We start from the raw sequence: 82,075 nt of genomic DNA, 5'->3' as shown, positions 1-82,075 counted from the left end.
GGAAGATCCTTCCATTCAAGAACAAAATGCCTTATTAGCTCCTGGCAATTACACCGTAAGCGTAGCTGATAGCCAAGGTTGCAGTACTACTGTAGAAAATATAGATGTACCTTCTATTACCAGCACCCAAAACCCGGTGATGGCAGGCCTAAAAGTATATCCTAACCCTGCTCAAAACCACATCTGGATTAAGAGTGAGCAAGACAAGACCCTAGACATCAATTTAATTAGCAGCACAGGCCAAGTCATAAAAGCATATCACCTGCAACTAAAAGCTAACCTACCTCATCTACTCAATATCTCAGAGTTAGGACCAGGGGTGTATGTGATGAAAATATTAGATAGAGAAAATACGCACGCTATCAGGGTCATCAAATCTCTATAAAGAATACTTTAACTATATCAATTTTAACTTACATTAATTTTATGAGAATTTTTAGTTTATTGTTTTTATTATGTATATGCTGTTGCCTGAATTCAAAAGCCCAGGAAATAGTAAAAAGCCTAACAACCGGAGAATATGAATCTATTAATAATTATGACATAATTCCCGTAAACTCATTCGAGAGCAAATATGTTTTAACAAATCCAAACAATTCAATATCTGATATCAATTGGTCTGTCCGAGGTGACTTACGGATTATATCTCAAAATGGAGCCACAGTGACTATCGCTTCTTCTCCGCAAAACAGCAATTACAAAAGTGGCTATGGAAAGGGCCAATTAATTGTTAGCTATTCTGATACTACCATTCCATCTAATTGTGGTAGACCAGGCAGAAGTGTAGAGATATTCAAAAAGTTTGGACAAAAAGAAAGAACGAACATTATAGGCAACTCTTGTATTAACACAGGAGATACGGTAACATATTCTATTGAACCACTAGTAAGTGTTAACCTGAATGCACGCATCGGTATAGATTTATATAAGTGGGAAGTACCTAATAACTGGAATGTACTTTTTTACAGTGGAGACAGCAGCTCAATTACTTTTAAAGTAGGGCAATTAACAGGTAATGACATTTTAAAAGCTGATATAGGAATGGCCAATTTTAATGATGGCTTTGTATATGAGCTTCCTATGGCACAGGGTCCTGCCACTCCTACTTTTAGTGCAGCGCCTCCTGAATGTTTATCTTTGGACGACGAGCAATTTACAGTTTCTATTAATGCTATCGAAGGTGAAGAATACGAATGGGGATTTGGCCCTGGCACTAACTGGTCTTTTGCTAATGGCTCCACCCCTAACGATCCTTCTATCACAATAAAGACTGATGATAGACAAGGGGAAGTAACTTTAAAAATAAAGGGTAGCTGTAATCAACCGCTAGACACCGCCTTTGTTATAAACAGGTCTTTTGGAAGTAATAATGAAATAACGGGAGAAGAATGTGTAGAAGCCGGCAGCTATGTTAAGTACACCGTTTCTAATTCTAGTACTAACGTAGAGTGGACCCTGCCTGAAGGTTGGACTTATGCTGATGCCAATAGAAACCTATCTACTGTTACATTAAAAGTTGGTAATAAAGGCGGTACTATAACTGCAAAATCTCTTAACTGTGGCAGTGATGCTATCAGCATTGACGTATCTGTTCAGCCAAAAACACCAGCTAACATCTCAGGACCTACATGCTTAGAATTTGATTTTAATGAAGAAGTAACTTATAGCGTACCAGCTGTTGATAATGCTACTGGCTACCAGTGGACTTTCCCTAGCACTTTCACTCCTAATAGACTTACTACCTCGACTCCCACAGCCTCCACTAAGGCCAATTTCTTTAACGGAAACAAAGCGGTTTCAGTAGTAGCTCTTGGTTGTGTTAATAGTAAAGCAAGATCATACACAGTTACATATGCGCCTGAAACACCTGTTATTACCGGACCTTCTTGTTTAACAGATGGAGACCTTCGCGGCAGCCTAACCTATAGCGTAAAAGCCCAAACAGGAGTTTCTTTTAACTGGTCTCTCCCTTCAGGATGGACATTCGTATCTAACAATACTCATCTTAATTCTATAACTGTAGCACCTAATGGCAATGCCGACGGAACTATAAGCGTACAAGCAGTAGGTTGTAAAACTACTCCTGCCAGTACCATGAAGGTATCTACGGCAAGTGATGGGGGATTTGAATTTAAAATTGTTCAACCATTCGGTGCCGGAATATATCAAATAACCACCACTTCTGGCGGATACAATTTCGGTAATTATGATAAAATTACATGGTATTTAAATGGCAATGTTTTAACTACAAACACAATCATCTATGCTCCAGGAAATTGTGCAGAAGGAGAATTATCAGTAGAAATTATAGATAATACTAACTGTATCAATACTTCTACTTCTATCATCAACCAATGTTCTAATGGCCGTTCTTCTTTAGCAAGAACAACTAACAACCTGAGTACTCAAGAAAAAATTGCCAATAAAATGCAATTTAAGGTTTCTCCTAACCCTGTTAGTAATAAGCTAAAAATAGCGTTACCTGAAACTTCCTCTCAATTTACAATTAGAGTTATAGACCTTAATGGTAAAGTGATAATGACTGAGCAAACTAAAAATGAAAGCACCACTCTTAAACTAGGAGGTTTAAATAGAGGAACTTATATCATATTAGCAGAAGATGGAGATCAGCAGTATGCAGAAAAAATCATAAAAGAATAAATCCATACCAAAAATAAAAACAGTAAAAGGCCCGGAATTTTAATTATTCCGGGCCTTTTCTATGCTCTCAACTTTTTAGACAATTATGATTTTCTCAAAACACCACCCGAACAAACCCGCAAAATTAAAAATTAATCAACTAAATAGATATAAAACTAAATAAACCATAAAAATAAAGCGCAATTATTGTGATTATTTGAATATAAAAGACTTTTCATTAACTTTGAAATATCAATTAACGAATTGATCTACACTGTAGGGTGATGAAACTGGCAGACATGCCCTCCGGTCTCGGGGGTGGAGGTCACGGGATAAATTCTTTCAGGTATCCAATAACACTTAAAGCACTAACCGCTCCGTGGAGGTTCGAATCCTCCCTCTACAGCCAAGGCTATGGCCTTTTGTTAAATAGTGAGAATTCCTTGTATTGCACAGAATGTTTAAACAAACTACCTGAGATTTACCAATCATTAGGTAGTTTGTTTAACTTCTTATTTTACTATTTTAGGATCTAACTCCAGTTTATATAGCATATCCCTCTTGTCGCCAATATAAGTCTCAAAATAGAATTTTAGATCCTCTCCTATGATTACATCATCGATATGAAATTGCTTCAAATTATTTCCATTAACATTTCGCAAGTCGAATAATACGTAATGCCCCTTCTCCCCGGTGACATCATTTATAGTATAAACTGAAATAAATCCACCAGCTCCACCTCTATGAATATCAGGCCTTTCATTATCCACAATATTGGCATTCTTAATATGATCAGGCATAATAAAGTAGTGAGTTTTATTACTATCATAATAAGTATAAAGAGCACCTACATTCTGGTATGAGTGCGTGTTATCAGCACCCCCAATATGATGTTTGTTTAAACTCTTAGCCCACACCATTTTACCATCTGCATCTATTTTCATACCCACTATATCCTCTAAATGAACGATATCCCTGATTTTTCCCATATCATATTCACTCAAAATATAGCTGATCTCGCCCCATAATATCCAACTACCATCTTTCCTAGATTCAACTTCTTTCAATACCAAATTTCTTATTCCAAGGTCGTAGCCTTTCTCAATAAATTCAATTGAATCCCTTTTAGGCATCACATCATACAATAATTGCTTCGGGAAAAGAACTTTATTCTCATTTAAAATTTCTCCTTCCTTGGTAATGATAGCCATATGCACCCCCTTGGCGCTCATTTCATTATCTACTTTAGCCAAGCTGTGCCGCTTTTCAATATGAGCACCAAAATAACCTATCATCATAAAGTTACCTGTTGAATCTTCCCTGAGAGTTATATCATTCATATAACCCCACTCATCAGACTCCAGAGGATATGTATTCAGCTCACCATTCATAAATTTCAAAAAGTGATATTTTTCCTTTACGCTGATAAGGCTATAGACAGCCCCATCATTTCCCAAACAAATATCTAAATACTCAACCTCTTCTCTTTTATATGGCAAAGCTAACATCCCCTTACTCATCTCATTTAGCCTGTCATCAAAAACATAAGACAACACTTTAGCCTCTTGATCATTGACGCTACTTTTAACTCCATAAGCAAAAAGCAGTTTTGATTCATCTTGGGACAGAGAAGGGTGAAACAAAGGCCTTTTAAAAGCATATTTTAGTCCCTTTGCCACTGAAAATAACAGTTTATATTCTTTAAGCTTCAAATTCTCCAAATCAACTTCACTAATGTACAAATCCCAGTCTGCCAGTATGTTCTTTTGATCTGTGAAAAATAAATATACCTTGTCTTGTTTTTTTAACAGCGCTTGTGGCACATAGCGCCGAGACATGCTTTCATCTGTATTCTGCTTTATTTGATACAAGTACTCAGTATCAAATTTCTGAAACACTACGCCTTTCTTCTGAAATTTCACACCTAAAATTTGTGCACTATCATTTATAAAGGTGAAGATTTCTTTATAATTATCTTCCACTCCATAAAAGTTACCAGAGCTAAGTTCAAATCCCTCGGCGAGCTCCTGCCCCCTGAGCGTAAAAAAGGATGAGAAAATGAAAATAATAGAAATGTATAAGTGCTTCATATTGTGAAATTTGGCACTAAATTAAAAAGTTACATCCTTTTAAAAATCAAAATTACAGTTCTCATCAAAGTTGCGTTTTTTTAAATATTTCATAAATACCACAGCCTATACCAATATATTTTTGATTCTATTTCAAAAAATTCCATATAAAATTCTTATTCTTTAAATTTAAACGGTAGAATAATAGCCCTTTTTACCAAGAAGGAATAAACTAAGAATTTTTGTTAAACATAATTTTCTTTTATTTGTCAATGTATAGGGCTAATGCCCAAGAGAAAATCTCTCTAAATAAAGGAAAAATAGATTCTATGAATGCTATAAACAAAATTCAAAATTACAATAAGCAGGTAGGCTTGAAGTTTCAACTCTACAATAGCTTATTCACCAACCTACCTTTTCACCGTGTAGAAAAAACAGGCATTTTATTGTCCACTTTTCTTCTTCACTGTGAAGATGGATTCAAAAAAAACCAAAGCCCAGTTGAAATAATTGATTCCTTTTTTAAACACAATACTTCCTATGATGACCCTCAGGAGCAAATAGATCTTCTATTCAGGTTTATCCAATATACAGAAAGACAAATAGTGCTTTTTGATGCTGTAGAAGAGGCGGCTTTTAGCGAAATATATGATTTAAAAGGAGTGGGCACCTTAAAGCACCTGGAATCAGAGGTGGTACAGTCTAAAAAACAAGCCGAACTAGCTGAAAAGCTAAAAGACTTTTCTGTAAGACTTGTGCTTACGGCACACCCTACGCAGTTTTATCCTAGTGAAGTGCTAGGTATTATTAATGATCTCTCCAGGGCTGTAGCTCAGGATAATACAAGCGAGGTGAATAGTTTACTACAGCAGCTGGGTAAAACACCGTTCTTTAAAAAAGAAAAACCGACACCTTATGATGAAGCGGTAAACCTCATATGGTTTTTAAGACATAGGTTTTATAGAGCGGCAGGTAAAATCATGTCTGAGTTTAAATCTCAGTTTCCGGAAGCTGTAAACGAGACTAACTCACTAATAAGAATGGGCTTTTGGCCCGGGGGTGACCGCGACGGTAACCCATTCGTAAAGGTAAATACTACTAAAAAAGTAGCTGCTGAACTAAGAGCGGGCTTACTTAAATCTTATTATCAAGATGTTCACCTGCTCAGAAGAAGGTTAACTTTTAAAGGTGTGGATAATGTATTAGCTCAGTTGGAAGAGAAAATACACCTTAACCTATCATCACCTGAAAAGCATCATGATCTCTCTAAAGATGAAATGATCAGCACCCTGAAGGACATCAGAAAGACCTTATGGGATAAGCACAATGGCCTTTTCTCTGAAATGGTAGATGACCTGCTTAGAAAAGTGGAGTTATTCGGCCTATACTTTGCATCACTAGACATTCGCCAAGATAGCTCGGTACACACTGACCTGATGGCAGAAATAGCCAAAAAGACCTCTGCATTGCCAGATAACTATGCCCAGCTATCTGACGAAGAAAAAATCGAAGCCATCCTCAATATTAATGAAGTAGTGGATCCTTCTATTTTTGAAGACGAACTTTTCAGAGATACTCTGGAAACTATCGCTTCTGTGAAATTGATCCAACAGCAAAATGGGGAGGAAGGCTGCCACCGCTATATCATCAGCCACAGTACTAGTGCGCTAGACGTAATGAATGTTTTTGGTTTATTCAAACTAGCAGGGTGGGATGCCAATGATCTTAAGGTAGATATAGTACCACTCTTTGAGTCAGTAGAAGATTTAAAGAATGCATCTCAGGTGATGAATACATTATATAAAAATGAAGTGTATCGTAAGCACCTCACTAAGAGAAAAGACATTCAAACCATAATGGTGGGCTTCTCTGATGGCACCAAAGACGGTGGCTATTTAATGGCTAACTTTGGTATATACAAAGCTAAAGAAGAGCTAACCAAAACCTCAAAAGACAATGACATTCAGGTTGTATTCTTTGACGGACGTGGTGGACCTCCTGCCAGAGGAGGGGGTAGAACACATCAGTTTTATGCCTCTTTGGGTAGCAATATTGCTAGCAAAGAAATACAACTGACTATACAAGGTCAAACTATTAGTTCCAATTTTGGCACAGAAGAGAGTGCTCGCTTCAACTTAGAACAGCTCATGCATGCTGGTATCAGCAACGACCTGTTTTATTCCGGACAGGTTACTCAAACCAAGGAAGAAGATGACTTGCTGCTTCAGTTATCTCAAAAGAGTTACCAGGCGTATGAAGACCTTAAAAATCACCCTGCCTTCATAGAGTACCTGAATGAAGTAAGTCCTTTGAAATATTACGGACAAGCCAATATTGGTAGCCGCCCTTCTAAGCGTAAGCCAGGAAAGCTCAATTTGGATGACCTGCGTGCCGTGCCTTATGTAGGCTCATGGAGCCAGTTAAAGCAAAACCTACCGGGATATTATGGTGTAGGCTATGCCTTGCAGCAAATGGAAGCGGAAGGAAAATGGGACGAAATATGTAAACTATACAAAAGCTCTCTTTTCTTCAAAACTTTGCTTGACAACTGTGAAATGGCCATGTGTAAGTGTTTCTTTCCTTTAACAGCTTACTTAGCTAAGCATCCTGTCTATGGAGACCTTTGGACTTTGATTCATGAAGAATTTGAAAGAACGAAATCCTATATGCTCAAATTAGCAGGAGCCTCTGAGTTAATGGACGACAAACCTATAAACCGAGTATCTATACAAATGAGACAGCGCATAGAGCTGCCTATACTTACGATTCAGCAATATGCTCTTAACAGAATTAGAGAAATAAAAGAAGCTGAAGGAGAAGATGCTAACATAGATGTTTATGAAAAAATGGTTGTAAGGTGTTCTTTCGGTATTATCAATGCAGGTAGAAATTCTGCTTAAACACTAAAAAAAATACTTTCTAAAAGCTCAATTCTCATACAGAATTGAGCTTTTTTATGATTTAACTCTACTTATATATTATATTAAGTAATAGATTTACTTAAACTTTCTGATGTATGTTATCACTATGTTATATAAGTATAAATAGGCTTTTTTTATTTAAATTCTAGCTAAAATAAACCTAAACCTCATGCTACTATTTAAATCTACAGCCCAACTTAGTTATTATAATTATCCTCTCCAGCTCAACGGCAATACTGCCTATTCCTTTCTGTTGTGACTAGCTTTCTTGTATTCTAAGATTGTATTGGTGGCTTTATTCTTTATTGAAAATCTATCTATTTAACTGGTAGAGTAAAAAGCAATTGAAAAAGGAGAGTGATGAGACTTTTACTATTCATAATCATACTGTTGGCGGCAGCTAGTACGGCTATTAGTCAGACCTCGCAAGAGGATTTTCGCATTTATTCTAAAAAAGACGGCCTTTCGAGTAATAATGTAACCTCCTTTGCTCAAACTCCTGATGGCTATCTATGGCTTGGTACTACCGATGGCCTTAATAGATTTGATGGGTATTCTTTCAAAGTCTTTAAACATAATGAACAAGACAGCACATCAATATCTGATAATCACATTACCGCTCTGTTCGTAGATCATGCAGGCGCTTTATGGGTAGGCACCAAAACTAAAGGCCTCAACAGGTATTTGTCCGAAAATCAAAATTTTGAGCATTTTCCTCATAATAATTACGACTCACATTCTATTACTAATCATTTTGTTACCTGCATCACTGAAGACGCCAATCACCAACTCTGGATAGGAACCAGCATGGGGCTTAACCTCTATAACAAGCAAAACAACCGCTTTAAGCGCTATTTTCACGAAACTCAAGTGCTTATTGATAACAGTTGCATTCTAAAATTAAAAGATGACGGCACACCCTTTAGTGTAATCGACAAGCTAAAACCTATCAAAAACATCATTTTCCCCAATATCTCTCAATTCTCCCTTGCCCTTGAAAAGCAACTGGGAACATCTCCGGCGAAACTGTATACAAAAAAGATACTCAAAAATGTAAAAACAAAAATGCATGGGGACCATATTCAAACCTTAGAGACGGATAGAGATGGTAATATATGGGTGGGATATATGAACAAAGGTCTGTATCATTTTAACCCCCACAGCAATTTTTTAGAAAAAGTAGATTCTAAAAATGGAGATAAGCTAAATAAGATTAATTCTTTATTAATAGAAGGAAATGAAATATGGATAGGTCAATCAGATGGTAGCCTAAAGATAATGGACCTTCAAACAAAAGGCCTTAAAGAAGCCACTTTTGATGAGCTTCCGGGCAGCATAGAAGCTTTATATAAAGAACCAAATGGCACTTTATGGGCCGGCACCGATATTGGAATTTTCAGCACACATAACGATGACACTTTTCTTCATAAAAAATTTAAGAATACAGCCTCTGCTTATTACACGGGTAAATGTATTTACGAAGACAATGAACAAAATATATGGATAGCACTGGCTCAAAGAGGAGTAAAAGTCATTCCGTATCAAAAAACAGCTCCAATTACTACGCACTTCAAAACACAGGATGCACTATCACTAGAGAGTATTTCTGCAGTAATGCAAGACCATGAGCAAAATCTTTGGATAGGATATTATTCAGGAGGCATTTCTCTTTGGAACAGTGAAAAGCAAGAGATCACTTACTTTGAACCCAACAAAGGTAGCGGACTAGGAAAGGGATCTGTTTACTCCATATTTGAAGATAATAAGCATAACATTTGGGTAGGAACCTATGACGGTGGCCTGCAAAAATATGAGTCCATTCAAAAAACTTTTACAAGCATACCCATTGAAGATAGCTTGGACAAAGAAGATAGGTTAGACATAAGAGATATAAAGCAAGATAAAAACGGTAATTTATGGATGGCCTCTCATGGTCATGGTCTCATTAAGTATAATCCCCTCACCCAACAAGTGAAAGTAATAAAGGCTAATTACCTCAAGTGGGAATATAGCTTGGCCAACGACTGGCTATATACACTAGCCATAGATGCTAAAAACCAGATATGGATAGGGAGTGTAGCTGGAATAACCCTATACAACTCCGAAAACCAATCTCTAAAAACCTTCAATGACAAAAACAGCAACATATCTCACAATCAGGTCCGTACTCTTTTCATTGATGAAAAGCAAAGGGTGTGGGTAGGAACTGAAGATGGCCTCAACTTAACAGATACCGCCTTTAGTGGCCATTTCAAGACCTATGCCTCCGCCTCAGGGCTCATGGAACCCAATATTACCGCTATCACAGAAGATCCGTTCGGCACCATCTGGACAGCCACTAAAAATGGGATTTACACCTATGATCCACGATCAGACAGATTCGTTTCTGTAAGAAATAATGATAATTTCGACCATAATGAACTCTTCCATGGCTCTTATACCATTGGCGGAGATGGAAAAATTCACTTCGGAGGCAACCAAGGCCTTATTACCATTAATCCTTCTCCTGAAGTAAGTGACACACCTAAAATCCCACTATTTTTCACTCAACTTATTAGTTTTAACGAGGAGGATAGCAGCAAGCTACTACTTCAGCCAAGGCATTCCAACACCATAAAACTACCTCATCATCAAAATAATTTTGTACTACACTATGTAGGCATTAACCTAAGCAACCCTGCACAGACTCAATACAGCTATAAATTAGAAGGTAAAGACCAGAAATGGCACTCTGGAAGTAAAGACTTAAAAGTGATATATCATGATTTATCTCCTGGGCAATACACCTTTCTTCTTAAAGCCACTAATAAAAACGGCCTTTGGAGGCAAAGTCCTGTATCTCTAACCATAGTAGTGGCTCGTCCGTTCTGGAGAGCATGGAGCACTTACCTGGCAACATTGATCATTATTGGAGGCATAGTATTGTACATAAAAAAGAAAAAAAGAAAGTCTTCTGTTTCTCAATATACCTTCAATCCTGATTTCAACTTTCCTTTTGTTTACACTAAAAACCTACATTTTATAGAATTCATAAATAGTGGCAAAAATTCCTTTTCTCAAGCACATTTCAGATTGCTGAATTACTCCTCTCCTTTCAACAATAATCAGAAGCCTAAAACATTGTCACAGATATTAATTCTGGATGATGAAAATTATGCTAATTACGAAAGGAAACTCGCGCCTGATTTTCATGTTGAAAAAGCCTTAAGCGATAAGGAAGCTTTTCTCATAGCAATAAAAACACAACCCGATATCATTATCTCCAAAACCAGAAACAATAAAATTGACGGAATCAGACTATGTCATAAAATCAAATCGGATCCCAGAACCTCCTTTATACCAGTCATACTTACTACCCACAAAATATCAGAAGAAGAAATGCTACAAAGCATGGCAGCCGGAGCTGAAGATTACTTGGCCTATTCTTCGAAAATGCTTTTTCTGAAAACGAAACTTATCAATCTAATCAGGCTAAAGAGAAATATTGCAGAGCACACGTTGTTCACCTATGGCTCTCAAGATACCCAAGAAGGCCTCAACAATAATTACACTACAGATTTTCTCAGCTCAGTTCAAAAAATTATACATGAACATATAAGTGATGATTCTTTTGGCCCAAGCCTCTTGGCATCACAGCTGAATATGAGCAGATCTCAGCTCTACAAAAAAGTAAAAAAAGAATTTGGTCAATCAGTGAGCATTCTCATTCGGAATATGAGACTACAAAAAGCGCTAGACCTACTTAAAAACACTCAGCTGAACATAGCGGAAATTGCCTACAAAGTAGGCTTTACAGATCCTGGTTATTTTACGAGGTGTTTTAAAAACTATTACGGAAAATCTCCTTCTGAATTTTTACAGACCGAACAGAAATGATATTCTTTATGTATCAATAATGTCCCACATGTATCACATCAGAAGCTCATTTGAGACAATAGTACAAGGCGTAGACAATAGTCCTACTATGAAACAATAGTATAATTGATTGATAAAATAGTCACTATGTTCATTTAGGAAAGGGAGTAACTTCAATACACAAACCTAAAAACCTCGTGGATATGAAAAGACTTTACTGTTTGACTAAGAACTTACTAAACCAACTCTCCCTAACCTTCATCCTACTCATACTATTTCCATCCCCAGGTCTCCCTCAAAACTTCCTCAGTACTGAGGGAGACCACCTTATAGATGCCAATGGTAATGAAGTGCGCCTGACTGGAGTTAACTGGTTTGGCTTTGAAACTAATGAGTTGGTGCCTCACGGACTGTGGGCCAGAGACCTTAAAAGCATGCTGATTCAAATTAAGGATCAGGGCTTTAACTGTATACGTATACCCTGGTGTAACGCCATGTTGGCGCCGAGCGCCAACATCTCTGTCAATACTTTTGGTACAGATCCTTATACAGGCATCAGCCCTATGAATGCTGAAGCCGCCACCAAATCCAAGCCCATTGAAATTATGGATATTATTGTGGAATGGTGTCAGGAAAATGACATGAAAATCATTTTAGACAATCACTCACGCGCCCCTGGTGCTTACCTGGAAGAAGACCTATGGTATACCGCTGCCGTACCAGAAAGCCAATGGATAGATGACTGGATATTTATGACCGATAGGTATAAAAACTATGATGCCGTTATAGCCATGGATCTGAATAACGAACCACACGATAGAGCTACCTGGGGTAACTCTAACCCTGCCACCGATTGGAACAAAGCGGCTGAAAGGTGCGGAAATGCAATTTTAGCGGTTAATCCTAATGTACTTATCTTGGTAGAAGGAATAGAAGAGCACCTTGGAGATGTGTACTGGTGGGGAGGTAATCTCATCGGAGCCGCAGAATATCCCGTACAATTAGATGTACCTAATAAGTTGATGTATTCTCCTCATGAGTATGGTCCTACCGTATATCCTCAGGATTGGTTCACAGACCCTGCCTTCCCCAGCAATATGGCTGGCATATGGGATGAGCATTTCGGATATCTGTACAATCAGGACATTTCTCCTTTACTGGTGGGAGAATTTGGAATAAGAGACTCAGAAGGATTGGATGAACAATGGTTTGACACCTTTTTAGAGTACATGGGCAACGACTACTCATGGACCTTCTGGTGCTGGAATCCTAACTCTGGCGATACAGGAGGACTTTTAGACTACTCGTGGGGAAATATAGTAGAATGGAAAATGGAAAAACTAGCTCCTTACCTGGCCCCTATGATTCCTAACGGCAATGTATTACCACCTACCGATGAGCTTATCGTTTCAACCAATTCAATGACTTTTGGTGCAGCAGAGTCTAGTTTAGAAATTTCCATTACATCAAATATCTCCTGGACAGCCAGCAGCACCTCCTCATGGATATCTTTATCACCTACGAGTGGCTCTGGAAACGGCACATTAACTGTATCTGTTTCTGAAAATAGCGAGTCTACAGCCCGAAGCGGCAGCATCACTCTTTCAGGAAATAGTATTACTCGAACCATTGAAGTATCTCAAACCTCTACCACAGACAGCTTATTTCTAACACTATCAACAGCTTCAGTAGAGTTTGATGCCAGCGCTACATCAGCCACAGTAAATATTTCATCAAACATCAGCTGGACAGCTACCAGCACTGCTAGCTGGGCTACCATTACACCTACTTCAGGCAGTGGCTCCGGTAGCATAGAGGTATCAGTCAATGCAAATAACTCGGAAGAAAGAAGCTCTGAAATCACCATAAGTGGAGAAGGACTTTCTGCCTTACTTACTATTACTCAGTCTGCATCAGACAGTGAAGATCCCTGTTCAAATGCCACAGAAATTTCCCTTCCTTTTACTTATGAAGGATCGGGCAATTTCTGCTGGATAACTTCAGAAAACATCAATTATGTTAATTCCTGGAATACGGGTTTGGTAGAAATCAATGGAACAGACTATACTAATACATGGTCTAGCAACGTGCCTTCAAAAATAAATGGCAATTATTATATCCAGTATGTGGGTGATTTTGCCTATTCTCATTTGGAGATCAATGGTAACACCAGTAGCTCCCGATTGGCATCTGGCAAAATAACTGATAATTCCATAAAGATTTATCCTAACCCTACTGCCAGCGCTATCACTATACAAACTTCGCAGTATGAAAACATACAGATAATTATTTATGATAATCAAGGCCGTTTAATCTATAAAGAAACCCTTAACAATATCGGAAATACAGAAACAACGGTAGAACCAAAAATTGCACCTGGACTATATACACTTCAGGTACTCCATAAGAGTGAAGTTATTCACTCCGAACAAGTAATCTTCAAAGACTAAAACCAAATATGGCAAGTGCAGGGTAGCAGCTTTTCAAAAGCAGCCTGCACTTGTATTGCCTAATCTTTTTAACTCAAAACAAACCTTTAATCATAATAAACGATAACACTTATGAAAAAACCATTAATCATCTATTCATTATGCATGGTGTGCTTTATCATGAGCATACACTCGGCCGTGGGCCAAACCAACGAATATTTAGAGCGGTTTTTACAGCTAAGAGAAAAGGTAAACAACCCCGCCAATGGCTATTTTAGCCCTGACGGTGTTCCTTACCACTCTGTAGAGACGCTCATTGTAGAAGCACCAGACTATGGACATGAGACTGTAAGTGAAACCTACTCTTACTGGCTATGGATGGAAGCCCTTTATGGCAGAATAGAAGGCGACTGGCAACCTCTGAATGCTGCATGGCAAAATATGGATGACAACATCATCCCTACTACTGACCTGCAGCCTACAGCCGGAAACTATAACCCGAACTCTCCTGCCACTTATGCAGCAGAATTTCCTTTACCATCATACTATCCTGCCCCGTTACAATCGGGCATTCCTGTAGGTCAGGATCCTGTTTCTTCTGAGCTTACCTCAGCCTACGGAAATAGAGTATACGGCATGCACTGGATACTGGATAGCGATAACTTCTATGGTTATGGTAATAAAGGCGACGGTGTAAGCACCCCTTCATATATCAACACCTTCCAAAGAGGAGAAGAAGAATCAGTATGGGAAACTATACCGCATCCTTCTTGGGAAGAATTCGACTTTGGAGGTCAATACGGGTACCTGGACTTATTTACTGAAGAATCTCAGGCACCTGCTAAACAATGGAAATACACTAACGCTCCTGATGCTGATGCCAGAGCAGTACAAGTAATGTATTGGGCTTACCTATGGGCAGAAGAACAAGGGTTGAACCCAGAAACCACTCTACCTTTAGCGGATGCAAGTAAAATGGGGGACTTCTTAAGGTTGGCTATGTTTGACAAATATTTCAAACCTCTTGGTGTAGAAAGTGCTTCTGCTCCTGGGGCCACAGGCTATGAAAGTGCTCATTATCTTATGTCTTGGTACTACTCTTGGGGTGGACCTGTTTCTACCTCGCAAAACTGGGCCTGGAGAATAGGCTGTAGCCATAGTCACTTTGGGTATCAAAACCCAGTAGCTGCTTATGCTCTAAGCGAATTTGATCCTTTGAAGCCCATTACTCCCAATGGTGCCAGAGACTGGAGCACCAGTCTAGATCGTCAGTTAGAATTTTACCAGTGGTTGCAATCAGATGAAGGTGGTATAGCAGGTGGAGCTACTAATAGCTGGAATGGAGATTATAGCCCATACCCTGCAGGAGCAACTACTTTCTATGATATGGCCTATACAGAAAGTCCCGTTTACAATGATCCCGGAAGTAACACCTGGTTTGGATGGCAAGCATGGTCTATGGAACGCTTAGCAGAGTACTACTACATAGTAGATGATCCTCGTGCTGCAACGGTAATGGAAAAATGGGTAGACTGGGTGCTTTCTGTAGTAGAGCTTTCAGGCGGATCATACCAACTGCCTGCTACGCTAGAGTGGTCTGGAGCTCCTAATACATGGAACCCCGCTAACCCAATGCCTAATACAGGCCTACATGTTTCTGTGGTAGATTACACTCAGGATGTAGGTGTGGCCGGCTGCTTAGCTAAAACGCTTACTTACTATGCAGCTGCCACTGAAAAATGGGGCACTTTAGATACCGACGCTCAAAATTTGGCTAAAGAACTGCTAGACAGAGTATGGGATAATTATTGGGAAGAAGATGGCATAGGTGTTTCTAACTTAGAGAGCCGTGGTGATTATGACCGTTTCTTTGAGCAAGAGGTATATGTGCCTGCTGGCTGGAGTGGAGAAATGCCTAATGGTGATGATATAGAACCAGGCATCGAATTCTTAGATATCCGTTCTGACTACAGAAATGATCCTGATTTCCCTGCTTTGGAAGCAGCTTATAACTCAGGCACAGACTACACTACTAAATACCATAGATTTTGGGCTCAAGTGGATGTAGCTACTGCTAATGCTATTTATGGCCTGTTCTTCGGAGAGGGCACAGATGTCAATCATGCTCCTGATGCCGTGGCCACTGCAGATGTACTTTCTGGAGACGCACCACTACTGGTAAGTTTTGATGGTTCTGAGTCAAGCGATCCTGACGGAGATCCTATTACTTTCGCTTGGGATTTTGCAGATGGAAGTGTAGCCACAGGCGCTACTGCCACTCATGAATTCACAACACCAGGATCATATGATGTAACGCTTACTGTAACTGACAGCGCAGGACTTTCTGATGAGGCTACACTAACCATAGAAGTGGGTTCTCCTGGCAATGACGCTCCTACTGCTGCCTTTACTGCTAGCCCTACCTCAGGAGAGGCTCCTCTAACAGTAGCTGTAGATGCCAGTGCATCATCAGATCCTGACTCTGATCCTTTAACTTATAGCTGGGACTTTGGAGATGGTACCTCTGGTAGTGGAGTAACTGCTACTAAAACGTACTCAACCCCGGGAACATATACCATAACCCTCACCGTATCAGATGGAGAATTTTCTGACACTGCCACAGAGGACATAGTAGTAGAAGATGCCCCTGATCTAGCCTGTGACTCGCCTACTGCTATAACTATGCCTTTCAGCCAGGATGGCTCCGGTGAGTATTGCTGGGTAGTAAGCGGCAACATTAACTATATCAACTCTTGGAATACTACTTTAGTAGAAATTAATGGTGTAGATTATACTAATACCTGGTCTAACAGTTTCCCTGCGGCCATTGATGGTAAATACTACATTCATTATGAATCTTCAGTAGCATGGTCTCACTTTGAAATAAACGGCACTAGTGCCGCCGCCAGAATGGCCAGTCCTGACGAGAATAGCTCTATGGATAAAATTTCAATATTCCCTAATCCGGCCAAAGATAGATTTTATTTGAAAGGCACTAATCCTGATGCCGAAATCATGGTAATGGATCTTTCTGGTAAAATAACAGCCCAGTTTATCAGCAAAGGAGAGAACAGATTGGAAATAGGCACCAGCGGATTCCATAAAGGAATGTATCTGGTAAGGGTGATAGATGGTGGTAAAGTAACTACCCTACCCATTGTTATAGAATAATTCTCATACTGTAGAATAACTCATATTAAGAAAGGCTGCTTCAAATGAAGCAGCCTTTCTTTTACATGTCACTTACTACATTAAGGCTTTACAAAACTCTTTGTTTCTATTCGGTTGCCTTCCCTCACCTGCAACAGGTAAAAGCCTTTATTTAACCCACTCAACTCTAGCTCAGCATGAATAATCTCCTCATTTCCTGCTTCATAAACCTTACTAAAGACTACCTGCCCAGAAGAATTCATCACTGATAATGTAACCTCCTCAGAGTCATCTTGAAGGGGATAATTCACTTGTAATCGCTCTCCTTTTAAAGGATTAGGATACACTACCCAGCTAGTAGCTTCTACTGATCGCGCAACATTAGCCATACGGGCAGAGGCAGAGCATGAAGGTGGAGTAGCACTATTACTGAAGTAAATAGCAAACTCCCCACCTTGAGATACCATCACAAAATTATCTCCATCAATAGCCACATAATAAGACCCATCGAGGCCTGAGAATCCTGAGTCTTCAAAAGTAATTGCCGGAGAAGCGGTACCAAAAGAAATGGAGGATACGGTTCTTAAATCATTCCACCAGCCTGGAGAACCATTATTGGTAGATATAGAAAATTGCCAAACAGCATTACTTGGCAAGCTCCAATTAATTCCCATACTAGCAAAATTACTCAACGAGGGGCCTCCCGCACCAATAACATGAACATGATCATAAGTAACATTCAGTGAAGGTAAAGCTGCTGACAATGGTGTGCCAAACTCACAATCTCCTCCTCCTGCATCGGGAGCTGTAACGGTAATTTCTAGAGTATCGCTATCAGATCCTCCATTTCCATCATCTACAGTAAGCAGCACTTCATACACTCCTTCCTCTGAAAAAGTGTGTAGCACTTCTACTCCTGTTCCCTGGCTACCATCTGCAAAATCCCAGCTATAAGATAGCAAATCGCCATCAGCATCAGTAGATGAGGAAGCATCAAAGGTTACGGCCAGCGGCAGCTCTCCTGAGGTAGTTGAAGCTGATATAGCTGCCACAGGAATGGAATTAGACACAGTATCCGATGAGTTTACTTTGATATCCAGACTATAATCATCACTAGCCTGGCCATCAAACACGGTAAGGGTAGCTGTATAAGTGCCTGAAGCCATATAAGTATGAGTTACTTCCGCTCCCGAGCCTTTTTTACTATCCCCAAAATCCCATGCGTAGGTTAGAGAATCTCCATCTGCATCAAAAGAAACACTACCATCAAAATTAACTACCAAGGGAGCCATACCTAAAACCGGATCGGCATTAAACAAAGCTGTAGGTGCCGTATTTACAGGCTGCCCATCAGAAGGTTCTCCGTACACGATCCCTCTACCCGCCGTACTCATATACACTCTTCCAAAAACATTCCAATCTCCCTGAACAAACTCACCATTGGCCAAGCCTCCATATTCATGCTCATCATCATTTATTCTCACCCATGAGGCACCCTGATTGGTAGACATAAACACTCCTGTAACATCGCCTACTGTTCCAAATATAAAAACCGTAGGGTAGCTTGCTCCTGGAGCCGCCTTTCCTAACCCCACAGCCTCACAGTATGATACGGAAGAAATAGGAGTGAAAGACGCTCCGCTATTGGTAGTTCTGGTAAGGCCATTTTCAGTTAAAGGCACCCAAACATCTCCCTCGTAACCTGGCACCGCCCTTACCGTTTCAAAATAACCGGCAGATAGCGTTGCCGTCTTAGTAAATGAAACTCCCTTATCTGTACTGACATAAAAACCACCATCAGCAGGGTCGAATGTATAAAACTTATTGACATTTACCTTATCCGCTTCCGGTCTAATTCCCTCAAAAGACACTCCGTCTACCACAGTCCAGGCAGCATTCTCGTACCTGTACATAGTATCTCCTTGCTCTGGCATCCATAAAGTAACCTCGCCATCGGTAGAGATCGCCACCTTACCTCCACCTAGTGAGTCTGGCGGACTAGTGATATACGTCTGGGTGGTCCAGGTAAGACCTCCATCTTCTGACCACTGCACAGGACCGATAGGAATTGTATTATACCTTGTACTTACCTCCCTGGCACGGGCGGTTTTCACCAGTACCTCTCCTTCCACGGCGTAATCAATCCCTGTAGTAGATCCTAGCGGATATAATGAACCCGAAACATTGGTTTTATGGCGACCATAAGGAGAATATTCATCTAAATCTTCATGAACAAAACCATCGTAGTCAAGAATTACTGAAACTGTAGGGCCTCCAGGGATAGTTACAACATCCGAAGGCACTGTTTCTTCAATACCTTTAGACATAAACTGCCAAATGGCCTTGCCATGCACCAGAGTGTCTTGAGAACTACCCCTCCACTCTAGCGTAACGTAAGAATCACTTAAATTTTCTGTAGCCCAAACTCCGTTACCTGCAGTTACAAATGCCCTTTCTGAATTAAAAGGATCTATCACTATAGCACCACTCCAATGGATATTATTTCCTCTTATCCAAGGTATGCCACCATCATCCATCATATCATAATCAGGAAAAATGCCCCCCTCTTGCCAGTAGTACCTAAACATTTCCCTCCACGTCTCACCGCCATCTTCACTAAGAAAAATATTATCGCCCCAAGAATCCTCATAGGTGCCGTCAACCTCCCAATACTGAGGGCCGCGATAACTATTGATGGATGTAGCCAAAATTCTGTCCTCATCATTAGGATCAATAGAAATACCGCTATAGGCACCATAATGTACCTGATCCTCTCCTTCAGCTATCTTATCCAGATCTTGCATAAAATCCTGAGGAGAAACATCTGTCCAAACACCAGTAGCAACATTAAACTTATAAACGGCTCCTCTATTATAATAATCAGTAACACCATCCCAAAGCATCGGGTGCGGGCCTCCACCGTTACCATAGGTAACGTAAAGCGTTTCTCCATTGCTTGAAATAGCCATTCTCTGAGGCATAATATCTACCTGAACGGGCCTCCCTTCTACCAGCTCCCATGTGCTACCTGCATCATGGCTCACATATAAATTATCATCTGGCCTAGATACCCCCGCATAAATAGTTTGACTTACCCCTTCTGCTTCACTGGTAGCATCGAATGTAATTATAGATACTCCACTGCCATTAGGAGTAGTGGTTACTGGCAAAGAAGAAACACGAGACCAAGAACTACCACGGTTAGTGCTTTTCCAAAGGCCATTGTATCGGGTACCGCAAAAAATAATATTGCTGTTATTTGGATCTACCATCACCCGCTCTCCATTGGCTCTTCCCATGCCATTACCATGTGCTTTAAATTGATCGGTCACATCAATTTTATCCCAGGTATTGCCATAATCATCAGACCTTAGAAACATGCTTTTTCCATTATTCCAATAGGAAGTACCGGCCAGCATATATACCCTTCCTGGCTCATTAGGGTCAATAGCTATTCCATCCACCCCCAAAAGACCTCTTTCATCACTAGAAACCCAATCTAGCAAAGATACCCAGCTGGCAGAGGCTTCATCCCAACGGTAGGCCCCTCCCACATCTGTGCGTGCATAAAAAACATTAGGATCATTAGGGGCCGCTATAATACCAGACACAAAACCACCACCTCCAATAGCCACGGTATTCCAGGTATGTTGACCATACGTGGTGAAAGTGCTGATAAAGAAAAGGATAATAAAAACATAGACGCATCTTAAATAAGTGAATGGTACCGATCGGGTTCCTTCACCATAATAGTCGTTTTCCATAACTGTAATAGGTTTAGTTTATAATTTGAATTCATTGAACTGAGGAAATGCAAGAGAGCATTGATTTTTGCGTATGGCTACTCAGCACATTAATTATAATTTACCCATTTAATCCCGTCGTAATCACTCAATTCCCAAGTAATTATTTTACATGTAGGGTTCTGATTAAAAGCGTAATTTTTACTGATATTTCAGATTGAAAATGATCTTTAAAACCTAGTGATTCATCCTTATTTCTTTGAGTGAAAAAAGCAAAATATCAACAGTCATATAAAAGCATTTTTTTGGCAAATCAAGGTGGAGAAACGGCCTTAACAGAAGTTTAACTTTTATTAACAATTGGCATAAATCCCACATTTCCCCGTCGAAAAACCGTCTAAAATCAATAAAAAAAGGCTTTTCAACCGTTCTGACTTTAGTAAACAGGCATCTTCTAAAATTGCCATACCCTCTTAGGCGAGTGTACTCTCTTGACTGGCATATTGCTTTTCTGTACGTTTGAAGTCCGATGAAAAAGTGGATAGTTAGATTTTTCCTTTTCTTAAGCTTTTCTCTTATAAGCGAAAACACCCTGATGAGCCTGTCTCAGGAGCAGGATCAGTCTAACTATGTCTGCACTCGCAAGCAGCTTCAGCAGCCCTCCCCGAATAATCTTATTGGTAAAACCAATACCCTTAAAAAAAATAAAAAAGGTCAGCACCCTGGGGAGCATATCATAGAAATTACCGAAAACGAAGTAGAAGAAAATGAGTTACTTTTCGGGAAAAAGCACCTCGAAATAACGCACTACTTTAGCGATATTTTTCATGAGCTACTAGCTGATTTTTTTGAGTCTTGTGAAATTGGAGAGCCCTTTTGGAAGCATTTTTCTCATGACTCTTCATACAAATGGTTTCTCTTACTGAGAGTTATCAGACTGTGATATAAATTACCTAATGAGGCGACACCCCGTTGCCTCTACCCCTATACAATACATTTTTAAAAAATGGCTTTATGCTAAGCATAAACGCCACAAGGTATGGTAAATAATCATACCAAAATCAATTTACAATACAACCTTATCATTTAAACAGCAATTTTTAAAAGCAGAATTATTATGAACAAAATTCTTATGCTTATGGGCTTGTGTGCCATATTGTGTTTCACAAGTTGCCACTCAGAGAAAGAAAAAACGGAGGAAGAAGTAAAGTTTTCTGTTACCAGCCCTATTAAGATGGATACCTCTTTGACCAAGGAATATGTTTGTCAAATAAAATCTATCCGTCATATAGAGCTTAGAGCACAGGAAAAGGGTTATCTGGATGACATTTATGTAGATGAAGGTCAAAATGTAAAAAAAGGGCAGTTGTTATTTCAGATTATGCCCAAACTATATGAAGCAGAAAAGCTAAAAGCTAAGGCTGAAGCCAAGGCTGCAGAAATAGAGTTAAGAAACACACAATCATTAGCAGACAGCAATATTGTATCTCCTAATGAACTAGCGCTAGCTCAGGCCAAATATGATCAGGCCAATGCAGAACTACAATTGGCTGACGTACACTTAGGGTTCACTCAAATAAGAGCTCCTTTTGATGGAATTATAGACCGTTTTCATGTAAGGCCAGGGAGCTTGATCAACGAGGAAGACCTGCTTACCAACCTTTCTGACAACAGCGAGATGTGGGTATACTTTAACGTACCAGAGGCTGAATACCTTGATTATAAAACGAAAGTAAAAGGAGACAGCACCATGAATGTGAAACTTCTTATGGCTAACAATAAGATTTTCAGTTATCCTGGAGAAGTGAAAACCATTGAAGCTGACTTTAACAATGAAACAGGTAACATCCCCTTCAGAGCTACATTTCCTAACCCTGACAGGCTTTTGAGACATGGAGAAACCGGCAGCATTTTAATGACTACCGAGTTGAAAAACGCCTTATTAATACCACAGAAAGCCACTTTCGAAGTATTAGAGAAAAAATATGTTTTTGTGATTACTGATGAGAACATCGTAAAAGCCAGACCTATCACTATAAAGGCAGAAATGCCGCATTTATATGCAGTGCAAGACGGGCTTAAAGAAGGAGACAAAATTCTCTTAGAAGGTCTGCGCCTGGTAGAAGATGGAGACAAAATAGAATATGATTTTGTGAAGCCACAAACGGCCATCAATAGCCTGGACCTGTACGCAGAGTAATCAAGTATTACAGTAAAAACAAGATTTTATGTTTAAAAAGATAATACACCGGCCGGTTTTTGCCATTGTCATATCGGTCATAATAGTTTTTGTAGGTACGCTGGCTATCAAGCAGCTGCCTATTTCGCAGTACCCACAGATAGCACCTACCACCGTAAACGTAGCCATAGCCTACCCTGGTGCCAGTGCTGATGTACTAGTAAAATCTACCCTTATCACTCTTGAAAACTCAATCAATGGTGTGCAGGGTATGAGATATATGGCCACCGATGCTACAAGTGCTGGTGAGGCCACGTTAAGATTAATTTTTGAGCCTGGCACAGATCCTAACCAGGCGGTAATACGGGTTAAAACCCGGGTAGACCAGGTAATGCCACTGCTGCCAGAGCTAGTACAGCGAGAAGGTGTGGTGATTACCCCTATACAGCCCAGTATGTTGATGTATGTTAACATCTATGGGAAAGACAAAAGCATGGATGAAAAATTTCTCTACAACTATGCTAACGTGCAAATGGTGCCTGAGCTTAACCGTACAGAAGGTGTGGCCAACTCCCAAATACTCGGTAGCCGTAGGTATGCTATGAGGGTATGGCTAAACCCGGATAGAATGAGGGCTTACAACATTTCTGTAGATGAGGTGATGGAAGCCATGGCAGAACAAAGTATAGTGGGTCGCCCTGGTAGGTTAGGGCGTAGTTCAGGTATTGAGTCTCAATCATTAGAATATGTGCTAACCTATAAAGGTCGATTGAGCGACCCTAAAGAATATGAAGACATTATAATAAGGGCCAATGCCGACGGTGAAAGTATACACCTGAGAGATGTTGCCAAAGTAGAATTAGGTAGTGAATTCTTTGATATTTACTCTAACCTTGATGGACACCCATCTGCCTCTATAGTACTGAAACAAAACTATGGTAGTAATGCCAGTGACGTAATCGCATCTGTAAAAGAAAAGCTGAAAGAAATGGAGAAGACTTTCCCTCCAGGACTTGAATATAAAATCACTTATGATGTATCTAAATTTCTGGATGCCTCTATAGAGCAGGTTATTCATACGTTAAGAGATGCTTTCATTCTTGTGGCTATAGTAGTATTTATCTTCCTGGGAGACTGGAGATCTACACTAATCCCCATCCTGGCGGTACCTGTATCGTTAGTAGGAGCCTTTTTCGTAATACAGTTTTTTGGCCTTTCCATTAACCTGGTAACACTCTTTGCTTTGGTACTGGCTATTGGTATTGTGGTGGATGATGCCATTGTGGTAGTAGAAGCGGTACACGCTAAAATGGAAGAGAAACACCTCAACCCTTACAAGGCGGTAAAAGAGGTAATGGGAGAAATAAGCGGTGCTATCATAGCTATTACCGCTGTAATGGTATCTGTATTCTTACCAATATCATTTATGTCTGGCCCAGTGGGTACTTTCTACCGTCAGTTCTCTATCACTATGGCCAGCTCTATAGTTATTTCCGCTATCATCGCTTTAACGCTTACCCCGGTACTTTGTGCCATGTTATTGAAAAACAATCATGGTAAAGAAAGGAAAAGAAATATACTTAATCGCGGGCTAGATAGCTTTAACAGGGGTTTTGAGAAGCTTACTGGCAGGTACGCCAACCTCCTGAAAAAGATCGTTAATAGAAAATCTGTAACATGGGGAGTATTATTGATATTCTGCGTGGGCATATTCCTGGTAAATAAAATATTACCTGGCGGATTCATTCCAAGTGAAGATCAAGGTACTATTTATGCTATCATACAAACCCCTCCGGGAGCTACCTTAGAAAGAACTAATGAGGTTTCTCGTAACCTACAGAAAATATGTGAAGAAATTGATGGAGTAGAATCTGTGACTTCACTCGCTGGTTATGAGATCATGACTGAAGGCCGTGGCTCTAACGCAGGTACCTGTCTTATCAACTTAAAAGGTTGGTCAGAAAGAGAGCATTCTGTTACTGAAATTATGGAAGAGCTTGAAGAAAAATCAAAAGGACTCGGTGCCATCATAGAATTTTTCGAGCCTCCTGCCATTCCTGGTTTCGGTTCTTCAGGTGGTTTTTCTATGCGTTTGTTAGATAAAACAACCAATACTGACTATCAGGATTTTGATGAAATCAATAAAGATTTCATTGCTCATCTTAAAGAGCGAAAAGAGCTTACTGGTGTATTCACATTCTTTGCGGCTAACTACCCTCAATACGAACTAGAGATAGATAACAAAGCTGCAATGCAAAAAGGAGTATCAATAGGCGACGCCATGGAAAACCTTGACATTCTTATAGGTAGTACATATGAACAAGGCTTCATTAAATTTGGTAGGTTCTTCAAGGTTTACGTACAATCAGACCCTAAATTCAGAAGACTGCCTTCAGATGTATTGAACCTGTTTATTAAAAATGACCATGGTGAAATGGTTCCTTACTCTGCCTTTATGAAGTTAAAGAAAAGCCAGGGGCCTAATGAAATCACTCGTTATAACATGTACAATTCGGCCTCCATCAGAGGGCTTCCGGCCCCAGGCTATACTACTGCAGATGCTATTGAAGCCATTAAAGAAGTAGCTGCCACCAGCCTGCCAAGAGGGTATGATATTGCTTGGGAAGGATTATCTTATGATGAGGCTCAGAGAGGAAATGAATCATTATACATTTTCATAATAGTATCAGTATTTGTGTACTTAGTGCTGGCTGCTCAGTATGAAAGCTTCATATTACCGCTGGCAGTATTACTATCTCTACCTATGGGTATCTTCGGTTCATTCCTGCTGCTCAAAGTTATGGGGCTGGCTAATGACATTTATGCTCAGGTAGGTCTGATCATGCTGGTAGGCTTATTAGGTAAAAACGCCGTACTTATTGTTGAGTTTGCTGTGCAAAAATACCGAGAGGGTTACTCCATTCCAGAGGCAGCCATAGAAGGTGCCAGGGTACGTTTCAGACCTATCCTCATGACATCATTTGCCTTTATAGCAGGACTTATTCCTTTGATATTAGCTCACGGAGCCGGAGCCATTGGTAACCACACGATCGGTTCATCAGCTCTGGGAGGTATGCTTTTCGGAACCATATTCGGGGTAATAATTATACCCGGTCTATATGTAATATTCGGAAAAATAGCCTCTGGACGTAAGCTAATCAAAGATGAAGATGATAATCCATTAACAGAAGACTATGTACACCATAAATAAGAAAAGAATATATCAATACATAGGAGTTACGTGCATAGCACTTTCTTTTGCGGCATGCAAAACTCCTACGGCAATAGAAAAAACAGCCAACATGGAAGCCCCTGCGAGTTATAACGGCTCGCAGGATTCTACCAATGTGGCTTCCATAGAATGGGAAGAATACTTTTCTGATCCTTACTTAAAAGCTTTGATAGATTCTGCTTTAAGCAATAATCAGGAGCTTAATATCACTTTGCAGGAAATTAATATTGCTAAAAACGAAGTGAGAGCCAGAAAAGGTGAGTACTTACCCTTTTTAGGAGTAAGAGCAGGAGCCGATTTAGAAAAAGTAGGCCGCTACACCAGCCAAGGAGCTAACGATGCTACTACTGACATAAAGCCAGGGGTAGAAACACCAGATCCGCTTGGCAACTTAGCCATAGAAGCAGTGGCTAACTGGGAAGTGGACATTTGGAAAAAGCTTCGTAATGCCAAAAAATCTGCTCTTATGCGCTATTTATCTAGCATAGAAGGCAAAAACTTTATGGTTACTAACCTTATAGCAGAAATAGCTAACTCTTACTATGAACTACTGGCCTTAGACAACCAACTGGCCATAGTAAAGAGAAATATAGAGATCCAAAGTAACGCCTTGGGTATAGTAAAAATGCAAAAAACGGCAGGTAGAGCTACCGAGCTGGCGGTAAGAAAGTTTGAAGCGGAAGTATTCCATACCAGAAGCCTTCAGTTTGATATTCAGCAGAAAATAGTAGAAGCTGAAAATAAGATCAACTTTCTGGTAGGTCGCTACCCACAACATGTAGAGCGAGACTATGAGGTGTTTAGTAATGATGATTTCATCAGAGAGAAGATTACATCAGGGCTACCTGCTCAGCTATTGGCTAACAGACCGGATATCAGACAAGCAGAAAAAGAGCTTGCAGCTTCTAAGCTAGATGTTCAAGTAGCAAAAGCTCGCTTTTACCCTTCATTGGGCATCAGCGCTGGTGTCGGTTATAATGCTTTTAATGCTAAATACTTACTCACTACCCCTGAGTCTTTAATATACTCAGTGGCAGGTGACCTAATGGCTCCTTTGATCAACAGAAATGAGATCAAAGCCACTTACAACAGCGCTAATGCTAAGCAGGTACAGGCAGTATACAACTATGAGAAAACCATTTTAAATGCCTACATAGAAGTAGCCAATCAAATGGCGAAAATCGATAATCTGTCAAAAAGTTATGATCTAAAATCTAAGGAAGTAGATGCTCTTACCAGCTCTATCACTATCTCTAACAACCTGTTTAAATCGGCTCGTGCTGATTATATGGAAGTTTTAATGACACAAAGAGATGCATTAGAATCAAAATTTGAATTGGTAGAAACTAAAATGCAGCAAAAAAACGCTGTAGTTAACATATATCGTGCATTAGGTGGCGGGTGGAAATGATTTAGCGCCACTAAAATCTAGCTGTCCCGATTAGGTTGAAAGCCTCCAGAGCTCCAGAGTTTTGGGGGCTTTTTTATTTTGTATGGCTGAGGAAAGAGCTTTCATCCCATAAAATCAGGATTAAAGAAAGTGCTATTAAAGACTTCCTCATCCTTCAATTTGAGCACTTCCAGTAGTATAAGCATTAGCACATACAACACAAGCGCACCCTACAGCTGTTTCTCTATTCTTATAAATTACAGGGGTGATATTTACTGCCGTGCCAAAGACTATAGAGATCATTAGGGACTTGGCAGTCTAAAATTATGGCTAGTGGGATTTAAGCCATCTTTCTTAACCTTCAAAGTTTAGGCAAAGTTGAATTGACCGTTTCTTTTATGAGTTTGTCATGCTTGTAGTATTCCTTTTTTAATACTACAGATTTTTCATTAATAACTTGAATTAAGCTATAAACCCCATGCTTTTTACCCTTTTTATAAGTGGTTGTTTCAATGGTTTCTACATCCTCGTAGTTCTTTTTAATCCAAGCCCCATGTTTTTCACCCTTTTTATAATACCCCTCCTCGGAATAAACATGATTGTCCGTATTAAAAAAGTACCCATGTTTTAAACCATTTTTGTAATTGGTAACATTAACCAAATCAAATGCTCCAATAGTTCTTAAAAAGGCTAACCATTCTCCATCCTTTTGCCCATTTTTATATTTTTTGATTTCTAAACTTCTAACTTTTCCCTTGTCTTGGTGGTGTATTAAATAGGCATTCCCTGTTTTCACAGGATTTGCCAAGTATTCTTCTGATTCAAATTGTGATAGTTTAATATATCTATCCTCTTTTGTTTGAGAGTACGAAGAGGTCGTTATTAATACAAATAATATTAAAAATACTATTTTATTTTCCACTATAGTTCGGAGTAAATTGACATTTAATTTCATTCTAAAAAAGGTGATTGCTTTAAAAGGTTAACCACATTATAATTTCTTATTCTATAAGAGCTGTAGACATTCTGATTTTTAAAATGAAAAGATTCGATGCCTTATATTATCTCAAAGGTACTGGCATAAGCGCATAAAACACCTCCAGGCCAAGGACTATATCAACATAAAAGTTAATTATCTATAATTCCCTATCACCTTTTACCAGTTATACCGTATAATAAATCTTGAGTACTTGAATTTTTAGTAGAATTTAAAAATTAACAGCAATGTCATTAATTGAAGATTTACAGTGGCGATATGCAGCCAAAAAAATGAATGGTGAAGTAGTACCTGAGGAGAAAGTGGATTATATTTTGGAAGCAGCTCGTTTAGCGCCCTCTTCTTCTGGCCTACAACCTTACAGAATATTCGTTATTACTAACAAAGAGCTTTTAGAAAAAATTAAAGTTGTTGCTTTTAACCAAAGTCAAATTACTGACTGCTCTCACCTTCTTGTATTCGCCTCTTGGGATGGATACTCTCACAGCAGAATGGGTGAAGTATTTAAACAGACTGTGGCGGAAAGAGGTCTTCCTGAAAATAAAATGGATGATTATCATAACACCTTATGGAACAGATATGAACCACTAGGAAAGGAATGGCACATGAATCACGCCGCCAAACAAGCATATATTGCTTTTGGACTAGCTATTGCTGCTGCTGCCGAGCAGAAAGTAGACGCTACGCCTATGGAAGGCTTTGAAAATGAAAAGCTTGATGAATTGCTAGAACTGGATAAGCAAGGGTTAAAAAGTGCTGTGATCCTTCCTTTAGGTTATAGAGATGAGCAAGGAGATTGGCTTTTAAACTTGAAAAAAGTAAGAACTGAAAAAGATGAATTCGTTACTTATATTAAATAGATGAAATTGTAAGAGGTGGCATCAAAAGTAATTGAGTTAAAGATACTTTTAAAACCACCTCTTGCTTTTTTTCTAAGCCATTATACCCTGTAAAATAGCTCACGGCACTTACAGCTAGATTTTTTTAAAACGCCTTTTATTAATCTTTAATCTGCCTGATAACTTTACAGGGAGAACCTACCGCCACCGTATGGGCAGGAATACTTTTAGTAACCAAACTACCCGCCCCAATAGTGCAGCCGTCGCCTATAGTTACGCCTGGCATTAATATACAGTTACCGCCAATCCACACATCATTACCAATGGTAATGGGCTTAGCAAAACCAATGTGCTTTTTACGTTCCTCTGTGTCTATAGGGTGGCAGGCAGTATAAATTTGCACGTTAGGTGCTATAAAAACATTATTGCCTATGGTTACAGGACAGCAATCTAGCAAAGTGAAATTATAATTGATAAAGACATTATCTCCAATCACTGTATTTACACCATAATCTATTCTCATAGGCTTTTCTATATGCACCCCATGCCCCATAACTCCAAAAATCTTGCGCTGTATCCTTTCCTTTCCCTCTGCATCTCTGGGTGCAAGTCCATTAAATTCATCTACCAACTCTCTGGTATTATGCCTAATCTCCACCAGCTCAGGGTCATTGATAAAGTACTTTTCACCCGCCAGCATTTTCTCTCTTTGTGTCTGCATTACTGAAATATTGTAAGTGTATATATTACATTTATAAGATGCTATCAAAACTAGCCTCTTTCTTAATAAATGCCACATATAAGCATTTGAAATGTATTCTATTTGAATATAGAGAAAATTTCCGGCCTCTCAATCTGACTGACTAATTGCTTTTGATACAGCCTGTTTAATTTACACAATTCCATTTCAGGAAAATGATAGCGATGATAACGAAAATTAGATCCAGCTATTCAATTACAGTTAAGATCATAATAATAAAGAGCGTCTTCTATTTCTCGATCCTTCTTTATTCGATACTGAACCTTTACATATGAGTCAAACATTTGGCACTCCTCAGCAAGCTCCTTTAAGCCAATCTTTCTATCCAACACTTTCAGCTTGCCTTTCTCCTCTATAAAGTAAACTACTGAGGCTGTTTTATTCACAGAGCCCTGAGGTCCATATACCGTGTAAAAAGTGGACCTAGCATATTAATATGACTTAAAAAAACTCTTTTCGCCTCGAGTAAGATAAAAGCCGATATGGTGAGAATTACTATTGTGCAACACGCTATACACTGTCCCATCTCTCAAAATAATCTTCTTCATGTCTGACTTAGGCAGCTTAGTTTTCTCTCCATTCAAACGGCCTTTAATAAAAGGCTTATCATCATCTGGAAATATATTCTGCCCTCGATATAACCTGAGCGTGGTAACAAATTCTATAGTGTCATTAGAGGTTTTTACTATTTTAACAGGCTCAGTACTTTGACAAAACACCTGTAAAGAGGTAACACAAGTAAGGGCTAACAATAAGATTAATTTTTGATGCATGTTTATAATTATTAAAGGGTGAACATATAAACAGCACACTAACTACAGTCCAATTTATATTCCTATTGGCACAATCAGGAATAAATATGCGATTAAATAAATATACAAATTACATGTTTAATTTAAAATTAATAATATTACATAAAAAGAAACAAATACATAATTATTACCATCCACTTCTTTAACAAAACAAAGTTTCAGATTCAATTATCACTTTATAATGAAGAGGAGTTAAACCTTTACTCCGTAAGATGTACTGTGCTGGCGAACTCGGAAACCCATCTGATCTCATCTCTATTGCGTTACGGCCAGAAAAAAAGCCTCATCAGCCTAGGTTTTGCAAAAGCTATTACTGCATCTTCAGGCAATTGATTAAAAGAGGCATACATCTGCCTCATTTCCTAAAGTGTAGCTCTGATTTGCATCCTTAGCAATCATAAGTCTTTGTATTTTTTATGTTGATCATCAGCTGCATTAAACATAGGAATATGAGAAGAATAAGAGTTAAATAATGAAAATCGTATTCCCCCTCTAAAACCTCTAATCCTTTCAACAAGAAGAATATTCCGAAAGGTAATATTGGAAACAATACCCGCACCCCTTGATAACACGGCTGTATTAATAAAATAATCAACATAGAAACCGCAAACACCCATGCGTTCTTTTACTAATGTGAGCTACTCCTACCCCTAGTAAAATCAATAGGCGTGAGCAAAGCAGTAAAGTCATAACTCACTTTTATAGGCATTTCATCAAAATGAAATCATTCCATTACTATGAAAAAAGTGAAATTACAATTTATGCGTACAATAAGAACAAGGCCTTTCTCATACATATAGTCTCACTGGAACGCCTCTCTGGAAGGTCTCCAAATCGCAGTATTTCAATTCGACCACCAATTAAAATAACATTTCAAAGGCTATAATATACATTTCTGGCAACCCATTCATCAAAATGCCTTAAATTTACCCATTGTTAACCGCGAATGGAATGCTTAGCCTACTACTGACCAATTATTTTCAGAATAAGTAAACATATTTTTTAAGCTGGAAGTTATTTAGACTTTTGGGAAAAGAGGAAAACAGAAAATGACACCAAACATTATTGAAGCAAAGAAAAATCTTAATCAACTAGGTTATCTTAACCTCAAAGTGGATGAGAAGCTTGATTTAGTAGCAGAAATCCAAAAGCTAAAAAAAGAAAAAAATGCGGTAATTCTGGCGCATTACTATCAGGAGGCCGTAATACAAGACATCGCTGATTATTTAGGAGACAGTCTGGCCTTAGCTAAAAAAGCGGCTCAGACCGATGCTGAAACCATTGTGTTTGCAGGTGTTCACTTTATGGCAGAAACTGCTAAAATCATCAATCCTGAAAAAAAAGTGCTTTTACCAGACCTAAAAGCCGGTTGCTCTTTAGCTGACTCATGCCCTCCTGCTGAATTCAAAAAGTTTATAGACCAGCACCCTGATCATATTGTAATTACTTACATCAACTGTTCGGCGGAGATCAAAACTTTAAGTGATATTACCTGTACCTCATCTAATGCCGTACAGATCATCGAATCCATCCCTAAAGACCAGCCAATTATTTTTGCACCAGACAAAAACCTGGGAAAATACCTTATAAAAGAAACAGGAAGAGACATGCTGCTTTGGGAAGGTTCTTGCATGGTACACGAAGCCTTTTCTATAGAAAGATTACTTGATCTTCACAAGAAGCATCCTAAAGCAAAAATTATTGCACACCCAGAATCTGAAGAGCCCCTGTTGAAAACTGCACAATTTATTGGCTCTACTTCTCAATTATTAAAATTTGTAAAAGAAGATAAAGGTGAAGAATTTATAGTAGCCACAGAAGCCGGCATTCTGCATCAGATGGCCAAAGAAGTGCCTAACAAAATCCTGATACCTGCCCCGAGCAACGAAGACAACACTTGCGCTTGTAGTGAATGTGCTTATATGAAACTAAATACCCTAGAAAAACTCTATCTCTGCATGAAGTACGAGTCTCCTGAGATTATCCTATCAGAAGAAGTGATAGAAAAAGGAAGAAGGCCAATTGAAAGGATGCTGAGCATATCTTAACAAAAAATTCAATTGTTATCACTTACATTTAAGCCATGATTAAAGCTCAAGTGCTTTAGAAAGAGATGCCATTATGAAATTTAATACTGACTTTTTAGTGATAGGCTCCGGACTAGCCGGACTTGCTTATGCGCTAAAAGTGGCTAGTAAACGGCCCGATGCCAAGGTGACGATAGTAACCAAAGCAGAAGAGAGTGAATCTAACACCAGATATGCACAGGGAGGCATAGCTGTAATGCTGGATAAAGACGAAGATTCATTTAAAAACCATATCACTGACACCTTAATAGCGGGAGACGGACTGTGCGACAAGGAGGTGGTGAAAATGGTGGTCAAAAAAGGTCCAAAAAGATTTAGAGAGATTACGAATTGGGGCGCCCAGTTCGATAAGCATCCATCTGGAGATTATGATCTGGGCAGAGAAGGTGGTCATTCTGTCAACCGCATAGTTCATCATAAAGATGTTACAGGCTGGGAAATGTCTCGTGCATTGCTCGAACAGGTGCACTCTATGCCTAATATAGAAATTCTGTCGTATCATTTTGCCATAGATTTGATCACAGAGCATCATTTTAAAGAACAGCCTGAAGTAAAACCGGGTGAGGTTACATGCTACGGAGCCTATGTGCTCAATCAGAAAACCCAACAGATAGAAAGGCTTTTATCAAAAATCACTCTTTTGGCTAGCGGAGGCACAGGCCATGTTTACAAAAGCACTACTAACCCATTAGTAGCTACCGGAGACGGCATAGCCATGGCATACCGCGCCAAAGCCTTTATTCAAAACATGGAGTTTATCCAGTTTCATCCTACTTCGTTATACAACCCGGGGGCTTCACCTTCTTTTTTAATATCAGAAGCCGTAAGAGGTTTTGGAGCTAAGCTTAAAACAAAATCTGGCGAAGCATTCATGCATAAGTATGACCAAAGAGAAGAGCTTGCCTCTCGTGACATTGTAGCTCGAGCCATTGACTCTGAACTAAAAATTAGTGGCGATGACTTCGTATACCTGGATTGTCGACACTTAGACATGGAAGCCTTTAAAAAGCATTTCCCTAACATCTATGAGAAATGTGCCAGCCTGGGTATTTATGCCGAAAAAGACATGATACCCGTAGTACCGGCAGCTCATTACCTGTGTGGTGGTATTAATGTAGATATGAAAGGCCGAACCAATGTAGGTCACCTATACGCCTGCGGTGAATGCAGCAACACAGGCCTGCACGGAGCTAACAGACTAGCCTCTAACTCACTGCTGGAAGCACTAGTATATGCCCATAAGTGCTACAAGGATGGTATCAAAAAATACGAATCAATTGAAATTCCAGCAGAGATAAACGAGTGGAGCGCTGAAGGAACGGTAGAACCGAAAGAGAAAATAGTAATTACGCACATGCGTAAAGAACTGCAAACCCTTATGAGTGATTTGGTAGGCATTGTAAGATCAAACGAAAGACTTAGGCTAGCCAAAGAAAAACTGCACCTGATATACAAAGAAACCAAGAATCTGTATGATAACTCCACACTATCTCCACAGCTCTGCGAATTGAGAAACCTGGTAACTATTGCCTACCTCATCATAGAGCAGTCAATAGATAGGAAAGAAAACAGGGGTGGTTATTTTAATAAGGATTTGGTGTAGTGATTAGGAAGGTTTTCCATAATGAAAGACTTTTCATATAGGTGACCTCCCATGCTCCCAACCACCCATCAAAAGGCCCTAAAAGCCTTTGGTTATTTTTTATAACTTCACAAAAAAATTATAAAGATGCGTATTTCATTTACCATATTTCTTATTGTTTTAATTGCTAGTTGCAACACCAAGCAATCGTCTACCCCCTATTTAAAACCTGGTGCCGGGCTTGTAGATGTAGAAGGTGGTAAAGTTTGGTACGGCATTATGGGCGAAGGAAGCCAAGCTCCCTATGTCTGCCTACATGGAGGCCCCGGGGGCACTAGTCGCCGCTATTTTGACATGGAGCCTCTTACCGATGACCGTCCTATAATTATGATTGATCAGCTGGGAAGTGGACAATCTACCCACCACACTGATACTTCACTACTTAAAGTGGAAAATTTTGTAGAGCAGGTAAATGCTGTAGTAAAACATTTGAAACTTAAAGAATACTACCTAACAGGGCATTCATGGGGTACTGCTTTAGCGCTAGAGTGCTATGAAGCACACCCTGAAGGCATCAAAGGCATTGTGTTTAATAGCCCCTACTTCAGCACTCCAAAATGGATAGCTGGCACCAATCAGCTAGTCTCTGAAATGCCTGACAGCATCCAGCAGGCCATCGCAATAGCTAATAGAGATAGTGTTTATGACAGTGAGGCCTATAAAAAAGCTAATGCCTATTTTTCTAGCCAGCATCTGCTACGTACGAAGAGCTCAAAGCATCCTTATGATACAGTGCAAGCACCTGGCAGTGGTTTTATCTATAACTACATGTGGGGACCTAGTGAATTTAGAGCTACCGGAACTTTACGCAATTACGACAACATTGACGCTCTAAAAAAGCTTAACGTTCCTGTATTATTTACCACAGGCCAGTACGACGAAGCTCGCCCTGAGGATGTGAAGCAATATGTGAAAATGGTTAAGGATGCTGAGTACGTTGAAATACCCAACGCCGGCCATGCCTCTATGAGCGACAATCTTCCTGTTTATTTAAAAGCCCATAGAGAATTTGCGAATAAAGTAGATACTGAAGAATAAGTGCTCCAATGCTCTCTAAGCAACATCTGCTTTTGCTTTACCCTTTAAAGCTGCCCAAAAAATAGTAAATGTTTGTAAGTATATTGTTTTAGTCTTTAAACATTTTGAACTTAAAGGCTATGGGGGAGGTTACTCCAGTACATGACAAAAGCCCCAAAATTTTTAATTGACAAAAACTCTGAATTTGCAGAACAACTGAAATTAAGAGTAAACCAGTACTTCAAAACTAACAATCTAATTAAGCAAGGAAGCTCTCGGATGATCTTTAAATCTGCGTGTATGCTTATGTTATTTTTCGGACCGCTGATAATGCTTAATACAGGAATTATTACTAATGCATTTTCACTGTTTGGCTTATATATTCTTAGTGGCCTAGGAATGGCAGGCATAGGCATGGGGGTCATGCATGATGCCATACATGGATCCTTTTCAAAAAAGAGAAAAGTAAATCAATGGATGGGATATACAATGAATTTAATTGGAGCGAATGCCTCAGTTTGGAAGATTCAGCATAACGTACTACACCATACCTATACAAACATCAGTGAATCTGACGACGATATAAATGCTCCCTTTTTTCTGCGCTTTTCTCCTCACGCTAAAAGATATTGGCTCCATAGATTCCAGCATATTTATATCTGGTTTTTTTACAGCTTATCCACCATTTCATGGATCACCAGTAAGGACTTTGTAAGAGTTAAACGCTATAAGAAAATGGGCTTTTTTAAAGGCAAAAATGAATATAAAAATACCATTTTTGAAATTAGTGCCTGGAAATTACTGTATTACTCATATACTCTAATTTTACCATTAATTATGGTGCCTCTCGCTTGGTGGATAATACTACTAGCATTTATAAGTATGCATATGGTTACAGGCATACTCATTAGTATTGTTTTTCAAACCGCACATGTAATGCCTAGCGCTGACTTCCCTCTACCCGATAAAAACGGACTTATTGCCAACAATTGGTCTGTACACCAACTCGCTACTACGAGTAATTATTCCCCTCGAAGTAAATCCTTTTCTTGGCTTATTGGTGGGCTAAACTATCAGATTGAGCATCATCTATTCCCAAATATCTGTCATACACATTACAATAAGCTATCAAGCATTGTAGCCACAACCGCTCAAGAATATGGTATTCCTTATCTCATCAAGAAATCCTTTTGGGCAGCCATTATTGATCATATAAAAATGCTTCGCTCACTAGGGAGAATAGAAGCAGTTCATCAAAAATAATCGCTCACTAAAATTCTATTTAGCCTCATTAATGCCGCACTCAAAAGAAGGGCTTTATTATATCTTTTAGTTTACATAATTAAAGACAGTGGCACAACTAGGATTATGCCATACTATGCTTAGCTAACAGCCACAGTACAATCAGACAATGATTATACTGCATATTTATAATGTCAGCTGAAGCTAGAATAATAGCTTATATCAATTTTTTGAAGCCGCTTCATCAATTACAACATCACACAGCTTAGCTCCTTAAGTTTTTTCAACTCATTAGCATAGCCTAAATTCAAGATACAGACTTAACATACTCTTTTTATGATATATAAAAATAAAATTCCATTATCTTATATTTTTAATGAATTAAAAACCCCCTTGTTCTTCGTTTCATTAATAGCAATTTTCACTGCTGTTTTACCCTTTTTCTTTAGTTCATTTTTATCTAACATACCAATTAGCATAGCTACTACTTTAGGCGTTGCCATATCGATACTTTTATCCTATATGATTAACCAGTCATACGAAAGATGGTGGGAAGCAAGAAAGATATGGGGAGAAATAGTGAATGATTCCCGTACTCTGGTCTTGCAATTACAAATGTATGTAGATGAAGGAAACCAGGAAATACAAAATATAAGTTACAGACAAGTATGCTGGGGTTACTATTTAGGTCAAGCACTTAGGAAAGAGACCTCCAGTAAAATACCTAAAAGATTTTTATCTGAAGATGACATTAAGCTAGTAAATGATCATAAACACAAACCATTATGCCTCCTTTCTCTTCAAAATATGAACATCAGAGAACTACACAAAATGGGGAAAATAGACAAATTCTCACAAATAAAAATTGAAGAGACCCTTGCTAGTCTCACAGCATCCATGGGTAAGTGCGAAAGGATAAAAAACACTGTCTTTCCTGCTATATATAGATATGGGCTTCATACAACCATTTATTTATTCGTCATTTTCCTTTCTTTATCTGTTGCTTTTGAATTACAGCACTTCATGTTACAATTTTTCATCCTATTAATTGTATCTACTGTATTCTTTTTCTTAGAGAAAGCAGCCTTCAGAATGCAGGATCCTTTTGAGAATATCCCTACGGACACACCAATAACGTCCATAGCAGAAACCATTGAAAGTAATATCTTGCAATTACTAGGTGAAGACGCTTCATCAGTAACAATAAATTCAGCCAACAAATTTTATGTATTATAATAACAAGATTATCTTTAGCTCACTAGAATCGTACTCCACTCCTAGAAGGATCAGTATCTTTTACTGATTCTACTTCACCTCATGAAAATCGCTTGAGCCTTTTGTTCCGACTATCTTAGCAAGTTAGATTAAGCTTGTTTGCCATTTATTTAAAAGAAAACAACATTATCAACTCACATTATCTATTTGTGCAGTTTTCAACATTAGGTGTAGGTGCACCAAAGGCCCCTGGGTATCTCAAAACATTACTCTAGCTAAAATATAGAACCGCTCTACGATATAAAGGGTTGAATTCAGAACAAACCATAACAAGAGAAAAAAAGGCATTTCGAATACATGATGAATCAAAAAAGCGCATCTCAACAAAAAACCTAATTGTTAATATCCACATTTCAGTTTCCAATTTCCACACTTCGATCAGATTGTAGCAAATATAACTAAGAAGGGGTTCTAGCTTTGACATTCAAAATCGTCAAATTAAAGAAGACCCGAATGAAGCGTTTGATTCAGAAAAAACAAACTGCCCTGATGTTATTTTTAGCAGCCGCTATTTTTATTCAGAGCTGTAACAATTCCAAAAATGAAATTGAGCAAGAGCATGATACTATTAAGGCAGAAGTAATAACACTACAACCCACCGATGCCGTTATCAACAAAGCCTTCCCAACAAGCTTGCAGGGAAAAGATAACATCCAGCTTCGCCCTCAGATTAGTGGCTATATAGATAAAATATATGTAGACGAAGGAGCCTATGTAAAGGCTGGCCAAGCTTTGTTTAGCATTAATGCGAGCGTGTATCGTGAACAGAAAAACACAGCATTAGCCTCTTTAGCTATGGCCAAATCACAGCTAGAATCGTCAAAACTTGAGCTGGATAAATATAAAGTATTGAGTGAAAACAATGTGGTCGCTGATTTTCAATATCAGAAAGCAAAAACCGAATACGAAAACGCAAAAGCAGCCTTGAAGCAACAAGAAACGCTGGTAGCCTCTGCTGATGTTAATCTTGGATTTACTGTAGTAAAAGCACCCGTAAGCGGCTATATTGGCCGCATTCCCAATCGCCAGGGGGCTTTAGTGGGGCCTAATGACGCCCAGGCTTTAACCACATTATCTCAGGTAAGTGAAATCTACGCCTATTTCTCGGTTTCCGAAAACGAAATTCTGAAGATAAATGCTTCGCGCCCTGGATCCACATTATTAGAAAAACTAAAAAGTTTTCAGGATGTAACCCTGTTACTATCAGATGGAAGCACTTACAATCACCTGGGAAAAATAGATATGATGGATGGGCAATTCGATGCAACCACAGGGTCGGTAATACTTCGCGCTTCTTTTCCTAATCCAGAAAAACTATTAAGAACAGGCAACACAGGCAGAGTAGTTTTAAAATCTACAGAGCAAAACGTATATAAAATACCGCTTTTAGCCACCTACGAACTGCAAGACAAACTTATGGTAGGCCTGCTGGACAGCTCCAACCAAATGCAGCGTATAGCCCTGAAAGATTATATCAAATCAGATGATTTTTACATCGTAAAGTCTGGGTTCAATCCCGGGGACCAAGTCATTGCCAATGAGCTGGCATCAATCCCTGAAAATGCCACCATCTCGCCAAAAGTTAATCCCTAAAATTCGCTAAAAATGTTAAACAAGATTATAAAAAGACCCGTACTAGCCACGGTAATCTCAATCATTCTAGTGCTTTTAGGGATTATAGGTTTACTACGAATTCCGATGACCCAATTTCCCGAAATCGCACCACCAACGGTGTACGTATCGGGCACTTATCCGGGAGCCAATGCAGAAAGTGTCATTCGCTCGGTAGTAACTCCTTTAGAGCAAGCCATCAATGGAGTGGAAAACATGCAGTATATGACATCCAGTGCAGCTAATGATGGCAGCTTTTCTACGACTATCATTTTTAAACAAGGGGTAGATCCCGATCAGGCGGCCGTCAACGTACAAAACCGAGTGGCACAAATCAATGCCCAACTGCCACAGGAAGTAATACGGCTCGGACTGACCACCACTAAGCAGCAGTCTAGCTATTTGATGATTGTGAATGTAAACAGCGAAAAACCCGAAAAATATGATGAGGGATTTCTTTCCAATTATGCGGAAATCAATTTGATCCCAGAGCTTAAGCGTATCCCTGGTGTAGGCAATGTGAGCTTATTTGGCTCCAAAGAATACTCAGTTCGTGTTTGGCTCAATCCCACCAAGTTATCGTCTTATGGTTTAGTACCTGCAGATGTAGAAACTGCCATACAGCAATATAGTTTTGAAGCCTCCCCAGGAACACTGGGCGAAGAAAGTGATGCTGCGTTACAGTACACCTTGCGCTATAAAGGCAAGCTTAATAGGCCTGAAGAATTTGAAAAGATCATTCTTCGATCAAAAACCGATGGTGCTGTTTTGCGCCTGGGAGACGTTGCCCGTATTGAGTTTGGGCTATCTAATTATTCGAGTGATACGTATACCGATGGAATGCCCTCTATCGTATTTGCCGTTATTCAGGCCAGTGGCTCCAATGCCAATGATATTGCCGTTGAAGTAAAAAAATCGCTGGAGCGTTTTCAGAACAATGCTCCCGATGGTATCAAATACGACCTTATCCAGAACATGAAAGATCGATTAGATACGTCTGTTTCACAGATGAAATCCACGCTGATCGAAGCATTCATCTTGGTATTCATAGTTGTGTTGGTTTTTCTTCAGGATTTTCGCTCTACCATTATCCCTGCCATAGCGGTACCAGTGTCTATTATCGGCACATTCTTTTTCATCTATCTCATTGGCTTTTCGGTTAATGTATTGACTTTGTTCGCCTTGGTGCTCGCCATTGGCATAGTAGTAGATGACGCCATTGTAGTGGTAGAAGCCATACATGCTAAAATGCAGCAAACCGGCGAATCAGCTAAGACCGCCACGGTATCGGCCATGAGCGAAATCAGTGGAGCCATCATTTCCATCACCTTGGTAAATGCAGCCGTATTTTTACCAGTAGGTTTTATGAAAGGGCCTGCCGGCATATTCTATCAACAGTTCTCCTATACACTAGCCATTGCTATTTTGATTTCAGCAGTAAACGCCCTTACATTGAGCCCTGCTCTCTGTGCTTTATTATTGAAAAATCATCATTCCGAAGGAAATAAGAAATTTACTCAACGTTTTTCAGATGCTTTCAACACCAGCTTTGAAAGACTCACAAATAAGTACATCGGAGCTGTAAAGTTTTTAGGAAAGAAAAAAGTGATTTCCCTAGGAGCATTATTATTGGTTTCCGTTGGTGCCTTTCTTTTGATGACGAATGCCCAAAAAGGTTTTATTCCAGCAGAGGATGATAACAACCTGAGTTTTGCTGTGAACCTACAAACTGGCACAAACCTACAGTTTATCACGGTAGAGATGGAAAAGGCTACGAAAATCGTTTCAGAACTGCCGGAAGTAAAAAGCATCAGTACCGTTTCCGGGTTTAATATGTTTTCATCCGGAGCTTCTCCCAATTCAGCCATGGGCTTTATTACCCTTAAAAAACCGGAAGACCGAGGGGAAGTATCAGACATCAATGAGGTGATGTATAAAATTGAATCTGCAATGAAAAATAAAATAAAAGGCGAATTTATGATTTTCCGTAATCCTGCTGTCGAAGGTTTCGGTACAGCAGGAGGCGTGGAATTCGTATTGCAGGACAGGACTTCCGGTGACATCATCGATTTTGAAAAGGTAAGTAGAAAAGTTATCGAAGCTTTAAACAATCGCCCTGAAATAGGCATGGCATTTACCAGCTTTCGCAGCGATTATCCACAATATGAAGTAGAACTGAACGAAGACAAAGCGCAGCAATTGGGCTTAACCCCTAGAGAGGTGATGGATGCTTTGCAATTGTATTTGACGGGGTCACAGACCACAGATTTTATCCGATTCGGAAGGCTGTATAGGGTAAATGTGCGCTCTGAAGCTGATTACAGAAAAAATGAATCTTCCTTAGAAAATATAATGGTTCGCAACAACATGAATCAAATGGTGCCTATTTCAACATTAATAAAACTTAAAAAAGTATTTGGCCCACAAGACATAAGCCGCTACAATCTATACAACAGCATTTCAGTGAATGTAAATGCCGCAGGCGATGCCAGCACAGGAAAAGTAATGAATGCTGTAGATGAAGTCCTCAAGCAAGAATTACCAAAAGGATATGGCTATGAATATAGTGGATTGAGTCTGCAAGAAAAAAAATCAGGATCTCAAATGGTATTCATTTTCAGTTTGAGTATTCTCTTCATTTATTTTCTTCTTGCGGGTCAGTACGAAAGTTACCTGTTGCCGCTATCTGTGATACTGTCGCTTCCTACGGGAGTCTTGGGCGTGTTTATCGCTACCCGATTTGCTGGCCTGGACAACAATATTTACGTGCAGATAGCACTAATTATGCTAATGGGGCAATTAGCCAAAAATGCTATTCTGATCGTAGAGTTTGCCCTGCAGCAACGAAAGGCCGGGCTGTCTATTTTCGAGGCAGGAATTGCTGGGGCTAAAATGCGCCTACGCCCTATTTTAATGACTTCATTCGCTTTTGTAGCAGGTTTAATACCTCTGATGTTTGCCAAAGGAGGAACCGCGCTTGGCAATAAATCTATTAGCATCAGTGCTGCCGGAGGTATGATTAGCGGTGTGGTCTTAGGCGTATTGATTGTTCCTGTTTTGTATATGATCTTCCAAAGCTTACAGGAAAAAGTTTCAGGTAACATAAAAGCATAACCGATGAAGAACTTAATAATAAAAAACATAGGAGCCGGACTTATTTTAGTCTTGCTTGCACAATCTTGCAAGGTAAGCAAAGATTATACACGGCCGGAGCTAAACCTTCCTCATACATATAGCACTGTTACCAGAGACACGAACAGTGACACTACGGAAACACCTGATTATCATTACTTTTTCGCTGACACTATCCTGGTAGACATGATCGATAAAGTAATGGCTAACAACCTTGATTTACATATCGCGGCTGAACATATTTTAGCCACCGAAGCGGTGCTGAAAAGCCTAAAACTTAACTACCTTCCAGAGGTCAACCTACAAATTAGCGCCGGTGTTCAACGGCTTTCGAAAAATAGTATGACGGGTTCGTTCGCCGGAAGCACAATATTTCAAGAATACAACCTGGCTCCATCAGTATCTTGGGATCTCGATTTCTGGGGAAAACTAAAAAGGCAGAGAGAAGAGGCATTAGCCAATTATTTAAGTCAGGCAGAAAACCGAAGAGCTTTACGCCTGCAATTGATTGCTCAAACAGCGCAGGCCTATTATAACTTGCTAAGCCTAGACGAACAGCTGCGCATTACACAGGATGTTGAGGAAAGTATGCAGGAAACGTTTGATATGCTGCAAATACAATATTCCGTTGGAGACGTCAGCTCTTTGGCCATTAGGCAATCAGAGGCCCAACTGGCAGAGACACGTTCACTTATTCCTGAAATTAGAGCCAGCATAAAAGTACAGGAAAACGCCTTGCAGACATTAGCGGGGAGCTATCCGGCAGAGGTAGTTCGTTTAGGTTCTTTCACAAATACTGTATTTCTAACATCATCAGATGAAGGTATTCCTGCAGATTTACTACAGAACCGACCTGATGTGAAACAGCAGGAATTATTATTACAGGCAGCCAATGCAAGAGTGGGTATTGCCAAAGCCGATTTTTACCCAAGTATCAAAATCACAGCACAAGGAGGATTAAACACCATCAAAACAAGCAACTGGTTTTCCATTCCAGCTTCTTTATTCGGAAATGCTACGGCAGGATTAACCCAGTCTATTTTCAATAAAAGAAGTATCAAGTCGTCTTATGAGCAAGCATTGCACCAACGAGAAGCCTCGGTATACAAATTCAGAAAATCAGTTTTAAATGCCGTAGAAGAAGTAAGCAGCTCCTTGAGCAATATCGAACAGATTAAAGAACAAATGGTAGAAGTTAAAAACAGAAAATCTGCACTGGATAGAGCCATCACTGATGCTCAAATGCTGTATAAGTTTGGTGATGCTAACTACCTAGAAGTAATAGCCGTGCAACAAGGCTATTTACAGGCTGAATTAGCACATACGATGACTACTCAGAAAGAAATAAATGCTTACATTGCTCTATACAAATCGTTAGGTGGAAATTAAATGAATAATAAATCAACAATTCTGGTTCGTCCGCATTGGAAACATTTTTTCCGCTGGAGTGGTGTGCTGGTTTCATTAGCATTAGCGAACCTTATCCAGTACTTGTTGAACCCCAAAAGCAGTTGGTGGGATTTTTATACAGAGGCAAAATGGTCAGAAATTTCAGCAACTATTATTGGCGGCATTGCTATGTATACCATTCTTTTTTGGATTGTGACATCGCTAGCAAGCTGGGCTAACAAACATTTGATTTCGGGAAACAGTATATCAATACACTTCCTTGTTACCACTATTGTGGTCATAGCCGCCATGTTCTTTTTGCTGTATATTGAAAACATTGTTTATGATACACTATGGCCAGAAAACTCAGAATTTAACCAAGACATAGAGCTAGGCGTAAGACACTACCTGGTAGTAAACATGGCCGTAGCTGCTTTTGTAAATAGCTTTTACCATTCTTTTTTCTTTTTTGAAAAATGGAAAGCCAAAGTTATTGAAAGTAATAAACTCGAACTTCACGCCCATCACTTGAAGGAGAATGCTTTACAAGCAGAACTAGAAGTGTTGAGATTACAATTAGACCCCCATTTTCTGTTTAACAATTTCAGTATTCTCACCCAGCTTATTGATACCAACCAAGAAGCTGCACAAGCATTTTTATCTAATCTGTCAAGGGTATATCGCTATATTTTAACCACTGCAAAAAAGGATGTAGTAGCCTTAGAAGATGAGTTGAAATTTGTAGAAATGTATTTTCACTTGATCAAAATAAGGCATGGAGAAACCATCTTCTTAAATATAAACATCTATGAATCAAACAAAAGCAAAGGCATACCACCTGTAACTTTACAACTGTTAATAGAGAACGCCATTAAATACAATATTTCTACCCTCAAACAACCACTATACCTATCCATTGATAGCTGTAATGATGGATCCCTAAAAGTAAAAAACAATCTCCAACCAATTAATATAGACTATAAAAGCACCAGAATGGGATTGAAAAATATAAAAGAACGGTACTTTTTGCTATACGGAAAAATACCAGAAGTCACCACTACGGAAACAAGCTTTGAAGTAAAACTACCTTTATTAAATCTTTAAGTATTGTTATGAATTACCTTATCATCGAAGACGAACAATACAATGCAGAGCGCTTAAAAGGTATTGTTGAAAAATATGATCACACTATCAATTGTTTAGCGACTTTACCTAGCATACAGGAAAGCGTGGAATGGTTGAAAGCGAACCCTCATCCTGATGTGATTTTTATGGATATACGGCTAGCCGACGGCTTGTCTTTTGAAATTTACACCCAAGTGAATGTGAATATTCAATCACCCGTTATTTTCACCACAGCCTACGACGAATATGCCCTTCAAGCATTTAAAGTTTATGGAGCGGCATATTTGCTAAAGCCAATTGTTCCTGAAGAATTAGAAGAAGCACTTGAAAAAGTAAATGAATATCGTTCATTAACTTCAACTGAAGATGTCAATAGCATTTTGACTATGCTGCGAACACAGCATAAACAATACAAAACTCGTTTCCTGCTACATTATCGTGAAAATTACAAGGTAATTGCCGTAAAGGATATCGATTATATTTTTCTTGAACATAAAGTAGTATATTTTAAACTGCTTGACGGTAGTTCTATTGTTGTGCCATACAATCTGGAAGAATTAGAAGACCAACTTGACCCGCAGTTTTTCTTTAGAGTAAACAGACAGTTTATTTTGCATCTCAACAGTATTGAAAGTATCCACAAGTATTTCAATGAAAAGGCAAAAATCATTCTGAAACGGGATAGAGAAAAGGAAGTGATTGTAAGCAGAATTAAAATGCGGCAGTTTAAATTATGGCTAGATTGGTAATTAGTAATATCAACTCTGAAGCATTAATAATTACAAAAAAAATCCATCTAAAGCCACAAGAACACCTATTCCACCTGAATATCAATAATTTAAGCCCTTTCTGGTGACCTAAATTTAAACAATAAAAAAGGTCACCGTATAGGTCTCATTTTCATTGATAATAAAGGTGATTTACTGGAGGGGGTAAAATTAAAAAGCCCTCCAAATCGTGAAATTTGGAGGGTTTTGTACTTAGATGGTTATCTAATCGTCGGGATGACTGGATTACAACTACCCCTTATTAACTATTGAATATCAATCACTTAACTGAATTTTAATTTTTAAGGAACACGAATTGGAGCTTTTTATGCTGACCTCCATTGTTCTTGTTTCAATTTAGTTAATTATGGGTTTTGTTACAAGGTTTGTACATCTGTATTGTATGTCTGTACATGTGACCCTGCCTTAATATCAGTGTCATTTAAATAGCTTAGATAAACTACAGCACATTATGAAAAGACTACTAGCCTAAGAAAAGGGAAAAGTGGAGCTACTAAAGTTTATAGACCTTAATATATTTTTAATAAGGCCGACAATTACAACGGCCTGGATTTAGCACGCGTATTGCTTCGCTACACACACTAGGAGGGTTTCCTTTCAATTCAACTCCACGCGCTTAACTTTTTTCTGTTCTTCATCATTTATTTTTTATTTGGATAATACTCCCTACATGCTTACTTCAGGCATTTTATCTTCCAAATATCTCCAATAACCATCAATCAATGAATCCTCATTTACTCTAAACTCTTTTCTAGAGTATTCTAAATATCGATTAACAATTAAATCCGATTTGTTATTTCCAGAAAGAACAGCACAAACAGTACCAGCAATTATTTGAAACTGTATTGGAAAACAAAAAGGACTTAATACCAAATTATCTCCCTCCCAATTTCTTTCATCATTAATAAATTGATCTAGCTTTTCCAAGCCTGACATATTAGGAATAAAATCCGTTTCTGCCTTCATAAAGTAGCGCTCATACATGCGATTTACTAAAGCCTCTACTTCAATTTTTCCCTTATCAATAAAGAAATAGTTAGCATCTTCTCCCTCTTCCTCCTCATAATAATCTTCAATGTCAAAATTTATCAAAGGCACTCCATGCTCATCATAAGCTTCTACATACCCGTCGAGTTCACGATTCACTTTTTCACTATGAACAACCAACTGGGTTTGTAACCGCAGATAATTAGGCTTTACAAATCTCAATATCATATAGACCTGAACCTCCGCTACCTTCTTTACAAATTCAATTTTATGCCCAAGATTTCCTGAATAATCCTCTTTATATAATTCGTAATTGATATTTTTAACCCTTTCAGCTAGGCAACTAATAATTTCTCTTTCTAGTCGTGTTCTTTTTTTCATTTCCGTTGATTCTCTAGAAATACAAGTCCATCACTCTTATTAATCACCTTCTCTTTTATCGTTTGCCCTTTAGCTGAAACATTGTAAAACAGCAAGGATGCATATTTTTCAGGAACAATTCTGCCATCATCATTAATCCAAAAGTAGCTGAGCAGTTCGTCAGTATTTAAAGGCATTTCTTGATACCTGATATACCCAGCCTTCAGTGATGTTTCCTTATCTGCCTCCAAGATCTTCGCATCTAGCAATTCATTAACAAAACCCTTTTGCTTAGCGAAAAAGGAGGAAAATTCATAGTGATATTTTTTTCCGAACAGACTTTTCAAACCAGTATTTTCAACCTTACGTGTGTATTCTTTCGAGTTTTCTGATAATTTTAATAATGTATAATCTTCATAATCAACACCTCCAATATTTCTCAAAAACTGGCTGGCGGATATCTGCCGTTTAGCAATTATCATCAGATGACCCGGGTAATATGACATGACATCAGAGATTAGAGGCTTGAAACCAAAGCCCAAGCCTAATGCATCACATAATTGATCCTTCGGATTAAAATATGATACACTCAAAAAGTTAGGAGCAAGTGAAATAACCCTACAGTGCTCTTCAACTTCTCTCACAGCTCTGTCTGTCATAAATGAGATACGTGACTTCTCTAAAACCTCGAAACAATCATCCTCATATTTATAATTGAACACTACTCTGTGAACGTATTTCTGCGATTCAAAATAAGTTTTAAACTCCACAAGGGAATTAAAAGACTTTTTAACCGTGGTTGAAACAGTCTTATTTAGAGGGTTGACACTGAGAATATCTAAATGTTGATTTACCTCAATATTCTTAAACTCGCTAGAGCAAAACTGATTAATAATGGTCTCAATCAATTCAATAGATACTGAGCAAAATTCAAAACTTATTTCCAGCCTCATTTTGTAGTTATTTAAAGGGCTTCAGAATCACTTCAACTCCGGCATTTTCCCCAAACTCTTTAAGCTCATTTATTATTGATTGATCCGCGCCTTTTATATTATACCTAATATCTAAAGTAACATTTCCATTAACTGTAGATAGATTTTGAATATGTTTCTTCATTGAACTTTTCCATGAACTAGTCATTGATCTTACTGATTTAACACTGACACTTAAATTGTCGCTTACGAAATCTACCAATTTATTAGCATAAGTAGTTTGTCTAAAGCCTTTTTTTGCAGTGTAAACACTGAAGCTCAGCCAATCTTCAATGAGATTACCTCTCATCTCACGAGCTGCTCCAGTAGATATCATTCCCGAAGATTCCCAATTCCATACATTTTTCCCAAAACCAGCTGCTTGAAGAATTTGTCTTATGTGACCTGCTTTTAAACCTTTAGATTTTAATATCTTGTAAACATAAGTACTCCCCTTATTGCCTATAAATGATGTTAACTTATCACCAATAGCAGAGGCTCCACCTCCAACCAAGAAGTCTATCAAAGCATCAGAGTAAGTATAATCTGCACCATTTTTCCAATAGCCCTTTGCTACCGCATATCCACCGTTAAGAGCAATTTTGGCCTTCTTCCCCAACTTTATAGTGTTGGTCACCCCATTCCAGGCAGCATCCAAGTAATCTACATCCTTAAATGCTTGCCCTACATCCCCATCTTCACTAAGCAACCAGTTGATAGAAGCTTGAATCATGACGTCAGTCACTACACCAATAGAAAAATTCCTAATCAACCAAGCAATAATTGGATGGTCTCCATTTTTATCTATAAAAAGGATAGGGCTATTACCTGCAAATGCATAAGGGGTCACATCTAATGAGAGAGCCCACTTAGGGTCTATGGAAAGAAACCGAGCAATTCGTGGATTATGAATTCTTGAACCAAAGTTATAGGCAGAAATTTCAAAATCGTGGTCCTTTCCATTAAAACCATATCGATAATTCATATTTCTATTGAAGGACCTTCCATCCATAGATAAGCCAAATGGATAATAATCGCTAGCTTGTCGCATAACGGTCCAACTACTATCCCTAAGAAGATGAATATTGTCGGACGTTACTACAAGTACATTTTTTAGATGGTTACTTAATTCATATGATTTTTGTCCAAGAAGCCTTTGCCCATTTTTTGAACGCATAAATTTCATTCCCAAGCGCCCCACTCCATAAATCGGTTGTTCTATTATAGTGTCATTTCGATAAATTGCCATTACATTACCTCCAGCACCTAGTGAATAAATTATTTTTATTGAATGTCCATCTTTATCTATCGTTTTACTGATGCGATTACCCCCAGCATCATAAGAAAAAGTAAGTACCGTACCATCTGATTTAGTTACTTGCTGTACCTTGCCGTAGGCATTCCAGGTTATTTCTAAACCTTCGGATTGATCATTGGTAAGATTACCTATGTTGTCATATTCATAGTTTTGATTGCTACTTCCATCAACGTTTTTTAATCTATTGGTTTGATCATAATAACTATATTGAAAGTTGTCGCTTACCGCAGCTTGTTCATCTCTTCTTATAAGTTGATTGAAGTTTCCATTAGCATCATAACTATAAGACACATCATAAGGAGAGCTGCCTGATCTGGCCGAAAAGCCACTACCATCTACATAATTACTAAGTGAAGATGCTGCTTTAATTCTATGAAGCTGATCGTACTGGTACATCATAGCTTGCATACCTTTAGTACGGTCATTATTTTCCAGACCTATTTGCGGCAGATCGGTGGTCATCCAGGCAATGTTTCCGTTATATAACCCGTCTGAGGATGTATGCGTATTGTATCTCTGCCATACCTGATCTCTTTCACCGGATATAGCCACTGCTGGATTGATCGGTTTATAGTCTCCCTGATAGTAGCCTAACTCATAAGCAAATGCGTCCTTACCGATCCTTGAGCCATTTAATCCATCTCTGGCAAGATCTGCTTCATAGGGCATATTTACCCCCTTTAACCAGCCCTGCAGCGTATAATAATAATCTAGACCTTGAACATTATACTGACCTAAGCTAAGCCTGGCAACAGGGCCATGTAAGTAATAAAAATAATAGGCATCCCTATCCCAAATAAATCCGTCGCCAGAGGTGTATACTTCGGTGATACGATTATCAGCATCATAATTATAGCGATGGATAAACTCATCCTCTTCGCCAAACTGATATATCAGATAATTAACTTTACTGCTGATCAGATCATAGACATAATCTGTGCGTTTTATCGCCAGCCCCGGCAAGTCCTGTATCAGTGAGTTCACATTTCCATGACTATCATAGCTATAGTAGGTAGCCACCGTATCAGAAGATAGAGGATCAATCTTTTCAGTCCATGACACCCTACTTCTCAAGTGTTTTTGCTGTAGATCAGATTGTATCTTTGGACTTAGATCATCATAAAATGTTTTTGTTACGTCTGAAAGCTCATAATCTAGTGCCTCTGGAAAAATTGAGCTACTATCCAATTTAGCAGTGAGATCGGCTATATCCTCCGTAGTCTCAATTTCACCTACTTCAATAATTCTACCCTGATCATCATACTTGGAGTAACTATATTGATCTTCAACTGCTTGCTGAGCATTTTGAGATAGCCTTAACTGGCCTTGAAGGTTATACCAGAACTTACTTACTCCGGCATCAGGCATTTCTTGCTCTATGGCCTGGTTAATAGAATTTACATGATAAAATGTTCTTAGGGAATGATTGGGCTCTATTGTATTCCCTGCCAGATAGGCATCTACTTGCGCTGGTGTAAGTGGGTGCACTCCTTTAGGAGGTACTGTTTGTACTAATTGATTCGACTGATCATAATAATAAAGTGTGTAGTGATATTCTTTTTGTTCAAAAGTATAATCTAAGGTTTCCTCTATTTTATCTAAACATGAAGCTGTATAATCATTATATACACTACTGGTCACTTCATCTAAATAATCTTGTATGGCATAAGTCACGAGCCTATCTCGTTCTTCCGCAGCGCGCTCCTGACATAAGGCAACTTCTCTATCCCAATCTACTGTATATGAAAATGCCCCTAATGAGCTCGTAGTATCATATTTTAAGCATACGTACTCTCCTTCAAACCAAACACCATTAGGCTGAGGACTAATTTTTCTAACTTTTAAATCCTTTATGTTGATCGCCTGGTAAGTGTCAGCCGTACAAGACATGATGGACAAATAAAAATAAGTGCTGGCTTGCGTAGGAGTGAATATTATGCAGGTATCTTTATAGACAGGGGAATTAGCATTGTTCTTGAGCCATACATAGTCGTTAGGGCTAGTGGAGCCATCAATAATTACCGGATCAATGTATTGCGGTTGGGGAAGAAAACAATTGGCTAAGGCAGTAACATCAGCTAACCTGGACTTATTATATGATTTGATAGAGGTTGAATCTGCCACTTGAGCAAATACGCTTTGATTACTCGTGTTTACAGGAGCTAATATTCCCTGAGCATTCAAAAAACGAGTACTCCTGGATAACTGCATATAAACATTATCCACTATTGGAGAATCAAAATTACCATTATCTGTATACACCGCATATTGTAAACACAGTTCATACTTCTCCCCTGGCTCTAAGGGTTCTACAAAAGTACCTCTCAATGCCTCTGATGTTACATCTCCCGGATAAGCCCACAAAAAAGCCCTGCCGGATCCGCCTCCTACACTGGTATTAGGCGTACCTGTAGCCACTGACCATCCATTATAGCAAGAGGCTACTATATCTGAAGTAGGACAATTAACATTACCATTCTGAAGCAACCCAGGATTAACAATCCAATTTTCAGGATCACTGTCGCATATAATAGGATCATCTTGAGCAACACTGTCTAGTGAACAGTTATAATTACTTAGTATAGATTGAATAGCTGATAACTCAGGACTAGACTGTAAATCTGACTTAATAATGAACCTGAAGAAGTTATTAGAGTGTCCGTTAAAATAAGATTCTAAATATCCTGCTATGGCAGTACTATCGGATTGGCTTAACTGAGTACCACAATTAAAAGCAATATTGCTTATATTCATTTCCAATTCAGCAGCACTCACTGGCGCTCCAATTCCATTTTCCTCACCCCACTGCTCCAAACCTTCTGGCGTTTCTGGTATTTCTTCTATTTGCTCCAGCTCCTCTTTGGCTGCCAAACAGTTTTGGAACTCAGGTATTTCTAATTTTGTCTTGCGTTTAGCTTCAAAATAAAAACTTTTATAAAGAGACCATCTCTGTTGATTAATGAGTTGTTGATAGGTTTCATCATCTAATTCGTCTCTCCTATCCATCAAATCAAAATAGAGAATATGATATCCATTAGAGGGATCTGGGTTTCCTCTTTCATCCACATAGTAATTAGTATTGTTAGGATCACTAACCTGATCTATGGTACCTACATAGGTCGTTGAATCATCAGCAACCCCGTTTCCTGTGGAATCATAGGGTATGGTGCCAATATCAATGTTGTTCAATTTATTTTGAATGGCTGATTTAAATCCGTCACCACTTAGGTCGGTGTTATTAAAAAACGGATCAAGGTCCACCAAATTAGTATAATTGGCAGAAGAAGCGGCGGTCCAATCAGCATAACGGGCTACCTGTTTTTCAAATATGCTACTAAGTTTATTTTTGATGCAAAGCTCATATTTACAATAGAGAGGATGCGCTATAATACTATCCTCCGGTACAATGTAGGGCGCATCCGATGCATCTCCATACTTATCGTCATAGTACTGTATAATTTGCTGATATATATTGTCACAATCTTGCTGAGACACTTCCTCTATCGCTTCATTGATAGCATCTTCAACTTCAGGACAATCTGTGCAAATTTCACAGGCGGCTGAATCAATAGTATAACTCTCTATTATGGTTTGTAAGGCTGTAGTAATAGAATCATTTGTTATCACCGCATTGCGCATCTCCTCATAACTCAGTTCACGGGTAGTTAAAGTCTTGGTAACCGTATAGTCTCCAATTTCTGTAAAGAGTAGTGAAAAATCTATATCATCAACCACAGTTGCATTAGTACAACTACTGGCCGAAATATTTTTCCTCTCATAAGACTCTCCTGTTAAAGATTCATTGCCTGCAGCTGATGAAAGATCCATAGGATGCCCCTCTGTGTCCGTAATGGAGATGTTAAGATCATAGCTGCATGACTGACATCCTAAATCTCCCAATTCGGCCCCTAAAGCTGATAGGCTGTAACTAAAGGTATAATTAGTATTAGGACTAACATTGAGGATTTTATGAGCAATTTCTGATTTATTTCCATAGAATTTATTCTTTCGTGAGAGATCAATAGTAACAGGGTCAGGATCTAAATTATTATAGCTTTCAAGAGCCTCTACATTTGAGGGAGGGTCCCCAGCCAGAGCAGAGGCTATTGTTTGCCCTTCTTGTGTTTCATAATTAACGGACACTTGTCCATTAGCATCAACTATCAAGTTTTTTCGATAATGCGTGGCATTTCCTACATTGCTTCCAAATAATCTAATCAACTCAGCAGGTGCCGCCTGACCATAATAATACCGAACAGCATGATCACCATCAACTCTAAAAGTTTCTCCTACTCCTCCTTGTCGATTTACTTTACCGGTGCCATCATTGGTATATTCAGTTTGACTATAAACAAACCCTTCTGCATCAGGTAAGTAGTTACGGTGTATGAGTGCTAACCCGTTAGCAGGTGAATAATACCTTGAAGCTCCATCTAGATCCGAAAGAATACTATTTTCTAAACTACCATTATCGTAGTGAAATTTTTTCCTATTAGCCCCGGTACGATTATCTACCTCTGTGTTTCCAGGAGAAAATACATTAAGCCCTGAAGTATAATCTAATGAGTTAGTAAGCACAGGCCCAGGCATTACTTTGGCTGATTCCCTTCCCTCATAATCATAGTAGGTCTCTTCTAACATGGTTATACCTAATGAGCTCTGATTGGTTAAAGTCTGCCTACTCCGGAAGGTAGCGTCATAATATTGCATCACCTTCTTATATTTTCCTTCTTCAGCAAAAAAAGTCTGTTGCTGCCAGGTTTTTCCGGATTCATGATTATCGATAGATAATGCACTGCCGCTTCCATAAGACCACTGCCCTAGTATTTTAAACGATGGATAATCAGGGTTGTATCCTATCGCTCGAACCCTAAACCATAGCCTGCCATCAGGATAATAAACTAAATGCTGATAGCTATAACCTGATGAGGAAACGCTGACTGGCTCCTTATAAGCAAATGCATCTGCTGATGAACTCCCTGTGAAATTCTCATAATCTCCTATAAATACCCACTGTAACTCAAACTCATCAGCTCCAGCATAGGCAGGATAACTCCAACTAGTAAAAATATTGTTACTGGAAATTTGATAGTTTAGAGCAGGTTTAACAGCCGGATCGAAAACATTCTCATCTTTCCTAAACATCAATATATTTAAATAGACATTATTAACAGCTACTACCCCGGTATCCTGCCTATCGGTTATAGTAAACTGTATATTAGAGTTGCAAGCAAGCACGCTATCATGAAATACCGTACTTACAAAGTGCTGAGAGACCGTACTTAATCTAGCCGATTGCACCCAAGAGGTATCAGGCTGATCGAGAAGTACTATTTTCATATCAGTACTCCAATCAATTTCAGTATTTAAATCCCCAAGATCGTACTCCAACTGAAAAGTCAAATAGTATTCACCTTCAAGGCAGGGAGGAGCCTCGAAAATCTGATATGCATTATCTTCCTGAAGATCAGAAAGTAGATAACTCCGTTCGTAATCTGCAGTAGGTAAACGACCTGTTCTGCTAAGGCGCATTTCCTTTGGCATAGTAACTACACCTGTAGTATCCGTGTCCCATGCCTCTCCTTTCTTGGCATTAACTTCTTGACTACTTAGCAAGAAGGCAAAACCTGCGATAAGCAGCATATGAGAATACCTTAATAGTTTACAGGCTCTTGAAATGAAGTTTCTCATGGCTTTGGTTGATTAGTTTTAACACTCCCCTCTTGTATCCCGCCCTGGTTAATTATATTTTAATTTGATGTATTCTCAACTAGATGGTAACTCTTATATGGATCAGAAGGGGTCATCTCCCCATTGTTCAGGCTGATGTAATTAAGTTCATTAAACAACGCTTGACTTAGTTTTGCTTGTCCATCAAAAAGTTTAAAATCGATTCTGACATAAGCTCCTTGCCTGTATTGGTAGGCCATCTCTGTTAATAGTTTAGTTCCAGAATCAATAGACAGGTACAACTCACTGACAGGACCTTTATTTTGATTTATCTTAAAATGCTCTATTTTACCATCCTTACTTATAAATTCAGGTTCATCATAAAAAGATAGTATACTGTCTAGATTAAACTGAAATGCACCTTTCATCATATCTTCAGCATGATCTGTTCTACGACTACAAACCATCTCCTTGGCTGCTACATCTATCATAATGAGATACCGATCATTCATCAGCATAGCATTACCTCCATAGTGATAGAGATAATTATCGCCTTTCTTTTTAATATCTACTTGAAGATTATAAACATCTTCTTTTGACTCTCTGGATGGAAAAGCTTGAACCTCCATCATTATATGCAAGTCACTCATCTGCTGATAGACCTTCCTCATTTGCACCAATGAAGTCTTTAAGTCCTGTCCTGTGGCTTCAATGGCAATTAAAAGACTAGTGAAAATGATGACATAAGTTGTTTTTATATTAAGCTTCATATCTGATTTATTAGCGTTCTACCAAATAGCTTACATTCTCTGTGATAGTTTTGATTCCTTCCTCAGTCTCCTTTTTAGTGAGATAAAGGTTCCCTTCAGTATCATAGTAAAAAAAGGAGGCATAGTTCTCTTCATCAAGTGTAGCTTGTAAGCGATAATCATTTAGGTTATAGACATATGACGTCATATTTCCCTCTGAAGGAAATAGTCTTAAATCATCAAACCAAGCAATAGAAGCACTACCAGACTTAAAAGTAAGCTCTATAGTAGAGTTAGTGATAGGGCAGGTAAAAGATCCATTTATTCTTTGCCATCCTTCTATAATATTGCCTTCTGGTTCTAACATGAAGGAAGTAACCTCAAGGTCATCTTTATCTTTAACCGACACTTTAATGCCTATATTTTGCCCCAAAACAGGAATGGTCCTATGTAGATCGTTGATTGAAACCCACGCACTCAACTGATATTCTTTAGCTGAATCTAAAACCAACAGCTTCTGCTCAAAAGTCTCATCTCCAGAAATTTTCAAACTTTTAGAGCCACTATGGCTCATATTATTGTCAATATCTGCCTGCACAATAGGTTGTAGGTCATTTCTAAACATAACATGTCCTTTCCAGGAGCCTTCAAAGAGTGCCCTTTTCAAAATAAGTATAGACCACTCTGGGTGCAAGGGATGCTCTCTTCGGCAAATAATCTCATTATCACGTATATGCCTGTAGTAGAAATAAAAAGGGAAGCCTGACCAGAAATAGCTTCGACCAAAAACATCTACCTCATCATAGCCTTGTATTTCCTCCAAGCTCGCTTTTACCACCACTATATGTTTGTAACAATAATCAGTACTATACCATTTATACCTAGGTAAAGGTTGGTTACCAAATACCCAATTACCTGATGCTTGTCCTGTTAAATATTCAAAACCTGTATAAGCCATCTCCCTATATCTCATATTTACACCATTAGCACTCGGCAAATGTCCTCCATAGTCATAGAGGGCAGCATTGTGAATGCCAAGTACATTCTCATTTTCTATTTCATAGCTATAAGGGCTATAGGCTGTCATGGTATTAAGCTTAATCCAATCGGGCACAGCATCGATGGCTGCATATTCCCAGCTAAACTGGTCCATTTCAAATGTTCCCCCATCTCTTAAGGAAGGAGGATTGGTTTGATCTCTATCTACTTTATATACATAATCTGCCTCCTTACGCCAAACGCCTTCACTGCCATTGGCATAGCCAGACTTATCATTAAGTCCACTGGCTTCATATTGCAATGGCCAAGTATCAGAAAAAGTGGCTGTAGTGGTGGAGATAACTCTACTTTTCAACTCCGTGGGCACCTGAATGACGGTATCCTTGAATAAATCTTCATCAGGATCTAGGGTGATCTGTTTAGTTACCGTAGTGAAATTACCCTGACAGGCAGCACACTGATAGTACACATTAAGTTTCACTGTGTATGTACCAGCTGAGGCATAGCTATGCAGAGGGGCTTCTTCTTGAGAGGTTGTACCATCACCAAAATCCCACTGGTGGATCACATTACAATTTTGTGGATTACTTATATATTTCGTGAAATCAACGGCGCAAATTAAGTTTTGCCAGTCAAAATCTGCTTCAACATCCTCCAGAGTAGAGGCATCAAAAGTAAAACACTTATAATCCAAATAACTCACCCCGCTGATATCAGTAGAGCTAATATATTCGCTACCTGGCTTTCCAAACCTTCCCAGTTGAGAGTAATAACAAGAGCCACTTCCTTGTCCATTATTGAGTCCTACCGTTGCCGGTATACCGTAAAAACCATTATCACTACTAGATGCATCTCCGGTAGTCCACTGCATATCTCCGTAATAAAAGGCAACATTATTGCCAGCACCTATATAAGGGTCTGCCCCATCACTTATTACCAGCTTGAAAGTATTGCGCTTATCAGATTTCATTCTGAAATAACCCACATTATACCATATTACGGTAAGCCTGGTTGCTTCAACCTTATACGCCACATAACCAGTGTTATTTCGGGTATCCACGTCTGCCCAAAATGGTGCTATCATATCTCGTGGAGAGGGAAATCCGGTAGAACTGTAAGTTGAGTCTAATTCATCAAATGTTATATTCCCATTATTATTTATATATACCTTATTATAATTTGTGCCAAAAAAATTGAAATTAAACGGTATGTTGATCACGGAGGTGGAACTATCATCATTTGCAGGCAAATAACTGAATGAAGGATCTAATAAAGGATTCTCCACCGAACATGAGAATGACTGTCCTACGTTAGATTGAGCAAATCTAGACGTCTGATCAGTTTTATCAGGAGATTCAGTAGCCTCCTTTTGAAGAGTAGGATAATTCTTCTGTATAGCAGACTGAACTACCGGATTTTTAGCTGCCTCCTGCATTTTTCTATAGTCAGAAGTGCCCGGTGCCGGTTGATTTTGAGCCTTAACTCCAAAAGGTAGTAAAAGCAACAAAATCCGTAATATTTTAATAGGGTTAGACCTTTTCATCATTAATAATCTTTTGGAATTGAAATAGTCTTGCTGTAGGTAGTGGTCATCTGGTTTTGAGAAGGATCATCTAGTGCGGTAATGCTACTGACCTTCGCCATGAGCTGGTTACGGTACCCTGCCCTGATAATCATACATTTATACTCTGTAGCTGCTAATGAATTATTGGAGTAAAGGATCATTTCACCGCCCTCACTACCTATATAAATTCCTTTGCCAATAGGATTTTCAAGTTCACCGTTATGATCATAAAGCAATATTTCATCACCAGGATGTAAGCTGAGTTCTACATTTGATGGTGTAGAAAATGTAAACAGATCACTTTTATAAGGATTGGCCTGAACGTTACCTATGGTAAAGCCAAAGCCTACATTTTGGTAAGCGCCACCCATACCAGAATATTTAGTGTAAGCTGGTATAGAAAAGGTATACACAGGATCATCAAAATTATTATTAACCGTGCTCAGTAGAACCTCCCCTGAAAGTTTATCCCATTTTAGGTTTGTAGTTTTTACTAAAGATCCTCCATTATAAGCCTCCACACTTTCTAAGATTCCAGACTTGAAGATTACTTTGTTGGTAGCCGCTGTTTTTAGGTTAGTTTCATTTTTACCTACTCTTGGCCAGCCCGTAGGCACCGGTATAGGTACTATTACAAATAACAAGGGAATATAGACCATATCAAGGTTCAGCCTCACCCCTCCCGTCCAGGCATTGTCTTCAAAATGTCGCATATCAGCAAACAATTCCATCTCCTGACCTAAAGTCATTTTGGGGATATTAGCGTTGTTCTTTTCAGTTGAGGTAGCCAGGCTGATCGTTCCATCTCCATTATCAACAAATACATTGTCTAAAGACTGTATTTTCTTCTGTTGATAGATTTTAGGGGTAGCTCGATAATTATATTTAACCCAGGATATAGGCTCTGGCTCGATGGCTCCTGTCTTATCTTGCCGGTAATTACTGACCTGCTTGGGCTTGCCATGCATATCATTAGTAATAATACTATACCCCTGAGAGCTAGCCAGGCTTGAAATACCTATATTGCCTAGAAATGGCACTGTAACAGATAGCTTATATGGCTTATTGACTTTATCTGTCTCATCCGTTATAACAGGAAAATCTTTAGCTGTGTAAAATTCACTCACTTTCATGCCTGAAGTGCCATAAGTAACGTTATTACCTGAAGGAAAAAGAGGATCTCCATCTGATAAGGTTATATGCTTCACTTCCTTCCCTGCCAAATAGGCTGATGCCAGACTGGTAACCGTCACTTTACTATAGCCTACCCGTGGGCCAGGATAATAAGTCTCGTTAATAGGATACTCGAAATAAAGATTATTATCTGATCTCAAAGGAACAGTCTGCACATATTTCTTTGCGTAACGCAAGGGTATCTCCTCGCCGCCAATGATGGGTTCATATGCTGCCACTCCACTACTGATAGTTTCTCCATTCTCTTCCGAAGTATATTCATAAACCTGCCCATATAAGCCTTCTTCATCCTCAGCCCATTCATCTGTAATGGTCAATTGCTTTACTCTTACCCCTCCTCCATATTTTATCTTATCAGGAGTCTTTAGCCGGATCCATGAACGATCGGCTACAACTTCTCGCCCCCACTCTTTTTTATAACAGTAATTATAGAAACCTTCGAACATTTGCCGTATTTGAGCGCCTAATCCCGATAGACTTTTTATCTGACTTACTCTTTTAGAGGTGCTATTAGTTTGTTCTAGTTTTCTACCTGAATTGGTAAGCTCGGGTTGGTTGGTTCGCAAATGCTGAAAAGCTCTTAAGGAAAATGGATGATACCCCTCTTCAGACTTAACGTAAAAGTAACCATATGCATAATCTCCTGAGCTGTTTTTTTCAAGGCCCATATTTTGAGAAAAATCAATATTAGCATAGCCCGATATATACTCATGAAAATTCTCAGAAGGCGTACGAAGGTTAATAAAATTTTTAAAATAAAGCTGCTCTGTTTCTCTATCTAGGTATTTCAATACTTCGTTACGATGATCGCTACTAGGAAAGAAAGAAGGCAATGGTCTTTCTAGCTTAAAGCGGATCTTCATATTATTCTTACTGAGCAGAAATTTATTCTGAAGGCTCCCGTTAGAAGATGAATACGGATCCACTAAAGCGGTCATCTGCATAGCAGTACGATTTTGCACATACGCATAATCATCGGCTTCATAATCGATAATTACCCTACTTCCTGAAGGCTGTTTAATTTCAGTAAGACTCCAGGCTGACATATAGTTGTCGAGCTCTTCTTTATGATCAGGATCTTGATCTACATAAGGAAAATCTCGATTATGCCTCATGTTACCCGACGGATAAGGTTTATAATTACCCCATCGATCATAAGCATAAAAGTCATATGATGGATTGGTTGAGCTATAGGTAAACTCATATGGGCTCATACTTCCCCGAGTACTGTTCCCATACTCAAACCACATTTTCTTAAGCGTAAGCTTACCCCCCGATGCATTGTTATAAACCCCTGGGCATAGGGAATAATCATATTGAAACCTCACCTTTTTTATTGGATATGAAGCGCCTGCAGACCGTGTGTATAGATTAATTCCATTGAGGGCATAGAGACTGGCTCCTTTGTTATTGCTATCCTGCAACTTAGCAGCTACTCCTCGACCATCATTGCGAGTTGATATTTCGAAAGTGGCTATATGAGACTTTGTTTCTGCCTTAGACAAATACCACACTTCCTTTTTTCCATAGGAGTAAGACCCCATATCATCACGAGGGTCCGTAATCCAACCTTCTTGAAAATGAGCCATAGAATACGGATCTCTCCATTGATAAGGACTACCCGAATCTGAAGTCCTCTGATAGGTGAATTTCACCCAGTAGCCCAAATCATCTGTACTCACACCATTACCTGTCACATCAACATAATCAGGGGCCACAATAGAGGTGAGCAAATAAGAATGAGCATAAGGGGGCAACTCTGTCTTTTTTAATTGTTTACGAGTACCATTATGCTGATAGGATGGATCATTGCCTCCATTATTTCCTACATTGACTCTCGCTACTTGTCCTGATTGTTTTCTCACACTAAAACTAGCATCTTCCTGATAGAGGTTATAAGCTGGTAAAGCATAATTATAACGAAGTCCCTGAGCATTTAAAGCGGTATAACCTGCTATATGATGCCCTGGCAGGGAGGTCCTTATAAACTTACTTTCTACTCCACTCCTATTGATATAAGTAATGTTGAATAATGAGTTCATTTCCTGAGCCCCATTCAATAATTCATCATTGGTAATAGGATGAACAACCTGGCTTCTGGGTTTCCTCTCTCTATTGGCACTTGAATTGGACGGAGCTGATTGCTTCCAGTTTTTATTTTCAAAGGTGTCGTTTAAAGTAGGGTTCATCCTACTTCCTGTCAACTCTAACCTTACCGCTTTTTCACCTCCAATCGCCTCTAAAGTTGATAGATCATCAACAGTAGGTTCTCCATGACCTTTAAAATACCATGGCTCGTAAATCTGATTAAGAGTTTTCTCTTGGAAGGTCGCCTTGGATAGCATATTATTATTCTCACTCCATAAACCTGATGTAGATTTAGAATGGTTTACATCTAGGTTAGCTCCTCCGTGTGAAGCCGCAGGTGCCAAGTCAATACCTACACCTCCTCCTACAGAGACGGATTCTGTTTTAGGATCATGAATTCTGCCATAGTCATTCCTCATAGGTCGATACATCGACGATAGGCCCTGACCATTTACTGAATAGATATCATAGGTTAAAGAGGGTATCGCTAAATTGGGGGTTTCCTTTGAAACCATACCATCTTTCTCACGGTTGAAGTCCAACAAATCATCATCACTCTGCGAATGCTGATAATGCATATATCCATAGGCATTGGATTTTACTCTTTTTCCATTATCCTTCAGCCATTGCTCATTATAAAAACCCGTAATGTAAGGCGCTCCAAACACACCCCACCAAGAGCCTCCTGCCTGAAATTTAGCGGTTATATTTATGTTTTTCATCGGCATACTCACCATCGGAGTATAGGAAGGATGCGCTAATGATAAGCTCGCCCCCCACTTATTTTCAGCGGTCATGCCCTTGTGAATTTTTATATCCTGGAAGGTTTGTGACATAGATATATTCTGAAAACCTTGTCTGGAATGATATCCCGCAGATAATCCAGACTTCCCTAACTTTGAGTCTAAACTTAACTCAGGCGACACTCCTATCCCTTCTTTGGGGTCCAAACTTACTTTGAGAGCGGCTCCAGAGGTCATAGATGAGCCAACAGACTGAGCATATCCCAAGGTGCCATCTATGCTATATCCCATGCCGGTGTAAGTATTATGAGATACACTAAAGCCGACATTCAATGAAAAATTGTCACTGCCGAAAAGCTCCACTCCCGCTCCTGCTCCCAAACCTACCGTTACACTGGGTTCAATGGCCATTTTTGTATACACTTCATCTCCTTTAAACTCATCTGGCAAGCCTCGCATCTGTCGGGTAATGGCCCCTGGATTCAAGTTAAAACCTAACCCTACCCAACTGGCTTCTTGATCCATACTTATACCGGCTTGATAGTTCAAATTAAATGGATAGCCTCCATTAGGGCCTGGTAGTTCGAAAAGTGGAATATTATAACTAAAATCTCCACTGAATAAATCGACCATCTCTGTTGCTCCTGCTGGCTGAAATGATTGGACTTCAGGCTGAGTTGGACCAGAAGTTAAGGCTTGCGCATAGGGTGTATATAATAACTGCAGACACATTAGTAATGAAAGAAATAATGATATCGTCCGCTTTTTCTGATTGAATATATGCATCATAGGTCTACGGTTGGAATGTCTTCTTTATTAATAGTTATCTTTATGGTTTCCTCTCCAAATGCAGGAGAATCAATCACTAGGATAGATTTTTCTGCATGGGTAGCTGCAAAACCCAACACAAAATTTCTTTCTGCTCTTAAATCAAAGGCTTTTTCAAAATGAAACATTACACAGGGGTAGTGTTTGCCGTCCTGTTCTAAAGAGATATTATCTTGAAACTGATAAGAAAAATAGTAAGCTCGCTGCTCCCAAACATTCTTATCTTCAGAGACTCCTTTAATTAAATCAATCGAATGATCCTTAAAGCCAACCTTGAGGATATAGTACTCAATTGGGCTTTCTTCCGGTAAAGCCTCCATTGGTTGGCCGTGACCTTCCTGAAGCCACTTGTATTCTGGAGGTAAATATTGCAGATCAAAAATATAAGCACCTTTGGCTATATGTGCGTGTAAACCATGGTCATAGTCCTTCACCCATTTTGCATATTCAGCTTTATCCATTTTTCCTGAGCATGATACCAGTAGGCTTATCAAAGAGGCTATAAAGAGATATAAGTGTTTTTGTTGTATCATCACTTATCTGATATGGGTGGTGATAGCATTAGGTAGAGCTACTGGCTCCACAAAAATGGAATGAAAGACCTTGTCCTTTTCTCCGCAACTGATGCTGACCATGCGCTTCAATTCATTGCCGCAGGCATCAGTCAATTTAAGCAGCACATGATATGAAGGTGACTTGTCTACCACCACCATCATACCCTTTCCCTCTTCATTAATTATTTCTTTACGTGGTTGATACAGCAATTTCACCATATGCTCATCCATTACGTACCATTGAGCTTCATAAGGTGATCTGCCCCCAGAGATATCAACATAATACTCTACCGAGCTATCCGCTTCTGGTTCGCAGCTTAATGCAAGCGGGTTTACTATAATCTCTGCATGAGGTAGTGGCAATTTGAGTTTTTCAGTTCCCTGAATAACCATTTGAAATGACTGCCCTCCTTCCGCTATAGCTTCAATAAAGTATATTTGGTTGGGAACCAGCCAATCCATCTTCACCAAATAATGGTTAAGGCCATAGGTTTTTCCAAACGAGTAGTTAGCCACCTTTTCATGCTTCCAATTAAAAACAGTGACATTTAGAAAATCATCTTTCCCTTCTTTATCAAAGTATTTTATATGGCACTCCCCATCTATAATCTGATAGACTTTTGATGGATCACTATTATTGAGGTCAATATAATACGGTACTGAAGTCGCCTGACCTGTCTGCCCTAAACAAACGGATGACATCAGGCTGACCAATAACAGTACAATACCATTTTTTAGGTTTAGGTTGATCATGGTAATTGCGGTTTGCTGGTACGTGATACTATTTAAATGCGCTTATTCCTATTCTAAATATCCATGGTGAATAATGTATAAAATATTGTTTGCCTTGCTCTTCATTTACATTGTAGAGCACTGATATATTAATTGCTGTTTTTGATGATAACGGAAGCAAATATCCACCTCCAAAATAGAAGTGATGATCTGAACCTTTCTTCACTTCATTTGCCTCCTGCTTATAAATAATATCCTCAGCTTGAGCATAAATTTTATATTTAAGCCAGGTGGCTTTAACAAATGTTCTTAAACCAACATCAGTATTTGGTTGTTTCGGATCATTGGTAACGTTCCATTGTATATCAGGGCCTAACCCCACGGATACAGAATTCCACAATTGATAGCCAACAGCTGGTGACAGATAAACAATATCATTGTTCAGGAAATTAGAAGCTCCTATATTTCCATCAAAATATAGTTTATCCCAAAGCCGAGATCTTGACATCACATCTAATGCTTTCACTTCCTCCTTGTCCTTTTCCTTTATTTTAGAACTTAAATGCCTTTCTCCTTCTGTAAATACTCTTTGCTTTACTTGATCTATCATAGAGTTATCTAATGAATAACCATACAGAAAATCCATGTTATCAATTGTATGAATAGGTAAGCTATAATCTGATAAAGATGTAACATCTTTGCTTATGCCCTGATTTAATGCATGCTCATTTGACAATGAGGATTTAAAAAACACTTGTTTAACCCTCTCTACATACTCTTCTTCATCTAATTCTTCTGGGTATTGAAAATCATTAACCAAATAACCTGCTTGCACTAAAGAGTCTTGTTTATCATTCAGAAATTTAGCATTGTAAATTATATTACAGGAGTCTACCACTGTCGCAGTAGAGCTCCAATCTGTATTCAATACCTGTGATAATCCTGTAAAGGCAATAAATGTCATTGCCAATGGTAAAATCCAGATTTTATAATATGTGCGATATGGTATCACACCGCTCATTATTCAATAATAAATTTCTGTGTACTTAGCATATTCCCATTAACGGTAAGCTTAGCATAATAAATGCCTGCAGGGGTTTGTTCTGCACCTTTCCATTCATACCTGCTGGTGTCTGCCTCCACCTTAATGGCACCGCACTTCTTACCGTGAGTGTTGTATACTTCTATTATCCCGCCATTGAAATGTGCATCAGAAAGCATGAAAGTGACACTAGTAGATGAAGGGTTAGGATACACAGTTAAAAGCTGTACAGCATCTCTTCCTTCTACACCAGTAATACGGTAAGCCTGATAGTCTTCATTACTTAAATTGGCAGTAAGCTGCTCATAAGTCCTACTTGTTGGCTCAAAGCTAAATCCATCTAATTCAGGGGTTATTGTACCATTCCAATCATAAGGTACTTCTACGGAATAATAGCCGGCATCATCGGTATAAATTTCATTAGTAAAACCATGAATCAACACTTCTCCTAAGCCAGATTCGGCAGTAGATATAACACCTGAAATGGTATAACTGCCAATATACTCCGCTTGATAATCCTGACCCTGTAGTGATGACTGAAGGTTATTATATTCTTGTGACTCTGGAGAGAAATGGTAATCTTCTTTAACAGGTATAACTTCGCCACTCCAGCCCTCTAAAACATGTGCTTCATAATACCCGGTAGCCGAAGTAAACACTGGCTCATCAAACCCCTGTAGTTCTACATTTTCTAAAGGCTGATCAGCTCCATCAGTAATCATTCCTGATATCGCTATACCTTCTTTGATAATGTAATTCACAGTTGTGGAGCTGCTTCGATTATAGTTAGTTTTTTCGTATACATAAACTTCTAACTGAGCAGTGTAAGAACTGTCCTCATACATAGGCTGAACTTCCAGCAAGCTATCAGATAAATTAACCTTCAATACATTTGAATGACTAATTTGCCAGGTTAATAAATCATTACTCAAATAATCATCCGAACTATATTCACTTAAATTTAATATGGAAAATGATCTGGCTCCTCTACTTATCACCTGATCCGTTATATCCTCTATTACGGGATTTCTATTGGTAGGGTTAATTTCTCCCATCAGAGTTACTGACTTTTGAATAACTCCTCCCTCCGGATCACTCACTTGTAGGGTTATCGTTACGCTGGTATCCTGATTGGCTAAGACATTAGCATCAAGTGTAATTCCGTCAGGGCGAATAATCGGCTGGACATATACTTTGCCTGGTATTACCTCTCCATTTAGCGAATCTGCCTCCAATACTCTATAAGTCAATCGGTCGTAATCTGTAAAATCATCGGTAACAAAATATTTCAAATAAGTAATACTGGTAAAATAATAAAATGCATTACAACCGGTAGTTCCAGGTGTACAAGGAGGTTCTGCATCTTGGGCGAGGTTCATATAAACTGTATCCATGCTTACCTCTGGATTAGCATTTTCATCAGACAACATTTCAATTGTGAGTTGAGCAATAGCCACATTTCCTGCTTCATCTTCAACCTCCACAGTAAGCGTATCTTTTCCATAACCATTTACGGTTTTAGGGTAAATAAATTTGGCATAACTACGACTGTATAAAGTGTCTGTTTTAAGTATAAAATGCTCAGTTTCTTCTGGAAAGCGATATTCCAAGTCATTGATAGGAGTGAAATCATCCTTTGCGGCAATACTCAGATAGGCCCTTTCACCCTCCCTAAATATCAGGTCTTGATAAGTTAATTCCGGAGCATTATCATTGCCTAATACCCTTACTACATTGCTCCTCAAGCTTAAATTAGGTAAAGAAGGGTTCTTAATAATGCAGTAATAAATGCCAGCGTGGGCAGAAGCATCATAACTAGAGATATGTATACTGTCTTCAGTAGAATATTTTGTTGCTCCTGTCAGAGCAATATTATCAGCTCTATACCACTGATAAGTATTTCCTGATGCGGGTATATAATTATTAATAAAAACATCCAACACCTCTCCTGCACTGGGTTCTAAGGTTCTATAGGTGCCAATATATTGTTGTGGTTGAAACTCAATGTAAGAAGGGTTAAACTGTCCGTAAAAATTTATAATATCTCGAAAGGTGTATCGATTATTAGTAATTAAAAGACGCTCGGTGATATTATTATCTATTACCTCCAGCTCCCCGGAAAGATTATTATCACTTACATCTAAACGTAGTCTGTTTATTCTAAAAACGTCTTCCGGGATTTCTCCCTCCATTTGATTCTTATTCGCTGTAATCTGTCTAAGACCTCGCAGCCCAATGATGCTTTCCGGAAATTCGGTGAGTTTATTTTCAGAAATATCTATCTGAATTAGATTGGTTAAATTTGACATATCCGCAGGAAGAGCAGAAAGTTGATTTCTGTTTACATCTAAACGCTCCAGCTTTGTGAGATTATTGATAGATGATGGCAAGGCTGTAAGTTGATTATTGGATAATACCAATTGATCTAAATGTGATAAGTTACCTACAGATTCAGGTAATGAATTTAGTCCATTAGCCTGTATATATAACTTTTGTAATTGTTGTAATTCATCGATTGAAGAAGGAAGTTCCGTAATGGAATTGTAAGATAGACGCAAATCAATTAATGATTCTAATTCTAATATAGATGCTGGAAATTGCTCTAAATGAATATTTTGGCTAAGACTTAATACCTTAAGATTGATCAAATCTGAGAGATCTGGAAAATCAGCAAATTCATTATTACCAAGTAATAATACCTCTAATTGTTCTAACTCATTAATAAAATCTGGTAGAGTTTCAATGCTATTATACCCCAAACTCAAACTTTTCAGATCCTCTAGGTCAGTTATCTCTTCGGGTAAATATTTTAGGTCAAAATTGGAAACACCCAAACTTACCAACGAATCCATAGCGCTCAAAACTTGTATGGCGGCAGGAAGACTATCTGTTTTAAAGTGAGGATTAAACCAGTCACCTGAAAGCGTTATCCCATATACTTTACCCGAATTATAATCATATGAAACTCCTGTCCACTCTCTTACATTTTTTGAGGTATTCCAAAAGCCTGGCCATCCAGAATTCATCATCTGCTGATGAAAATTTAGCAAGGTTAAACTATCTGGCTTATAGGCAGAAATTTGCGCTTGAGCTGTGCTAATAGCAAAAAGTGATAGCGCTATAATAAAAGAAATATTTTTTAGCATAAAAATGATTTATAAAAAAGGGCACTCTATGAACAGAGTGCCCGTTATGATTTAGTCAATTATTACTTTAGTAATTTGGGATTTCTCTCCTTGATTAATTCTAATAAGGTAAATTCCGTCTTTAAGAAAATCTACATTCAGTTTTTGAGATAGCAAGGTGTCTTTTTGACCTTTCAGCTCTAACCTCTGCATATTTTTGCCTTGAAGATCAGTGATGTTAATTATAATATCCTCCTCACTCACAGAATTATACTTCAAAGTAAACTGGCTTGAGGCAGGGTTAGGGAATACGCTTATGCCATTCACCATATCAACAATTTCAGTAGAAGTTGCTACTGCCATTTTAAGATTATGATAGTTTCCATCACCTACCTTCCAGGCCACTTTCATCCCCTTGAGTTCTCTCCCTTGAGATCTCAACCAAAGATCAAATTTTGCGCCCTCTGACAAGCTTAAACCATCTAACACCATTGACACTCCACTGACAGACACCATAGCTTCACCTATCTTATGTCCAGCTTTATCATAAGCCATAATTACATCACCCTCTTTAACTTCAAGTGCTAATGACTCTGAAGGCAACATTATATGCATATAAGCATCAGTAGACCTTACCTTCTGTGGAATAGACTGGCCAACTTGAGCGGTTCTTGAAGAAGTGTAAACTCCGGTAGCAGCGGGGAAGCTAAACGAAGAATTAGGCGCTAACGAGAATACATAATACCCTTCTCCAGGCACCATATTTTTATCCACCCAATTATTAATATTAAACATTGGTGAATAAGTTTCAATGGAAATGAACCCTGTGCCATCATTAATATATTTATCAACAGCATATACATCTGAAACATAAGCCGAAAATACTGCCTCAACATTTTCAGGTGATTGATAAGGGCAACCTATCAAAGTTTTTTGTTGCTGTCCTTTAAGATTTACTTGAAGCTGATTAAGCTTAATTTTACTACCTTCAATCTTTAAGGTTTCACCACTATTATACATATATACCTCATAGCCATACCCTGGCACGTATGTATTGAGTGTATTTGATGGATCACCTGGAGCCCACCTATTACCATCATCATCAAATACCTCTCTTACGATAGTAGAGTAGTCTGCCATTATATCATCGAAAGAGGTCTCAACAGGAGTAAGGTTCGATGACCAAAGGTTCAGATATTTTTTTGGATAGGTAGTATGCTGATAGTAACTTTTTAATGTATCTAAATCAGCCACTCCCCCATTTATGAAGGTTGTATTTAAAGAAGATGCTTTAAAAATATGAGTAGCATCATAAACTGTTTTATTTTGCTTACTGAAGACTTTAAAAGTAAAGCTTTCCCCATCAGCAAAACCATTCTTAGCGGGCGCAGTAGCATCATTTCCATATACTGGGAATGAGCCGAAGAAAGGTTTACCATTCCATAAATAAAACCCACCACATTTTTCCACGGTTTCACAATTACCTTGTGCATCACACTCAGTAGTAGTATAGAAAGCTCCTATATAGTCTCCTGGCAGTAAAACTTCTCCCCCCAAAGTAGCATCAATACTCCATGGAGTAAACGTAGTTGGATCAAAACCAGCAACATTAATAGTATGTCTTTTGGTAGACCCCGTATATACATCCCATGGTATATCTGTTGCAACTACAAAAGGTTGAATTTCTGTTCCTGCAAAACTTCTCACACCAAAATTATCTTCCGCAATAAAGAAATATTCAGTAATCCCTGTGGTAGCAGTGATATCGTAAGTAAAAAGATCGTTGCCAATAGACTGCATACTAAAGAACTGATAATTAATATCATTATCGGTTTTTAAATAAATCCATACATCAGACAGACTATTAGTATTATCTGATGCCTCGACTTCAAAATGGACAGGGTCTCCTGACTTAACACTAGATACAGTAGTTCTATTTTCTATTTGAGGCGGCAGATTTGGCAAGACAGCAAATGACCAAGGATAACCGTAACCCTCTATAAATTCCGGCGCCGTAGTCGTGGCCTCTGTATCAGTAGCCCTTATATAATATTCTATACCTGGATCCAGAACTTGAGGTCCTTGAATAGTTGCCTGCCACACAGAATAACCAGTACCTGAACTAACTTGGGACATATTTAATTCAGTGTAAACACTAGCACCTAAAACTCTATAGTATAAAGTAGAGCTTGATGTAAAAGGAGCTATTTCATCTTTTATTTTCACTTCAATCAAAATTGGATTTTCGGATGGCTGAGCAGCTTTGTGAATATCCAAGGTAGCATCCGTCCTTATTATAATAGGAGCCTTTCCCGGGGTATATTCACCCTCCAAAAGTAAGGTAGATGAATTATAGTCGACTGTAATATCCACTTCTCTCTTCAAACCATCAAAATAGGGGCTTGTAGGGGTATATCTTATGGTATACGTATTACCTACTTGTGTTCCTATATCATCTAATATACTATTAAAATTCTGGTTTATATCATAGGACTCTCCCCCAGTAGCATCAGAAATGGAACCAAAATCAGCTTCAAAGGCCTGACTATTAGGTACTATTGAATAAGCTTGAATGCCTGTATTATTAAGTCGATCTATTACAAGTTGTTTATCTGTGATGTCACTATTATTGATATTTTGACCATTATTAACTGCTTCATTTACTATAAGAATAAAGATTTTTTGTGCTGCATTTCTGAATGAATACTCTTGAGCAGAATAGTAAAGAGCATCCCATGATGGCTCTATTGAACCTGAAGATACATTGACGGAATTCCACATATTTACGTAATCAGTTCCATTATCATACCAGCCAGCATTATTATGAAAAATAGGTGCCCCTTGTCCTGCACTCTGACCAAAACGGCAAAGTCCTAATCTATAATCAAAGCCCTTAGAATCTAAACTACTCACAAAGCTCTCAACATTAATAGCTACTTGATTTTGTACAGAACTCATACTACCACTGTTGTCCATTAGGAAAACTATATCTACCGGTCTTTTAATTTCAGAACTATCTGGAGCATAAACTTTAAAGGTTTCATCTTTTATTACATTACGCACATCATCTACACTATCTTTGATAGTTTCAACAATAGAAAAATTAGTTTCATCAAGTCCGGCAACAGGATTACCATCATCTTCAACAGTAACGTTAGCAAAAATAAAGCGAGGAAACTTCTGTGCGTCCAGGCTTAGTAAATCGCCATCAAGCACTCCCATTTGGCGGGCATTACTATTGCTTGAAATTATGGTCTTTAATCTATCTCTCTTTATTTCTAATGATTTTAGTTCCCAACCATCATAAGTATCAGAGGCATCTGCTGTCATCTCTAAAGCGACGATAACATCTTTACCTGCATATTTACTTAGATTAATTATGGAGCTCTTACCTTCACTTAGTCCGCTCTGTATTGATAATTTATCCCAGCTCATTCCTTGATCGATCGAAATCTTCACTATACGTTCATCATGTCCACTCTCTAGAGAAAATGCTTCATCTAAGTACAGGTTAATTCTATCGCTTCTCTCTAGAGCTGGCATAGACAGTTCAGGACTGACTAAAGAATAGGTAGTGTTATTTTGATAATTACCTGTTCCTATCAAAGATTGGTGTCCTTCCCTCATGTTTTTAATTTTCCAGCCCTTCAAATCAGAAGTGGATTTTAAGCTCAATAGAGTTTGATGACTTTCATATTCAGTTATAGCAGGGCGTTCTGCTATCTTAAATAATTTACCCTTAGGTAAATCTGGTTCGGGCTCTTGTTGCTGGGCTTTTAACATGAATGGCAAGCTAAAAACCAACATCAATAAAAACAGTAAATACTTTTTCATTTGTTGGTGGATTTAGGTGATGAGTTTTAAGTATAAAATGAGTGCATCTCACTTTCACTATGCAAGGTGGCAAGCAAAAAACCTCAAAAAAACTTAATAACCATTAAAATAGTACACATAAATTAAATGCAATCAAATACAATATATAATTACTTTAGTACAAAAAATATAATATACAATTTAATTATCAGTCATTAATGAAATGATAATTTATAACAACATGAATTAATCATAAATAGATGAAACAGATATACACTAATTATTACATAGTAATATTATTTATTGAAATAACTTACATGTGATTCTTAGAAATGAAATCTCTATCACCTTCATCTCTTATAGCGCCTACACCTCACGTCTTTCTCCGCTTCCATCTCATAGAATTACTTTGTTCCGAAGCAAGACCTCCATGCCATCTTGAAAAATTTAAAAACTTGAATACAATTATTCATTTTCTATCCCAAATGTATATTCAATCTACACCTAACAATGGCCCCCTTTTCTCAAAGCCACTTCACTACGACACTTCGTTCACCACCTTCTCAAAATGCACAATAAGAATAAGTCAGAATGCCCCACTGCATAGGCCACTGGGCATACTATCTTAACCTTATTATTACCCCACCATTTTCATTAAAACCTAAAGGCTGAATAAGGCTCTTTCCGTTCCTGCAATCACCCCATTCAACCTCGCACAACAAGCCTTTTTACTTACCCGCCCATTCCCCTGAGGTAAGTCAATACCCTTGTTTTTTTCCGCTCAGTTTCTATACAGTAATTCGGAACCTGCTCACATTTCTAACCGCAAAAATATATCACCATACTAAAGCCTGTAAAGGGTATATAAACAGTGCCAAGCTCTGCCCTTCCCTACTGCCCTTGACAGACTTTGTATATTAATATGAACTGGCATTTAAGAAATGTAGACTGATTCTCTGGTACAGGTAAAAGATATGATGATTCTACGACTTAAATATACCTTCCCCTTTTAAGTGAGTGGCCTGTTGGGGTGGCCACAGCAAGATGTACAAATGTATACATTTGGATCTTGTCATCTGGCTTAGCCAGATGATGAGCCTCGAAACTCGGCACATGAAATTGAAGGTTTTAGAGCAACTTTTATTGATTTAGAACAAACCTCTTTTTATTATCTATTTCAGGAAGCATTACATACAATAACATCCTTTTGAAAGTCTCTACATAATAGCTTCACCAGAGATTTTACCCGCTCTAATAGTACTGAAAAATCCGCATTACTAACCTTATAATCTCTCTTATACCTTGCATCGGAATATGCATTTTGTAAAAGCTTGAATAGCCGTTTATCTTGTTCAGAATCTTGAGGAAAGATGTGTTGTGTCTTGCTGGTAATCAAGTATGATAACCGAATTAGTCTACCCAGATTATGCGTACGACGATGATAGCCTGCACCTGCCTTAAGTAATGCCGTCAGTCCTTGCTCCGTAGATTGATGTAGCATAAATACAGCTAAAGTGTTTTGCTGACATAAACTACAAAGCTCTGCCGTCTTTAAGAATTCGTTGGCCTTAGATAAACCCAACTTATAAAATGCTTTGATTTCATTTTCATCAGTACACTTTGAATTATGTGTATTATTAAGTTGGGGGTAGTACTGATTATAAATGAGTTCCCCTTGCTGGCAAACCTTTACAGCGAAGGTATACCCTGCCTGTAGCCAATGCTCAAAAGTATGAGTTTGCAATACTATGGAGGTTATTGAAACACTAGGCTTACAATGTGTTTCAATAATATCTTCCCACTCATACGTGCTTTTGCCGTCGTTTTCAGGAATTAAGATTAAAACAAAATATTCCTTTGAAAAGCTGGAAGCTATCATGGAAGAACTAAAAATGGTCTGACTCTTCTGCTCATGCGCTAAACCACCTAACCAATAGACAGCATCCGGCTGTACCACTTGTGATATATATGCAATTAGCGGTTGACAATCAGAACAATATTTTAACTCTCCCCCGCTCATTTGTCATGTGATAATGAAGCCAGCTTGGCTGCCTTCTCCTTATCCTGTTGCTCCCTTCTGCCTTTGAGTGCTTGAAAAATAGTTATAGAAGCTTCACTAGTTGAATATTCAGTCTTGCTCTCTTCTAATTTTTTGACTTGGTCAGTAAGCATATCTAAGAACCAATTATAAGCATCGTCATCTGGGCGGATGCCAACTAGAGCAAAAATGGCAGACTCAAGGCTTATAGGCCATCCCGATGGATCAAAGCCAACATTCTCTAAATCACTAAGAAACCAATGAATATTTAGCTGCTTTTGGATCAAACAAAGAATAAGATCTTCTTCTACCTCCATACGAAAGAATGGATATTGCGGACGTTTTAGGTGTAGTTTCATAATGATAAGCGTTTGAGTAAAACATTAAAATCTTACTCAATCTAGACACCTACAATTTACTATACCATTTACAAAACTGGTATTTTAGTAATGCAAGCAGGTATTTTACCTACGTAAATTATTCTTTGTTTTATTATATTTGTATAACAAACAGCTGAAAACCTATGGAGAAGAAAATACACCACGGAAGAAATGTAAAGCGCTTTAGAGAAATGCTAGGTATCAAACAGGACGGCCTAGCCATGGAACTTGGTGATGATTGGAACCAACGAAAAGTATCTCTTCTTAAGCAAAAGGAAGAGATTGAAGCTGATTTACTAAAGCAAGTAACAGAGGTGTTAAAAGTGCCGATAGAAGCTATTGAAAACTTTGATGAGGAAGCTGCTATTAACATAATTGCTAATACTTTTAATAATGAATCTGCTGCATACGCTTACAACTACAAATGCAACTTTAATCCTCTAGATAAGTAGTTAGAGATAATGGAAGAGAATAAAAAGCTTTATGTAGAATTACTAGAAAGCGAAAAAGAAAAAACAAAGCTACTTAAAGAGATTTTGGATAAGATGAAATAATTTCAATCAATTTTCTAAATTTGAAATCTTCTACAAAGAAATAAATTGATTTAACTAAAAGAATATCCTACCTTTATATTAATTTGAAAGATTCTACAAATTAAATGAAGGTAAAACTCAGCGATATTGCCCAACTACAATTTGGTTTATACACAAAACCCTCTGATGAGGGTAATGCTGTCTATTTACAGGCAAAGCACTTTGATGATTGGGGAAATCAAACAGAGCAGATAGACACTTTTATTCAGATCGACCAAAAGAATGAATCTCACCTACTTGATGATGGTGACATTATTTTGGTAGGAAAAGGAATGAGAAACTTTGCCTGGACTTATGATAAATCATTTGGTCCAGCCATTGCCTCCTCTATCTTCTTTGTTATCAAAGCAGACCAATCAAGGGTAATACCGGAGTTCCTTACCACCTTATTTAATATACCTCAAACACAGGCATACTTTCAAACCTTGGGAGCTGGCAGCTCGATCCCTTCCATTCGGAAATCTGAATTGGAAGCTTTTATGGTGAAGCTCCCATCATTGGAGTTGCAGCAAAAGACCATTGCTATTAAGCAACTACACTACAAAGACATGGAAATATCCAAACAGATCATTTCCGAAAAGCAAAAAGTATATCAGGCAGTCATTAAGAATATAATCCATCAAAAAGCATGAGTAAAAAACCGATTACACAAAGCGAGATCAACAACATTGTTTGGAAAGCATGTGACACCTTCAGAGGTGTGATTGATCCTTCACAGTACAAGGACTATATCCTAACCATGCTTTTCGTAAAGTATGTATCGGACGTATGGAAGGACAAAAAGAACTTCTATGCAGAAAAGTACAATGGTGATGAAATACGAGTGCAGCGAGCATTGAGAAACGAACGTTTCCAACTTCCGGACACCTGTACTTTCGACTATCTGTTTGAAAACCGCAATGCTGCCAATGTGGGCGAGCTGATCAACACCGCTCTTGAAAGCATGGAGGATGCCAACCGCAGCAAATTGGAGCGTGTATTCCGCAACATTGATTTCAATTCAGAAGCCAACCTTGGTCAAACAAAAGACCGTAACAGAAGGCTCAAAAACCTCTTGGTAGATTTCTCTGCACTTGACCTGCAACCCTCCCACTTGGAGGATAATGACGTGATAGGTGATGCTTATGAGTACCTGATTGAAAAGTTTGCCAGTGATGCCGGAAAGAAAGCGGGAGAATTTTATACGCCAGCTCAGGTATCAAAACTATTAGCCAAACTTCTCAATCCACAACCGGGTGACCGCATCATAGACCCAACCTGTGGTTCAGGGTCTCTTTTGATCAAATTAGCCAAGCAGGTAGGTAGTAAAAACTTCTCACTTTTTGGACAGGAAATCAATGGAAGCACCTGGGCTCTCGCTCGTATGAACATGTTTCTGCATGAGATTGATGATGCCACCATTGAATGGGGTGACACCTTAAATAATCCCAAACTACTGGAAGAAGATAGCTTACTGAAAGGAAACATCGTTGGGGCAAATCCTCCATTCTCGCTTGATAAATGGGGAGCAGATGATGCCTTAGCAGATCAGTTTAAGCGATTCCATAGAGGTATTCCTCCAAAAAGTAAAGGAGACTATGCTTTCATTACACACATGATCGAATCTACCTATCACGATACAGGTCGCGTAGGTGTCATTCTACCGCATGGGGTGCTCTTTAGAGGAAGTAGCGAAGGCAAAATCAGGCAGCAATTGATTGAAGAAAACCTATTGGAAGCAGTCATTGGTTTACCTGCCAATTTGTTTTACGGTACTGGTATTCCTGCATCCATACTCATATTCAACCGAGCCAAGGGTGAGAACAAGGACATTCTCTTTATAGATGCGAGTGAAGGGTATGAATCAGGCACTAATCAGAATCGCTTGCGTAATACGGACATTGACAAGATTGTCGATACCTACCGGGCGTTTCAAGAAGCCTCTCCCTTAACTACAGAAGAAGGTGAAGTGATAGAGGAAAAGTTCGCTTACCGTGCCTCCATTCAGGAAGTGGAGGAAAACGAGTACAATCTCAATATTCCTCGCTATGTGGACACATTTGAGGAAGAAGAGGAAGTGGATATTCCTACTACTCAAAGTAATATCAGGGAATTGAAAAAGGAGTTGACCAAAGTAGAAGGACAAATGGATGATTACTTAAAAGAATTAGGTTTTTAGATAGATTATGGAATTGCCTTTAGGATATAAAAGAACTAAATACGGTATAATACCAATTGATTGGAATTTATTCGATCTACAGGATATTGTAGATTCTAAAAGGCCTATTTCATACGGAATAGTCCAAACTGGACCTCCTGTTGAAGATGGCATCAACTGCATTAGGGTAACTGATCTTATTGATGGCTCAGTGTCCACTGAAAATCTAATTACTACATCACATCAAATAAGCAATTCCTATAAAAGAACAATTCTCATAGAGGAAGATATAATCATTGCACTAAGAGGAAAGATTGGTCAAGCGGCACTAGTAACAAAAAAATTAGAAGGGTTTAACCTAACAAGAGGTGTTGCTTTGATTGCTACAAAAAAATGCTACTCAAGTAGGTTTGTTATTCAACAGCTAACGTCTCCTCACTCCAAAGCCTTATTAGAGAAAAGTTTGAATGGAAGTGCTCTAAAGGAATTGTCAATTGGAGTGCTTAGAAAGATAAAGATCTCAATACCAAACTCTTTTAAAGAACAACAAAAAATTGCCGCAATCCTCAACACGTGGGATCAAGCCATTTCTACAACTCAGAAGCTGATTGATGAACTCAAACTCCGAAACAAAGGACTAGCCCAGCAACTGCTTACTGGAAAGAAACGGCTAAAAGGTTTTGATGGAATGTGGAAAGAGCAACACCTCGAGCATTACTTTAAAGAGAGAAAAGAAAGCAATCACCCCGAGTTGCCATTACTTTCTGTTGGTGAGATTGGAGTTTACCCCCAAACTGACTCCAACAAAAAGGATACTTCCAACGAGGATAAATCAAAATATAAAAGAATATGTCCCGGTGATATTGGCTATAACACAATGAGAATGTGGCAAGGACGGAGTGCTCTATCTTCATTGGAAGGAATTGTAAGCCCTGCCTACACTATTGTAACACCAAAGAAAAATGCTGACGCTCAATTTTTTGCCTATCTATTTAAACTAGATGAAGTCATTCATAAGTTTTTCAGAAAATCACAAGGATTGGTTAGTGACACATTAAACTGCAAGTTCAAAGATTTTAAGATTGTAAAAGTCCTTACCCCGCCATCAATTGACGAGCAAAAGGCTATCACTAGGGTTCTTCAAAAAGCTGATGAAGAACTTAAACTTTATCAGCAACAATTAGACACCCTGAAAGAGCAAAAGAAAGGCTTAATGCAAAAGCTATTGACAGGTGAGATTAGAGTTAAACCCATTAATGAATGATGGATAAGAAGAATTTTAAAATATTGTCCATAGACGGAGGTGGGATTAAAGGTCTCTATAGTGCTTCGGTACTTGCTCGTATTGAAGAGAAGACTGGCAAGCAGATAAAAGACCACTTTGATATGATTTGTGGCACTTCAACAGGAGGATTAATTGCACTTGGACTTAGTATTGGTATTTCTGCTCAACAATTAGCCGACCTGTACTACAAAAGAGGGAATGAAATATTCCCTGTCTCTAATGTAAGACAAGTAAGATTTATCCAGCGTAAATGGCAGTTTATCAAACAACTTATACTTAGAGGTAAGTTTTCTAACCATGCATTAAGACGCATTCTTGAGGAGGTTTTTGAAAATAAAACAATGGGGCAAGCTGAAACTTTATTATGTATCCCAAGTTTCAACCTAATCAAAGGCGAACCAAGAGTTTTCAAATTTCCTCACAAAGAAGGAAAATTTTTCATGGATAAGGACATTCCAATGGTAGATGTAGCATTGGCTACATCTGCTGCGCCCACATATCTACCCATTCATGAGTTAAATAATATTCTCTATGCTGATGGTGGTATTTGGGCTAATAATCCTTCCTTATGTGGCCTTCTTGAGGCATTAGACCATTTTGTGGGTAACGGAAAAGCATTTGATAGCTTCAGCATACTTTCAGTAGCAAGCGTTGAACAACCGAGTGGCTGGGCGTCTACTTCGAAAAAATCAAGATCTTTTAGACACTGGGGAAATAAACTCTTTCAAGCATCAATGGATGGTCAAGCCTTCTTTAATGATTTCTTTCTGAAAAAAGTCATTAAAAACATAAATCCGCCAGGTAAATATTATCGAATCCCGTCACCCAAACTCTCAAAAGAACACATCGGAATTATCGACATGGATAGAACCGACCAAAAAGCATTAAAGACCCTCAAAGGAATGGGCGATCAAGATGGCTATCACTACGCCATCCAAGATGAAATTCTGGAATTTTTCAATGAAGAGAAACTTTACAAAACCCAATAAGATATGTCAAACTGCCACAATCTTTTTCAAACCTTTAATGGTAATCTGAATATTACTTCTACCAAGAAGTCTAAACTCATGACTTCTCGTGATACGTTAAGGGACAAGATTCGGAATCATTTTAAGGAAAAACATCCTGACTACAAACCAAAATTTCGTGGACAGGGCTCCTATTCTATGGGTACAATGATCCGAACGAAGGAAGATACTTGTGATCTGGATAATGGTGTTTATTTCTTTCCTAAACCCAAAGAAACTGCCACGACCATACAGAATTGGGTTTGGGACGCTGTAGAGGACGAAACCTCGGAAAAACCACAACATAGATCAAGATGTATCAGAGTCATTTATAAAGGTGACTATCATATTGACCTTCCAGTTTACTACAAGGAAAGCGAAACTAATGATACCGAAAATCCACATCTGGCGGTTAAAAATACCGGATGGTCAAAAAGTGATCCGAAAGAGTTTAAAGATTGGTTCAGTACAAAGAAAGATACGAAAGGTCAGCTTGTACGAACTGTTAGGTTCCTAAAAGCATGGTGTGATAATAGGGCTAAGAAGATGCCGAATGGACTAACTATGACTGTTCTGGCAAGCAACCATATCAAATACAATGATCGAGACGACATTGCATTGAGAGACACTCTCAAAGGAATTAGAAGCACGTTAAAATCGTCTTGGACATGCATAATGCCAACAACACCACAAGACGATCTTCTTGAAAACTACACCGGAGACAAGGACTACTTTTTTGAAGCGATTGATGCGTTTATCGAGGATGCAGATAAAGCAATTGATAAAGAAACAAACCAATTGAAGGCAAGTAAGCTATGGCAAAAACATTTGGGTTCATACTTTCCTGATGGTGCGGATAAAGATGTTGACAAGCAAGCCAATTCATTGGCCGCCCTTGCAACGAGCATACTGGATAAGCGTGCCAAAACAGATAGAGATGGTAAAATTCAGGAATCGCAGGGAGTTGATCACAAACCACATAGGAATTACGGAGGATAAATGGCTTTTCACCAAAAATATCGCCCTAATCCAATTGTAATTGTCAATGTCGAGAAAAAGCTCATTGAAAAGCATTATGATTTTCTAGACTGCAAGATCAACAACGGCATCCTTTATTGTTATGGAAATTATCAGCCTACTGAGGAATCCATCACTTATTCCTACAGAATAAAGTATGCCCCATTAAGTAAGCCAAAGGTTACGGTTACTAGCCCCTTAATTGCATACAATGACGATATACACATGTATACCGACACAAGTTTATGTCTTTATTATCCTGAAGATATGACTTGGAATTGCTCTTCCCATCACTTGTATGATACTATAATTCCCTGGACTCACGAATGGTTCGTTTTTTACGAACTGTACCTGTTTACAGGTAAATGGTTGCACCCTGAAGTTCGACATAAAAAAGGCGATAAGAAATGAATCCTTGGTTAATACGACTTATAGTTCTAGGAATTGCCTACGTGGTTGGTAAGGAGGTATTTAAATCTGATGAAAAATTCGAGATAACAGATGACTCCAATTGTGATGATTTGTTCAAAAAGTTCAATCAGACCATAACCATACAT

At 38.6% G+C, this 82,075-nt stretch carries 49 protein-coding genes and 1 tRNA gene (1 of these 50 cut by a window edge); 30 read left to right on the top strand and 20 right to left on the bottom strand.

The genetic code is table 11. The features are described 5' to 3' along the window. From JL102_RS03345 to JL102_RS03335, 3 genes are all read left to right on the top strand, one after another. The coding region (locus JL102_RS03345) for a T9SS type A sorting domain-containing protein (RefSeq protein ID WP_202242366.1) at positions 1-385 on the top strand (385 nt) is incomplete at its 5' end. A 41-nt stretch (positions 386-426) separates the two neighbouring features. Beyond that, positions 427-2,661, top strand: a complete 2,235-nt coding sequence (locus JL102_RS03340) for a T9SS type A sorting domain-containing protein (RefSeq protein ID WP_202242364.1) — start codon at positions 427-429, stop codon at positions 2,659-2,661. Between the two features lie 254 nt (positions 2,662-2,915). Then, positions 2,916-3,049 (top strand) — tRNA-Asp (locus tag JL102_RS03335). A gap of 103 nt (positions 3,050-3,152) precedes the next feature. Here JL102_RS03335 and JL102_RS03330 read toward each other — a convergent pair. Continuing rightward, positions 3,153-4,730: a hypothetical protein gene (locus JL102_RS03330; protein WP_202242362.1), complete on the bottom strand. Its 1,578-nt coding sequence runs from the start codon at positions 4,728-4,730 to the stop codon at positions 3,153-3,155. 221 nt (positions 4,731-4,951) lie between these two features. On the opposite strand from JL102_RS03330, the gene JL102_RS03325 reads away from it, so the two are divergent. From JL102_RS03325 to JL102_RS03310, 4 genes are all read left to right on the top strand, one after another. Further along, positions 4,952-7,609 carry a phosphoenolpyruvate carboxylase gene (locus JL102_RS03325; protein ID WP_237390326.1) on the top strand — a complete coding sequence of 886 codons (2,658 nt, stop codon included), beginning with the start codon at positions 4,952-4,954 and terminating at the stop codon, positions 7,607-7,609. A gap of 381 nt (positions 7,610-7,990) precedes the next feature. Beyond that, a complete protein-coding gene (locus JL102_RS03320; protein WP_202242360.1) occupies positions 7,991-11,506 on the top strand; it encodes an AraC family transcriptional regulator in 3,516 nt (1,171 codons plus the stop codon). A 182-nt stretch (positions 11,507-11,688) separates the two neighbouring features. After that, entirely contained in the window at positions 11,689-13,935 is a 2,247-nt protein-coding gene (locus JL102_RS03315; RefSeq protein ID WP_202242358.1) for a cellulase family glycosylhydrolase, read from the top strand. A 111-nt stretch (positions 13,936-14,046) separates the two neighbouring features. Then, on the top strand, positions 14,047-17,085 hold the full coding sequence (locus JL102_RS03310; RefSeq protein WP_202242356.1) for a glycoside hydrolase family 48 protein: 3,039 nt from the start codon (positions 14,047-14,049) through the stop codon (positions 17,083-17,085). An 80-nt stretch (positions 17,086-17,165) separates the two neighbouring features. On the opposite strand, the gene JL102_RS03305 is transcribed toward JL102_RS03310, so the two are convergent. Next, entirely contained in the window at positions 17,166-20,828 is a 3,663-nt protein-coding gene (locus JL102_RS03305) for a PKD domain-containing protein (RefSeq protein ID WP_202242354.1), read from the bottom strand. 508 nt (positions 20,829-21,336) lie between these two features. On the opposite strand from JL102_RS03305, the gene JL102_RS03300 reads away from it, so the two are divergent. From JL102_RS03300 to JL102_RS03285, 4 genes are all read left to right on the top strand, one after another. Beyond that, complete coding sequence (locus JL102_RS03300; protein ID WP_202242352.1) at positions 21,337-21,750, top strand: hypothetical protein; 414 nt, start codon at positions 21,337-21,339, stop codon at positions 21,748-21,750. A 174-nt stretch (positions 21,751-21,924) separates the two neighbouring features. Next, on the top strand, positions 21,925-23,007 hold the full coding sequence (locus JL102_RS03295) for an efflux RND transporter periplasmic adaptor subunit (RefSeq protein WP_202242350.1): 1,083 nt from the start codon (positions 21,925-21,927) through the stop codon (positions 23,005-23,007). 28 nt (positions 23,008-23,035) lie between these two features. Beyond that, entirely contained in the window at positions 23,036-26,197 is a 3,162-nt protein-coding gene (locus tag JL102_RS03290; RefSeq protein WP_202242348.1) for an efflux RND transporter permease subunit, read from the top strand. Then, entirely contained in the window at positions 26,190-27,629 is a 1,440-nt protein-coding gene (locus tag JL102_RS03285) for a TolC family protein (protein ID WP_202242480.1), read from the top strand. Before JL102_RS03290 ends, JL102_RS03285 begins: the two co-directional genes overlap by 8 nt. Before the next feature lie 147 nt (positions 27,630-27,776). Here JL102_RS03285 and JL102_RS23745 read toward each other — a convergent pair whose 3' ends face one another. Then, positions 27,777-27,911: a hypothetical protein gene (locus tag JL102_RS23745; RefSeq protein ID WP_262896839.1), complete on the bottom strand. Its 135-nt coding sequence runs from the start codon at positions 27,909-27,911 to the stop codon at positions 27,777-27,779. A 58-nt stretch (positions 27,912-27,969) separates the two neighbouring features. Further along, positions 27,970-28,530 (bottom strand): toxin-antitoxin system YwqK family antitoxin, encoded by a 561-nt coding sequence (locus JL102_RS03280; RefSeq protein ID WP_202242346.1) that lies wholly within the window; start codon positions 28,528-28,530, stop codon positions 27,970-27,972. Positions 28,531-28,832: 302 nt separating this feature from the next. Between JL102_RS03280 and JL102_RS03275 the strand changes: the two genes are divergently transcribed. Next, the gene (locus JL102_RS03275; protein WP_202242344.1) at positions 28,833-29,465 is read left to right on the top strand and encodes an NAD(P)H-dependent oxidoreductase; all 633 of its coding nucleotides are present in this window, start codon (positions 28,833-28,835) and stop codon (positions 29,463-29,465) included. 139 nt (positions 29,466-29,604) lie between these two features. On the opposite strand, the gene JL102_RS03270 is transcribed toward JL102_RS03275, so the two are convergent. From JL102_RS03270 to JL102_RS03260, 3 genes are all read right to left on the bottom strand, one after another. Beyond that, entirely contained in the window at positions 29,605-30,165 is a 561-nt protein-coding gene (locus JL102_RS03270; RefSeq protein ID WP_237390323.1) for a sugar O-acetyltransferase, read from the bottom strand. A gap of 230 nt (positions 30,166-30,395) precedes the next feature. Beyond that, positions 30,396-30,590 carry a hypothetical protein gene (locus JL102_RS03265; protein ID WP_202242340.1) on the bottom strand — a complete coding sequence of 65 codons (195 nt, stop codon included), beginning with the start codon at positions 30,588-30,590 and terminating at the stop codon, positions 30,396-30,398. A 45-nt stretch (positions 30,591-30,635) separates the two neighbouring features. Beyond that, positions 30,636-30,977: a hypothetical protein gene (locus JL102_RS03260; protein ID WP_202242338.1), complete on the bottom strand. Its 342-nt coding sequence runs from the start codon at positions 30,975-30,977 to the stop codon at positions 30,636-30,638. A gap of 1,088 nt (positions 30,978-32,065) precedes the next feature. Here JL102_RS03260 and nadA point away from each other — a divergent pair. The 10 genes from nadA (at position 32,066) to JL102_RS03210 (ending at position 46,285) form a co-directional block, all read left to right on the top strand. Further along, positions 32,066-33,064 (top strand): quinolinate synthase NadA, encoded by a 999-nt coding sequence (gene nadA, locus JL102_RS03255; protein ID WP_202242336.1) that lies wholly within the window; start codon positions 32,066-32,068, stop codon positions 33,062-33,064. 73 nt (positions 33,065-33,137) lie between these two features. Further along, positions 33,138-34,706 carry an L-aspartate oxidase gene (gene nadB, locus JL102_RS03250; protein ID WP_202242334.1) on the top strand — a complete coding sequence of 523 codons (1,569 nt, stop codon included), beginning with the start codon at positions 33,138-33,140 and terminating at the stop codon, positions 34,704-34,706. Positions 34,707-34,832: 126 nt separating this feature from the next. Next, entirely contained in the window at positions 34,833-35,783 is a 951-nt protein-coding gene (locus tag JL102_RS03245) for a proline iminopeptidase-family hydrolase (protein ID WP_202242332.1), read from the top strand. A gap of 279 nt (positions 35,784-36,062) precedes the next feature. After that, positions 36,063-37,025, top strand: a complete 963-nt coding sequence (locus tag JL102_RS03240) for a fatty acid desaturase family protein (protein ID WP_202242330.1) — start codon at positions 36,063-36,065, stop codon at positions 37,023-37,025. Positions 37,026-37,340: 315 nt separating this feature from the next. Beyond that, on the top strand, positions 37,341-38,240 hold the full coding sequence (locus JL102_RS03235; protein WP_202242328.1) for a bestrophin family protein: 900 nt from the start codon (positions 37,341-37,343) through the stop codon (positions 38,238-38,240). A 492-nt stretch (positions 38,241-38,732) separates the two neighbouring features. Then, positions 38,733-39,872 carry an efflux RND transporter periplasmic adaptor subunit gene (locus JL102_RS03230; protein WP_202242326.1) on the top strand — a complete coding sequence of 380 codons (1,140 nt, stop codon included), beginning with the start codon at positions 38,733-38,735 and terminating at the stop codon, positions 39,870-39,872. A gap of 12 nt (positions 39,873-39,884) precedes the next feature. Then, entirely contained in the window at positions 39,885-43,004 is a 3,120-nt protein-coding gene (locus JL102_RS03225) for an efflux RND transporter permease subunit (protein WP_202242324.1), read from the top strand. 3 nt (positions 43,005-43,007) lie between these two features. Further along, positions 43,008-44,411 (top strand): efflux transporter outer membrane subunit, encoded by a 1,404-nt coding sequence (locus tag JL102_RS03220; protein WP_202242322.1) that lies wholly within the window; start codon positions 43,008-43,010, stop codon positions 44,409-44,411. After that, the gene (locus JL102_RS03215; RefSeq protein WP_202242320.1) at positions 44,412-45,515 is read left to right on the top strand and encodes a sensor histidine kinase; all 1,104 of its coding nucleotides are present in this window, start codon (positions 44,412-44,414) and stop codon (positions 45,513-45,515) included. Between the two features lie 8 nt (positions 45,516-45,523). Beyond that, a complete protein-coding gene (locus JL102_RS03210) occupies positions 45,524-46,285 on the top strand; it encodes a LytR/AlgR family response regulator transcription factor (RefSeq protein WP_237390321.1) in 762 nt (253 codons plus the stop codon). Positions 46,286-46,990: 705 nt separating this feature from the next. Here the strand turns inward: JL102_RS03210 and JL102_RS03205 are convergent. The 13 genes from JL102_RS03205 to JL102_RS03145 all read right to left on the bottom strand — a co-directional run bounded on the left by JL102_RS03205 (position 46,991) and on the right by JL102_RS03145 (position 75,458). After that, positions 46,991-47,692: a hypothetical protein gene (locus JL102_RS03205; RefSeq protein ID WP_202242318.1), complete on the bottom strand. Its 702-nt coding sequence runs from the start codon at positions 47,690-47,692 to the stop codon at positions 46,991-46,993. Continuing rightward, complete coding sequence (locus JL102_RS03200; protein WP_202242316.1) at positions 47,689-48,624, bottom strand: hypothetical protein; 936 nt, start codon at positions 48,622-48,624, stop codon at positions 47,689-47,691. The genes JL102_RS03205 and JL102_RS03200 overlap by 4 nt, the downstream gene beginning before the upstream one ends. 7 nt (positions 48,625-48,631) lie before the next feature. Then, complete coding sequence (locus JL102_RS03195) at positions 48,632-55,651, bottom strand: RHS repeat domain-containing protein (RefSeq protein WP_202242314.1); 7,020 nt, start codon at positions 55,649-55,651, stop codon at positions 48,632-48,634. A gap of 59 nt (positions 55,652-55,710) precedes the next feature. Further along, entirely contained in the window at positions 55,711-56,400 is a 690-nt protein-coding gene (locus tag JL102_RS03190) for a hypothetical protein (RefSeq protein WP_202242312.1), read from the bottom strand. A 10-nt stretch (positions 56,401-56,410) separates the two neighbouring features. Then, complete coding sequence (locus JL102_RS03185) at positions 56,411-58,924, bottom strand: nidogen-like domain-containing protein (protein ID WP_202242310.1); 2,514 nt, start codon at positions 58,922-58,924, stop codon at positions 56,411-56,413. Beyond that, positions 58,924-63,756 (bottom strand): hypothetical protein, encoded by a 4,833-nt coding sequence (locus JL102_RS03180; RefSeq protein ID WP_202242308.1) that lies wholly within the window; start codon positions 63,754-63,756, stop codon positions 58,924-58,926. Before JL102_RS03180 ends, JL102_RS03185 begins: the two co-directional genes overlap by 1 nt. Then, complete coding sequence (locus JL102_RS03175; RefSeq protein ID WP_202242306.1) at positions 63,753-64,328, bottom strand: hypothetical protein; 576 nt, start codon at positions 64,326-64,328, stop codon at positions 63,753-63,755. Before JL102_RS03175 ends, JL102_RS03180 begins: the two co-directional genes overlap by 4 nt. A gap of 3 nt (positions 64,329-64,331) precedes the next feature. Then, entirely contained in the window at positions 64,332-65,102 is a 771-nt protein-coding gene (locus tag JL102_RS03170) for a hypothetical protein (protein ID WP_202242304.1), read from the bottom strand. Between the two features lie 28 nt (positions 65,103-65,130). After that, positions 65,131-66,045, bottom strand: coding sequence for a hypothetical protein (locus tag JL102_RS03165; protein ID WP_202242302.1), 915 nt, complete (start codon positions 66,043-66,045; stop codon positions 65,131-65,133). A 56-nt stretch (positions 66,046-66,101) separates the two neighbouring features. Continuing rightward, positions 66,102-69,269: a leucine-rich repeat domain-containing protein gene (locus tag JL102_RS03160; RefSeq protein WP_202242300.1), complete on the bottom strand. Its 3,168-nt coding sequence runs from the start codon at positions 69,267-69,269 to the stop codon at positions 66,102-66,104. Between the two features lie 51 nt (positions 69,270-69,320). Continuing rightward, a complete protein-coding gene (locus JL102_RS03155; RefSeq protein ID WP_202242298.1) occupies positions 69,321-73,082 on the bottom strand; it encodes a T9SS type A sorting domain-containing protein in 3,762 nt (1,253 codons plus the stop codon). Positions 73,083-74,238: 1,156 nt separating this feature from the next. Beyond that, positions 74,239-75,018, bottom strand: a complete 780-nt coding sequence (locus tag JL102_RS03150; protein WP_202242296.1) for a HEPN domain-containing protein — start codon at positions 75,016-75,018, stop codon at positions 74,239-74,241. A 59-nt stretch (positions 75,019-75,077) separates the two neighbouring features. Further along, positions 75,078-75,458 (bottom strand): hypothetical protein, encoded by a 381-nt coding sequence (locus tag JL102_RS03145; RefSeq protein ID WP_202242293.1) that lies wholly within the window; start codon positions 75,456-75,458, stop codon positions 75,078-75,080. Positions 75,459-75,622: 164 nt separating this feature from the next. Here JL102_RS03145 and JL102_RS03140 point away from each other — a divergent pair, with 164 nt between their 5' ends. The 8 genes from JL102_RS03140 to JL102_RS03105 form a co-directional block, all read left to right on the top strand. Further along, positions 75,623-75,931 (top strand): XRE family transcriptional regulator, encoded by a 309-nt coding sequence (locus JL102_RS03140; protein ID WP_317191606.1) that lies wholly within the window; start codon positions 75,623-75,625, stop codon positions 75,929-75,931. Positions 75,932-76,137: 206 nt separating this feature from the next. Further along, positions 76,138-76,704 (top strand): restriction endonuclease subunit S, encoded by a 567-nt coding sequence (locus JL102_RS03135; protein WP_202242291.1) that lies wholly within the window; start codon positions 76,138-76,140, stop codon positions 76,702-76,704. Then, a complete protein-coding gene (locus JL102_RS03130; RefSeq protein WP_202242289.1) occupies positions 76,701-78,230 on the top strand; it encodes a type I restriction-modification system subunit M in 1,530 nt (509 codons plus the stop codon). Before JL102_RS03135 ends, JL102_RS03130 begins: the two co-directional genes overlap by 4 nt. A 7-nt stretch (positions 78,231-78,237) precedes the next feature. Then, a complete protein-coding gene (locus tag JL102_RS03125) occupies positions 78,238-79,473 on the top strand; it encodes a restriction endonuclease subunit S (RefSeq protein WP_202242287.1) in 1,236 nt (411 codons plus the stop codon). Then, on the top strand, positions 79,470-80,483 hold the full coding sequence (locus JL102_RS03120; RefSeq protein WP_202242285.1) for a CBASS cGAMP-activated phospholipase: 1,014 nt from the start codon (positions 79,470-79,472) through the stop codon (positions 80,481-80,483). Before JL102_RS03125 ends, JL102_RS03120 begins: the two co-directional genes overlap by 4 nt. Positions 80,484-80,486: 3 nt before the next feature. Next, the gene (locus JL102_RS03115) at positions 80,487-81,500 is read left to right on the top strand and encodes a CBASS cGAMP synthase (protein WP_202242283.1); all 1,014 of its coding nucleotides are present in this window, start codon (positions 80,487-80,489) and stop codon (positions 81,498-81,500) included. Next, positions 81,501-81,929 (top strand): hypothetical protein, encoded by a 429-nt coding sequence (locus tag JL102_RS03110; RefSeq protein WP_202242281.1) that lies wholly within the window; start codon positions 81,501-81,503, stop codon positions 81,927-81,929. It abuts the gene before it with no gap. Further along, positions 81,926-82,075, top strand: the 5' portion of a protein-coding gene (locus JL102_RS03105; RefSeq protein WP_202242279.1) for a CBASS cGAMP synthase. The gene runs 816 nt beyond the window's last position; the window shows 150 of its 966 coding nt (coding positions 1-150); its start codon is at positions 81,926-81,928; its stop codon lies off the right edge, out of view. The genes JL102_RS03110 and JL102_RS03105 overlap by 4 nt, the downstream gene beginning before the upstream one ends.

Source organism: Fulvivirga sediminis, assembly GCF_016757215.1.
Taxonomy (GTDB): Bacteria; Bacteroidota; Bacteroidia; order Cytophagales; family Cyclobacteriaceae; genus Fulvivirga; species Fulvivirga sediminis.
Note: the sequence above shows the minus strand (reverse complement) of the source record. Positions and strands in the feature narration are given on the sequence as shown.

What these genes read in the sequence shown, in the direction of transcription:
- JL102_RS03115 (WP_202242283.1), top strand. Translation starts at nt 80,487, where the DNA reads ATGTCAAACTGCCACAATCTTTTTCAAACCTTTAATGGTAATCTGAAT.
- JL102_RS03230 (WP_202242326.1), top strand. Translation starts at nt 38,733, where the DNA reads ATGAAGCGTTTGATTCAGAAAAAACAAACTGCCCTGATGTTATTTTTA.
- JL102_RS03320 (WP_202242360.1), top strand. Translation starts at nt 7,991, where the DNA reads ATGAGACTTTTACTATTCATAATCATACTGTTGGCGGCAGCTAGTACG.
- JL102_RS03195 (WP_202242314.1), bottom strand. Translation starts at nt 55,651, where the DNA reads ATGAGAAACTTCATTTCAAGAGCCTGTAAACTATTAAGGTATTCTCAT.
- JL102_RS03340 (WP_202242364.1), top strand. Translation starts at nt 427, where the DNA reads ATGAGAATTTTTAGTTTATTGTTTTTATTATGTATATGCTGTTGCCTG.
- JL102_RS03330 (WP_202242362.1), bottom strand. Translation starts at nt 4,730, where the DNA reads ATGAAGCACTTATACATTTCTATTATTTTCATTTTCTCATCCTTTTTT.
- JL102_RS03175 (WP_202242306.1), bottom strand. Translation starts at nt 64,328, where the DNA reads ATGATACAACAAAAACACTTATATCTCTTTATAGCCTCTTTGATAAGC.
- JL102_RS03235 (WP_202242328.1), top strand. Translation starts at nt 37,341, where the DNA reads ATGATATATAAAAATAAAATTCCATTATCTTATATTTTTAATGAATTA.
- JL102_RS03225 (WP_202242324.1), top strand. Translation starts at nt 39,885, where the DNA reads ATGTTAAACAAGATTATAAAAAGACCCGTACTAGCCACGGTAATCTCA.
- JL102_RS03190 (WP_202242312.1), bottom strand. Translation starts at nt 56,400, where the DNA reads ATGAAGCTTAATATAAAAACAACTTATGTCATCATTTTCACTAGTCTT.
- JL102_RS03310 (WP_202242356.1), top strand. Translation starts at nt 14,047, where the DNA reads ATGAAAAAACCATTAATCATCTATTCATTATGCATGGTGTGCTTTATC.
- JL102_RS23745 (WP_262896839.1), bottom strand. Translation starts at nt 27,911, where the DNA reads ATGATCTCTATAGTCTTTGGCACGGCAGTAAATATCACCCCTGTAATT.
- JL102_RS03245 (WP_202242332.1), top strand. Translation starts at nt 34,833, where the DNA reads ATGCGTATTTCATTTACCATATTTCTTATTGTTTTAATTGCTAGTTGC.
- JL102_RS03210 (WP_237390321.1), top strand. Translation starts at nt 45,524, where the DNA reads ATGAATTACCTTATCATCGAAGACGAACAATACAATGCAGAGCGCTTA.
- JL102_RS03260 (WP_202242338.1), bottom strand. Translation starts at nt 30,977, where the DNA reads ATGCATCAAAAATTAATCTTATTGTTAGCCCTTACTTGTGTTACCTCT.
- JL102_RS03165 (WP_202242302.1), bottom strand. Translation starts at nt 66,045, where the DNA reads ATGACATTTATTGCCTTTACAGGATTATCACAGGTATTGAATACAGAT.
- JL102_RS03110 (WP_202242281.1), top strand. Translation starts at nt 81,501, where the DNA reads ATGGCTTTTCACCAAAAATATCGCCCTAATCCAATTGTAATTGTCAAT.
- JL102_RS03305 (WP_202242354.1), bottom strand. Translation starts at nt 20,828, where the DNA reads ATGGAAAACGACTATTATGGTGAAGGAACCCGATCGGTACCATTCACT.
- JL102_RS03125 (WP_202242287.1), top strand. Translation starts at nt 78,238, where the DNA reads ATGGAATTGCCTTTAGGATATAAAAGAACTAAATACGGTATAATACCA.
- JL102_RS03160 (WP_202242300.1), bottom strand. Translation starts at nt 69,269, where the DNA reads ATGCTAAAAAATATTTCTTTTATTATAGCGCTATCACTTTTTGCTATT.
- JL102_RS03140 (WP_317191606.1), top strand. Translation starts at nt 75,623, where the DNA reads ATGGAGAAGAAAATACACCACGGAAGAAATGTAAAGCGCTTTAGAGAA.
- JL102_RS03215 (WP_202242320.1), top strand. Translation starts at nt 44,412, where the DNA reads ATGAATAATAAATCAACAATTCTGGTTCGTCCGCATTGGAAACATTTT.
- JL102_RS03220 (WP_202242322.1), top strand. Translation starts at nt 43,008, where the DNA reads ATGAAGAACTTAATAATAAAAAACATAGGAGCCGGACTTATTTTAGTC.
- JL102_RS03300 (WP_202242352.1), top strand. Translation starts at nt 21,337, where the DNA reads ATGAAAAAGTGGATAGTTAGATTTTTCCTTTTCTTAAGCTTTTCTCTT.
- JL102_RS03130 (WP_202242289.1), top strand. Translation starts at nt 76,701, where the DNA reads ATGAGTAAAAAACCGATTACACAAAGCGAGATCAACAACATTGTTTGG.
- JL102_RS03155 (WP_202242298.1), bottom strand. Translation starts at nt 73,082, where the DNA reads ATGAAAAAGTATTTACTGTTTTTATTGATGTTGGTTTTTAGCTTGCCA.
- JL102_RS03170 (WP_202242304.1), bottom strand. Translation starts at nt 65,102, where the DNA reads ATGATCAACCTAAACCTAAAAAATGGTATTGTACTGTTATTGGTCAGC.
- JL102_RS03180 (WP_202242308.1), bottom strand. Translation starts at nt 63,756, where the DNA reads ATGATGCATATATTCAATCAGAAAAAGCGGACGATATCATTATTTCTT.
- JL102_RS03275 (WP_202242344.1), top strand. Translation starts at nt 28,833, where the DNA reads ATGTCATTAATTGAAGATTTACAGTGGCGATATGCAGCCAAAAAAATG.
- JL102_RS03205 (WP_202242318.1), bottom strand. Translation starts at nt 47,692, where the DNA reads ATGAAAAAAAGAACACGACTAGAAAGAGAAATTATTAGTTGCCTAGCT.
- JL102_RS03240 (WP_202242330.1), top strand. Translation starts at nt 36,063, where the DNA reads ATGCTTATGTTATTTTTCGGACCGCTGATAATGCTTAATACAGGAATT.
- JL102_RS03315 (WP_202242358.1), top strand. Translation starts at nt 11,689, where the DNA reads ATGAAAAGACTTTACTGTTTGACTAAGAACTTACTAAACCAACTCTCC.
- JL102_RS03120 (WP_202242285.1), top strand. Translation starts at nt 79,470, where the DNA reads ATGATGGATAAGAAGAATTTTAAAATATTGTCCATAGACGGAGGTGGG.
- JL102_RS03295 (WP_202242350.1), top strand. Translation starts at nt 21,925, where the DNA reads ATGAACAAAATTCTTATGCTTATGGGCTTGTGTGCCATATTGTGTTTC.
- JL102_RS03200 (WP_202242316.1), bottom strand. Translation starts at nt 48,624, where the DNA reads ATGAGGCTGGAAATAAGTTTTGAATTTTGCTCAGTATCTATTGAATTG.
- JL102_RS03135 (WP_202242291.1), top strand. Translation starts at nt 76,138, where the DNA reads ATGAAGGTAAAACTCAGCGATATTGCCCAACTACAATTTGGTTTATAC.
- JL102_RS03145 (WP_202242293.1), bottom strand. Translation starts at nt 75,458, where the DNA reads ATGAAACTACACCTAAAACGTCCGCAATATCCATTCTTTCGTATGGAG.
- nadB (WP_202242334.1), top strand. Translation starts at nt 33,138, where the DNA reads ATGAAATTTAATACTGACTTTTTAGTGATAGGCTCCGGACTAGCCGGA.
- JL102_RS03290 (WP_202242348.1), top strand. Translation starts at nt 23,036, where the DNA reads ATGTTTAAAAAGATAATACACCGGCCGGTTTTTGCCATTGTCATATCG.
- JL102_RS03270 (WP_237390323.1), bottom strand. Translation starts at nt 30,165, where the DNA reads ATGCAGACACAAAGAGAGAAAATGCTGGCGGGTGAAAAGTACTTTATC.
- nadA (WP_202242336.1), top strand. Translation starts at nt 32,066, where the DNA reads ATGACACCAAACATTATTGAAGCAAAGAAAAATCTTAATCAACTAGGT.
- JL102_RS03185 (WP_202242310.1), bottom strand. Translation starts at nt 58,924, where the DNA reads ATGATGAAAAGGTCTAACCCTATTAAAATATTACGGATTTTGTTGCTT.